General features: G+C 73.0%; 102 protein-coding genes, 1 pseudogene and 1 riboswitch (1 of these 104 running past the window's edge). Of the genes and pseudogenes, 56 read left to right on the forward strand and 47 right to left on the reverse strand.

The window, feature by feature from the left end:
* Positions 1-267: the 3' end of a Vgb family protein gene (locus ACFPCY_RS16985; protein ID WP_378256169.1), read on the forward strand. The gene continues 1,623 nt to the left of window position 1, outside the view; only the last 267 of its 1,890 coding nucleotides appear in the window; its start codon lies off the left edge, out of view; its stop codon occupies positions 265-267.
* 60 nt (positions 268-327) lie between these two features.
* Here ACFPCY_RS16985 and ACFPCY_RS16990 read toward each other — a convergent pair whose 3' ends face one another.
* Positions 328-1,560 carry a glycosyltransferase gene (locus ACFPCY_RS16990; protein ID WP_378256170.1) on the reverse strand — a complete coding sequence of 411 codons (1,233 nt, stop codon included), beginning with the start codon at positions 1,558-1,560 and terminating at the stop codon, positions 328-330.
* Between the two features lie 118 nt (positions 1,561-1,678).
* Positions 1,679-3,346: an MFS transporter gene (locus ACFPCY_RS16995; RefSeq protein ID WP_378256172.1), complete on the reverse strand. Its 1,668-nt coding sequence runs from the start codon at positions 3,344-3,346 to the stop codon at positions 1,679-1,681.
* 268 nt (positions 3,347-3,614) lie between these two features.
* On the opposite strand from ACFPCY_RS16995, the gene ACFPCY_RS17000 reads away from it, so the two are divergent.
* From ACFPCY_RS17000 to ACFPCY_RS17010, 3 genes are all read left to right on the forward strand, one after another.
* Positions 3,615-10,169, forward strand: coding sequence for an SDR family NAD(P)-dependent oxidoreductase (locus ACFPCY_RS17000; RefSeq protein ID WP_378256174.1), 6,555 nt, complete (start codon positions 3,615-3,617; stop codon positions 10,167-10,169).
* An 18-nt stretch (positions 10,170-10,187) separates the two neighbouring features.
* Positions 10,188-11,504, forward strand: coding sequence for a crotonyl-CoA carboxylase/reductase (ccrA, locus tag ACFPCY_RS17005; RefSeq protein WP_378256176.1), 1,317 nt, complete (start codon positions 10,188-10,190; stop codon positions 11,502-11,504).
* A gap of 137 nt (positions 11,505-11,641) precedes the next feature.
* Positions 11,642-12,202 carry a nuclear transport factor 2 family protein gene (locus tag ACFPCY_RS17010; RefSeq protein WP_378256178.1) on the forward strand — a complete coding sequence of 187 codons (561 nt, stop codon included), beginning with the start codon at positions 11,642-11,644 and terminating at the stop codon, positions 12,200-12,202.
* Positions 12,203-12,227: 25 nt separating this feature from the next.
* Here the strand turns inward: ACFPCY_RS17010 and ACFPCY_RS17015 are convergent, their stop codons facing one another.
* Positions 12,228-13,916 carry a carboxylesterase/lipase family protein gene (locus ACFPCY_RS17015; RefSeq protein WP_378256180.1) on the reverse strand — a complete coding sequence of 563 codons (1,689 nt, stop codon included), beginning with the start codon at positions 13,914-13,916 and terminating at the stop codon, positions 12,228-12,230.
* Positions 13,917-14,039: 123 nt separating this feature from the next.
* On the reverse strand, positions 14,040-14,495 hold the full coding sequence (locus ACFPCY_RS17020; RefSeq protein ID WP_378256181.1) for an ArsI/CadI family heavy metal resistance metalloenzyme: 456 nt from the start codon (positions 14,493-14,495) through the stop codon (positions 14,040-14,042).
* Between the two features lie 74 nt (positions 14,496-14,569).
* On the opposite strand from ACFPCY_RS17020, the gene ACFPCY_RS17025 reads away from it, so the two are divergent.
* Genes ACFPCY_RS17025 through ACFPCY_RS17035 form a run of 3 tightly spaced genes read left to right on the forward strand, consistent with a single transcriptional unit; the run spans position 14,570 to position 15,853 of the window.
* Positions 14,570-14,929 carry an ArsR/SmtB family transcription factor gene (locus ACFPCY_RS17025; RefSeq protein ID WP_378256183.1) on the forward strand — a complete coding sequence of 120 codons (360 nt, stop codon included), beginning with the start codon at positions 14,570-14,572 and terminating at the stop codon, positions 14,927-14,929.
* Between the two features lie 40 nt (positions 14,930-14,969).
* Positions 14,970-15,359 carry a PPOX class F420-dependent oxidoreductase gene (locus tag ACFPCY_RS17030; protein WP_378256184.1) on the forward strand — a complete coding sequence of 130 codons (390 nt, stop codon included), beginning with the start codon at positions 14,970-14,972 and terminating at the stop codon, positions 15,357-15,359.
* A 35-nt stretch (positions 15,360-15,394) separates the two neighbouring features.
* On the forward strand, positions 15,395-15,853 hold the full coding sequence (locus tag ACFPCY_RS17035; protein ID WP_378256186.1) for a VOC family protein: 459 nt from the start codon (positions 15,395-15,397) through the stop codon (positions 15,851-15,853).
* A 41-nt stretch (positions 15,854-15,894) separates the two neighbouring features.
* On the opposite strand, the gene ACFPCY_RS17040 is transcribed toward ACFPCY_RS17035, so the two are convergent.
* From ACFPCY_RS17040 to ACFPCY_RS17055, 4 genes are all read right to left on the reverse strand, one after another.
* Positions 15,895-16,395, reverse strand: coding sequence for a carboxymuconolactone decarboxylase family protein (locus ACFPCY_RS17040; RefSeq protein ID WP_378256188.1), 501 nt, complete (start codon positions 16,393-16,395; stop codon positions 15,895-15,897).
* 66 nt (positions 16,396-16,461) lie between these two features.
* Positions 16,462-16,647: a DUF397 domain-containing protein gene (locus ACFPCY_RS17045; RefSeq protein ID WP_378256190.1), complete on the reverse strand. Its 186-nt coding sequence runs from the start codon at positions 16,645-16,647 to the stop codon at positions 16,462-16,464.
* 40 nt (positions 16,648-16,687) lie between these two features.
* The gene (locus ACFPCY_RS17050) at positions 16,688-16,873 is read right to left on the reverse strand and encodes a DUF397 domain-containing protein (protein WP_378256191.1); all 186 of its coding nucleotides are present in this window, start codon (positions 16,871-16,873) and stop codon (positions 16,688-16,690) included.
* A complete protein-coding gene (locus tag ACFPCY_RS17055) occupies positions 16,870-17,691 on the reverse strand; it encodes a helix-turn-helix domain-containing protein (protein ID WP_378256193.1) in 822 nt (273 codons plus the stop codon). Before ACFPCY_RS17055 ends, ACFPCY_RS17050 begins: the two co-directional genes overlap by 4 nt.
* Positions 17,692-17,815: 124 nt before the next feature.
* Here ACFPCY_RS17055 and ACFPCY_RS17060 point away from each other — a divergent pair, with 124 nt between their 5' ends.
* The 3 genes from ACFPCY_RS17060 to ACFPCY_RS17070 are packed head-to-tail and all read left to right on the forward strand — an operon-like array spanning position 17,816 to position 19,353.
* Complete coding sequence (locus tag ACFPCY_RS17060; protein WP_378256195.1) at positions 17,816-18,238, forward strand: ATP-binding protein; 423 nt, start codon at positions 17,816-17,818, stop codon at positions 18,236-18,238.
* Entirely contained in the window at positions 18,235-18,372 is a 138-nt protein-coding gene (locus tag ACFPCY_RS17065; RefSeq protein ID WP_378256197.1) for a hypothetical protein, read from the forward strand. Before ACFPCY_RS17060 ends, ACFPCY_RS17065 begins: the two co-directional genes overlap by 4 nt.
* Before the next feature lie 42 nt (positions 18,373-18,414).
* Positions 18,415-19,353, forward strand: coding sequence for an SDR family NAD(P)-dependent oxidoreductase (locus ACFPCY_RS17070; RefSeq protein WP_378256199.1), 939 nt, complete (start codon positions 18,415-18,417; stop codon positions 19,351-19,353).
* On the opposite strand, the gene ACFPCY_RS17075 is transcribed toward ACFPCY_RS17070, so the two are convergent.
* Positions 19,341-19,883, reverse strand: a complete 543-nt coding sequence (locus tag ACFPCY_RS17075; protein ID WP_378256201.1) for a TetR family transcriptional regulator — start codon at positions 19,881-19,883, stop codon at positions 19,341-19,343. The genes ACFPCY_RS17070 and ACFPCY_RS17075 overlap by 13 nt on opposite strands.
* An 84-nt stretch (positions 19,884-19,967) precedes the next feature.
* On the opposite strand from ACFPCY_RS17075, the gene ACFPCY_RS17080 reads away from it, so the two are divergent.
* The 3 genes from ACFPCY_RS17080 (at position 19,968) to ACFPCY_RS17090 (ending at position 22,307) form a co-directional block, all read left to right on the forward strand.
* Positions 19,968-20,516, forward strand: coding sequence for a hypothetical protein (locus ACFPCY_RS17080; RefSeq protein ID WP_378256203.1), 549 nt, complete (start codon positions 19,968-19,970; stop codon positions 20,514-20,516).
* Between the two features lie 106 nt (positions 20,517-20,622).
* Positions 20,623-21,789, forward strand: a complete 1,167-nt coding sequence (locus ACFPCY_RS17085; RefSeq protein WP_378256205.1) for a hypothetical protein — start codon at positions 20,623-20,625, stop codon at positions 21,787-21,789.
* 47 nt (positions 21,790-21,836) lie between these two features.
* Positions 21,837-22,307, forward strand: coding sequence for a GNAT family N-acetyltransferase (locus ACFPCY_RS17090; RefSeq protein ID WP_378256207.1), 471 nt, complete (start codon positions 21,837-21,839; stop codon positions 22,305-22,307).
* A gap of 11 nt (positions 22,308-22,318) precedes the next feature.
* On the opposite strand, the gene ACFPCY_RS17095 is transcribed toward ACFPCY_RS17090, so the two are convergent.
* Entirely contained in the window at positions 22,319-23,026 is a 708-nt protein-coding gene (locus tag ACFPCY_RS17095) for a hypothetical protein (RefSeq protein ID WP_378256209.1), read from the reverse strand.
* Between the two features lie 773 nt (positions 23,027-23,799).
* Here ACFPCY_RS17095 and ACFPCY_RS17100 point away from each other — a divergent pair.
* On the forward strand, positions 23,800-24,240 hold the full coding sequence (locus ACFPCY_RS17100; RefSeq protein ID WP_378256211.1) for a hypothetical protein: 441 nt from the start codon (positions 23,800-23,802) through the stop codon (positions 24,238-24,240).
* A gap of 3 nt (positions 24,241-24,243) precedes the next feature.
* Here ACFPCY_RS17100 and qcrB read toward each other — a convergent pair whose 3' ends face one another.
* Positions 24,244-25,890, reverse strand: a complete 1,647-nt coding sequence (gene qcrB / locus ACFPCY_RS17105) for a cytochrome bc1 complex cytochrome b subunit (protein WP_378256453.1) — start codon at positions 25,888-25,890, stop codon at positions 24,244-24,246.
* A 356-nt stretch (positions 25,891-26,246) separates the two neighbouring features.
* Between qcrB and ACFPCY_RS17110 the strand changes: the two genes are divergently transcribed.
* Positions 26,247-27,554, forward strand: a complete 1,308-nt coding sequence (locus tag ACFPCY_RS17110) for an RsbRD N-terminal domain-containing protein (RefSeq protein WP_465251226.1) — start codon at positions 26,247-26,249, stop codon at positions 27,552-27,554.
* A 154-nt stretch (positions 27,555-27,708) separates the two neighbouring features.
* Here ACFPCY_RS17110 and ACFPCY_RS17115 read toward each other — a convergent pair whose 3' ends face one another.
* From ACFPCY_RS17115 to ACFPCY_RS17125, 3 genes are all read right to left on the reverse strand, one after another.
* A complete protein-coding gene (locus tag ACFPCY_RS17115; RefSeq protein WP_378256213.1) occupies positions 27,709-28,788 on the reverse strand; it encodes a sensor histidine kinase in 1,080 nt (359 codons plus the stop codon).
* Complete coding sequence (locus ACFPCY_RS17120; RefSeq protein WP_378256215.1) at positions 28,785-29,459, reverse strand: response regulator transcription factor; 675 nt, start codon at positions 29,457-29,459, stop codon at positions 28,785-28,787. Before ACFPCY_RS17120 ends, ACFPCY_RS17115 begins: the two co-directional genes overlap by 4 nt.
* Before the next feature lie 172 nt (positions 29,460-29,631).
* Entirely contained in the window at positions 29,632-31,113 is a 1,482-nt protein-coding gene (locus ACFPCY_RS17125; RefSeq protein ID WP_378256217.1) for a glutamate-cysteine ligase family protein, read from the reverse strand.
* 202 nt (positions 31,114-31,315) lie between these two features.
* On the opposite strand from ACFPCY_RS17125, the gene ACFPCY_RS17130 reads away from it, so the two are divergent.
* Positions 31,316-32,677 carry a HAMP domain-containing sensor histidine kinase gene (locus ACFPCY_RS17130; RefSeq protein ID WP_378256219.1) on the forward strand — a complete coding sequence of 454 codons (1,362 nt, stop codon included), beginning with the start codon at positions 31,316-31,318 and terminating at the stop codon, positions 32,675-32,677.
* A gap of 67 nt (positions 32,678-32,744) precedes the next feature.
* On the opposite strand, the gene ACFPCY_RS17135 is transcribed toward ACFPCY_RS17130, so the two are convergent.
* Complete coding sequence (locus tag ACFPCY_RS17135; protein WP_378256221.1) at positions 32,745-33,293, reverse strand: YceI family protein; 549 nt, start codon at positions 33,291-33,293, stop codon at positions 32,745-32,747.
* 135 nt (positions 33,294-33,428) lie between these two features.
* On the opposite strand from ACFPCY_RS17135, the gene ACFPCY_RS17140 reads away from it, so the two are divergent.
* Complete coding sequence (locus tag ACFPCY_RS17140) at positions 33,429-34,043, forward strand: TetR/AcrR family transcriptional regulator (protein ID WP_378256222.1); 615 nt, start codon at positions 33,429-33,431, stop codon at positions 34,041-34,043.
* 25 nt (positions 34,044-34,068) lie between these two features.
* Here ACFPCY_RS17140 and ACFPCY_RS17145 read toward each other — a convergent pair whose 3' ends face one another.
* A complete protein-coding gene (locus ACFPCY_RS17145; RefSeq protein WP_378256224.1) occupies positions 34,069-35,259 on the reverse strand; it encodes a lipid-transfer protein in 1,191 nt (396 codons plus the stop codon).
* A gap of 109 nt (positions 35,260-35,368) precedes the next feature.
* Between ACFPCY_RS17145 and ACFPCY_RS17150 the strand changes: the two genes are divergently transcribed.
* From ACFPCY_RS17150 to ACFPCY_RS17160, 3 genes are read left to right on the forward strand one after another with little or no spacing between them, the layout of a single operon-like run.
* Entirely contained in the window at positions 35,369-36,991 is a 1,623-nt protein-coding gene (locus ACFPCY_RS17150) for an acyl-CoA synthetase (protein WP_378256225.1), read from the forward strand.
* Positions 36,992-37,002: 11 nt separating this feature from the next.
* Positions 37,003-37,842, forward strand: a complete 840-nt coding sequence (locus ACFPCY_RS17155; protein WP_378256227.1) for a MaoC/PaaZ C-terminal domain-containing protein — start codon at positions 37,003-37,005, stop codon at positions 37,840-37,842.
* A 51-nt stretch (positions 37,843-37,893) separates the two neighbouring features.
* Entirely contained in the window at positions 37,894-38,751 is an 858-nt protein-coding gene (locus tag ACFPCY_RS17160; RefSeq protein WP_378256229.1) for a hypothetical protein, read from the forward strand.
* 95 nt (positions 38,752-38,846) lie between these two features.
* Here the strand turns inward: ACFPCY_RS17160 and sigE are convergent, their stop codons facing one another.
* Positions 38,847-39,452 carry an RNA polymerase sigma factor SigE gene (gene sigE, locus ACFPCY_RS17165; RefSeq protein ID WP_378256231.1) on the reverse strand — a complete coding sequence of 202 codons (606 nt, stop codon included), beginning with the start codon at positions 39,450-39,452 and terminating at the stop codon, positions 38,847-38,849.
* Between the two features lie 204 nt (positions 39,453-39,656).
* Between sigE and ACFPCY_RS17170 the strand changes: the two genes are divergently transcribed.
* Positions 39,657-40,976, forward strand: a complete 1,320-nt coding sequence (locus ACFPCY_RS17170) for an esterase-like activity of phytase family protein (RefSeq protein ID WP_378256233.1) — start codon at positions 39,657-39,659, stop codon at positions 40,974-40,976.
* A gap of 112 nt (positions 40,977-41,088) precedes the next feature.
* Positions 41,089-42,675 carry an acyl-CoA synthetase gene (locus ACFPCY_RS17175; RefSeq protein ID WP_378256235.1) on the forward strand — a complete coding sequence of 529 codons (1,587 nt, stop codon included), beginning with the start codon at positions 41,089-41,091 and terminating at the stop codon, positions 42,673-42,675.
* Here the strand turns inward: ACFPCY_RS17175 and ACFPCY_RS17180 are convergent.
* Positions 42,633-43,856, reverse strand: a complete 1,224-nt coding sequence (locus tag ACFPCY_RS17180) for a glycosyltransferase family 4 protein (protein ID WP_378256237.1) — start codon at positions 43,854-43,856, stop codon at positions 42,633-42,635. The two genes, ACFPCY_RS17175 and ACFPCY_RS17180, sit on opposite strands and share 43 nt — an antisense overlap.
* A 111-nt stretch (positions 43,857-43,967) precedes the next feature.
* Between ACFPCY_RS17180 and ACFPCY_RS17185 the strand changes: the two genes are divergently transcribed.
* The 3 genes from ACFPCY_RS17185 to ACFPCY_RS17195 all read left to right on the forward strand — a co-directional run bounded on the left by ACFPCY_RS17185 (position 43,968) and on the right by ACFPCY_RS17195 (position 47,594).
* Positions 43,968-45,005: a PIG-L deacetylase family protein gene (locus ACFPCY_RS17185; RefSeq protein ID WP_378256238.1), complete on the forward strand. Its 1,038-nt coding sequence runs from the start codon at positions 43,968-43,970 to the stop codon at positions 45,003-45,005.
* Positions 45,002-46,045 carry a lysylphosphatidylglycerol synthase domain-containing protein gene (locus ACFPCY_RS17190; RefSeq protein WP_378256240.1) on the forward strand — a complete coding sequence of 348 codons (1,044 nt, stop codon included), beginning with the start codon at positions 45,002-45,004 and terminating at the stop codon, positions 46,043-46,045. The genes ACFPCY_RS17185 and ACFPCY_RS17190 overlap by 4 nt, the downstream gene beginning before the upstream one ends.
* A 67-nt stretch (positions 46,046-46,112) precedes the next feature.
* The gene (locus tag ACFPCY_RS17195; protein ID WP_378256241.1) at positions 46,113-47,594 is read left to right on the forward strand and encodes a serine/threonine-protein kinase; all 1,482 of its coding nucleotides are present in this window, start codon (positions 46,113-46,115) and stop codon (positions 47,592-47,594) included.
* A gap of 76 nt (positions 47,595-47,670) precedes the next feature.
* Here the strand turns inward: ACFPCY_RS17195 and rho are convergent, their stop codons facing one another.
* Complete coding sequence (gene rho / locus ACFPCY_RS17200; RefSeq protein WP_378256243.1) at positions 47,671-48,969, reverse strand: transcription termination factor Rho; 1,299 nt, start codon at positions 48,967-48,969, stop codon at positions 47,671-47,673.
* A 479-nt stretch (positions 48,970-49,448) separates the two neighbouring features.
* On the opposite strand from rho, the gene ACFPCY_RS17205 reads away from it, so the two are divergent.
* Entirely contained in the window at positions 49,449-50,234 is a 786-nt protein-coding gene (locus ACFPCY_RS17205; RefSeq protein WP_378256245.1) for an enoyl-CoA hydratase/isomerase family protein, read from the forward strand.
* Here ACFPCY_RS17205 and ACFPCY_RS17210 read toward each other — a convergent pair.
* A complete protein-coding gene (locus tag ACFPCY_RS17210; RefSeq protein ID WP_378256247.1) occupies positions 50,231-51,268 on the reverse strand; it encodes a hypothetical protein in 1,038 nt (345 codons plus the stop codon). The genes ACFPCY_RS17205 and ACFPCY_RS17210 overlap by 4 nt on opposite strands.
* A 137-nt stretch (positions 51,269-51,405) precedes the next feature.
* On the opposite strand from ACFPCY_RS17210, the gene ACFPCY_RS17215 reads away from it, so the two are divergent.
* Positions 51,406-52,056: a DUF4232 domain-containing protein gene (locus ACFPCY_RS17215; protein WP_378256249.1), complete on the forward strand. Its 651-nt coding sequence runs from the start codon at positions 51,406-51,408 to the stop codon at positions 52,054-52,056.
* A 40-nt stretch (positions 52,057-52,096) separates the two neighbouring features.
* Here the strand turns inward: ACFPCY_RS17215 and ACFPCY_RS17220 are convergent, their stop codons facing one another.
* Both ACFPCY_RS17220 and ACFPCY_RS17225 read right to left on the reverse strand, forming a co-directional pair.
* Entirely contained in the window at positions 52,097-52,741 is a 645-nt protein-coding gene (locus ACFPCY_RS17220; protein WP_378256457.1) for a LuxR C-terminal-related transcriptional regulator, read from the reverse strand.
* An 11-nt stretch (positions 52,742-52,752) separates the two neighbouring features.
* A complete protein-coding gene (locus ACFPCY_RS17225; RefSeq protein WP_378256250.1) occupies positions 52,753-54,006 on the reverse strand; it encodes a sensor histidine kinase in 1,254 nt (417 codons plus the stop codon).
* 219 nt (positions 54,007-54,225) lie between these two features.
* Here ACFPCY_RS17225 and ACFPCY_RS17230 point away from each other — a divergent pair, with 219 nt between their 5' ends.
* Together ACFPCY_RS17230 and ACFPCY_RS17235 are read left to right on the forward strand one after the other, a co-directional pair.
* The gene (locus ACFPCY_RS17230) at positions 54,226-56,445 is read left to right on the forward strand and encodes an MMPL family transporter (RefSeq protein ID WP_378256252.1); all 2,220 of its coding nucleotides are present in this window, start codon (positions 54,226-54,228) and stop codon (positions 56,443-56,445) included.
* Positions 56,446-56,574: 129 nt separating this feature from the next.
* On the forward strand, positions 56,575-58,023 hold the full coding sequence (locus ACFPCY_RS17235; protein ID WP_378256254.1) for an MFS transporter: 1,449 nt from the start codon (positions 56,575-56,577) through the stop codon (positions 58,021-58,023).
* Between the two features lie 15 nt (positions 58,024-58,038).
* On the opposite strand, the gene ACFPCY_RS17240 is transcribed toward ACFPCY_RS17235, so the two are convergent.
* Positions 58,039-58,884 carry a polysaccharide deacetylase family protein gene (locus tag ACFPCY_RS17240; RefSeq protein WP_378256256.1) on the reverse strand — a complete coding sequence of 282 codons (846 nt, stop codon included), beginning with the start codon at positions 58,882-58,884 and terminating at the stop codon, positions 58,039-58,041.
* An 83-nt stretch (positions 58,885-58,967) separates the two neighbouring features.
* On the opposite strand from ACFPCY_RS17240, the gene ACFPCY_RS17245 reads away from it, so the two are divergent.
* A complete protein-coding gene (locus ACFPCY_RS17245) occupies positions 58,968-59,747 on the forward strand; it encodes an ABC transporter permease (RefSeq protein ID WP_378256257.1) in 780 nt (259 codons plus the stop codon).
* Positions 59,748-59,858: 111 nt separating this feature from the next.
* On the opposite strand, the gene ACFPCY_RS17250 is transcribed toward ACFPCY_RS17245, so the two are convergent.
* The 3 genes from ACFPCY_RS17250 to ACFPCY_RS17260 are packed head-to-tail and all read right to left on the reverse strand — an operon-like array spanning position 59,859 to position 62,079.
* Positions 59,859-60,263: a RidA family protein gene (locus ACFPCY_RS17250; protein WP_378256259.1), complete on the reverse strand. Its 405-nt coding sequence runs from the start codon at positions 60,261-60,263 to the stop codon at positions 59,859-59,861.
* Positions 60,260-61,108, reverse strand: a complete 849-nt coding sequence (locus ACFPCY_RS17255) for an IclR family transcriptional regulator (protein ID WP_378256260.1) — start codon at positions 61,106-61,108, stop codon at positions 60,260-60,262. The genes ACFPCY_RS17250 and ACFPCY_RS17255 overlap by 4 nt, the downstream gene beginning before the upstream one ends.
* The gene (locus ACFPCY_RS17260) at positions 61,105-62,079 is read right to left on the reverse strand and encodes a sugar kinase (RefSeq protein WP_378256262.1); all 975 of its coding nucleotides are present in this window, start codon (positions 62,077-62,079) and stop codon (positions 61,105-61,107) included. The genes ACFPCY_RS17255 and ACFPCY_RS17260 overlap by 4 nt, the downstream gene beginning before the upstream one ends.
* Before the next feature lie 132 nt (positions 62,080-62,211).
* Here ACFPCY_RS17260 and ACFPCY_RS17265 point away from each other — a divergent pair, with 132 nt between their 5' ends.
* Genes ACFPCY_RS17265 through ACFPCY_RS17275 form a run of 3 tightly spaced genes read left to right on the forward strand, consistent with a single transcriptional unit; the run spans position 62,212 to position 66,487 of the window.
* Complete coding sequence (locus ACFPCY_RS17265) at positions 62,212-63,465, forward strand: alanine racemase (protein WP_378256264.1); 1,254 nt, start codon at positions 62,212-62,214, stop codon at positions 63,463-63,465.
* A gap of 2 nt (positions 63,466-63,467) precedes the next feature.
* Positions 63,468-65,075 (forward strand): N-acyl-D-amino-acid deacylase family protein, encoded by a 1,608-nt coding sequence (locus ACFPCY_RS17270; protein ID WP_378256266.1) that lies wholly within the window; start codon positions 63,468-63,470, stop codon positions 65,073-65,075.
* 11 nt (positions 65,076-65,086) lie between these two features.
* Complete coding sequence (locus ACFPCY_RS17275) at positions 65,087-66,487, forward strand: GntP family permease (protein ID WP_378256268.1); 1,401 nt, start codon at positions 65,087-65,089, stop codon at positions 66,485-66,487.
* A 39-nt stretch (positions 66,488-66,526) separates the two neighbouring features.
* On the opposite strand, the gene ACFPCY_RS17280 is transcribed toward ACFPCY_RS17275, so the two are convergent.
* The 4 genes from ACFPCY_RS17280 to ACFPCY_RS17295 form a co-directional block, all read right to left on the reverse strand.
* Complete coding sequence (locus ACFPCY_RS17280; RefSeq protein WP_378256270.1) at positions 66,527-67,795, reverse strand: hypothetical protein; 1,269 nt, start codon at positions 67,793-67,795, stop codon at positions 66,527-66,529.
* Between the two features lie 101 nt (positions 67,796-67,896).
* On the reverse strand, positions 67,897-68,289 hold the full coding sequence (locus tag ACFPCY_RS17285; RefSeq protein ID WP_378256272.1) for a response regulator transcription factor: 393 nt from the start codon (positions 68,287-68,289) through the stop codon (positions 67,897-67,899).
* Positions 68,290-68,352: 63 nt separating this feature from the next.
* Entirely contained in the window at positions 68,353-70,086 is a 1,734-nt protein-coding gene (locus ACFPCY_RS17290) for an AMP-binding protein (RefSeq protein ID WP_378256273.1), read from the reverse strand.
* Complete coding sequence (locus ACFPCY_RS17295) at positions 70,083-71,768, reverse strand: AMP-binding protein (protein ID WP_378256275.1); 1,686 nt, start codon at positions 71,766-71,768, stop codon at positions 70,083-70,085. The genes ACFPCY_RS17290 and ACFPCY_RS17295 overlap by 4 nt, the downstream gene beginning before the upstream one ends.
* Positions 71,769-72,052: 284 nt before the next feature.
* Here ACFPCY_RS17295 and ACFPCY_RS17300 point away from each other — a divergent pair, with 284 nt between their 5' ends.
* Together ACFPCY_RS17300 and ACFPCY_RS17305 are read left to right on the forward strand one after the other, a co-directional pair.
* Positions 72,053-72,355: a cold-shock protein gene (locus ACFPCY_RS17300; RefSeq protein WP_378256277.1), complete on the forward strand. Its 303-nt coding sequence runs from the start codon at positions 72,053-72,055 to the stop codon at positions 72,353-72,355.
* Between the two features lie 169 nt (positions 72,356-72,524).
* Positions 72,525-73,070 carry a hypothetical protein gene (locus tag ACFPCY_RS17305; protein WP_378256279.1) on the forward strand — a complete coding sequence of 182 codons (546 nt, stop codon included), beginning with the start codon at positions 72,525-72,527 and terminating at the stop codon, positions 73,068-73,070.
* 124 nt (positions 73,071-73,194) lie between these two features.
* Here the strand turns inward: ACFPCY_RS17305 and ACFPCY_RS17310 are convergent, their stop codons facing one another.
* Positions 73,195-74,076 (reverse strand): LysR family transcriptional regulator, encoded by an 882-nt coding sequence (locus ACFPCY_RS17310; RefSeq protein WP_378256281.1) that lies wholly within the window; start codon positions 74,074-74,076, stop codon positions 73,195-73,197.
* Positions 74,077-74,160: 84 nt separating this feature from the next.
* Between ACFPCY_RS17310 and ACFPCY_RS17315 the strand changes: the two genes are divergently transcribed.
* Positions 74,161-75,306, forward strand: a complete 1,146-nt coding sequence (locus tag ACFPCY_RS17315; protein ID WP_378256283.1) for an MFS transporter — start codon at positions 74,161-74,163, stop codon at positions 75,304-75,306.
* A 15-nt stretch (positions 75,307-75,321) separates the two neighbouring features.
* Here the strand turns inward: ACFPCY_RS17315 and ACFPCY_RS17320 are convergent, their stop codons facing one another.
* The gene (locus ACFPCY_RS17320; protein WP_378256285.1) at positions 75,322-76,065 is read right to left on the reverse strand and encodes an SDR family NAD(P)-dependent oxidoreductase; all 744 of its coding nucleotides are present in this window, start codon (positions 76,063-76,065) and stop codon (positions 75,322-75,324) included.
* A 137-nt stretch (positions 76,066-76,202) separates the two neighbouring features.
* Between ACFPCY_RS17320 and ACFPCY_RS43115 the strand changes: the two genes are divergently transcribed.
* Positions 76,203-78,101 (forward strand): alpha/beta fold hydrolase, encoded by a 1,899-nt coding sequence (locus ACFPCY_RS43115; RefSeq protein WP_465251227.1) that lies wholly within the window; start codon positions 76,203-76,205, stop codon positions 78,099-78,101.
* A gap of 64 nt (positions 78,102-78,165) precedes the next feature.
* A complete protein-coding gene (locus tag ACFPCY_RS17340) occupies positions 78,166-78,651 on the forward strand; it encodes a hypothetical protein (protein ID WP_378256287.1) in 486 nt (161 codons plus the stop codon).
* A gap of 42 nt (positions 78,652-78,693) precedes the next feature.
* Here ACFPCY_RS17340 and ACFPCY_RS17345 read toward each other — a convergent pair whose 3' ends face one another.
* The 4 genes from ACFPCY_RS17345 to ACFPCY_RS17360 all read right to left on the reverse strand — a co-directional run bounded on the left by ACFPCY_RS17345 (position 78,694) and on the right by ACFPCY_RS17360 (position 81,671).
* Positions 78,694-79,458: a group II truncated hemoglobin gene (locus tag ACFPCY_RS17345; RefSeq protein WP_378256289.1), complete on the reverse strand. Its 765-nt coding sequence runs from the start codon at positions 79,456-79,458 to the stop codon at positions 78,694-78,696.
* Between the two features lie 136 nt (positions 79,459-79,594).
* Positions 79,595-80,128, reverse strand: coding sequence for a copper resistance CopC family protein (locus ACFPCY_RS17350; RefSeq protein ID WP_378256291.1), 534 nt, complete (start codon positions 80,126-80,128; stop codon positions 79,595-79,597).
* Positions 80,125-80,838 carry a YcnI family copper-binding membrane protein gene (locus ACFPCY_RS17355; protein ID WP_378256293.1) on the reverse strand — a complete coding sequence of 238 codons (714 nt, stop codon included), beginning with the start codon at positions 80,836-80,838 and terminating at the stop codon, positions 80,125-80,127. The genes ACFPCY_RS17350 and ACFPCY_RS17355 overlap by 4 nt, the downstream gene beginning before the upstream one ends.
* A gap of 188 nt (positions 80,839-81,026) precedes the next feature.
* Positions 81,027-81,671, reverse strand: a complete 645-nt coding sequence (locus tag ACFPCY_RS17360) for a hypothetical protein (protein WP_378256295.1) — start codon at positions 81,669-81,671, stop codon at positions 81,027-81,029.
* A 187-nt stretch (positions 81,672-81,858) separates the two neighbouring features.
* A riboswitch (cobalamin riboswitch) is annotated at positions 81,859-82,016 on the forward strand.
* Between the two features lie 297 nt (positions 82,017-82,313).
* Here ACFPCY_RS17360 and ACFPCY_RS17365 point away from each other — a divergent pair.
* The 7 genes and pseudogenes from ACFPCY_RS17365 (at position 82,314) to ACFPCY_RS17395 (ending at position 89,581) form a co-directional block, all read left to right on the forward strand.
* Positions 82,314-84,623, forward strand: a complete 2,310-nt coding sequence (locus ACFPCY_RS17365; RefSeq protein WP_378256297.1) for a ribonucleoside-diphosphate reductase subunit alpha — start codon at positions 82,314-82,316, stop codon at positions 84,621-84,623.
* A 38-nt stretch (positions 84,624-84,661) separates the two neighbouring features.
* Positions 84,662-85,618: pseudogene (locus ACFPCY_RS17370) on the forward strand (ribonucleotide-diphosphate reductase subunit beta).
* Positions 85,619-85,673: 55 nt separating this feature from the next.
* Positions 85,674-86,276, forward strand: a complete 603-nt coding sequence (locus ACFPCY_RS17375; protein WP_378256299.1) for a superoxide dismutase — start codon at positions 85,674-85,676, stop codon at positions 86,274-86,276.
* Positions 86,277-86,549: 273 nt separating this feature from the next.
* Positions 86,550-87,722 (forward strand): mannose-6-phosphate isomerase, class I, encoded by a 1,173-nt coding sequence (gene manA / locus ACFPCY_RS17380; protein WP_378256301.1) that lies wholly within the window; start codon positions 86,550-86,552, stop codon positions 87,720-87,722.
* An 89-nt stretch (positions 87,723-87,811) separates the two neighbouring features.
* Positions 87,812-88,225 (forward strand): acyl-CoA thioesterase, encoded by a 414-nt coding sequence (locus ACFPCY_RS17385; protein ID WP_378256303.1) that lies wholly within the window; start codon positions 87,812-87,814, stop codon positions 88,223-88,225.
* Positions 88,222-89,349 carry a zinc-binding dehydrogenase gene (locus ACFPCY_RS17390; RefSeq protein ID WP_378256305.1) on the forward strand — a complete coding sequence of 376 codons (1,128 nt, stop codon included), beginning with the start codon at positions 88,222-88,224 and terminating at the stop codon, positions 89,347-89,349. The genes ACFPCY_RS17385 and ACFPCY_RS17390 overlap by 4 nt, the downstream gene beginning before the upstream one ends.
* A gap of 55 nt (positions 89,350-89,404) precedes the next feature.
* The gene (locus ACFPCY_RS17395; protein WP_378256307.1) at positions 89,405-89,581 is read left to right on the forward strand and encodes a hypothetical protein; all 177 of its coding nucleotides are present in this window, start codon (positions 89,405-89,407) and stop codon (positions 89,579-89,581) included.
* A 30-nt stretch (positions 89,582-89,611) separates the two neighbouring features.
* Here ACFPCY_RS17395 and ACFPCY_RS17400 read toward each other — a convergent pair whose 3' ends face one another.
* Positions 89,612-91,075, reverse strand: coding sequence for an amino acid permease (locus ACFPCY_RS17400; RefSeq protein ID WP_378256309.1), 1,464 nt, complete (start codon positions 91,073-91,075; stop codon positions 89,612-89,614).
* A 120-nt stretch (positions 91,076-91,195) separates the two neighbouring features.
* On the opposite strand from ACFPCY_RS17400, the gene ACFPCY_RS17405 reads away from it, so the two are divergent.
* On the forward strand, positions 91,196-91,807 hold the full coding sequence (locus ACFPCY_RS17405; protein ID WP_378256311.1) for a histidine phosphatase family protein: 612 nt from the start codon (positions 91,196-91,198) through the stop codon (positions 91,805-91,807).
* Between the two features lie 22 nt (positions 91,808-91,829).
* On the opposite strand, the gene ACFPCY_RS17410 is transcribed toward ACFPCY_RS17405, so the two are convergent.
* Positions 91,830-92,279 (reverse strand): SgcJ/EcaC family oxidoreductase, encoded by a 450-nt coding sequence (locus ACFPCY_RS17410; protein WP_378256313.1) that lies wholly within the window; start codon positions 92,277-92,279, stop codon positions 91,830-91,832.
* Between the two features lie 182 nt (positions 92,280-92,461).
* Here ACFPCY_RS17410 and ACFPCY_RS17415 point away from each other — a divergent pair, with 182 nt between their 5' ends.
* Positions 92,462-92,866, forward strand: a complete 405-nt coding sequence (locus tag ACFPCY_RS17415) for a YunG family protein (RefSeq protein WP_378256315.1) — start codon at positions 92,462-92,464, stop codon at positions 92,864-92,866.
* 6 nt (positions 92,867-92,872) lie between these two features.
* Here the strand turns inward: ACFPCY_RS17415 and ACFPCY_RS17420 are convergent, their stop codons facing one another.
* Positions 92,873-94,435: an FAD-binding oxidoreductase gene (locus ACFPCY_RS17420; protein WP_378256317.1), complete on the reverse strand. Its 1,563-nt coding sequence runs from the start codon at positions 94,433-94,435 to the stop codon at positions 92,873-92,875.
* A 72-nt stretch (positions 94,436-94,507) separates the two neighbouring features.
* Entirely contained in the window at positions 94,508-95,245 is a 738-nt protein-coding gene (locus ACFPCY_RS17425) for a PaaX family transcriptional regulator C-terminal domain-containing protein (RefSeq protein WP_378256318.1), read from the reverse strand.
* A 121-nt stretch (positions 95,246-95,366) separates the two neighbouring features.
* On the opposite strand from ACFPCY_RS17425, the gene ACFPCY_RS17430 reads away from it, so the two are divergent.
* From ACFPCY_RS17430 to ACFPCY_RS17445, 4 genes are all read left to right on the forward strand, one after another.
* Positions 95,367-96,131 (forward strand): crotonase/enoyl-CoA hydratase family protein, encoded by a 765-nt coding sequence (locus ACFPCY_RS17430; RefSeq protein ID WP_378256320.1) that lies wholly within the window; start codon positions 95,367-95,369, stop codon positions 96,129-96,131.
* Positions 96,132-96,232: 101 nt separating this feature from the next.
* The gene (locus ACFPCY_RS17435; RefSeq protein ID WP_378256322.1) at positions 96,233-97,483 is read left to right on the forward strand and encodes a cytochrome P450; all 1,251 of its coding nucleotides are present in this window, start codon (positions 96,233-96,235) and stop codon (positions 97,481-97,483) included.
* Positions 97,484-97,539: 56 nt separating this feature from the next.
* The gene (locus ACFPCY_RS17440) at positions 97,540-98,649 is read left to right on the forward strand and encodes an NAD(P)-dependent alcohol dehydrogenase (RefSeq protein ID WP_378256324.1); all 1,110 of its coding nucleotides are present in this window, start codon (positions 97,540-97,542) and stop codon (positions 98,647-98,649) included.
* A 107-nt stretch (positions 98,650-98,756) separates the two neighbouring features.
* On the forward strand, positions 98,757-99,215 hold the full coding sequence (locus ACFPCY_RS17445; RefSeq protein ID WP_378256325.1) for a DUF4334 domain-containing protein: 459 nt from the start codon (positions 98,757-98,759) through the stop codon (positions 99,213-99,215).
* A 40-nt stretch (positions 99,216-99,255) separates the two neighbouring features.
* Here the strand turns inward: ACFPCY_RS17445 and ACFPCY_RS17450 are convergent, their stop codons facing one another.
* Positions 99,256-100,164: an NAD(P)-dependent oxidoreductase gene (locus tag ACFPCY_RS17450; protein WP_378256327.1), complete on the reverse strand. Its 909-nt coding sequence runs from the start codon at positions 100,162-100,164 to the stop codon at positions 99,256-99,258.
* A 101-nt stretch (positions 100,165-100,265) separates the two neighbouring features.
* Here ACFPCY_RS17450 and ACFPCY_RS17455 point away from each other — a divergent pair, with 101 nt between their 5' ends.
* Together ACFPCY_RS17455 and ACFPCY_RS17460 are read left to right on the forward strand one after the other, a co-directional pair.
* Complete coding sequence (locus tag ACFPCY_RS17455; RefSeq protein WP_378256329.1) at positions 100,266-101,282, forward strand: nitronate monooxygenase; 1,017 nt, start codon at positions 100,266-100,268, stop codon at positions 101,280-101,282.
* Between the two features lie 124 nt (positions 101,283-101,406).
* Positions 101,407-102,270 carry a polysaccharide deacetylase family protein gene (locus ACFPCY_RS17460; RefSeq protein WP_378256331.1) on the forward strand — a complete coding sequence of 288 codons (864 nt, stop codon included), beginning with the start codon at positions 101,407-101,409 and terminating at the stop codon, positions 102,268-102,270.
* An 81-nt stretch (positions 102,271-102,351) separates the two neighbouring features.
* Here ACFPCY_RS17460 and ACFPCY_RS17465 read toward each other — a convergent pair whose 3' ends face one another.
* Entirely contained in the window at positions 102,352-104,433 is a 2,082-nt protein-coding gene (locus ACFPCY_RS17465) for a catalase (RefSeq protein ID WP_378256333.1), read from the reverse strand.
* Between the two features lie 150 nt (positions 104,434-104,583).
* On the opposite strand from ACFPCY_RS17465, the gene ACFPCY_RS17470 reads away from it, so the two are divergent.
* Both ACFPCY_RS17470 and ACFPCY_RS17475 read left to right on the forward strand, forming a co-directional pair.
* The gene (locus tag ACFPCY_RS17470; protein WP_378256334.1) at positions 104,584-104,946 is read left to right on the forward strand and encodes a DUF3140 domain-containing protein; all 363 of its coding nucleotides are present in this window, start codon (positions 104,584-104,586) and stop codon (positions 104,944-104,946) included.
* Positions 104,947-105,062: 116 nt separating this feature from the next.
* Complete coding sequence (locus ACFPCY_RS17475) at positions 105,063-105,821, forward strand: MgtC/SapB family protein (RefSeq protein ID WP_378256336.1); 759 nt, start codon at positions 105,063-105,065, stop codon at positions 105,819-105,821.
* A gap of 94 nt (positions 105,822-105,915) precedes the next feature.
* Here ACFPCY_RS17475 and ACFPCY_RS17480 read toward each other — a convergent pair whose 3' ends face one another.
* The 4 genes from ACFPCY_RS17480 to ACFPCY_RS17495 all read right to left on the reverse strand — a co-directional run bounded on the left by ACFPCY_RS17480 (position 105,916) and on the right by ACFPCY_RS17495 (position 107,944).
* Entirely contained in the window at positions 105,916-106,131 is a 216-nt protein-coding gene (locus ACFPCY_RS17480) for a hypothetical protein (RefSeq protein WP_378256338.1), read from the reverse strand.
* A gap of 2 nt (positions 106,132-106,133) precedes the next feature.
* Complete coding sequence (locus ACFPCY_RS17485; protein ID WP_378256340.1) at positions 106,134-106,676, reverse strand: hemerythrin domain-containing protein; 543 nt, start codon at positions 106,674-106,676, stop codon at positions 106,134-106,136.
* Positions 106,677-106,923: 247 nt separating this feature from the next.
* The gene (locus ACFPCY_RS17490) at positions 106,924-107,379 is read right to left on the reverse strand and encodes a carboxymuconolactone decarboxylase family protein (RefSeq protein WP_378256342.1); all 456 of its coding nucleotides are present in this window, start codon (positions 107,377-107,379) and stop codon (positions 106,924-106,926) included.
* Positions 107,380-107,467: 88 nt separating this feature from the next.
* Positions 107,468-107,944 carry an RrF2 family transcriptional regulator gene (locus ACFPCY_RS17495; protein ID WP_378256344.1) on the reverse strand — a complete coding sequence of 159 codons (477 nt, stop codon included), beginning with the start codon at positions 107,942-107,944 and terminating at the stop codon, positions 107,468-107,470.
* A gap of 395 nt (positions 107,945-108,339) precedes the next feature.
* Here ACFPCY_RS17495 and ACFPCY_RS17500 point away from each other — a divergent pair, with 395 nt between their 5' ends.
* A complete protein-coding gene (locus ACFPCY_RS17500; protein ID WP_378256346.1) occupies positions 108,340-109,395 on the forward strand; it encodes a S1 family peptidase in 1,056 nt (351 codons plus the stop codon).
* A 6-nt stretch (positions 109,396-109,401) separates the two neighbouring features.
* Here the strand turns inward: ACFPCY_RS17500 and ACFPCY_RS17505 are convergent, their stop codons facing one another.
* Positions 109,402-110,343 (reverse strand): LysR family transcriptional regulator, encoded by a 942-nt coding sequence (locus ACFPCY_RS17505; protein ID WP_378256348.1) that lies wholly within the window; start codon positions 110,341-110,343, stop codon positions 109,402-109,404.
* Between the last annotated feature and the right edge of the window lie 37 nt (positions 110,344-110,380).

Below are 110,380 nucleotides of genomic sequence, written 5' to 3' on the forward strand. Positions count from 1 at the left end.
CCGCTCAACATCCTGGACGGCGTGATCAACCAGATGATGGGGCTGCCCTCGCCCGCCGACAAGAACAGCATGAACCTGACGGGCATCCTCGACCTGGGCGTCGGCATCAACGCCGCGAACGTCCCGGACGCCCTCGCGCCGAACTCGTCCAACCCGCTCGCCGCCAAGCTCCGCTCGATGCTCCGCGCCACGACCGCCAAGCACTCGGGCAAGCCCGCCGCGAAGACCGCCGCGAAGCACACCTACCGCATCAAGGCCCGCCACTGACCCCGCCACTCACCCGGCCACTGACCCCGCCGCTGAGCCGCGGCCTCCCCGGTCCGCGGCTCAGCGGGGGAGGACGCGGTCCAGGAGGGTGACGGCTCGGGCGACGCCGTCCTCGGCGCGGAGGCGTTCGCCCAGGTCGGCGGCGCGCGTCCGGATCGCGTCGTCGCCCGTCGCGCGGCGGATCGCGGACGCCAGCCGCGGCACGGTCAGCGTCCGGAACGGGACGGGCGCCGGGCCCGCGCCGAGCGCGGCGACGCGCTCGCCCCAGTAGGGCTGGTCGCCGAAGAACGGGGTGACCACGGACGGCACCCCGGCGCGCAGGCCGGCGGCCGTCGTTCCCGCCCCGCCGTGGTGGACGACGGCCGCCATGCGCGGGAACAGCCACGTGTGCGGGACGTCCCGGACGGCGAGCACGTCGCCGTCCGACGTGGCCGGATCGCCCTGGACGATCCCGCGCACGCCCGCGACGCGCAGCGCCGTCCGGACGGTGAGGTCGGTGAGCCGCGCGTCCTTCGGGACCATGCTGCCGAAGCCGACGTAGACCGGCGGCGGCCCGGCGGCGAGGAACGCGGCCAGGTCGTCCGGCGGCTCGAACGACGGGTCGTCCAGCGTCCAGTACCCGGTGAGGTGGACGTGGGCGGGCCAGTCGGCGGGACGCGGCACGACGTGCTCGCTGAAGCAGGCGAGGACGAGCGCGTCGTCGCGGCCGGGCCCGCGGACCGGCAGCGGCGGCAGGCCGAGGGCCTCGCGCCGCCACGGGTTGAGGAACGGCCGGGACAGCTGCCAGGCGATCTGGTCCACGGCGGCGAAGCTCGCCCGGTTGCCCGCGCGGCCGAGCGAGCGCGGCACGAACGGGTGCGGGAACGCGGCGGTCGGCCGGCTCGGCTGGAAGTGGATCAGCGCCCACGGGACGTCCAGATGCTCGCCGAGGTGCCGGGGGAGCAGCCCGAGCGTCGGGCCGAGCAGCAGGTCGGCGTCCTTGGACCCGTCGAGGCACTCGTCCAGCAGCCGCCGCGCGACCGGGCCGAGGATGCGCCGGAACCCGGTCAGGAACCGCACCGGGTTCCGGCCGCCCGCGAGCAGCTCCTGCCCGGCGTCCGAGGTGAGGATCTCGGTCGGGTCGACGGTCAGCGGCGCGAGCTCCAGCCCGGACGCGCTCGCGAGCGGCGCGTACCGGGCGCTCGCGACCAGCCGCACGCGGTCGCCGCGCGCCGCGAGGGCGCGGCCCAGCGCGACGCACGGCTGGATGTCCCCGCGCGATCCGGCCGCGAAGATCACGATGGTCCGGGTCACCACTGCCTCCTCGGGCTCACCAGAGTTGCTCCGTGCTCACCAGGGTTGCTCCCTGCTCGCCAGGGTCGCTCCGTGCTCACCAGCGTTGCTCCGTGCTCACCGAGGCCGCGCCTCGGGCTCACCAGGCGTCGCCGCGCGGGATGCGGTTCGGTCCGGTGGTCTCGCCGTCCTCGGGATCGTACGGGCGGTACCAGCCCTCCGGCGGCGGGGGGAAGCCCCGGCGGACGTTCTCGTCCAGGTAGGAGTGCAGAGAGTAGCGTCCGCGCCGCTCGCCGTGCGGCGAACCGATCTCGTACCCGTTGTAGGACGGCGACCGCCGCGTGTCCGGGACGCGCGCGTTCGGGGCGCCGTGCCGCCGCGCGGTCTCGCCGCCGACGGACGCCGCGACCAGGACGTCCTCCGGCACCGGACGCGGCGTGACGTCCACCGTGACGTCCACCGTGACGGACTCGGTCTTCGGCGCGGTCGCCGCGTCCCGGCGCGGGAGCGTGGTCGCGCTGATCAGGCCGCCGATCGCGACGAGCACCGCGCCGAGCAGCAGCCCGGACGCGATGCCGTGCCGGAAGTGCTCCAGCGCCCGCGGCGACGCGTGCGCGGGCAGGTCGTGCACGAGCACGCCCACGACCGCGATGCCGAACGCGCCGGACGCCTCGCGGATCACGTTGAGGATGCCGCTGGCGACGCCGGTCCGCTCGTCCGGGATGGCCTTGAGGACGTACATCGCGATCGGCATGGCGAGGGCGGACCCGAGCCCCACGGTCAGGACGCCGGGCAGCAGGTCGGTGTAGCCGTCACCGCGCCGGATCGTGGAGAACCAGGCCATGCCGAGCGCCATCAGCCCCATGCCGCCGCCGATCGCGATCCGCGGCCCGATCCGCGCGGCCAGCCAGAACGCGACGGGCGTCATCACCATGATCGTGAACGCGGCGGGCAGCAGCACCAGCGACGACCTGACCGCCGAGAAGCCGAGGTAGTCCTGCATGAAGGACGCCGAGTAGAACAGCACGGCGGTGAAACCCATGCCCTGGAGCATCTGGGACAGCAGCCCGCCGACGAACACCCGGTTCGTGAAGAACCCGAGGTGGATCATCGGGTCGGGGGCCCAGCGCTCGACCGTGACGAACGACACGAACGCGATGAGCGCGAGCGCGAACACGCCGAGCGCCGGACGCGCGGCCCACCCGTCCCGCTGGACGGCCTCCAGCCCGTAGACCAGCGCGAACAGCATGGTCGCGGAGATCAGGACGCCCGGCATGTCCACCCGGGCGTGCGCGTTCTCGGCCTTGGACGTCAGCACCACCGCGCCGAGCGCGATCACCAGCACGCCGGGCACGATGTTGACCAGGAAGATCCAGCTCCACGACCAGTAGGTGACGATGGACGCGCCGATCGGCCCGCCGAGCGCGGTCGCCGCGCCGCCCGCCGCGACCCACACGATCGTGCCGAGCGAGCGCTGCTTGTCGGTGCGTCCGACGGTGACCATCACGAGGGTCGCGGGCAGCGCGAGCGCCGCGCCCGCGCCCTGCACCACGCGCGCCATGATCAGGACGGCGTCGTCGGGGGCGAGCCCGCACGCGGCGGACGCCGCCGTGAAGATCGTCATGCCGGTGGTGAAGCCGACCCGGCAGCCGTAGATGTCGGTGATCCGTCCGCCGGCGACCATGAGGCAGGAGAACATCAGCATGTAGCCGGTCGTGACCCACTCGCCCGCCGAGCCGGACATCCCGAGATCGCGGCGGATCGTGGGGATCGCCTGGATGACCACCGTGTTGTCCATGGTGGTCATGAAGGCGCTCACGGCCACGACGAGCAGTGCCCACCTGTATCTTCCTCGGGTCACGTCGCTCGCCGCTTCCCCCTGTGGGCGTGAGTGGTTATGGTGCTCAACTATCCCATCAGGCCACATCGCTTACCAGTGGGTCTTGTCATCGCCGTGACAAGTGGACCCTGAGAAACGTGGTCTGTGTGCGCATCGTGAGACGGTCAAAGTAGGACAAGGTGGTCCTCCGTTCCGTGCCGCACGAACGATCCCGGTCATTGGGGGAACCCCGCAGATGCACACCAGTGAGGGGATCGGCGAGGACGCGATCCGCCGGTACCTGGTCGAGCAGATCGCGCGCCGCTCCCGTGTCGAACCCGCCGAGGTGGATCCGGACCGTCCCCTGGAGGAGTTCGGGCTCGCCTCCCGCGACGCCGTCGCCGTCGCGGGCGAGCTGGAGCAGTTCCTCGGCCGCGCGCTGCCCGCGACGCTGGTCTTCGAGTTCCCCACGATCAACCGGCTGTCCGCCGCGCTGGCGGGCGGCGCGGACCTGTCGCCCGCCGCCTCCGCCACGGTCGCGCCCGCGTCCGCGCCGGCGTCCGCGCAGGTCACGGCGGGTCGCGCGGACGAGCCGATCGCGGTGGTCGGGGTCGGCCTGCGGCTGCCGGGCGGCGACCGCGACCTGACCGCGGCCGGCGACTTCTGGCGCTTCCTGCTCGGCCGGGGCGACGCGGTCGGCGAGGTCCCGGACGGCCGCTGGGACCCCTTCGACGACGGATCGCCCGAGGTCGGCGACCTGCTGGACCGCACCACCCGGCTCGGCGGCTTCCTGTCCGACATCGCCGGCTTCGACGCGGAGTTCTTCGGGATCACGCCGCGCGAGGCCGCCGTCATGGACCCGCAGCAGCGGCTCGTCCTGGAGGTCGCCTGGGAGGCGTTCGAGCACGCGGGCCTCGCGCCCGCCGCGCTGCGCGGCACCCGGACCGGCGTGTTCGTCGGCGTCTCCGCGCCCGAGTACGCCGCGTTCTCGGCCTCCGACCTGGCGTCGCTGGAGCCGTTCACCGCGACCGGCGCGGCGCTGAGCGTGATCGCCGGACGCCTGTCCTACCTGCTGGACCTGCGCGGCCCGTCCATGATCGTGGACACCGCGTGCTCGTCGTCGCTGGTCTCCACGCACCTGGCCGTGCAGGCGCTGCGCAACGGCGAGGCGGACGTGGCGCTCGCGTCCGGCGTGAACGTGCTGCTGTCGCCGACCGTCACGATGACCTTCGACCTCGCGGGCGGGACGGCGTCCGACGGCCACTGCAAGGCGTTCGACGCGAGCGCGGACGGCATGGTCCGCGCGGAGGGCTGCGGCGCGGTCGTCCTGAAGCGGCTGAGCGACGCGCAGCGCGACGGCGACCGGGTGCTCGCGGTCGTCCGCGGCTCGGGCGTGAACTCCGACGGCCGCTCGAACGGGCTGGTCGCGCCGAACTCCGAGGCGCAGAAGGCCCTGCTGCACGAGGTGTACGCCACCGCCGGGATCGACACCCGCGAGGTGGACTACGTCGAGGCGCACGGCACGGGCACGTTCCTCGGCGACCCGATCGAGGCCAAGGCGCTCGGCGAGGTGCTCGGCGCGGGGCGCGAGCCGGACCGTCCGCTGCTGATCGGCTCGGTGAAGTCGAACCTCGGCCACCTGGAGGCCGCCGCCGGCGTCGCGGGGCTGGTCAAGGCCGTCCTGGCGCTGCACCACGGGGTGCTCCCGCCGTCCAACCACTACAAGGAGCCGAACCCGCACATCCCGTTCGACGACCTGCGGCTCGCGGTCGTCGCGGAGGAGACGCCCTGGCCGCGGCGCGGCCACCCGCGCCGCGCGGGCGTCTCCGGTTTCGGTTTCGGCGGGACGAACGCGCACGTCATCCTCGAAGAGGCCCCGCCCGCCGAGGTCGCGCGCGAGGACGTCCCGGTGCGGATCTACCCGCTGTCCGACACGTCCGAGGACCGCATCCGCGCCTACGCCGCCGAACTCCTCACCTGGCTCGACACCTCCGAGGCCGACGACGCCCCTGCCGCCGACGCGGCCGCCTCGGGCGTGGCCGATGCCGATCTTGCGCGGACGCTTCGCCGGCGGGACGGACGCGGCCGTGCCCGCGCCGCGATCGCCGCGCGCGACCGCGCCGGGCTGGTCGAGGGCCTGAAGGCGCTCGCCGAGGGACGTCCGCATCCGGGGCTGGTCAGCGGCACGGCGGTCGGCGTCCCGGGCCGTCCGGTCTGGGTGTTCTCCGGGTACGGCGCGCAGCGGACGGGCATGGCGCAGCGGCTCCTGGAGGAGGAGCCCGCGTTCGCCGAGGCCATCGACGACCTCGACGGGCTGTTCGCCGAGGAGGGCGGCCCCGAGCTGTGGACGCTCCTGGAGGACGGCGAGCCGGTCGAGGGCGGCCCGGCCGTCACGATGCCGCTGCTCTTCGCGATCCAGATCGGCCTCGCGCGGATGTGGAAGGCGTACGGCGTCGAGCCGGGCGCGGTGATCGGCCACTCGATGGGCGAGGTCGCCGCGGCCGTCGTCGCCGGGAAGCTGTCCCTCGCCGACGGCGTGAAGGTCATCTGCCGCCGCTCGCGGCTGCTGGACCGGCTGGTCGGCGGCGGCGCGATGGCCGTGCTCGGCGCGTCCGCCGCCGAGGTCGAGCGGCTCGCGGACGGCTGCGACCAGGTGTACGCGGCCGTCCACTCCTCACCGAAGCAGACCGTCGTCACCGGCGACGCCGACCAGATCGCGACGGTCGTCGCGCGCGCCGAGGCCGAGGGCCGCCTCGCCCGGATGATCAAGGCCGAGGGCGCGGGCCACTCCCCGCAGGTCGATCCGCTGCTGCCGGACCTGCGCGACGCGCTCGCCGGGATCGGCGCGAAGCCCGGCACGCCGCTCGCCGAGAACGTCCGCCTCTACACGACGGCCCTGCCCGACCCGCGCGCCGACGTCCCGATGGACGCCGCGTACTGGGCCGAGAACCTGCGCAACCCCGTCCGGCTCACGGACGCGGTCGCGGCGGCGGCCGACGACGGCTACCGCACCTTCATCGAGGTCAACGCGCATCCGATCCTCGCCCACGCGGTCGGCGAGACGCTCGACGGCGTCGGCGCGTTCGTCACGCACACCCTGAAGCGCGCGCCGAAGGGCCAGGAGACCGACGACACCCTGACCTTCCACGCGCAGCTCGCCGCCCTCGCCGCGCACGGCCACGCGATCGCCCCGCCGAAGGACGGCGCGATCGTGGACGTGCCGTCCGCGCCCTGGCGGCACCAGCGGCACTGGATCGACACGTCCCGGCGCGGACGCGGCGCGGGCCGCGGTGCCGGCCGCGGTGAGCACCCGCTCCTCGGCGCGCACGTCGAACTCCCCGGCGAGGACCGGCACGCCTGGCGCGCCGACGTCGGCACCGCCGCGCAGCCGTGGATCGCGCCGACGCAGGGGCTGCGCGTCCTGCCGTCCGCCGCGTACGCGGAGATGGCGCTCGCCGCGGGCGCCGAAGCGCTGGGCGTTGAGTCCGTGCGCGTCAACAGCCTGTGGATGGAGCGGCCGCTCGCGCTCGACGCGTCCACCACGGTCACCACGACCTTCGGCGAGGACGAGCAGCGCGTCGAGATCCACGCGCTCACCCCCGCCGGCACCTGGACCCGCCTGGCCAGCGCGGACGTCGGCGAGGACCACCGCCCCGCGCCCACCCCCCTCGACGGCCCGGCCACCGAGATCGCCGCGGCCGAGCGCGGCAGCCGCCACTACCGGCTGCACCCCGAGGTGTTCGACCGCGCCCTCGGCGTCCTCTACGCCGAGGCCGGCGAGGGCGCCTGGATCGTCGAGACGATCGGCAGCCTGCGCGTGCACGGCCCGACGCACCGGGGCGGCCACGTCCGCGCCGCGTTCGACGGCGAGCAGGGCGAACTCCAGCTCCTCGGCCCGGACGGCGAGGTGCTGGTCGAGGCGTCCGGCATCACGCTGCGCCGCGTGGAGCGCGCCGACCTGCCCGTCCCGCTCGCCGACAAGCTCGCCGAGGTGGTCTGGGACGCCACCGACACCCCCGAACCCACCGTTTCCGACGCGTCCTGGCTCCTGCTCGCCGACCCAGCCGACCCCTTCGCCGGCGACGTGGCCGCCGAGCTGCGCCGACGCGGCCACACCGTCTCCCGCGCCCCGATCGGCACCGCGCCGTCCGGCGACGTCCACGGCGTCGTCCTCTTCGCGGGCGACCTGGCCGACGAGGAGCTCGTCCTGACCGTCGCGCGCACGTCCGTCGCGACCCCGGACGGCCCGCGCCTCTACATCTCCACCCGCGACGCGCTCCCCGTCCTGCCGGGCGAGCCCGGCGACCACCGCCGGGCCCACGTCCGCGCCCTCACCCGCGTCCTGGCCTTCGAGCGCACCGTCCAGCGAGCCACCCTCGTGGACGCCGCCCGCCCCGAAGACCTGACCACCGAACTCCTCGCCAACGCCCCGTCCCGCGAGACCGCCTACCGCTCCGCAACCCGCCACACCGCCCGCCTAGCCCCCGCCTCCCTCACCCCCCACCAGACGCCCCCTTCCCGCGAGGGAACTGCTGTCCGCGCGGGTGGGCCTGCGCATGGCACGCCGCACGACGCGCCGCCGCGTCAGCGGCGGCGCGTCGTGCGGCGGGGTGGGGCTTATGTGATTACGGGCGGGTATGGCGGGATCGGGCTGGTCACGGCTCGGTTGCTGGCTGAGCGGGGGGCCGCGCGGATCGTGCTCTCCGGGCGCTCGGGTCCTTCCGCCGACGCTGAGAAGGCCATCGCGCGGATGCGCGAGAGCGGGGTGGACGTCGGCGTCGTGCTCGGCGACATCGCCGAGCCGGGGGTCGCGGAGCGGCTCGTCGCGGCGGCTCGCGAGGGCGGGACGCCGTTGCGCGGCGTCGTGCACGGCGCGGGCGCGATCGATGACCGGATGGTCACCGACCTCGGGCCGGAGGATCTGCACCGGGTCTGGGCGGCGAAGGTCGAGGGCGCGCGGCTGCTGTCCGCCGCGACCTGGGACGCCGATCTCGACTGGTTCGTGCTGCACTCGTCGGCCGCCGCGCTGCTCGGCTCGCCGGGGCAGGCCGCCTACGCCGCCGCGAACGCGGCGCTGGACGCGCTCGCCGCGCACCGCCGCGCGCACGGCCGGCCCGCCACCACGATCAACTGGGGCACCTGGTCGCAGGTCGGCGGGGCCGCCGACCTGCGGGTCGCGGTGATCGAGCCGATCACGCCGGACGAGGGCGCGGAGGCGCTGGAGGCGCTGCTCGCCGCGGACGCGACCGCCGCCGGGGTGCTGCGGTTCGACCCGTCCGCCGCGGTCGCGCTGTTCCCCGAGATCACGAACATGCCGTACTTCGCGGCGCTCACCGAGGCCGCCGGGACCGGCGCCGACGAGGCGGGCGACTGGCCCGGCATCGAGGCGGTCCGGAAGCTGGACCCGGCCGAGGCCCGCGCCCGCATCGCCGCGCAGGTCCGCTGGCGGATCGCGTCCGTGCTGGGCTTCGCGCCCGAGCGGCTCGACCCGTCCGTCCCGCTCACCGATCTCGGGCTGGACTCGCTGGTCGCGGTCCGGATCAAGAGCGGCGTCGAGCACGACCTCGGGCTGACCGTCCCGGCGTCGGTGCTGCTCAAGGGCGCGTCGGTGCACGTGTTCGAGGAGTGGGCCGCCGAGGAGCTGGGCCTCGCGAGTGCTCCGGCGCCCGCGTCGGCCGTTCCCAACGCCGAGTCCGGCTACGTGATGGCGCGCGACGCGGCCGAACGGCTGGCCGTCCGGTTCTTCGAGGACGTCCTCGGCCTCGACCGCGTCTCCGTCGTCGCCGACTTCTACGCCGACCTCGGCGGGACGGACGAGCAGGCGGACGCCGTCGTCGCGCTCCTGATGACCGAGCTGGGCGGCGAGGCGACGCGGAGCGAGCTGTTCGCGACGCCGACCGCCGAGCACGTCGCCGAGTACATCCGGGCCGCCGACGAGGAGGCCGCGCGGCAGATCGTCCGGCCGCTGAAGCCGTCCGGGAACCGGCGGCCGATCTTCATCGCGCATCCGGCGGGCGGCACGACCGCGTGCTACCGGCAGCTCGTCGAGCTGCTCGGCGACGACCAGCCGGTGTACGGCCTGGAGCGGTTCGACGACGCGCCGCCGGTCGAGGAGCGCGCCGACCGCTACGTGAAGCACCTGGTCGAGGCGCAGCCGACCGGCGCGTTCCGGCTGGCCGGATGGTCGTTCGGCGGCGTCCTCGCCTACGAGACCGCGCGCCGGCTCCGCGAGGCCGGACGCGAGGTCGAGTTCGTCGCGCTGTTCGACGCGGGCCTGCCGCTGCCGGTCGAGGACGAGTCCGACACCCTCGCCCGCCGGTTCGCCGCGTTCGCCGCCTACGTCAACGAGACCTACGGCCTCTCGGTCGAGCTCGGCTACGAGGAGCTGTCCGGCCTGTCGGAGGAGCAGCAGTTCGCGCTGGTCATGGAGCGCGCCGCGCCGCTCGCGGAGCTGATCCCGCCGGCCGCGCTGCACCACCAGCTCACCTCGCACCAGGACACCCGCTCGCTGGAGTCGTACGAGCCCCGCCCGTACGACGGCCGTGTCATCCTCTACCACGCGCCCGAGGAGACCCCCTGGGCGGTGAAGGACGCCCGGTACGTCCTCGACGGGACGAACGGCTTCGGCCCGCTCTGCCCGGCCCTGGAGAAGGTCACGATCCCCGGGGTGCACCACCTGAACCTGCTGGACCCGCCAGGTGTGGAGATCCTCGCCGCCCACCTGGACGGCCAACTCGCCGCCGGCGCCCCTGCCCCGGCCGCGTCGCAGGACGCGCCGACCGGCCCGGCGGCCCTGTCCCCGGCCCACTGATCACGCGGAGGATCATCCATGTCCGAGCTCCTCGAAGCCGTCCGGTCCGGCGCGTCCGGCCGCGAGCTGGCCGAGATCGACCTGCCCACCCGGTACCGCGCCGCGTTCACGCTCAAGGACGAGGTCGGCATCTTCGAGGGGCAGGAGGACAAGGACGTCCGGCGCTCGCTGCACGTCGGCGAGGTGGAGATGCCGGAGATCGCGCCGGACGAGTGCGTGGTCGCGGTGATGTCGGCGGCGATCAACTTCAACACGGTCTGGTCGGCGATCTTCGAGCCGGTGCCGACCTTCACCTTCCTGGAGAAGTTCGGCCGGCAGGGCTGGTACGGCGCGCGGCACGACCTGCCGTACCACATCCTCGGCTCGGACGCGGCGGGCGTCGTCGTCCGCACCGGCGCGGGCGTCAAGCACTGGAAGGTCGGCGACCACGTGGTCATCTCCCCGTCCTACGTGGACGAGGAGGACCACGGCTCCTACGACGACGGCATGATGTCGGAGACCCAGCTCGCCTGGGGCTTCGAGACCAACTTCGGCGCGCTCGGCGAGTACTGCGTCGCCAAGGCCAACCAGCTGATCAAGAAGCCCGCGCACCTGACCTGGGAGGAGGCGGGCTCCAACACGCTCTGCGCCGGGACCGCCTACCGCATGCTCGTCGGCGCGCACGGCGCGCGGATGAAGCAGGGCGACGTCGTCCTGGTGTGGGGCGCGACCGGCGGGCTCGGCTCGTTCGCGACGCAGCTCGTGCTCAACGGCGGCGGGATCCCGGTGGCCGTGGTGTCGTCGGAGGAGAAGGCCGAGATCGTCCGGTCGCAGGGCTGCGAGCACGTCATCAACCGGTCCGAGCTGGACCTCGGCGAGGGCGGCCTGCGCAGCCCGAAGGCGGGCCGGATCCTCGGCGAGGCGATCCGCCGCCGCGTCGGCGAGGACCCGGGCATCGTGTTCGAGTACCTCGGCCGCGAGACGTTCGGCGCGTCGGTCTACGTCGCCAAGCGCGGCGGCAAGATCGTCACCTGCGGCTCGTCCACCGGCTACAAGCACGAGTACGACAACCGGTTCCTGTGGATGCGGCTGAAGAGCATCATCGGCTCGCACGGCTTCAACTACCACGAGGCGGTGCAGGTCAACCGGCTGTTCGGGCTCGGCATGATCCACCCGACGCTGTCGCGCAGCTACCCGCTGGACGAGGCGGGCGAGGCGACCCGCGCCGTCCAGACCAACCAGCACGTCGGCAAGGTCGCCGTCCTGTGCGGCGCGACCGCCGAGGGCCAGGGCGTCACGGACCCGGTCCTGCGCGAGCGCATCGGCGAGGAGAAGTTCCACCTCTTCCGCCGCTGACCCGCCTTTTCAGCCGCAGACCACCCGCTCCGCTCACCAGGCGCCGACCCGCTGATCACCCCCCGGTCGGTCACGCGCGGCCCGTGCCTTGCTACGTTCGGTGACAGGAAGATCATCCGGCCGAACGGAGACAGGGCATGGTGCCACACGACCCGACCCCGGACACCCGCCTCGCCACGCTGGCCGACCGGGCCGAGATCACGGCGCTCCTGGACCGCTACGCCCGCGCCCTGGACGACCGCGCGCTGCCCGACCGCGCCCTGGAGACGACCCTGCCGGGCCTGCTCACCCCGGACGTCACCGTCGGCCCTCCGGCGGACGACCATTCCGGCCTGAGCGAGGCGACCCGGCACCTGACCGAATCCCTGGCGTCCTTCGGCGCGACCCAGCACAGTTACACCAACTACCTGATCGACCTGGACGGGGACGAGGCGGCGATCCGGGCCAACTCCTTCGCCGCCTGCGTCCTCGTGGATTCGGGCGACCTCCGCACGACCGGCGGCGTCCTCACCGCGGAGGCCACCCGCACGCCCTACGGCTGGCGGCTGAGGTCCGTCACGATCGCGCCGACCTGGGAGACGACGGCGTCCCTGCCGTCCGGGAAACGGGAGAAGCCGTCCGGAACCGAGGACGCCTCGACCGAAACGGCGGACTCCCCCGCCGAAGAACCGGGAAGCGGCGAGCCCGAAACGCCCTGACCAGCCGCTTCCCGACCTTCGCCGGTCAGAAGGTGCGCCAGAAGCCGTAGGAGTGCTCGCGGTCGAAGTCCACCGGACGGACGCCGTCCGGTGAAAGGGCCTGGACGGACGAGCCGGGCCGCCAGGTCGGGGAGCCGGGGCCGTTCGGGTTCCCGGTCCGGGCGAAGCGGGTCCAGTAGTCCATCATCTGGTGGGAGAGCCTCCGCTGCCCGGCGTCCAGCTCGCGTCCGGTGAAGTAGTCGGTGTCGAAGAGGTACTGGAGGTCGGCGGCGTGGAAGGCCCCCGCCGGAAAGGCGGGCTTCCCGGCATCGGCCATCCACGGCGCGGACTCGTCGGCGAACTCGAAGGAGTAGGTCGGAACGCGGTTCTGGAGGCTGGTGCGCTGCTCGGTGGAGCCGCGTCCGAAAGTGGCGTCCGTGACGATCGCCGACCAGGCCACGCTGTACGACCCGTACTTCGCGAAGGGGTAGCGGCGGAGCACCTCCGGGGCCCGCTTCGCGCCGACGTACGCCTTCACGTGCGCCTCGTATCCGGCCTTGTCGAGCTTCTCGCCGGTGAACTCCTCGGTGAGAGCCTGGAACAGGCGGTATTCGTCGCGGGTGATGCCCTGCATGACGGGAACCCGGTGGAACTCGCCCCTCGCATAAGCCCTGTTCGGGTCGGTCGGCAGGATGCCGCCGCCCCCGTAGGTCGGGGTGAAGCCGTAGCCCGACTCCTTGAGCAGCTTCTCGACGGGCAGGGCGCGCAGGCAGGCGGCGGCCGTGACCGGGTCGGCGCAGCCGAGCTTCGCCGCGACGTCCCGGCCCCGCTTCTCGGCCTCGGCGCGGGAGTGCGGCAGCCACGAGCCGGACGGTTCGCGCGAGCCGTCGAAATCGGGCCAGTCCCCGGCCTGCCGCGTGCACGGGCCGCTCTGCACGATCGCCCGCTGGAACAGCCCGGCGGCCTGCGGTGACACGAGCTGGGAGCAGGTGCTCACGCCGCCCGCCGACTCGCCGAAGATCGTCACGTTGCGCGCGTCGCCGCCGAACGACCCGGCGTTGCGCCGCACCCAGCGCAGCGCGGCCTGCTGGTCCTCCAGCCCGAAGTTGCCCGAGCCGTTCCCCGCCCGGTCGAACGCGGGGTGGGCGAGGAAGCCGAACAGGCCGAGCCGGTAGTTGACCGTCACGACGATCACGTCGTCCCGCGCGACCATCTCGGCCGGACGGTAGAGCGAGCCCGAGCCGTTCCGGAACCCGCTGCCGTGGATCCACACCATGACCGGCAGCCTCCTGCCCGGGGGCGCGTGCCGGGGCGTGGTGACGTTCAGGTAGAGGCAGTCCTCGGCGGTGCTCTCCTCCTCGCCGGTCGTGCTGAGCATTCCGGCCTGCTGGGCGCACCGGTTGCCGGGTCTGGTCGCGTCCCGGGTCCCCTTCCACGCGGCGGCCGGACGCGGCGACGCCCAGCGCAGCGCCCCGACCGGCGGTGCGGCATAGGGGATGCCCAGGAACTCGCGGTGATCGGTGGCGACCGTCCCGCGCACCGCGCCCTTGTCCGTGACGACGACCGCGCCGTCCGCGCCGGCGGGCGACGCGGCGTGCACGGCGCCGTCCGTGCCGGCGTACGCGGCGGTGGGCGTGGTGGCGGGCGTGGCGGCGACGGCGGGGCCCGCCGCCACCGCGACGCTCGCGATCGTTCCGAGGGCTGCGGCGGCCGTCATGCTCCAGCGGTTCTTCATCTCGTCCTCCCGTGTCGCTCCGACCCCCTCACCTTCGCGATCGCGCGACACCGATCCCAGGGGCCTTCCCCCAGCCCCGGGGTGGACTTTCACCTACCTGGACACGGCCCCGACCGCCTCGGATCAGCAGCCCCCGGGGCCGCAGGCGCAGGCGGCGGTGCCATCCGGGGCGTCGGCCGCGACGAGCCCGGCGTCGGGCTTGGTGAGGGTGTCGGCGTCGGCCTTCACCACGTAGACCTCCCAGGGCTCGCCGCCGGGGCCGGTCACCCACACCTTGTCCTGGACGGCGTAGCAGCAGGACGTGTCGTTCTCCTCGAACGTGGCGAGGCCGCTGTCGCTCAGCCGCCGGGACGCGCCGGTGACCGCCTCGGTGGTCTCGACCTCGACGCCGAGGTGGTCGAGCCGCGTGGGCTCGTCGCCGGCGCCCTCGATGAGGACGAGCTTCAGGGGCGGCTCGGCGACGGCGAAGTTGGCGTAGCCCGGCCGCCGCTTGGCGGGCTCGGTGCCGAAGAGCTTGGAGTAGAAGGCGATCGAGCCCTCCAGGTCGGACACGCGCAGGGCGAGCTGGACGCGGGACATGGCCCCTCCTTGCTTAGATGGATGTCTAAGTAGTCAGGTTGCGCCTCTGCATAGATGGATGTCAAATTAGAACCATGTCGAAGCAACTGCTGCCCCTGGTTGAAGCGGAGGGCTGCTGCGCGCCGCTGGCGGCCGAACCGATCGGCGCGGACGAGGCCGCCGAGCTGGCCCCCCTCTTCAAGGCGCTGGGCGACCCGGTGCGGTTGCGGCTGCTGTCGCTGATCGCGTCCCACGAGGGCGGCGAGGCGTGCGTCTGCGACCTGACCGGCGCCTTCGACCTCACCGCGCCGACGATCAGCCACCACCTCAAGGTGCTGCGCCAGGCCGGTCTGATCGGCTCCGAGCGGCGCGGAACCTGGGTCTACTACTGGATCAACCCGCCGCTGCTGGAGCGTTTGTCCAGCCTCCTCGGCCCGGCGCGCGTGCTCCGATGAGTGTTGACGGCATGACCGCGCGGGCAGCAGGGTAGTTTCCGTGATCTTCACGCCGACCGAACTCGACTACCTGAACGGCCAGCCGCTCGGCCGCCTCGCGACCGTGTCCCCGGCCGGTCAGGTGCAGAACAACCCCGTGAACTTCGTCGTGGACGCCGAGACGGGCGCGATCATGATCGGCGGCGGCGCGATGGGCGCGTCCAAGAAGTTCCGAAACGTCCAGGCGGGCAGCACCGTCTCGTTCGTCGTGGACGACCTGGTCTCGGTGGACCCGTGGCGTCCGCGCGGCATCGAGATCCGCGGCACGGCCGAGGCGCTCGTGGACCAGGACCCGCCGATGAAGAACCTTTCCCGCGAGTACATCAAGATCACCCCGACCCGGATCGTCTCCTGGAACCTCGACGGCCCCCGCGCGAGCCGCAGCGTCTGACGCGGTTTGTCGGTGCCGGAGTGTAGGAGTGGGGGATGACTCCGCTGCACTGGAAGCTCGTGATCGACGCCCACGACCCGCACGCCCAGGCCGATTTCTGGGCGGCGGCGCTCGGTTACGAGGTCGAGGACCACAGCGTCCTCATCGGCGCGCTGCTCGCGGGCGGCGCGATCCAGCCCGAGCTGACCGTCGAGCACCGCGACCGGCGTGCCTGGCGTGACGCGGCGGCCGTCCGCCACCCGGACGACCCGTTCGACGAGCGGAGCGGCACCGGCCTCGGCCGCCGCGTGCTGTTCAACCGCGTCCCGGAGTCGGAGGTCAAAACCGGAAAGAACCGGCTGCACATCGATGTCCATAACCCCGGCGGTGACCGGGCCGAAGACGTCGAACGCCTCCGCGCCCTCGGCGCCCAGGTGCAGCGGCACGTGAAGGAGATGGGCGGCGAATGGGTGGTGATGACCGACCCGGAGGGCAACGAGTTCTGCGTCCACTGACGCGCGGCCCCCGGGAGGCGGTCTCCCGGGGGCGGACGGCGTCAGTTCGTGTAGTTCTTCCCCGGCGGACGGCCCGGGATCGGCTTGCCGATGAGCGCGATCGGCATGAACAGGCAGAAGTGGCCGATCGCGACGGTGAGCGACCACATCTCCTCGGCGTCGTAATGCGCGGACGCGCGCGCGAACAGGTCGTCCGAGACCCGCTCCCCGGACGGGTTCGGTGTCAGGACGGCCTCGACCAGCTCCAGCGCGACCCGCTCGGCGTCGCTGAAGAAGGCGTGCGCGTCCCGCCAGGTGACCAGCGCGGCGATGCGCTCCTCGGACTCCCCGGCCTGGCGGAGATTATCGGTCAACCGGAACGCGTGATACGTGCTCCCGACGAGCTGCGCGGCCCGCAGCTGCATGAGGGTGACGGTGTTCTGCGGGATCGAGCTGTCCCGGATGGCCTTGTGCACGGCCGCCGAGAGCTTCGCCAGCTCGGGGAACTGCTGCGTGAGGTCGGGCAGGCGTGAGTTGAGGCCGTCCGGCGCCGTCAAGGACATGGCGAGACTTCCCTTCGCGAATCCGATGCTGTCTCACCCGATCCGACGAAGCTCCCCCGACCGATGTCAGGCCTTAACGCGCCGGACCGCTTCGCTCAGCTCCCGCAGCCCAGCCCGGCTGAGGACGAGATGCCCCGCCCCCGCATCCTTACTGTCCCGAACGCCCACGGACCTGCCTAGGTCGGCCAGCTCGACGCAGGTGCCGCCCTGATCTTGCCCTTCGCTGTGGGAGCTCTTGCGCCAGGCAATCATGAGCCTCTCCGTCTGACCTAGGTCAGGTCCGGGCTTTTGTCTATTTCTCCGAGTATCGAATGACTTCGGCGAGTTGGCGAAGGTTGGTTCGGGTAAGGGCGAGGTGGCCTGCGCGGGGGTTCTTGCTGTCGCGGACGCCCACGGTCGTGCCCAGGTCGGCCAGTTCGACGCAGGTTCCGCCGCCGCCGCTCTCGCTGCTGTAGCTGCTCTTGCGCCAGTTGATCACTGTTCTTCCTTCCGCCGTCGACGGATGAGCCAGTCGCGGGACTCGTCTTCACTCCGAGCACGAGCCGCAAGTCGATCAAAGCGTATCCGCGTGCGGTCGGCTTGGGTTTGATCGTCGATGACTTTTCCTACATCAAGTGCGGTGCCCGCAAAGCCCAATCCATGTCCGTTGGGCATCCTGAAGTGCCAAAACGATCCGTCGATGCCGATATGGGGCGCGATGCACTCGGGGAGGACGCGGACCGACGTGTGAGGTGGCTCCGCCATCTTGAGCAGGTGATCTATCTGGGCGCCCATCACTTCACCGTCGCCCATCGGACGCAACGCCACCTCGTCGAGCACTGCCCAGATCTGGGGTTGCCCCTTGAGCATCTCGGCCTGATGCGCCATGCGTCGCGCTACAGCGCCCTCCACGTCTCCGATGAGTCCGGCGGCGTGCCCCGCTTCGAGCAGGCTGCGCGCATAACCCTCCGTCTGGAACGGCAGCGGGATGATGTTGTAAGAGAAGACCCGGGTCTCGATCGCCGTGCGCTGAATGTGATTCAGGCGCTCGCTCCAATTCGGGTTGGTGCCCGAGGTTGCGAAGTAATGCAGGATTTCGAAGAGATGTCCGGTATGCCAGGCGGCGTCGAGGGCCTTGCACTGGTTCTCGTCCAGTTGCTTCTCGCCGGTCTCGTATTTGGAAACTTGGCTGATCGAGCAGTCGAGGATCTTGGCCACGTCGTGCTGGCGCAGGTTCTGGTAGATGCGCAGGTGGCGCAGGTGATTGGCCATCAGAGCCCAGAGGGAGAGCCGGGCGTCGGGCGGGGGCTTGACCATGGTGCGCTCCGGGAGGGGAGATCGACGCATTTTCTGATTCTGTGAGCAACAGTGACAACGGTAGTCGGGTGGCGTCAGGGTGTGATGAGGAACGCGAAAATCTCACGCCATCTGGACGGGTCCGATGCTTCCGAAAGCTCCTCTGGGAGACGATCAGGAAAGGCTGGTCGTCTGCCGGTTCGACGCCGATCTCTCCGCTGCCGGCCGGGCGCGGCGGCGGGTGGGGGAGGTGCTGCGCCGGTGGGGGCGCGGCGAGCTGGTGGACGACGCGGCGCTCTGCGTCTCCGAACTGGTCACCAACGCGCTCAACTGCGGCGCGTCCGATATCCGGGTGCTGGTCGAACGCCATACCGATCAGCTCGTCGAGATCGCGGTCTGGGACGACGGGCCCGGCTGCCCCGAACTCCAGGACCCCGACGTGAGCTGCGAGAACGGGCGCGGGCTCGGGATCGTCGAGGCCCTCTCGGTCGCCTGGGGCAAGCACGGCTCGGCGGACGGCGGCAAGACCGTGTGGGCGCGGTTCCTCGGCCCGGACGCCGACTCGTGATCGCCACGTTCGACGTCGCGGGCGCGTCCGTGCTGGCCGGGTGCGTGGTGGGCGGGATATGCGCGGGGGCTTCGGTCGCGGCGCTGCTGGTCCACATGTTCCGGCCGCGTCCGCCCGGACGGCACCGGTACTGAGTTTTGACCTGGAGCGCGCTCCGGGTCCTAGCGTCCGGAAACATGACGATGGAGCAGCAGCACAAGATCGGTTCGGGGTTCGGCGCGGGGAGCACCGCGCGGGACGTCCTCGCCGGGATCGACCTCACCGGAAAGACCGCGCTCGTCACCGGCGGCTACTCCGGGCTCGGGCTGGCGGGCGTCCGGGCGCTCGTGGACGCGGGCGCGCGGGTCGTCGTCCCAGCTCGGAGGCCGGAGACGGCGCGGGAAGCACTGCGCGACGTGCCCCGGGTGGACGTCCGCGAACTCGACCTGGGGGACCTGGAGAGCGTGCGCCGACTTTCCGATCACCTCCTGGACGACGGCCGGGAACTCGATCTGGTCATCACGAACGCGGGGATCATGGCGTGTCCGGAGACGCGGGTCGGGCCGGGCTGGGAGGCGCACTTCGCGACCAACCATCTCGGGCACTTCGCGCTGGTCAACCGGCTGCGTCCGCTGCTCGCCGAGCGGGCGCGGGTCGTTTCGGTCACCTCGTCCGGGCATTTCCTGTCGGGCATCAGGTGGGACGACCTCCAGTTCTGCGACGGGTACGACCGGTGGCTCGCGTACGCGCAGTCGAAGACGGCGAACGCGCTGTTCGCCGTCCAGTTGAACGCGCTCGGCGTCCAGGCGTTCACCGCTCATCCCGGCAGCATCCTGACGCCGCTGCAACGGCACATCCCGCGGGACGAGCAGATCGCGCAGGGCTGGATCAGCGAGGACGGCACGCAGGCGGAGGGCTTCAAGTCCCCCGAGCAGGGCGCGGCCACCGCGATCTGGGCCGCGACGTCCCCGCTCCTGGACGGCCTCGGCGGCCTCTACGCCCAGGACTGCGACATCGCCGAGCCCGCGACCGGCGATGACATGCTGATCGGCGGCGTCAAGCCGTGGGCGGTGGACCCGGACGACGCGGCCCGGCTGTGGGAGATCTCCGCCGATCTCACCGGTCAGGGCAGGTAAGCGTCCAGAAGTTCCTTGACGTAGGCGTCGGTGTCGGCCGGAGCGGCGTCGAGGCGGGCGAGCGCGGCCGTCCCGAGGTAGGTGGCGTACGCGGCGGTCGCACGGTGGCGGGCCTGCTCGGCGGGCAGGCCCAGCTCGCGGAACGCCGCCTCGATGATCTCCAGCCGGCGCCGCGTGACGCGGCCCGCGACGGTCAGGACGGCGGCGTCCGACTCGCCGGTCAGGCGCAGCGCGAGATCGCCGCCGCCCGTGGTGAGCGCCAGGCGCAGCAGCGTCCGCAGCCGTTCGGCGGGATCCGGGATCTGCGTCAGGCGGGCGGCGATGCGGTCGGTCTGCTCGCGTTCCCACAGCTCAAGGGCCGCGTCGAGGAGCGCCGACCGGTTCTCGAACAGCCAGTAGAAGCTCGACTTGGACGCGCCGAGCCGGGCCGCGACCGGCTCGACGGCGACCGCGCCCGCGCCGCCCTCGGCCAGCGCGGCGAGCGCCGCCGCGGCCCAGTCGTCCCGGCTGAGGCGGGCGCTGCGTGGCATGTCTCACTCTCCCCAAGTTCTGGACGGCGGCGTACAGTATAGATTCTGTACGCAACCGTCCAGAACGTTCGGAGGAGTCCGGCCATGGACTGGATCCTGGATCGCCTGCTGCCCGCCCCCGACTTCCGCACCCGCTACACGCGCCGCATCGAGGCCCCGCCCGAGACCGTCTGGCGCGCGCTCCTCGCCACCGGCTCGGACGATCTGCCGCTCACCCGCGTCCTGATGGGCATCCGCACAGGAGGCCGCGCCCGCATGTCCGGCCCGCTCGTCGAGCGCGCGCCGCTGCCCGAACTCGGACGCCAGGAAGGCCGCGAGATCGTCGTCGGACGCGTCGCCAAGTTCTGGAAGCCGCGTCCGGTGGCCGGGCCGTCCGGAACCGACGGCGCCGACGGGTTCGCCGCGTTCGCCGATCCCGGCTGGGCCAAGGCGGCGATGGCGTTCCAGGTCGTCCCGACGAAAGGCGGTACCGTGCTCGCCGCCGACACGCGCGTCCTCGCGACCGATCCGCGCTCGCGCCGGATCTTCGGCCTGTACTGGGGCTTCATCCGCCTCGGCGGGGCGGGCCTGATCCGGCTCGAACTGCTGCGGGCCGTCGCCCGCCGCGCTGAACGCGACCTCCGCGCGTCCTGAACGTCGACTTTGGTCGGGCCGAAGAGCGCCCCATGGGCGATGTCCGGACGCGTTCCCGCCGCGAGGCTTGCCGATACGGGCGGGCCGGAACGGAAGGGGACGCGGGATGTCGGGAATCAGGCGCCGTGCGGTGATCGCGGGGCTCGCGGCGGCGGCCGTCGGCGGCGCGGCGATGGCGCGGCCGGGGGAGTCGCAGGCGCGGGCGTTCGCGTGGGTGCGGGGCCAGACCCCGGCGCGGCCGACCGCGCTCGCCGATCACGGCGCCGACCTCGCGCCGCACCGCGGCGGCCCCGCGCACCATGGTGGCCTCGTGCAGCGCGGCGTCAACTACGACACCGAGCGCGAGGTGTGGAAGCCCGCGTTCGTGCGGCGGGAGATCCGCGCGATCCGGCGCGACCTGCACTGCAACGCCGTCATCCTGCTCGGCGGTGACCTGCGGCGGCTCGAACTCGCCGCGCGCTGCGCGGCGGACGAGGGGATGTTCGTCTGGTTCGAGCCGCGCCAGTTCGACCGGAACGCCGCGCGCACGCTGGAGTTCCTGCGCGCGGTGGCGGCGATGGCCGAGCGGCTGCGGCGACGGCGTCCGGGCGTGGGGATGTCGATGGGCTGCGAGCTGACGATCTTCATGGACGGCCTCGTCCCCGGCAAGGATTACAGGGAACGCGCCGCGAACCTCGGCACCCAGGCCGGCCAGGGATACAACGAGCGCCTGAACGCTTTTCTCGTGCGCGCGCACGACACCGTCCGTCCGCTGTTCAAGGGACTGCTCACCTACACGTCCGGCGTCTGGGAATCAGTGGACTGGCGCAAGTTCGACGTCGTCGGCGTCGATCTGTACCGGGACGCCACGAACGAGGCGACCTACCGGCGGGACGTCCGGGCGCTGCACCGGTTCGGCAAGCCGGTCGTCATCACCGAATTCGGCTGCTGCACTTACCTGGGCGCGGATAAGCGCGGCGGCGACGGCTTCGACGCCGTGGACTGGAACGCCGAACCGCCCGTGCTCAAGCCCGGCATCGTCCGGGACGAGCGCGTCCAGTCGCGCTACATCTCCGAGCTGCTCGACGTCTACGAGTCCGAGGGCGTGTACGGCGCGTTCGTGTACGACTTCATCGAGCCGCACTCGCCGACGAACCCGTCCGACCCGCGGCACGACCTCGACACGGCCGGATTCGCGCTGGTCAAGGTGGGCTCCGACTATCCGAAGACCGGGAACTTCGAGCCGAAGGACGCCTTCCGCACGCTCGCGCGCCGCTTCAGCCCTCGATCGTGAGCCGGACGAGTCGTCCGGACATATCCCTTTCGCATACTTTGCTCGCCATGGAACTGGTGGTGTGCACCTACGACGACCCCGTCGCCCGCAAGCTGATCGCCGAGGTGCAGCAGGAATACGTCACCCGCTACGGCGGCCCCGACGAGACTCCGGTCGACCCGGCCGACTTCGCGCCGCCCCTCGGCCACTTCGTCGTCGGACGCGTCGGCGGCGACCCCGTCGCGTGCGGCGGATGGCGCGCGCACGACGCGTCCGAACCCGGCTTCGAGGACGGCGACGCCGAGCTCAAGCGCATGTACGTCGCTCCGCGCGCCCGCCGCCGCGGCCTCGCCCGCGCGCTGCTCGCCGAGCTGGAGTCGTCCGCGCGGACGGCCGGCCGCACCCGCATGATCCTCGAAACCGGCACCGCGCAGCCGGAAGCGATCGCGCTGTACACCTCCTCCGGCTACACGACGATCGAGAAGTTCGGCTACTACCGCTGCTCCCCGTCAAGCCGCTGCTACGGCAAGCCCCTCTGACACCGGGGGAGTCACAGGGCCGAACGCGAGCCGTCCCGGCCGAGGCCGGACGCCGGGTCATCGCTGCGCAGCATGCGCAGGCGGGGCCGGGCGGGCGAGAACCAGAGCCGTCCGGCGACCGGGCCGTCCTTGGTGTGCAGCTCCTCCGGACGGAACTGGGACGGCGCGATGTCGGCGGCGTCCGTTTCGACGAACGCCCGGAACATCTCCTCCGTCGTGGCGAACCCGAGATCGGCGCTCTGCGCGTTCTGGGCCGCCTTGAAGGTCTCCGATTCGAGGAGCCGGGCCAGCTCCACCAGGGCCGGGCCGTCCGCGCCGGCGCCGTCCCAGTGGACCAGCCCCTGCGTCGCCGCGACCCGGATCCGCAGGCGCGCGCCCTCGTCCCGTGGCTTGTTCTCCAACCGGACCTGCTTGTACAGCTTGAGCGGCAGCTCCCCGACCAGGGCCGCCCCGTCCACGTCCGGCGGAGCGACGACCACCAGCCCGTCGCCCGTGTCGCGCACGGTGCAGGTGGCGAGTGGCAGCCCCACCGCGGCGAACGATCGCTCCGCCACGGACAGGACCCCGCTGCGCAGCGACCGCCGGACCGGTTCCGGACGGTCTCCCGAGCCCACGACGTCCAGCCCGACGATCGCGCGGGTCACCGGGTGACCGGGTAGGCCGGAGCCGTTTCCGCCCGGGTGCGGAAGGCGGGGCGGACCGGTGGTTCCATCGTTCATCGTCACTCCTGCGATTGGTCGGGGCCGTGCCGCGTACGGGGTCGTCGCGCACGGGCGCCCGCCGACACGAGCAAGGATGAGGCGGAGGCACGGCCCGCGGCGGGCGAACGAACAGCCGCGACCGGAGACGGCGCCAAGAGCTACAAAAACGAACAGACCGGACCTGCCGCGTCTCGGGACGGCCCGTGCCGCGCGACGTGCCGCGCGACGTGCCGTGCCGCGACGTGCCACGGCGGGCGGGACGCTCACCACCGAGCCTTCGGCTCGCTGCGCGCATTTCCGGAATTCCGGCGCTTGCCAGAAGCGACGACGAGCGCGCCGGCGCTCTGCCGCCACAGCATGATGCACCGACGGCCCGTCGTCGACGGGTCGCCCTGTCGAAGCGTCCCGAGGGACGACCTGGGTCACGTGCCACAAGCCCGCCCGAGGGTCATTATGGCGCACGCTGATGCTCGCACATCCGATTCGTGCCTTTTGTCCCGGCATATGGGATGCCGAACGGTATTCATTAAATGACTGGGAGAGGTTCCTATTCCGCGGGGTTGTGCTATTCAAGAACCCTGGCGGCTAATCGCCCTCTACGTCGTTGTGTGCCGAGAAATGGGGACGCGAGGCCGACCGCCGGGCCAAGATTTCGGTGGGTAGCCCGGCGGCCGCCACCGCCGGCCCGCCCCGCCCTGTCGAGCGACGATCCGAGGAGTCCCCATGCGGTCCGAAAGAAGGTGCCACCCGGAGTACGCGCCTCGCCGCGCCGCCGCCAGAGCGGTGCGGCGGTGAGCGGCGGCAGAGGCGGGGCGTCCGGCTGGGAACAGCTCCGCGAGCGCGTCCGCGGAAGGACGCTCTCCCTCGCCGGACACCTGCGCCGCTGGGCCGTCCAGCCCAAGCCCGCGCCGTCCGCTGCGGTACCTTCGCAGGCACGGGGCGGGGACGAGGCGCGGCCCGATCCGTCCCGTGCCCGCGACTTCGACGGGCTGCGGCGCGAGCTCAAGCTCTACCGGGTCTGCGAGGACCGCCCGTCGCTGCGGCAGATGGCCAAGAACGACGCGGGACGGCACGGGCACAACTGGTACGACATCGACCGGCGCCGGAGTCTCACGCGGCAGTTCGTGGCGGGCTTCGTCCGCGGCTGCGGCGGTGACGAGGCCGAGGTCGCGCGGTGGACGGCGGCGTGGGAGCGGATCGCCGTCCAGGAGGAGCGCCGCCGCTCGGACTGAGCGTCAGGATTCGGGGCGTTCGGTGAGGGCGGCGGGTTCTTCGGCGGACTCCACCGCGCCCTCTTCCGCGTGCGCTCCGGACGGCGCGGCGGGGACGGCGAGGTCGGCCATGAAGCGGCGGTTCAGGCGGCTGCGGAGGCGGCCCAGCGCGGTGCGCTTCTCGGGGGACTCGACGCCTTCGCGTTCGGCGCGTCCCACGGGGACGGCAGGGGCCGGACGCTCGTCGGTCATGGGGGCCAGGCGTTCGGGCGGGAGCGGCTCCTCGACCTCGATGTACTCGCCGGTGGGGAGGCGGCGGATGATGCCGGTCTCCAGGCCGTGCTCGACCAGGCCCCGGTCGCGCTGCTGGAGGCCCAGGCAGACGCGGTAGGCGATGACGTAGGCGAGGATCGGGCCGAGGATGATCGCGAACCGGAAGAACCAGGTCGTCCAGAACAGGGAGACGTCGAAGGTCTTCGCGAGGACGTCGTTGCCGCCCGCCGCCCACAGGACGCCGTAGAAGACGACGCCCGCGCTGCCGATGCCGGTGCGCGGCGGGACGTCGCGCGGGCGGTCCAGCAGGTGGTGGATCTCGTGGTCGCCGGTGACCCAGCGTTCCAGGAACGGGTAGACGGCCAGGCCGGTGAACAGGAGGCCGGGGACGACCAAGGCCGGGATGATGACGTTCAGCGGGACGTCGTGCCCCCAGGCGTCGATCTCCCAGTTGGGCATCATCCGCAGCGAGCCCTCCAGCCAGCCCATGTACCAGTCGGGCTGCGAGCCCGCGCTGATCGCGCCGGGGTCGTACGGGCCGAACAGCCAGATCGGGTTGATCTGGAAGAACGTGGCGAGCAGCGCGCAGATCCCGAAGACCCACAGGAAGAACGCGGTGGTCTTGGCGATGAAGACCGGGAAGAACGGATAGCCGTACTGCGCCCGGTTCGTCGCGCCCTTGCCGGGGAACTGGGTGTGCGTCTGCCGCCAGGTCAGCACGACGGCGTGCAGCGGGATCAGCGCCAGCAGCAGGCCGGGGATGAGCAGGATGTGGATGACGTAGAGCCGCGGCACGATGTCGCCGCCGGGGAACTCGCCGCCGAACAGGAACATCAGCGCGTAGCTGCCGACCACCGGGATCGACAGGATCACGCCTTCGAGGATGCGGAGGCCGGTGCCGGAGAGCAGGTCGTCCGGGAGCGAGTAGCCGAACAGGCCGTTCAGCATGACCAGCATGAACAGCACGATCCCGATCAGCCAGTTCAGCTCGCGCGGCTTGCGGAACGCGCCGGTGAAGAAGTTGCGCAGCAGGTGGATCACGATCGCGCCGAGGAAGATGATCGTGGCCCAGTGGTGGATCTGCCGCATCAGCAGCCCGCCGCGCACCTCGAAGGTGATCCTCAGCGTCGACTCGTACGCCTCGCTCATCCGGACGCCGCGCAGCGGCACGTACGAGCCGTTGTAGTCGACCTCCCGCATGGACGGGACGAAGAACAGCGTCAGGAACACCCCGGTCAGCAGGATGATCAGGAACGCGTAGAGGGCGATCTCGCCCAGCAGGAAGCTCCAGTGGTCCGGGAACGCCTTGCGCAGGGCCGTCCGCAGGAACGGCGTCCCGCCGAACCTCTCGTCGATCGCCCGGCCCGCGCCGCGAAGCCGCTCCGGCGCGGCGCGCAGCTGCCTCGGCGCGTCACGCTGAGTAGTGGCAGGGGACGTTCCGTGCGGCCGTTCGGGGGACGCGCCGGTCACCGTTGCCTCCTGAACCGGCGGCCGGGCCGGAGTGGGGCGTCGGCGGCCGCCTCTCGGGTTCACCTGGCACCTCCACTGTCGCATCGGTGCGCTGCCGGTTCCAGAGAGGGTTTTCGTGCAACTTCGTCAAGACGGACGGCCGAATCAGGTCAGCTCTCGCCCTGGACTGCGGGGGGACCCTTGGTTCGGGTCATGATTTTCCCCACACTAGACTCAAATGTGAGCATTTCCCCCGTGGGTAGCTGGAGGGCACACGGGGAGTAACCGGCACCGGGGGGAGCGGCGTGACCGACGACGTGACGGGAGGGGCCGGAGGAGCCGGGGGGACCGGCGCCGCCGACGAGGGACGGCCCTGGGCGGACCTGCCCCGGGAGCTCGCCGATCACATGCGGCCCAACCTCGACGAGGTCGCCGACGACATGATCGCCGAGATCCAGAGCCGGGTCCGCGAGTACGACCGGCCCGGCGACGGCCCCTACTCGGGCACGCTCCGGCTGGCCGTCGAACGGGTGCTGCACCACTTCGTCGAGCGGATCGCCGACCCCGGCCAGGAACCCGCCGCCGTCACGGACTTCTTCCGCGCCATCGGCCGCGGCGAGGCGGGCGAGGGCCGCAGCCTGGACGCCATGCAGTCCGCGATGCGGGTCGGCGGGATGGTCGCCTGGCGGCGCATCGCCGACGGCGCGGCCAAGCTGGACGTCGGGCCGCGCACGCTCGGCGCGGTCGGCGAGGCGCTGATGCTCGTCCAGGACGAGCTCGCGGCCGCCGCCGCCGAGGGGTACGCGCAGGCCAAGGCCGCCGTCGCGGGCGAGATGCAGCGCCGCCGCAAGCGGCTGCTCGACCTGCTGTTCGCCGACCCGCCCGCCGCGCCCGAGGCGATCGCCGACCTCGCCGCCGCCGCGCACTGGCCGGTCCCGCGCACGGTCGCGGCGGTCGCCCTCGGCCGTCCGCCCGCCGGGTCGAACCACCCCGCCTTCCCGCCGGACGTGCTGGCCGACCTGACCCGCCGCACGCCGAGCCTGGTCATCCCCGACCCGGACGGCCCCGGCCGCGCCCGGCTGATCGACCGCGCGCTCGCCGGGACGCTCGCCGTCGTCGGCCCGACCGTCCCGGTCGCCGAGGCGGCCCGCTCGGTGCAGTGGGCGCGCAAGACGCTCGCCCTGGTGGACCGCGGCGTCATCGAGACCGACGGCGGCGTGGTGCGCAGCGTCGAGCACATGTCCACGCTGATCCTCTTCCAGGACGAGGAGCTGATCTCGTCGCTGGCCGCGCTGCGCCTCGCGCCGCTCGCCCACCTGCGCGTCAGCCAGCAGGACCGGCTCGCCGAGACGCTGCTCGCCTGGCTCCAGTCCGGGCGCAACGCCAACGAGGTCGCGATGCGGCTGCACGTCCACCCGCAGACCGTCCGCTACCGGCTGCGCCAACTGGAGGAGCTGTTCGGCGACCAGCTCCTCGACCCCGACCTGCGCTTCGACCTGGAGATCGTGCTGCGCGCGCGGGCCCTGCTCGCGTCCGGCGCGGGCGAGCACCTCCTCGACGCCGCCCGCGAGGCCGTCGGCGACACCGGCGAGATCGTCACCCTCCGCCGCTGACCCGCCGCGCGCGCCGTCCGCTGCTGGCCTCCCGCGCGCTGTCCTCCGCTGGCCTCCCGCGGCGCCGTCCGCCGCTGACCCGCCGCGCCCTGTCCGCCGCTGGCCTCCCGCGGGCGCCGTCCGCTGCTGACCCGCCGGGCCTACGCCGCTGCGCTCATCCTTCGCCGCTGGCCTGCGGGGTGGACGGGGCGTCGGCGGCGCGGGGCGGGAGGGAGACGCGGATGCGGCAGCCGCGCGGGGTGTCCACGACGCCGATGCGCCCGCCGTGCATGTCCACGACCCAGCGCGCGATGGCGAGGCCGAGGCCGGTGCCGCCGTCCGGGGTCGCCGCACCGGACGACCCGCGCGAGAACCGCTCGAACACCCGCTCCCGCTGGCCCTTCGGGATGCCGGGGCCCTCGTCCGAGACCTCCAGGACCAGCGAGCCCGGCCCGTCGCCGGGGCCCGCAGCGATCGTCACCGCGCCGTCGGACGGCCCGTGCCGCACCGCGTTGTCGAGCAGGTTCGCCAGCACCTGGTGCAGGCGGTCCCGGTCGGCGACGCAGCACAGGCCGGGCGCGATGTCGGCCTTGACCGGGGTGCCGGGGAACGCGGCGGTGACCTCGTCCACGAACCCGGCGACGTCGAGCTCGCGCAGGTCGAGCGGCACGGCCCCGGCGTCCACTTTGGACAGGTCGAGGAGCTGCGCCACCAGCCGGCCGAGCCGCTCGGTCTGCTCCAGCGCCGACTCCAGCACCTCGGGGCTCGCCGGGGTCACGCCGTCCGCGACGTTCTCCAGGACGGCGTGCAGCGCGCTGATCGGGGTGCGCAGCTCGTGCGACACGTTCGCGACGAACTCCTGGCGCTGCCGGTCCACGGCGGCGAGGTCGGCGGCCATCCGATTGAACGCGCGGGCCAGCTCGCCCACCTCGTCCCGCGAGGTGGAGCGGACCCGGCGCGAGTAGTCGCCGCGCGCCATCGCCCGCGCCGCCGCCGTCATCTCGCGCAGCGGCGCGGTCATCCCGTGCGCGATGAGCTGCGTGATCACCAGCGCGATCAGCAGCCCGACCGGGACGGTCTCGCGCGCCCGGAACCCCAGCGGGTACCCCCACAGCACGATCAGGATTGCGACGCACGCGGTCAGCACGACCAGCACGCCGAGCTTCACCTTGATCGAGCGCAGCGGGTCCAGCGGGCGCGGCAGCCGCTCCCACGCGTACGCCGCCGAGTCGCGGTGCCGCCGCAGCCCGTTCACGGCCGGGCCTCCAGGCTGTAGCCGACGCCGTGGACGGTCCGGATCAGGTCCGGTCCGAGCTTGCGGCGCAGCGCCTTGACGTGGCCGTCCACGACGCGCGTGCCGGACGCGTCCGCCCAGTCCCACACCTCCTGCAACAGGACGGCGCGCGTGAGCACCGCGCCGGGATGCCGTGCCAGGCAGGTGAGCAGGTCGAACTCGGTCGGGGTGAGGTGCACCTCCGAGCCGTCCCGGCGGACGCGGCGGGACCGCTCGTCGATCTCCAGCGGCCCGAGGCGGGTGACCGGCTCGGGCGTCGAGAGCGTCGCGGCGCGCTCCACCCGGCGCAGCAGCGCGCGGATGCGGGCCACCAGCTCGCGCATGCTGAACGGCTTGGTGAGGTAGTCGTCCGCGCCGACGCCGAGCCCGACGAGCTTGTCGGTCTCGTCGTCCCGCGCGGTGAGCATCAGCACCGGCACGGGACGGTCCGCCTGGACGCGGCGGCAGACCTCCAGCCCGTCGAAGCCGGGGAGCATGACGTCCAGCACGATCAGGTCGGGGGAGGCCTCGCGCGCCCGCGCGACGGCGGACGGCCCGTCCGCGGCCGTCTCCACCGCGAATCCCTCGGCGGACAGCCGGTCGGCGACCGCCTTGGCGATGGTGGGTTCGTCCTCGACGACCAGGATGCGCATGACCCGACCCTAGGAGCGCGGTGCGCGCGCTCCCGGGGCGGGTTGTGCGGATCCTGTGTCGATCACCGACCGGAACCCGCGTCCGCGACGAGGCCGGAACCCGATCCCGTCACGTTCCGACCGCGTCACGGCCGATCCCGTCACGGGCCGACCGCGTCACGGGCCGATCCCGTCACGGGCCGACCGGCCAGGTGTGGACGGGCTCGTTCGTGTTCATGTTCTCCACGTAGGAGCGCACCATCGCGCGCAGCGCGTCCGGACGGCGCGGGCCGATCCGGTCCTCGACGGCGCCGACCGTCTCGATCTGCCAGTCAGCTCCGGTGCGTCCGGAGAGGCAGCGGCCCTCGATGATGCCGAGCAGCCGGTCCCGGCGGGACGGGTCGACGCCCCAGCGGTCCAGGCCCTCGTGCGCGAGCGGCAGCAGCCGGTGCAGCACCAGCTCGGACGCGGGCAGCTCGCCCAGGCCCGGCCAGTAGAGCCGCGCGTGGATGCCGTCCTTGGCCGCGCGGAGGAGGTTCTCCCGCGCGGTCGCGAACGACATCCGCGACCAGACCGGACGTTCCTCCTCGGCGAGGACGCGTAGCAGCCCGTAGTAGAACGCGCCGTTGGCGACGGTGTCGGCGACGGTCGGCCCGGCCGGCAGCACGCGGTTCTCCACCCGCAGGTGCGGGCGGCCGTTCACGACCGCGTAGATCGGCCGGTTCCAGCGGTAGACCGTGCCGTTGTGCAGGCTGAGCTCGGGCAGCTCGGGGGTGCCGCCGCCGTCGAGCACGGCCTCGGGGTCCTCCTCCTCGCAGATCGGGAGCAGCGCGGGGAAGTAGCGGGTGTTCTCCTCGAACAGGTCGAACACCGAGGTGATCCAGCGCTCGCCGAACCACACCCGGGGCCGGACGCCCTGCGCCTTCAGCTCCTCGGGCCGGGTGTCGGTGGCCTGCTCGAACAGGGGGATCCGGGTCTCGTGCCACAGCCGGTGCCCGAACAGGAACGGCGCGTTCGCGGCGAGCGCGACCTGCGGTCCGGCGATCGCCTGCGCGGCGTTCCAGTGCGCGCCGAAGCGCTCGGGGCTGACCTGGATGTGGAACTGGACGCTCGTGCAGGCGGCCTCGGGGGTGATGGTGTCGGTGTGCATGCACAGCGGTTCCGGGCCGTCGATGTCGATCCGGATCTCCTCGCCGCGCGCCGCGAAGATCTCGTCGTTGAGCAGCTTGTAGCGGTTGTTGCTGGACAGGGCCTCCTCGCCGATGTCGGCGCGGCGCAGCGTCGGCAGGATGCCGATCATGACCAGCCGGGCGTCGACCTCGCGCGCGTGCGCGTCGGCGTGGGTCAGATGGTCGCGGACCTCCACCTCCAGTTCGTGGGTGTTCTCGCCGCCGAGCTCGCGCGGCGGGATGTTGATCTCCAGGTTGAACTGGCCGAGTTCGGTGGCCCAGGCCGGATCGGCGATGGCCTTCAGCACGTCGGCGTTGCGCATCAGCGGATCACCGGCCGCGTCGATCAGGTTGAGCTCGATCTCCAGCCCGATGTGCGGGCGCTCGAACTCGAACTGCGACTCGCCCAGCATCCGCGCGAGCACGTCGAGGTCGCGCCGCACCTTCTCCCGGTACCTGCGCCGGTCCATACCGCTGATGGTCGCGGCGGAAACGTCCCGTCCCATGTCCTCGCCTTCTGCCGCGGATATGGTCTCCAGAGGCGAAATGTCCAGTTCTGGACTCGGGAAACCAGGACGCGGGTTACGGGCGCGCCGATAATCACGCTCCGCACGGTCACCGCGCGCCGACGTGCCGTGGTGGCCCTGAGGCGAGAGCGCGTGCGCGCGCCGCCGTGACACGCTGTGAAGGATGGCGAGGAGGGGCACGATGCGGTTGCGGCCACGGTCGATCAGGGCGCGGGACACGCTGGTCGCCGCGGTGCTGGCGGCCGTGGTCTTCGGCGGCATCGCGTCCGGGGTGGACCTCGGCGTCCGGGGGACGGTGCGGTCGGCGCTCGTCCAGGACACCGCGCAGTCCGCGCGCCGCACCAGCGCCGCCATCCGGGACGGCTCGCTCGCCTCGCCCATCCCGGACGACACCGGCGGCCGGGTGCTCATCCAGGTCGTCGGGCCGGGCGGCAACATGCTCGACACCACGCCCGCCGCCGCGCGGCACCGGCGGATCAGCGGCTACTGGCCGCCGCGCGACGAGCGCGTCCGCGACTACGTGGCGTGCGAGGGGCACGGGTTCGGACGGCACTGCTCGACGATCGAGGCGATCCGCGTCACGACCGCGCCCGACTCGGTGGTGGTCTACGCCGCGACCCGGATGCCGCCGATCCTGGTGAACGGCGCTTTGGAGGCGCTGCTCGCGCTCGCCGTGCTCGCCCTGTCGGCGCTGGTGGCGTGGGTCACCTGGCGGGTCGTCGGCCGGACGCTGCGCCCGGTGGAGATGATCCGCGCCCAGCTCGCCGAGATCAGCGGCAGCGACCTGTCCCGGCGGGTGCCGCAGCCGCCCGGCGAGGACGAGATCGCCGAGCTCGCCGCGACCGCGAACCAGACGCTCGACCGGCTGGAACGCGCGGTGAACCGGCAGCGCCAGTTCGCCTCGGACGCCTCGCACGAGCTGCGCACCCCGATCGCCGGGCTGCGCGCGAACCTCGAGGACGCCTCGATGCATCCCGAGGACACCGACCTGAAGGCCGTGGTCGAGTCGGCGCTGCGCGACACCGACCGGCTGGAGCACATCGTCACCGACCTGCTGCTCCTCGCCCGCATCGGCACCGGCAACGCGGCCCGCGAGGACGTCGAGCTCGGCGAGCTCGCCCGCCGCGAGATCGACCGCCGCGCCGCCGTCCCGCGCCCGGACGGCGCGCCACGCCTGGTCGCCGACCTGGCCCCCGGCGTGCGAGTGCGCGGCGTGCGGATGCAGTTCGTCCGGCTGCTCGGGAACCTGCTCGACAACGCCGAGCGGTACGCGGACGGCTCGGTCGCGGTCTCGGTCAGCTCGTCCGGCGGGACGGCGGTGCTGACCGTCCAGGACGACGGCCCGGGCATCGCGCCGGACGACCGCGAGCGCGTCTTCGAGCGCTTCACCCGGCTGGACAGCGCGCGCAGCCGGCACGCCGGCGGCACCGGGCTCGGCCTCGCCATCGCCCGCGAGATCGCCCACGCGCACGGCGGCTCGCTGACCGTCGAGGACTCCGTCCGGGGCGCCCGCTTCGTCCTGCACCTGCCCCTGAACGCGTGAAGGGACCGCCCGCGCAGTCGCGGGCGGTCCCTTCAGCGGACACTCGGTCTCAGGCGAAAGCCCGGTCTCAGGCCTTGACGGCCTGGATCTCCAGGGTGATCTCGACCTTGTCGCCCAGCAGGGCCTTGTCGCCGCCGAGCGGGACGTTGAACTCGATGCCCCAGTCCTTGCGGTTGATGGTCGCGGTGGCGGAGAAGCCGGCGCGGGTGCCGCCCCACGGGTCGGCGCCGACGCCGTGGAACTCGACGTCCAGGGTGACCGGCTTGGTGACGTTCTTGATCGTCAGCGTGCCGTCCACCTTGTAGTCGCCGCCGTCGGCGCGGACGCCGGTGGTGGCGAAGGTCATGGTCGGGTGGTTCTCGACGTCCAGCACGTCGGCGGCGCGGACGTGCGCGTCGCGGTCGGCGTTGCGGGTGTCGATCGAGGCGAGCTTGATCTCCGCGGTCGCGGTGGACGCGGCGACGTCGTCGGCGATCTCGACGGCGCCGGAGAAGTCGGTGAACGACCCGCGTACCTTGGTCATGAGGTGCCGGATCGCGAAGGTGACCTCGGAGTGCGCGGGGTCGATGTTCCAGGTGCCGGCGGTGAGGCCGAGCTCGGTGGCGGCGAGGGTCATGGCGTGCTCTCCACTACGGGGTTGTTCTTGAATCTTCAACGAACGGACTCCACGGAGATTAGTTGAGACTTCAAGGAGTGTCAAGCCGCTCATACATACCGGACTACCTGTATGTTTCTTCGGTAGGCTGCGGGCATGCCGCCTTCCGTACGCCCCCGCCGCACCCAGGAGGAACGCACCGCGGCCACCCGCGCGGCCCTGCTGGACGCGACCGTCGCCTGCCTGGTCGAGTACGGCTACCACGGCACCACCACGACCCGCGTCGTCGAGCGCGCCGGCGTCTCACGCGGCGCGCAGGTGCACCACTTCCCGACCAAGAACGACCTGGTCCTCGCCGCCGTCGAGCACCTGGCCCGCAAGCGCGCCGACCGCTTCCTCGCCGAGGACCTCGACCGCCTCCGCGCCTCCGCCGACCCCCTCGGCGACGCCCTCGACCTGCTCTGGCGCGCCTTCCAGGGCCCGCTGTTCGAGGCGTCCATGGAACTGTGGGTCGCCGCCCGCACGGACCCCGACCTGCGCGAACACGTCGCCGAGTTCGAGCGCCTCATCACCGCGGGCATCCTCGACATCAGCCGCGCCGTCTTCGGCGACCAGGTGGACGACCCGGAGATCCGCGGCAACCTCTACGTCGCCCTGGAGACCATCCGCGGCCTCTGCCTCCTCAACTTCGTCCACCCGACGACCCCGGACCGCCTCGAAGCCCGCTGGCTCCGCTCCAAGTCCCGCCTGCTCCGCCTCACCGCCCCCTGAACGCCGGGGAGCGCGAGGCGGGCCGCTAGCGGGGCTGCTTGTAGACGGTGACCACGGCGGCGCCGCCGAGGCCGATGTTGTGCTGGAGGGCGGCGGTCGCGCCGTCCACCTGGCGGGCGCCCGCGGTGCCGCGGAGCTGCCAGGTGAGCTCGGAGCACTGGGCGAGGCCCGTCGCGCCGAGGGGGTGCCCCTTGGAGATCAGGCCGCCGGACGGGTTGACGACCCAGCGTCCGCCGTAGGTGTTGTCGCCGCTGTCCACGAGCTTGCCGCCCTCGCCCTCGGCGGCGAGGCCGAGCGCCTCGTAGGTGATCAGCTCGTTGGTGCTGAAGCAGTCGTGCAGCTCGACGACCTGGACGTCCGCGGCGTCCAGGCCCGCCTCGTCGTAGGCGCGGCGCGCGGCGAGCTCGGACATCTCGGCGCCGATGATCTTGATGGCGGACTTGGCGTCGAAGGTGGCGCGGGTGTCGGTGACCATGGACTGGCCGGCGATCTCGACGGCGCGGTCCCACAGGTCGTGCTCGTCCACGAAGCGCTCGGACGCGATGACCGCCGCGCCCGAGCCGTCGGACGTGGGGGAGCACTGGAGCTTGGTGAGGGGCTCGTAGACGACGCGGGCGGCCTTGATGTCGTCGAGCGAGTACTCGTCCTGGAACTGGGCGTACGGGTTGTTCACCGAGTGCTTGTGGTTCTTCCACCCGATGCGCGCGAACTGGTCGGCGGTCGTGCCGTACTTGCGCATGTGCTCGCGTCCGGCCGCGCCGAACATGTACGGCGCGATGGGCTCGCCACCCCACTCGAACAGCGGGAACAGCTCCTTGAGATGGTTGAGCATGGGCTGCTCGCGGTCCTCGTAGGTGGTGCCGAGCGAGCCCTTCTGCATCTTCTCGAAGCCGAGGGCGAGGGCGCAGTCCACCGTGCCGGACTTCACGGCCTGGCGGGCGAGGAACAGCGCGGTCGAGCCGGTCGAGCAGTTGTTGTTGACGTTCACGACCGGGATGCCGGTGATGCCCAGCTCGTAGACGGCGCGCTGGCCCGAGGTGGACTCGCCGTACACGTAGCCGACGTACGCCTGCTCGATGAGGTCGTAGGAGATTCCGGCGTCCTGGAGGGCCTTGGTCCCGGACTCGCGGGCCATGTCGGGGTAGTCCCATTCGCGGCTGCCCGGCTTCTCGAACTTGGTCATGCCGACGCCCACGACGAAGGTCCTGTTGGTCACGATGGCCGCCTCTCCTCGGGTCGGTCGGACGCTAGGCCCTGTCTTAGAAACAGTCAAGCTTGTATGTTTTCTACCCGGACCGGTTCGCGGCACCACCTCCGGAGGACGGATGTCTCGCAGCTTCAACCTGGCCGACCTGTTCGAGATCGTCGCGGCCGCGGTGCCGGACAAGCCCGCGATCGTCGCGGGCGACCGGCGGCTGACCTACCGGGAGCTGGACGAGCGCGCCAACCGGTTCGCCCACCACCTCGCCGCGCAGGGCGTCGGGCCCGGCGACACGGTCTCGGTGCTCGCCTACAACCGCGCCGAGTGGCTGGAGGCGCAGATCGGCGCGTACAAGCTGCGCGCCGTCCCGGTGAACGTGAACTACCGCTACACCGCCGGCGAGCTGGCCTACGTCGTCGGCGACTCGAACTCGGTCGCGCTCGTCGGCGAGCGGTCGCTGCTGGCCCGGCTCGGCGAGGCGCGCGGCAAGCTGGCCGACCTCCGGCACGTGATCGTCATCGAGGACGGCTCGGACGACGCCGTCCCCGACGCCGTCGAGTACGAGACCGCCCTCGCGGCCCGGGATCCGGGCAACGACTTCGGCGAGCGCTCCGAGGACGACCTCTACCTGCTCTACACGGGCGGCACCACCGGCATGCCGAAGGGCGTGATGTGGCGGCACGTGGACATCTTCATGGCGGCCATGTGGGGCGGGAACCTCATCGGCGACCCGATCCCGACGCCCGAGACGCTCTCCACGAAGGTGCTGGACGGCGGCCTCACCACGATGGTCTGCGCGCCGCTGATGCACGGCGCGGGCATGTGGGTGGCCTGGGTCGCGCTGACGTCCGGGTCCACGCTCGTCCTGTGGACGGGCCGCAGCTTCGACGCCCGGCAGGTGCTGACGATCGCTGCGCGGGAGAAGGCGGTCTCGCTGCTCGCGGTCGGCGACGTCATGGCCCGGCCGCTCATCGCCGAGCTGGAGGCGCGGCCCGGCGAGTACGACCTGTCCGCGCTGCTCGTGATCGCGACCGGCGGCGCGGCGACCTCCCCGGACGTCAAGGCGCGGCTGCACGAGCTGATCCCGACGCTGCTCATGGTGCTGGACGCCTTCGGCGGGTCGGAGACCGGCGCGTCCGGGCAGGCGGTCGAGCCGTCCGCCGACGGGCACCCGCGCTTCATGCCGCGGGGGAGCGACACGGCCGTCCTCGACCACGCGCTGCGGCCCGTCCCGCCGGGCAGCGACGAGATCGGCCAGCTCGCGCGCCGCGGGCACATCCCGCTCGGCTACTGGAACGACGAGGAGAAGACGCGCCGGACGTTCGTCACCGACGCGGACGGCGTGCGCTGGGCGCTCCAGGGCGACATGGCCCGGGTGGACGCGGACGGCGCGATCGTCATGCTCGGCCGCGGCTCCCTGGTGATCAACACCGGCGGCGAGAAGGTGTTCGTCGAGGAGGTCGAGGCGGCGCTGAAGACCCACCCGGCCGTGTACGACGCGCTGGTCGTCGGCGTGCCGGACGAGCTGCTCGGCTCTCGCGTCGTCGCCGCCGTGTCGCTCGCGCCCGATGCGTCCGGCGGGAGCGGCGGGGTTGATGCGTCCGTCTCCGCCGAGGAGCTGATCGCGCACACCCGGCGGAAGCTCGCCGGATACAAGGCGCCCCGCGAGGTCAGGATCGTGGACGAGGTGCGACGCTCGCCCGCGGGCAAGGCCGACTACCGCTGGGCCAAGGGCCTCTACGAGTAAGGAACCCCCTCATGACCGAGATGAACAAGGACAACCTGGGCGTCTGGAGCGAGCCCTTCGAGTTCGCCGTGGAGCGCGACCGGACGATCGAGTACGCCGCCGCGACCAACGACGCCAACCCGCGCTACACCTCGGGCGAGCTGGCCCCGCCGGTGTTCGCGATCGTGCCGGTGTTCCAGGGCATGATCGACCCGCTGTTCAAGGTCGTGCCGGACAGCCTGATCCCGTTCGTCGTGCACGGCGAGCAGGACATGGTGTTCCACCGGCCGATCGAGCCGGGCATGAAGCTGGTCTCGCGGGCGAAGGTCACCGGCTACTCGTCGAAGAAGTCCGGGACGACGGTGTCGCTGAAGCTGGAGACCCGCACGGACGGCGGCGACCTGGTGAACGAGCAGTGGATGGTGTCGTTCTTCCGCGGCTTCCAGGCGGGGGAGACGGTCGGCGAGCAGGCGCCCGCGCACGGCTTCCCCGAGGAGCTGCGGGACGCCGGGCCGGTCGCCGAGGTCACCCAGCACGTGGACGACGACCAGACCTTCCGGTACTCCAAGGCGTCCGGCGACCCGATGCCGATCCACCTGGACGAGGAGTTCGCGAAGAGCGCGGGCCTGCCCGGGATCATCGCGCACGGCCTGTGCACGATGGCGTTCACGTCCCGCGCGGTGATCGAGTCGGTGGCGGGCGGCGACCCGGTCCGGCTGAAGCGGCTCGCGGTCCGGTTCTCCAAGCCCGTCCTGCCCGGCCAGGACGTCACGACGCGGATCTACGACCGGGGCGACGGCGCGTACGCGTTCGAGACGGCGTCCAGCTCCGGCGACGTCGTGATCAAGGACGGGCTGGCCGAGATCGGCTGATCGCCCGCGTTCGGGGGACGGTCGCCGGACCGTCCCCCTACGATGCCCGGCGTGACGGACATTGTGGATTTCGGGGAGTTCGCCGGACGGTGGCACCGGGCGGCGTCCCGCTGGGACGCGCTGCGCGAGTTCCACGACGCGTGGGGGTACACCGTCCGGCCGGACGCGGAGCGCTGGGACCGCTGGTCGGAGAGCGGGCACAAGGCGTACGTCCGCGCCCTCATGCACGGGCCGGAGGCGGACGAGTTCGAGGGCGTCGATCTCACGCTGCCCATCCCCGCCGCCCTGGACGAGTGGTGGGAACTGCCGTTCAACTCGTTCGCGTTCGACGCCCGCATCTACGAGACGAACCCCGAATACCCGCCGACCGTGCGGCCCGACCCGTCCGGCTACGGCGTCGCGAACGCCGTCCCGGAGGACTCGGACCTGATCCCGCCCGGCGCGGACCGCCGCGTCTGCGTCTTCATGGCCGAGAACCAGTACTGCAACGAGTGGGGCTACCCGGCCGCCGAGGCGCACGAGCCGGACCCGCGCGTGCTGGTCAGCCTCGACGAGGACGAATGGGCGCTCCAGGCCCGGTCGATCTCGGAGTTCTTCCTGCAACTGGCCGTCCAGCGCCTGCCGCACGAGCTCGGCCGGTCGGTCCACTTCTACGACCACGACGTGGACGACATGGAGGCGCTGCTCACCCGCGTCCGGGCCGAGCTGCCGGCGTTCGGGTTCGAGCCCTGGTACGAGCTCCAGCAGGACGCGATCGTCCACGGCGGCCCGGACGTGCTGGTCTACGACATGCACGGCGACATGGAGGGCGTCACCGTCGTGGGCCGCACCGCGCGGGCCGTCGTCGACTTCGCCGGACGCTTCGGCCTCGACCTGGACGGCGTCGATCTCACCGAGCCCGGCCGGTAGCGGCGGGCCGGGGCGCACTGGGCACACGGGCCGGGCCGGGCAAGTTTTGAGCCGTGCGGGACGCTGCTCCGCACGGCTCAAGTTCTTGGGTACCGCTAGGGCGCGGTGGTCACGCACTCCGGCGACGGCGCGGGCGCCGGTGCCGGTGCCGGGGCGGACGCAGGCGCCGAGGACGCCGGGCGGCGGTGCTCCAGGGCGACGCGGAGCTGGGCGCGGCCACGGTGGATGCGGCTGCGGACCGTCCCGAGCTTGACCCCGAGCGAGGCCGCGATCTCCTCGTAGGTGAGGCCCTCGATGTCGCAGAGCACGACGGCGGCCCGGTACTCGGGCGCGAGCGAGTCGAGCGCGGCCTGGATGTCGGCGTCGAGATGCCGGTCGTCGTAGGACTGCGCGGGCGAGACCTCGCGTCCTTCGAGGCGCTCGTCGGCGTCCTCGGCGAGCGCGTCGAAGCGGATCCGCTGCTTGCGGCGCGCGCGGTCGAGGAACAGGTTGGTGGTGATGCGGTGGAGCCAGCCCTCGAACGTGCCCGGCGTGTAGGACGACAATGACCGGAACACCCGGACGAACACGTCCTGGGTGAGGTCCTCGGCGTCGTGCCGGTTCCCGGTCAGCCGGTACGCCAACCGGAACACCCTGGTCGAGTGCTGGTCGACGATCTCCTCCCACGTCGGAGGCGTCCACGCCACTGCGCCTGCGCTCACCGCTACCCCCGTCCGATACGTAATCGTTACGGGTCAGCATGCCCGGCCGCGGATAAGAGCGGTGTAAGAACACTGCGGCCAGTTGTGACCAGGGTTTCCGGCGCGCTCGCGTGACGCGTGGGGCGCGGCGCCGCGGACCCGGCCCCACCTGGGGATTCACCCGCCGATCACCTGGCCGACACCCGGCGCCCCTAACGTCCCGCTGTGACCGATCGCTCATCGTTTTACCGAGCGGGCCTCGCCGCGCTCGCCGCCGTCATCGCCTTCCCCGCCGTCGCGTCCGCCCAGACGCGCGACGCGTCCGCTGGAAGGACGCACCGTCCCGGGGCGCGGAGCGCCACGCTGCCGCGGATCCCGCTGGCGCAGTTCCAGAACCGGCTGCTGCCGCACAGCATCGCCGACGACCACGGCGTCGCGCTCGGCGGCATCGGCAGCGACCTCTACCACGAGCCGGGCGCGCCGTCCGACGAGTTCTGGGCGATCACCGACCGGGGCCCGAACGGCACGGCCACCGTGGACGGCGAGGACCGCACGACCTTCCCGGTCCCGACGTTCGACCCGACGATCGTCAAGGTCAGGGCGCACCAGGGCACCTTGAAGATCGTGAAGGCGCTGCCGATCCGGGCGCGGGACGGACGTCCGGTCACGGGTCTGCCGAACGTGCCCGGCCGCGAGGACGCGCCTTACTCGATCGACGGCAAGACCGAGCTGTCCTTCAACCCGGACGGCATCGACTCCGAAGGGCTCGTGCGCACGCGCGACGGCGGGTTCTGGGTCGCCGAGGAGTACGGACCGTCGCTGCTGCACCTGGACCGGCACGGCCGCGTGATCAAGCGGTACGTGCCGCAGGGCTGGCCGGGGCAGGGGTCGCACTCGCCGATCAAGGCGAACCTCCCGGCGATCCTCAACAAGCGCACCTACAACCGCGGGTTCGAGGGCCTGTCGATCAGCCCGGACGGCCGGTACCTGTACGCGGCCGTGCAGAGCCCGCTGTCGAACCCGGACAAGAAGGCGTACAAGTCGTCCCGCAACGGGCGGATCCTCCGGTTCGACCTGCGCAAGGACGAGGTCACCGGCGAGTTCGCCTACCGCTTCGAGGACGTCTGCGCGTTCGACGCCGAGAGCTGCGGCAAGCAGTCGGAGATGAAGATCTCCGCGCTGACCGCCCTCCCGGACGGCCGGATCCTGGTCGACGAGCGCACCGACCGCGTGGCCCGCCTGTACTCGGTGGACGTCCGCAAGGCGACGGACATCCTCGGCTCCCGCTGGGACGACGCGGCCACCACGCCGTCGTTCGAGGCGTCCGCGGAGATCCCGGCGGGCGTGACCGCGCTGCCGAAGAGCCTCGCGGTGGACCTGGCGAGCGTCCCGGGCCTGCCGGGCAAGATCGAGGGCGTCGCGCTCGCGGGACGGCGCACGCTCGCGGTCGTGAACGACAACGACTTCGGGCTGGGCACGTTCGGCCCGGACGGACGTCTTGTCGACAGTGGAGTCCGCACGACCTTGACGTTTATCCGATTCTGAGGGATGTGACCCATCTCATTGGACGTACCGTCCAAAGGTATTGAGTGCGCGCCGGGTGCCGGTAAAAGATCGGTCTCACCCGGTACCCACCCCGAACCGAGGACGTGTGGCCATGGCGCGGAGCTACAACCTGGCGGACCTGCTGGAGATCCTGGCCGAGGCGGGCCCGGACAGACCGGCCCTCGTCGCGGGTGACCAGCGCCGAACGTACGCCGAGCTGAACGAGCGGGCGAGCCGGGTGGGGCACCACCTGGCCGCCGCCGGCGTGCGGCCCGGCGAGCACGTCGCGATCCTCGCCTACAACCGGGCCGAGTGGCTGGAGACCATGCTCGGCATCTTCAAGATCCGCGCCGTGCCGATCCCGGTGAACTACCGGTACGTGTCCGCCGAGCTGCACCACGTGCTGTCGGACTCCGACTCGGTCGCGCTGGTCGGCGAGCGGTCGCTGCTGGCGAAGGTCCAGGACGTCCGGGGCGACCTGCCCCGGCTCCGGCACGTGGTCGTCCTGGAGGACGGCTCGGACGCCGAGATCCCCGGCGCGGTCGAGTACGAGAAGGCGCTCGGCGAGGTCACCGGCGACGACGACTTCCCGGAGCGGTCCAATGACGACCGGTACATCATGTACACCGGCGGGACGACCGGCTACCCCAAGGGCGTCGAGTGGCGCTGCGAGGACATCTTCTTCGGCGCGCTCGGCGGCGGGAACGTCCTCGGCGACCCCGTGACCAGCCCGGAGGCGCTCGCCGCCAACGCCGAGCAGCCGCCGATGGCGGTGCTCGACTGCGCGCCGGTGATGCACGGCGCGGGCCAGTGGGTCGCGTTCATGGGCCTGTTCAGCGGGGCGAAGGTCGTCCTCTACACCGACCACGCGTTCGACCCGGCCAAGGCGCTGCGGCTGCTCGCCGAGGAGCAGGCGAACGTGCTGATGATCGTCGGTGACGTGATGGCGCGGCCGGTCGCCAAGGAGCTGGCGTCCGGCGACCACGACGTCTCGTCGCTGTTCGCGATCGCGTCCGGCGGCGCGCCGCTCACCGAGGGCGCCAAGGACGAGCTGAAGGTCCACCTGCCGAACGTGATCTTCCTGGACAACTACGGCGCGTCCGAGACCGGCGCGTGCGGGCCGTCCGTGGGCGGCAAGGAGGGCACGGCCCGGTTCATGATGAAGCCGGGGATCACCGTCCTCGACGACGACCTGAAGCCCGTCCGGCCCGGCGAGATCGGGAAGCTCGCCCGGTCCGGGCACATCCCGCTCGGCTACTACAACGACCCGAAGAAGACCGCGTCCACCTTCTTCACCGACGCCGACGGCGTCCGCTGGTCGGTGCCCGGCGACTTCGCCTCGCTGGAGGAGGACGGCACGATCGTGCTGCTCGGGCGCGGCTCGCTGATGATCAACACGGGCGGCGAGAAGGTGTACCCCGAGGAGGTCGAGGTCGCCCTCAAGGACCACCCGGACGTCTACGACGTCGTCGTGGTCGGCCTGCCCGACGAGCGGTTCGGGCAGCGCGTCGCGGCCGTCGTCGCGCCGCGTCCCGGCACGGCCCCGACGCTGGAGGAGCTGACCGCGCACTGCCGCGACCGGCTCGCCGGGTACAAGCTGCCGCGCGAGGTGCGGCTCGTCGACGAGGTGCAGCGCACGGCGGTCGGCAAGTCCGACTACAAGTGGGCGAGGTCGGTCTTCTCCGACGCCGCCTCGTAGCAGGAGTCGAACGCCGCGAGGACGGCCGGCCACGAGCACCGGACGGGCGAGGTGGCGCGGTTGTGCGCCGCGATCCGGCCCCGCATCGCGGGGTCGGACGCGAGCCGCGCCAGCGCCGCCGCCAGCTCGCGCGTCGTCCCGCCGAGCAGCCCCTCCCGGCCGGAGGTGACGAAGTCGGCGACGCCGCCGCCCGCCTGCGCGACGACCGGCACGCCCGCCAGCCGCGCCTCCAGCGCCGCGAGCCCGAACGACTCGCGGGCGGCGGGGGCGAGGAACACGTCCGCCGTCTCCAGGACGGTCCGCACCTCGGAGCGGTCGAGGCGTCCGGTCAGGCGGACCCATCCGGTCATGCCGTGCCGCCGCAGGTACCGCTCCATGCGCCGCCGCGCCGGGCCCTCACCGACGACGGTCGCGTGCAGCGGCACCGCCGACGCCGCCTCCCGCAGGACGCGCAGCAGGTTGACCGGCTCCTTGCGCGGGGCTAGCCGTCCGACCGCGACGACGTGGGGCGTTCCGTCCGGCTCATGCTGGAACCCGGGCTTTCCGGGCGTCTTCCCGGACGCGCCGGACGGAGCCTCGGCGTGCCAGCGGGACAGGTCGATGCCGTTCGAGACGACCCGGACCGGGAGCCGCCCGTCCACGACCGCGCGGATCGGCCGCGCCGCCGCCTCGCTCACCGTCGTCACCACCAGCCCGCCGCCGTGGCGGCGCGCCCAGCCCGGGACGAGCGCCCGGTAGACGCTCCGGCTCAGCGGCCCCCACATGCTGTGGACGGTCAGCACGACCGGCGTCCCCGCCGTCCCCAGGCTGTGGACGGCGCGCCACGCGAACGGCGAGACCGCGCCCGCGTGCACGTGGACGACGTCCGGTTTCAGCTCCCCCAGCAGCGGCGCGAGCGACCGGCCGACCGGCAGCTCCCAGGGCAGCGGCGCGACCAGCCGGACCACCGGGAACGGCGGCCCGCCGTCCCCCTCCGCGCCCGCTCCCGCGCCTGTTTCCGCTCCCGCGCATGATCCCGCGTTCGTTCGCGTTTCCGCGTCCGGGTGGCGCGGGCCGGGGGTGGCGGTGGCGACGACGACGTCGTGGCCGGTGGCGAGCTGCGCCCGGGCCAGCTCGTCCACCTGCACCTCGATGCCGCCGAGCCGGGGCGGGAAACAGTCGCTGACGTGGAGAATCCGCACCCCACGACCGTGCGGTCGGGGGGTGCGGCGACACGCCCGACCGCGCGGGGGATGGGCGAGCCTTGACCCGGACCGGGCCCGTTCTTCACGCCGTCCGGGAATCTAGTTCCCGTGCGACGAACCTGCGTCTTCTTCCATGCCCATCCGGACGACGAGGCGCTCCTGACGGCGGGCGCGATGGCCCGCCTGGCGGCCGAGGGCCACCGCGTGGTCCTGGTCGTCGCCACGGCGGGCGAGCGCGGCCTCACCGCCGCGGAGGGCGCGGTCGCGGAGGGCGCGGTCGCGGAGGGCGCGGTCGCGGAGGGCGCGGTCGCGGGACGGGAGGCCGGAGGGGGCGAGATCCGCCGGGCGCGGCTCGGCATCGTGCGGACGGCCGAGTTACACGCGTCGGCCCGCGCACTGGGGTGCGAGCGGGTCGTCCTGCTCGGGTACGAGGACTCGGGCCTCGACGGGGACGCGCCGGGCGGTTTCGCGCGGGCGCACGTGGCGGTCGCCGCCGCCGAACTGGCCGAGCTGCTGCGCCAGGAGGCCGCCGACCTGCTGGTGGTTTACGACCCTGTGGGCGGATATGGACATCCCGACCACGTCCAGGTGCACCGGGTGGGGACGGAGGCGGCGAGGATGGCCGGGACGCCCGTCGTCCTTGAGGCGACCGTGGACAGGGATCTGCTGCTGCGCGTCCTACGCGGCCTCGCGCGCTGCCGGCTGCTGCCGAAACCGGTGGACGTGGCGTCCTTCGAGAACGCCTACACGCCGGGGGCGGAGATCACGCACCGGGTGCCGGTGGGGAGGTTCGCCGCCGCCAAGCGGGCCGCGATGGCGGCGCACGCGACCCAGACCACCGGCGGCGACTCCGTCCGGACGCTCGCCGCGCTGCTGCGGCTGCCGGGGCCGCTGTTCCGCCGGGTACTCGGCACCGAGTGGTACGTCCGGCGCGACGTGCCGCGCGGGACCGTCCTGCGGCATCCGCTTGAGGCGTGGCCGCGCCCATCCGCTGATCACGATCCCGCGCCGGACGGCGGAACATGGCCGCGCCGATCCGGGGACCATGATTCCGCGCCGGACGGCGGAACATGGCCGCGCCGATCCGGTGATCAGGACCCCATGCCGGACGGGCCGGCGGTGGTCGCGGATTCGGCGGGGCTTTGAGCGGCCGGGCCCGGATCGTCCTGTCGGCGCTGTCGCTGGCGGGCGCGCTCGCCCTGCTCGTCGCGCTGCCGTACCTGGTCGGCGTGAACTGGGCGGAGATCGGTCGCGAGCTGTCCCGGCTCGCCCCCTGGGAGCTGGCGGGGCTCACCGTCCTGTGGCTCGCGGGCCTCTGGGCCTACACCTTCGTGCTCACCGCGTCGCTGCCCGGCCTGACCAACTGGCAGGGGTTCCTGCTCAACGCGGTCGGCAGCGCGGTCAGCAACCTGCTCCCGTTCGGCGGCGCGGCGGGCGTCGCGATGACCTTCGCGATGGCGCGGGGCTGGGGGCACCGCAACGCCTCGATCACGGCGTCCGCGCTGGTCACGGGCGTGTGGAACGTGCTGTCGCGGCTGCTGCTGCCCGCCGTCGGGATCGTCGCGCTGCTGGTCGCGGGCGAGCTTCCGGACCGCCGGACGGCCGCCATGGCGCTGTTCGCCGCCGCCGTCCTGCTCGGGATCGTCGCGATGCTCGCGCTCGCGCTGCGCTCGCCGGGCGCGGCCCGCGCCGTGGACCGGAGGCTGCGCGCGCTCGCCCTCCGCCTGCCCGGACGCGCCGGGCGCCGGCTGCTCAGGAGCGACGGCGCGCTGTCGTCGGTCCGGGACAGGACCGTGGACGTGCTGCGCACCGGCTGGCGCGGCCTCACCGCCGGCATGACCGCCTACCTGCTCCTCCAGGCCGCGCTGCTGTACGTGTGCCTGCTCGCGGTCGGCGCGCACGTGCAGGCCGCCGAGGTGGTCGCCGTGTTCGCGATCAACCGGATGCTCACCACCGCCGTCGTCACGCCGAGCGGCGCGGGGATCAGCGAGACCGGCACGGCCGCGCTGCTCGTCCATTTCGGCGTCCCCGCCGGACCGGCCGCCGCGGCGACGATCCTGTACTCCTTCTACACCTACGCGGTGGAGATCCCGACGGGCGGCGCGGGCTGGCTGGCCTGGCTGATGCGCCGTCGGCCCGCGGTTCCGGGTCCCGTCGCCGAGCACCGGGTGCTGGTCCGCAAATGACTCGTTGTGAGCGAATCGTTACCGGTCGTGGAACATGCCTTGAGCGCGGACGACCGATAACCACCTCATGGGGGGAGAAGGGGTGATGCTGCTCGCGCGCCGGTATCGCCTGCTTTCGGTGGTGGGACGCGGCGGGATGGGCACGGTCTGGCGGGCGCACGACGAGATGCTGGACCGGGACGTGGCCGTCAAGGAGGTCCGCCTGCCGGACCGGCTCACGGTCGGCGAGCGGCGGCTGGCGTGCCGCCGGATGGTCGAGGAGGCCCGCGCGACCGCGGCGCTCCGGCACCCCGGCGTCGTCCAGGTCTTCGACATCGTGATGGAGGACGGCCGCCCCTGGATCATCATGGAGTACCTGAAGGCGCGCTCGCTCCAGCAGGTGCTCTCCGAGGACGGCCCGCTCCGGCCAGTCCGCGCCGCCGGGGTCGGTCTCGCGCTGCTGTCGGTGCTGCGCACCGCGCACAACGCCGGGATCCTGCACCGCGACGTCAAGCCGTCCAACGTCCTGCTCTGCGACGACGGGCGGGTGCTGCTCACCGACTTCGGGCTCGCCGTCCACACCGACGGCGGGCGGGAACTGGAGGACACGCTCGTCTCCGGGATCGAGGGATCGCCCGCCTACCTGCCGCCCGAGCGGGTGCGCGGGCAGCCCAGCGTCACGGCGTCCGACCTGTGGTCGCTCGGCGCGACCCTGTACGCGGCGGTCGAGGGGCGCTCGCCGTTCTCGCGCGGGCACGCGCTCGCGTCCATGATCGCGGTGCTGCTCGGGGAGTACGCGGCCCCGCGCGCCTCGCCCGAGCTCAACCCCGTGATCATCGGGCTGCTCCGCGAGGACCCGGACGACCGCCTGTCACCCGAGGCCGCGGACAGGCTGCTGCGCCGCGCCCTGCGCACACTGCCGGACGGCGCGGAGACGCGCGGCCCGGAGCGTCGCGCCGCCGCGCGCATGCCCGCGTCGCGACGGCCGCGGGCCGGGGCGCTGCTCGGCCTGGGCTGCGCGCTGGCCGCGGTGGCGGCGCTCGGGGCCTGGTCGGCGCGGTGGAACTCGGTCAGCAAGAGCGCCTCGTCGGTGATGCAGCCGTCCCCCGGGGCGGCCGGGCAGACGACCGTCTTCCACGCGGACGGCGCGTTCAGCGTCGAGGTGCCCGCGGCGTGGCGCGAACACCGCGTCCACGACGGCGTCTCCTGGAACGACCCGTCCGGGGACGAGGGCCTGACCATCGTGCGCGCTCCCGGGGACCCGCTCACCGGCCTGCGCGCCGACGAGAGGCGGGCCACCGCCGCCAGGACCTATCCCGGCTACCGCAGGCTGCGGCTCGAAGCCGCGCCGGATCTCGCGCGGGACGCGGCGGAGTGGGAATTCACCTGGAACGGGAACGGCAACGGCAACGGCAACGGCAACGGGAACGGCGGATCGCGCGGCCTGCGCAGCCGCGTCGCCGGATACGAATTCTCCTTCTACACCCGCGCTTCGCGGTGGACGCCCGGAGAACGCCTCTACGACCGCGTCCTGCGGTCGTTCGACCCGGAACCCTCCACCGGCGACTAGGACGCCCAGCCGCTCGGACCAGCCGCTCGGACCAGCCGCTCGGGCCGGCCGGTGGGTCCGTCCGCGACGGGGACGGTCAGAGGGCCTGCTGCATGCGGAGCAGGAACTCGGCGTTCGAGGTGGTGCCCTTCATCCGCTCCAGCAGGAGCTCGATCGCCTGCTGCTTGTCCATGCCGGACATCGCGCGGCGGAGCTTCCAGTTGAGCTCCAGCTCCTCGGGGGACATGAGCAGGTCCTCGCGGCGGGTGCTGGACGCCTCGACGTCCACGGCCGGGAAGACGCGGCGGTCGGCGAGGCCCCGGTCGAGCTTGAGCTCCATGTTGCCGGTGCCCTTGAACTCCTCGAAGAACACCTCGTCCATCCGCGAGCCGGTCTCGACGAGCGCGGTGGCGAGGATCGTCAGCGACCCGCCGTTCTCGATGTTGCGGGCCGCGCCGAAGAACTTCTTCGGCGGGTACAGCGCGGTCGTCGCGACGCCGCCGGCGAGGATCCGGCTGCTGGACGGGGCCGCGAGGTTGTAGACCCGGCCGAGCCGGGTGATCGAGTCGAGCAGCATGACCACGTCGTGGCCCTGCTCGACCAGGCGCTTGGCCCGCTCGACGGCGAGCTCGGCGAGCGCGATGTGCTCCTCGGCCGGACGGTCGAAGGTGGAGTGCACGACCTCGCCGCCGACCGAGCGCTGGAAGTCGGTGACCTCCTCCGGCCGCTCGTCGATCAGCACGATCATCAGGTGGCACTCGGGGTTGTTGGCCGCGATCGCGTTGGCCAGCGCCTTGAGGATCATGGTCTTGCCGACCTTCGGCGGCGCGACGATCAGGCCGCGCTGGCCCTTGCCGATCGGCGACACCAGGTCGATCACGCGGGTCGCCATGGCCCCGGTGTCGAGGCGGAGCCGCTCGTCCGGGAACAGCGGCGTGAGCGTCCCGAACTTCGGCCGGTCGGCGGCGGCCTCGGGGGACAGCCCGTTGACCGTCTCGACGGACGCCAGGGCCGCGTACTTCTCCCGGCCCGACCGGGGCGGGCGGGCGGTGCCGACGACGATGTCGCCGGGCCGCAGGTGCGCGTCGCGGACCTGCGCCTGGGTGAGGTGCACGTCGTCCGGGCCGGGCAGGTAGCCCGAGGTGCGGACGAACGCGCGGTTGTCCTGGAGGGTCAGGATGCCGTGGAACGGCACGACGGGCAGCGCCTGGGCCTCGGCCTGGCCGTTCGACGGCGCGGTCTGGGCCGTGGCCGGTGCGGTGGCGGGTGCGGTGGCGTCCGCGCCGTCGGCGGTGCGGGCGGGGGTGCGGGCCGGGGTCGTCCTGGCCCGGGTGCGGCGACGCCGATCGGCCTGCGTGGGCACGGTGGCGTGTTCTGCCGTGGTGGTAGTGGTCATGCGGGTCCCTTCAGACGGCCGCCCCTGGCGGCGCGTGGTCGAGAGGAACGAATGAGGGAATCAGGCGATCGGCCCGGCGTGCGGGACGGAAGAGTCGGCTCCCTGGAAGGCTGCGGGCGGCACGTGGCCGCGCGGGCTGTCACCGGGCGCTCAGAGGCCCGGGGCGGGGAACGAACGCGCCTCCCCGGCTCGGATCTCGCCGGTCACGGACCGGAGGCGTTGATTTGACAGTACAGCACATTCCCCGCTGCGCGCATTCCCACCCCTCCCCCGTATCCCGTCCCGGCCCGGCGTGCGCGGGCGAGGACGAGGTTCCCACGCGCCACCGACACCCGCGACCACGGGCCTCCGACACCCGCGGCCACGGGCCTCCGACACCCACGGCCACCGCGGCCCCGGGGCCGTCGGCCACCCTCGCCGTCCGGGCGCTTCAGGGGGTTTACGTACGATGGCGTCGCGTACGGGCGGAAGGGGCGGGGATGACCTCGGGCGAGGGGCGGGACGGGCTGCGCTGCGCGGTCGCGGACGGCGTGGGCACGATCACGATCGACCGGCCGGCCAAGCGCAACGCGATGTCCGCCGAGATGTGGCGCGAGCTGCCCGTCCTGCTGGACGGGCTGGCCGCCGACCCGTCCGTGCGGGTGCTGGTGCTGACCGGCGCGGGCGGTGACTTCTGCGCGGGCGCGGACATCTCGGAGCTCGCCGACATCAACCGGCACGACAAGGGCCACCTGTCCACGCTCGCCGAGGAGGCGCTGGCGGCGTTCCCGAAGCCGACCGTCGCCGCGATCGAGGGCTTCTGCGTGGGCGGCGGCTGCCAGCTCGCGGCGGCCTGCGACCTGCGGTTCGCCGCCGAGGACGCGCGCTTCGGGATCACCCCGGCCAAGCTCGGCATCGTGTACCCGGCCTCGGCGACGACGCGGCTGGTCCGGCTGGTCGGGCCGTCCGCCGCCAAGTACCTGCTCTACTCGGCCGACCTCGTGGACGCCGCGCACGCGCTGCGGATCGGGCTGCTGAACGAGACCGTCCCGGCGGGGACGGTGCGCGAGCGGGTCGCGGAGTTCACCGCCACGCTCGCCACGCGCTCGCTGCTCACGCAGTGCGCGACCAAGGACATCGTGGACGCCATCGCCGCCGACCGCCCGGTGGACGACCTCGTCCGCTCCTGGCTGGACGAGGTCGTGGCGGGCGGCGACGTCTCCGAGGGCGTCGCGGCCTTCCTGGAACGCCGCCGCCCCGACTTCACCTGGACGGGCCGGGCCTAGAGCGCGGTCGTGGCGGTCGCGTCGCAGAACCGTCCGGGCGGGAGGCGGCGCAGCCGCTCGGTCCAGGAGGCCGGATCGGCGAGCGGGTCGGCGTCGGCCGTGCGCAGCTCGGCCAGCGGCAGCACCCCGCAGAGCAGCGCGTTCGGCGTCCGGACGAGCACCAGCGGCCCGACCTGCGCGCCTCCCGGCCCGACGTCCCGGAGGGCGGAGAGCAGCCGCCGGGCCGCCGCGACGTCGCCGCCGTCCGCGACCCGCGCCGGCTCCGACGGTTCCCGCGCCCCTTCCGGCCGGGTCGCCTTCTCGGCTTCCTCCGCGTCTTCGGCCCGGACGTGCGGGGCCGGGGCGGGGTGGGCGTCCGGAGGCGGCGCGGTCTCGGGCCGGGCGTCCCGAGGCGGCGCGGTCTCGGGCCGGGTGTCCGGGACCGGTTCTGGACGCGTCGCGGTGAGGTGCCTGGACGCCGGGCCGGTCGCGATGTCGGCGCGCAGGATGCGCAGCAGGTCGATGAAGTCCCGTTCCAGACCGCGCGGACTGCGGCCCGACAGGTAGTGCCGGACGATCCCGTTCCGCTCGTCGGTCAGCTCGACGCGCATCCCGTAGCGGGTGACGAAGCGCTCGTAGGCGGGGGCCAGCGCGGCGGCGTCGCCGCGGAGGGCGCCCGCGACCGTGTCCACCGGGTCCGCGCCGAGCGAGGCGGCCACGGCCTGGTCGAGGCGGGCCACCAGGTGGCGGCGCAGCGCGGCGAGCTCGGGCGCGATCCGGTCGTCCACGCGGCGGTTCAGGGCGCGGGCGCGCTCGTCCAGGTCGGCGACCGTGCCGGTGGTGCGGAGCTGCTCCAGGGCGAGGGAGTCCAGCCGCTCGCCGTGGTCGGCGCGCAGCCGCGCGACCTCGTCCCCGGCGTCCTTGAGCGCGGCGATCTGGGTGCGCATGTCGGCGATCTGCGGCTCGACGCCGGTCCGGCGGCGGTCGAACGCCAGGTACAGCTCCCGGCCGGCGATGGCCAGGCAGAGCAGGGACAGGACCACCGTGATCGTCATCGCGCGCTCCCACGGGCCGTGTTGCGGAGCACGTTAATTGACGGTCCGCGTCCTGAACACCCCGGATGCGCCGGGTGGCGCGAGTGACGCCTGTGGCGTGGTTGTGGCGGGGCACCGGCTTTGGCAGGGTGTTCGCCATGAAGCCACGTACCGTTCGCAAGAGCGTCACGCTGGTCGGGGGAGTGGCGGCCGTGGCCGTGGCCCTCGCCGGGTGCGGGGACACCAAGGCGGGCAGCAAGGCGTCCGGCGCGTCGTCGGACGTGACGGCGTCGCCCGGCGCGTCGACCGGCGCGGCGACGCCCGGCAAGGCGGGGCCGGAGACGGCGCCCACGCACGTCAAGGAGGGCGAGCGCGGCGGCACCGCCGCGCACTGCGAGTCGGCGGCGCTGGGGGCCGAGTTCCAGCGGCAGCCGTGGAGCGGGCGGGGGCACGTGTTCGCGACGCTGATCCTCACCAACCGGTCGGCGAAGCCGTGCACGCTCGCCGCCGGATGGGCCACGTTCGGCAAGGGCGCGGGCGGGAAGTTCACCGAGCTGCGCACCACCCGCGCCGAGATGCCGGGCGAGGGCTCGACGATCACCCTGAAGCCCGGCACGTCGGCCTTCGAGGGCGTGAAGTACGACGCGACGGACGGCTGCCCCTCGATCGGCGGCTTCGGCGTCCGGCTGCGCGGCGGCTGGATCGACGTGCGCACGCCGGGCCGGCGCGCTCCGATCCCGCTCTGCCCCGACTCGTTCACCGCCGGGACGATCCAGCCGGCCATGAACGGGGTGAACTTCCGCCACTGACCACCACGGGCGGGTTGGCCAGGCGGACCGTCCGGGCGGATCAGCTGTTCAGGTAGGCGAGCACCGCCAGGACGCGCCGGTTGTCGTCGTCGGAGACGGCGAGGTCGAGCTTGGCGAAGATGTTCGCGGTGTGCTTGGTGACCGCCCGCTCGGTGACGACGAGCTGCTGCGCGATCGCCGCGTTCGAGCGGCCCTGCGCCATCAGCTCCATCACCTCGCGCTCGCGCGGGGTGAGCCGGGCGAGCGGCGAGTCGTCCCGGCCGCGCGCGACGAGCCGGGCGACGACCTCCGGGTCCATCGCGGTGCCGCCGGACGCGACCCGCCGCACCGCGTCCACGAACTGCCCGGCGTCGAACACGCGGTCCTTGAGCAGGTAGCCGATGCCGCCCGAGCCGTCCGCGAGCAGCTCGCGGGCGTAGAGCTGCTCGACGTACTGCGACAGCACCAGGACGGGCAGGCCCGGCACCTGCCGGCGCGCTTCGAGCGCGGCCTGGAGCCCCTCGTCGGTGAAGGTCGGCGGCAGCCGCACGTCGACCACCGCCACGTCCGGACGGTGGTCGATCAGCGCCTTGAGCAGCGAGGGGCCGTTGTCCACGGCCGCCGCGATCTCGAAGTCGTGCGCCTGGAGCAGGCTGACCAGCCCTTCGCGCAGCAGGGCGAGGTCTTCGGCGAGCACGACGCGCAACGGTGTCTCCGTCAAGGGGTGAGGAGCGCGCAGGGCAGCTCCATGGTGACGATGGTCGGGCCGCCCGGAGGTGAGCTGAGGGCGAGCACCCCGTCGAATGTACCGATCCGCCGCTCGATTCCGCGAAGTCCGGTACCGCCGGACATCGACGCGCCGCCGTTCCCGTCGTCGGTGACGGAGATCCGCAGCGTCCCGGCCTCGTACCGGACGTCCACCCAGGCGTGCCGCGCGCCGGAGTGCTTGGCGACGTTCGTGAGGATCTCCGAGACGGCGAAGTAGGCGGCCGACTCGACCGGGGCGTCGGGACGTCCGGGCAGGTCCACGGCGACCTCGACGGGCAGCGGGTGGTCCAGCGCGAGCGCCTTGACCGCGTCGCCGATGCCCCGGTCCGCGAGCACGGGCGGGTGGATGCCGCGGACGAGGTCGCGCAGCTCCGACAGGGCCTTGGCGGACGAGGCGCGGGTCTCGGCGAGCAGCGTCCGCGCGCGGTCGGGATCCTTGTCCAGCAGGTGCTCGATCGCGCCGAGGCTCATGCCCATCGCGACGAGCCGGGCCTGCGCGCCGTCGTGCAGGTCGCGCTCGATGCGGCGCAGCTCGCGGGCGGAGGTGTCCACGGCGTCCGCGCGGGTCTCGGCGAGGTGCCGGACGCGCAGCGCCAGGCGGGACTTCTCGGTCGGGCCGAGCATGCTCTGCGTCCAGCGGCCGTAGACGTCCATCAGGCGCGGGCCGAAGTAGAGGCCGAGCAGGGCGTACACCGTGGCGAGCCCGGCGATCAGCCCCGCGTTGACCGGGTGGTCGGAGAAGCTGCCCTGGAGCGGGATGAAGGTGTACCACTCGTTCCCGCTGTGGGACACGATGATCCGCCCGAGGAAGGTGGCCAGCAGCCACCCGTACACCCCGTAGAGCACGGCGAAGAACGACAGGGCGCCGGTGAACAGGCAGACGACGGGGTCCACCAGCATGAACGCGACGTCCCGCCAGGTGGCCGGGTCCTGGATGATCGCGATGAACCGCTGCACGGGGTTGCCCTCGGGGACGGGCAGGTAGGGCCGCTCGACCGTCCGGCCCGTCCAGCGGGAGACCAGGCCGCGGTAGGTGTCGAGCAGGCCGCGCACCAGCAGCACCGCGGGCGGCACGAGCAGGATGCCGAGACCGATCCCGACCAGCGAGAACGCCGTGGTCATGAGGATCGAAGCGAACAGCAGCGGGAACGACAGCAGCCACAGCCGCAGCCCCTGCCAGGGCACGCTCGCGTGCCGGCTCAAGCAGCTCCTCAGACCAACGTCGCCGTCCACCGGTTCCTCCATCGTTCTCGCCGTCCCCCTCATTCTCGGTCCGGGCCGCGGGGGCCGCAGTGTGGCCGGAACCCGAGGCGGGGGTGTACCTGGCTACACCCCGAGTCGGCACGTAGCGTCATTCTCCGGCAGAGCCGCGATTCCTAGCGTTGGTGGCGTACCCCCCACCTATGCGTCCAAGGGATGACCATGAAGCGGAACTTCGCGGAGCGGCTGGGCCACTGGAGCGCCCGCCACCGCACGATCGCGATCGTCGGGTGGCTCGCCTTCGTCGTACTGGCCACGGTGCTCGGCGGGATGGCCGGCACCGTGAAGCTGAAGAACTACGAGCAGGGCGTCGGGTCGTCCGCTCGCGCGGAGCGGATCCTCGACGAGGCCGGGGTGGACGATCCGCCCACCGAGATGGTGCTGCTGCACTCCGACGACACGGGCGCGCTGACCAGGGCGGTCGCGGACGTGCGGACGCGGATGCAGGCGTCCGGGCGGACCACCGGCATGAAGCCGACGCTGACCGGCAAGGATCCGCGGGACCGGCTCGTCGTGTTCGACGTGGCGGGCGACCCGAAGACGTCCGGGGACCGCATCCAGCCGATCCTGGACGCGACGGCCGCCGCGCAGCGCGCGAACCCCGGCGTCGCGATCGGGGAGTTCGGCGGGGCGAGCGCTCAGCACTGGTTCGGCAACGCGGTCGGCAAGGACTTCAAGCGCGCCGAGATCACCGCGCTGCCGCTCGCGCTCGGCATCCTGCTGGTCGCGTTCGGGGCGCTGCTCGCCGCGCTGCTCCCGGTCGTGCTCGCCTTCACCGCGTTCCTCGCCTCGATGGGGCTGGTCGGGCTGATCAGCCACCAGATGCACGTGGACGACTCGACCAACTCGGTGATGCTGCTGATGGGGCTCGCGGTCGGCGTCGACTACTGCCTGTTCTACCTCCAGCGCGAGCGCCAGGAGCGGTCGCTCGGCCGGGACAAGGAGGCCGCGCTGCGGATCGCCGCCGCGACGTCCGGACGGTCCGTGCTGGTGTCCGGCCTGACGGTGATGGTCGCGATGGCCGGGATGTTCCTCACCGGCATGGGGATCTTCGAGGGGTTCGCGCTCGGCACGATCCTGGTCGTCTGCGTCGCGATGCTCGGCTCGGTGACCGTCCTGCCCGCGCTGCTGTCGCTGCTCGGCGACAAGGTGGAGCTCGGCCGCATCCCCTTCCTCAACCGGTCCGGACGGCGGCGCGGGCGCGCGGCCGGTCACGCGGCCGGTCACGCGGCCGGTCACGCGAAGCAGGGCGGACGGATCGTCGGCGCGCTGCTCCGGCCCGTCCTCGCCAAGCCGGGGATCGCGGCCGTCGTCGCGACCGGCGTGCTGCTGGTGCTGGCCGCGCCCGCGCTCGGCCTGAAGACGCAGAAGCTCGACGTCAACCAGCAGATGCCCGCGGACGAGCCGATCGCGGGGACCTACACGGCCATCAACAAGGCGTTCCCCGGCAGCCCGGGCCCGGCGACCGTGGTGCTCAAGGCGGACGACGTGAACTCCGCGCCCGTGCGGGCCGCGATCGGCCGGCTCAAGCAGGAGGCGCTGGCGACCGGTGAGATGAACAACCCGATGAACGTGCGGGTCCACGGCTCGCACGTCGCGCAGATCGAGGTCCCGCTCGCCGGGGACGGCGCGGACGCCGCCTCCCGGCACGCGCTGAAGACGCTGCGCGAGCAGGTCGTGCCGGACACCGTCGCCAAGGTCGGGCAGGCCGAGGTCTCCGGGCACCTGGCCTTCTCCCAGGACTTCAACGGACGGCTCGGCGGCAGCATCCTGCCGGTGTTCCTGTTCGTGATGGGCGTGACGTTCCTGCTGATGCTGGTGTTCTTCCGCTCGCCGGTGATCGCCGCGACCGCGATCGCGCTGAACCTGCTGTCGGTCGGCGCGGCCTACGGCGTCATGGCGGCGGTGTTCCAGCACGGCTGGGGCGCGTCGCTGGTCGCCACGCACCCGGTCGGCGCGCTGGAGTCCTGGATCCCGCTGTTCGTCTTCGTCGTCCTGTTCGGCCTGTCGATGGACTACCACGTGTTCGTGGTCTCCCGGATCCGCGAGGCGCACGACCGGGGGCTGCCGACGACGCGGGCGGTCGCGGACGGCGTGCGCGCCACCGCGGGCGTGGTCACCAGCGCCGCGGTCATCATGATCGCCACGTTCGGGATCTTCGGCACGCTGTCCATGCAGGACTTCAAGCAGCTCGGCGTCGGCCTCGCGGTCGCGGTGCTGATCGACGCGACGCTCGTCCGGGTGATCCTGCTCCCGGCGGTGATGTCCATGCTCGGCCGCGCCAACTGGTGGGTGCCGCGCTGGCTGAACTGGCTGCCGGCCGTCTCGCACGGCGAGCCGGAGACGCCGCGTCCCGCCGCCGCACCCGTGCTGACCCGCTGACCTTCCGATCCTTCGGGTGCGAGCCCCGTCCGCTCCGGCGGGCGGGGCTTTTTTATGTCGGACCTAGTTTTCTCTTGACGGGTGTGTATGTGGAACCTAAATTTAGGCGCAACCTACTAAGGAGGTTCCATGACGACCGTCGCCCACCGCGGCTCCGAACGGCCCCCGCTCGCCGCCGACCGGCTGGACGGGCCGCTGCTGCGCGCCGCGTTCGTGCTGGTCCTCGGGCCGGTGCTGGCCCTGCTCGACACCACGATCGTCGGCGTCGGGATCGCCGCCGTCGCCCGCGACCTGCACGGGTCGCTGACCACCGTCCAGTGGGTGTCGGCCGCGTACCTGCTCGCCATCTCGACGGTGATGCCGCTGTCGGGCTGGGCCGCCGAACGGTTCGGGGCGCGCCGGGTGTGGATCGGCTCGGTCGCGCTCTTCACCGCCGGGTCCGCGCTGTGCGGGCTCGCCTGGTCGATGCCGGCGCTGATCGCCTTCCGCGTCGTGCAGGGGATCGGCGGCGGCATGATCCAGCCCGTCGGGCAGGCCACCCTGGTCCGCGCGGCCGGCCCGCAGCGGCTCGGCCGGGTCCTGTCGCTCACGCTCCTGCCGCTCACGTTCGCGCCCGTGCTCGGCCCGGTCGCCGGAGGCGTGCTGCTCCGGCACCTCGACTGGCGCTGGATGTTCCTCGTGAACGTCCCGGTCGGCGTCCTGACCGTGCTGCTCGCGGCGCGGTTCCTGCCGCGCGACGAACCCGGGCCGGGGAAGCGGGGGACCGGGCGGACGCGGGGGACCGGGCGGACGCGAGAGACCGGGCGGGCACGGGGGACGGAGCGGGCGCGGCTGGACGTTCGCGGGCTGGTGTTGCTGTCGCCGGGGCTCGCTGCGCTGGTCTACGGGCTGTCCGAGTCGTCCGCGCTCGTCCTCGCCGCCGGGGTGCTGCTGGTCGCCGGGTACGCCGTGCACGCGCTGCGGACGCCGCACCCGCCGCTCATCGACCTGCGGCTCTTCGCGCGGCGCGGGTTCGCGGTCGCGTCGGGGAACTCGTTCCTGCAAGGGGCGACGCTGTACAGCTCGATGCTGCTGCTTCCGCTGTACTTCCAGACCGTCCGTCATGCGGGCGCGCTGGAGGCGGGACTGGCGCTGACGCCGCAGGCGCTCGGCACGGCCGCCGCGTCCCTGCTCTCCGGACGGCTCGCCGACCGTGTCGCGCCGCGTCCGCTCATCCTCACCGGTATCGCGCTGACGCTCGCCGGGACGGTCCCGTTCGTCCTCGCGGGGCCGCCGACGTGGCTTCTGATGGCGGCGCTGGCCGTGCGCGGCGCGGGGCTCGGCGTCGCGATGGCGCCCGGGATGCGCGCCATCTACGCGAGCGTGCCGCGGGACCAGGTGCAGCGCGCGGCCGGCGCCGTCAACACCGTGAACCGCGTCGGCGGCTCGCTCGGTACGGCCGTCCTCGCGCTGGTGCTCCAGCACGCGCTCGTCCACCACGCGGTTCCGGACGCTTTCAGCGGCGCGTTCGGATGGGCGATCGGCCTGTCGGCGCTGACGCTGCTCCCGGCCGTGCTCTACCCGTCGAAGCGAGGGTGAGCGGCGAGGGTGGGCTCAGAGGGAGACGAAGTTCAGGCCGCGGGCCTTGAGGCGCGGGATGACGTAGCGCAGCGCGGCGACGGTCTGGGAGCGGTCGCCGCCGCCGTCGTGGCAGAGCAGAACGTTCCCGGCCTTCGCCGACAGCATCGTCCGGCGGATGTGGCCGACGCCCGGACGCGACCAGTCGGTCGGGTCGACCGCCCAGTCCACGGGGAGCATGCCGTGCTCGGCGATGAGCTCCAGGTTGGCCTTGGACCAGGCGCCGCCGGGCGCGCGGAACAGCGTCGGGACGACGCCGGTGACGTCCGCGACCCGCTTGTACGGGTCCAGCACCTCCTTGCGCAGGCGCTTGCCGGTGAGCCGGTCGAACGGGATCGGGTGCGTCTGGGTGTGGTTGCAGATCTGGTGCCCGGCCGCGACGACCCGCCGGGTCAGCTTCGGCCACTCCTGGATCTGCTCGCCGATCTGGAAGAACGTCGCGTGCACCTGGTGCTCGGCGAGCAGGTCGAGGACCTGCGGCGTCCACTCGGGGTGCGGGCCGTCGTCGATGGTCAGCGCGATCGAGTTCGGCGGCGCGGGCGGGGTGACGTCCGTGAAGATGTCCCGGATCGGCGCCTTGACGAGGGTGAGGCGCTGCTGCGTCCATGACGCGGGCCGCGGCGTGGGGACGGGGCTCGGCGTGGGCGTCGGCGTAGGCTTGAGGTGCTGCGCCTGACGGCCCGTGCTCGCCGCCCGGCGGACGCGCTCCGCGTGTGCTCCGCCGTGCAGCGCGTCGTCGGCCCCGAGCACGGCGAACCCGGCGACGCCCATCAGCGCGAGTGCGGTTCTCCTGGTCGGTCCACTCGTCCCCGTATCCGCCACATGTCCCACGTTAGCGGGGTTTCCGGACGCCACGGTGCCGGAATCAGGTCACAATACGTTGAAATGAAGTCTGTCGCTCCCGTATGACCGGAACACCGTCCGTCGGGCCCCTGCTGGGGCTCGTCCTCGCCGCGTTCACCGTCGTCGCGGTCGTGCTCGTCCGGCTGGGCGGGCTCGGGCTCGCGCGCGACATGGCGACGGCCGCGGTGCGCGCGGTCGTGCAGCTCTCGGTGGTCTCGCTGCTCATCGCCGGGGTGCTGCGCAGCGGCGGGCTGACCGCGTGCTTCGTCGCCGCGATGCTCACCGTCGCGGCGTTCACCGCCGCGCGCCGCATATCCGGACGGTCCGCGCGGACCCTGCGGAGCGCCGCGCGGGCGGCCGGGCTCGCGGGGCTCGCGATCGGGGCCGGCGTGCTTCCGGCGCTGTTGCTGCTGCTCGCGACGGGGCTCGTCCCGCTGCGTCCGGTCGCGGTGCTGCCGATCGCGGGGATCCTCATCGGCGGCGCGATGACCGCGACCGCGCTCACCGGCCGCCGCGCCCTCGACGACCTGCGGCAGCGGCGCGGCGAGTACGAGGGCGGCCTCGCGCTCGGGCTCCCGGCGCGCGACGCCGCGCTGGAGGTGTGCCGTCCGGCGGCGGCGCTCGCGCTCGTCCCGGTCATGGACCAGACCCGGACGGTCGGGCTCGTCACGCTGCCGGGCGCGTTCGTCGGCGTCCTGCTGGGCGGCGCGAGCCCGGTCCAGGCGGGCGCCGCCCAGCTGCTCGTCCTGATCGCGCTGCTGGCCGTCGAGTCGGCGTCCGCCCTGCTCATGCTGGAGCTCGTGGCGGCGGGCCGCTTCGGCGACGGCCGCGCGTCCGGCTAGAGAACGCGGCCGAGCGCGTACCGCGCTAGAGAACGCAGGCGAGCACGGACCGCGCTAGAGGACGCAGGCGAGCGCGTGCCGGGCTACGGGACGCGAGGAGCGCGTGCCGGGCTAGAGGACGCAGGCGAGCGCGTCGATCTCGACGAGCATGTCCTCGTGCGGGAGCTCCACGAAGACCGTCGTGCGGCAGGGGAGCGGCGTGTCGCCGGAGTGCTTCTTCACGAACTCGCCGTACGCCTCGTTCATCGCGGCGAAGTCCTCGCGCTTGGTGAGGTAGACGCGGAACATCATGACGTCCTCGACGGACGCGCCGCCCGCCTCCAGGATCGCGCGGATGTTCTCCAGGACGCGCGTGGTCTGGGCCTTCACGTCGCCCTGGTGCAGGTACGCGCCGGTCTCCGGGTCCTGCGGGCCCTGCCCGGAGACCTGGAGCAGCGGGCCCTTGCGGACGCCCTGCGAGAAGACCCACGCGGGCGCGGGCGCGCCGTCGGTACGGACCTCGGTCTTGGCGGTCATCGTTTCCCCTTCGTGTCGGGCGTGTTGTCGGGCTTCGGGCCGGTCTTCGGGCCCGGACGCGTCTCTGGGCGCGTGTCCGGTCGTGCGTCCGGTCGCGTGTCCGGGCGGTGGCCGAAGTCGGCGGAGATGGCCTCGGTCGTCTCCAGCAGCTCGGGCAGCAGGTCGGTGACGCGCTCGGGCGCGAGCGGCGCGAGGTCGGGCACGGAGACCGACGCCGCCGCGACGACCCGTCCGGACGCGTCGCGCACCGGCGCCGCGACGCAGCGGATGAACGTCTCGTGCTCGGCGTCGTCCACGGCGTAGCCGCGCGCCGCGACCCGGTCGAGCTCGGCGAGCAGCGCGTCCGGTCCGGTGAGGGTGTTCGGGGTGAAGGCGGTGTACTCGATGGACGCGGCGACCGCGCGGCGGCGCGCGTCCGGCAGGTCGGCGAGCAGCACCTTCGCGATCGCGGTCGCGTGCAGCGGCATCGGCAGGCCGACCCGCGAGTACATCCGGATCGCGTGCCGCGAGTCGTACTTGTCCAGGTAGACGACCTCGCCGCCCTCGTACACGCCGAGGTGGACGGTCTGCCCGGTCCGGTCGTTCAGCCGGGCCAGGTGCGGCGCGGCGACGCGGCGCACGCCGCGCTGGTCGAGCGCCGCCGCCGACAGCTCGAACAGCCGCGAGCCGAGGTGGAAGCGGTGCTCGGCGTCGCGGTGCACGAACCGGTCGTCCTCCAGGACGCGCAGCAGCCGCAGCACGGTCGTCTTGTGGACGCCGAGCTCGGCCGCGAGCTCGTCCAGCGAGCGCGGTCCGTCCGCGAGGCCGCGCAGGAGCAGCAGCCCGCGCGCGAGGCTCTGGCTCATGCGGTCCCCCGGGTGATGGTGGTGGCCGCCCACTCGTCCGGGGACGCGGCCAGCAGCGCGGCGATCCGGTCGGGCGGGGGCGGCGGTCCGTGGTCGCCGGGCACGACCAGCGCCCCGGCGGCGGCGAGGTGGCCGAGCCGCAGCCGTCCGCGCAGGTCGAGTCCGCGCAGCGTACCGGCCAGGAACCCGGCCGCGAACGCGTCCCCGGCCCCGACCGGTTCGACGACCTCGACCCGCAGTGCCGTCTCGGTCGCGGTCGCGGTGCGGGCGACGGCGGTCGCACGGTGCTTGTCGTCCTTGACGACGATGACGTCCGGGCCGGGGAGCAGGGCGCGGAGCTTGGCCGGGTCGCCGGTGCCGAGGACGGTCTCCGCCTCGTCCGCGCCGAGCAGGACGATGTCGGCGGCGTCCAGCAGCGGGCGGAGCGTCGCGCCGGCGTCGGCGCCCGGCGGCCAGAGCGCCGGACGGTAGTTCAGGTCGAAGCTGGTCAGGCGGCCGGGGACGCGCCGGGCGAGCAGCGCGGCGACCAGTTCGTGCGCGCCCTGCGACAGCGCGGGCGTGATGCCCGACAGGTGGACGAGCGGCGCGTCGCGCAGCACGGGAACGTCCAGCAGGTCGGGGGAGAGCGCGGAACCGGCCGAGCCGTCGCGGTAGTAGTGCAGGACGCTGCCGCCCGGCCCGGCCTCCTTGAAGTACAGGCCGGTCGGACGCCGCGGATCGGTGACGACGCCGGAGGTGTCCACGCCGGAGGCGGTCAGCTCGGCGACGATGCGGCGCCCGAAGCCGTCCGCTCCGACGCGTCCGACCCAGGCGGCGGGGACGCCGAGCGCGACCAGCCCGCGCGCCACGTTCGCCTCCGCGCCGCCGACCGAGTGCCGGAAGGCCTCGACGTGCTCCAGCGGTCCGGGCCGGTCGGGCAGCAGCGCGGCCATCGTTTCCCCTACGCACGCCACCGGCGACTGCCGCTCCATCAATCTGCCGCTCCCCGAGGTCGACGATTCGGCGGTCGCCGTTGACCTGCTCGTGACGGCGATGCTACAACCGGCAGAACACATTGTGCAATGAGCATTGCATGATGCGCAACGAAGGAGGTGGGAGCGGTGATGATCGACGGCGACGCGGTGGCGGCCCTCCGCGACGAGCGGCTCGACTGGCGGTTCCAGGCCGTTCCGGCGGACGCGCACGGCCGCACCGTGGGCGAGTACCTCGCGTCCCGTCCCGTCCTCGGCGACCTCGGCACCCCGCTGCTGACCCTCGACGCCGCCGCGCTCGACCACAACCTCGCGCTGATGGCCGCCTGGACGGACCGGGCGGGCGTCGAGTTCGCGCCGCACGGCAAGACGACGATGGCCCCGCAGCTCTGGAAGCGGCAGCTCGACGCCGGAGCCTGGGGCATCACGCTCGCGAACCTTCCGCAGCTCCGCGTCGCGCGCGCGTTCGGCGTGCGGCGGCTGCAACTCGCCAACGCGCTCCTCGACCCCGCCGGGCTCGCCTGGATCTCCGCCGAACTCGACCGCGATCCCCAGTTCGAGTTCCTGACCTGGGCCGACTCGGTGCGGACCGTCGAGCTGATGGACGCCGTCCTCCGCGAGCTCGGCGCGACCCGTCCGCTGGACGTCTGCGTCGAGCTCGGCGGACGCGACGGACGCACCGGCGCGCGCACCCTCGACGAGGCCGAAGCGGTCGCCGACGCCGTCCGGGCCGCGCCGACGCTGCGGCTCGCGGGCGTCGCCGGATACGAGGGCACGTTCGCGCACGACGCGTCCGACGCCTCGGTCGACCTCGTGGACGCCTACCTCCGCCGCGTCGCCGACCTGTACGGACGCCTCGCCTTCGCGTTCGAGGTGGACGCGCCGGTCGTGACGGCGGGCGGCAGCGCCTACTTCGACCGGGTCGTGGGCGTGCTCGGGGACCTGCCGTCCGCGCGCGTCGTCCTGCGCTCCGGCGCCTACGTGATCCACGACGACGGCTTCTACCGGGGCATCTCGCCGCTCGCCCGCGCCGAAGGCGAGCGGTTCCGGTCCGCGATGCACGGCTGGGGACGCGTCGTCTCCCGCCCCGAACGCGACCTCGCGCTCGTGGACACCGGCAAGCGCGACCTGCCGTTCGACGAGGGCCTGCCCGAGCCGCAGCTCGTCCGCGGACGCGGCCCCGGCCCGGTCGAGCGCGCGCACGTCAGCGCGCTCGCCGACCAGCACACCTTCCTGCGCGACGCGGACGTCGAGGTCGGCGACGTCGTCCGGTTCGGGCTCTCGCACCCGTGCACGGCGATGGACAAGTGGCAGCTCGTCCCGGTCGTCGCGTCCGCCGACGAGGAGGACCCGGCCGTGGTCGACCTCATCCGGACCTGGTTCTGACGATGACCTCCGGCCTGCTCTTCCGGGACGCCACCGTCGTCGACGGCACCGGCGCCCCCGCCTACCGCGCCCACGTCCACGTCCTGGACGGACGCATCACGTCCATTTCCGACGATCCGCCGCCCGCGCGGCGCGTCATCGACGCGGACGGGCTCGTCCTCGCGCCCGGATTCGTCGACATGCACGCGCACTCCGACCTCGCGCTGCTCGCCGCGCCCGGCCACCTCGCGAAGGTCGCGCAGGGCGTGACGACCGAGGTCATCGGCCAGGACGGCCTGTCGTACGCGCCGGTGTCCGACGCGACGCTCGCGTCCGTCCGGCAGACCATCGCGGGCTGGAACGGCGACCCGGACGGCTTCGACTGGAACTGGCGGACGGTCGGCGAGTACCTCGACCGGCTCGACGAGGGCATCGCCGTCAACGCCGCCTACCTCGTCCCGCAGGGCACCGTCCGGATGCTCGCGATGGGCTGGGACGCCCGCGAGCCCGCCCCCGCCGAACTCGACCGGCAGCGCGAGCTCGTCGCGACCGGGATGCGGGAGGGCGCGGTCGGCATGTCCAGCGGGCTGACCTACGTGCCCGGCATGTACGCGTCGGACGCCGAGCTCGTCGAGCTGTGCCGCGTCGTCGCGGACCTCGGCGGCTACTACTCGCCGCACCACCGCTCGTACGGCGCGGGCGCGCTCGACGCCTACGCCGAGATGGTCGAGGTGTCGCGCCGCTCCGGCTGCCCGCTGCACCTCGCGCACGCCACGATGAACTTCGGCGTGAACAAGGGCCGCGCGGGCGAGCTGCTCGCGCTGCTCGACGCGGCCATCGCCGGCGGCTGCGACATCACCCTCGACACCTACCCCTACCTGCCCGGATCCACCACGCTCGCCGCGCTGCTGCCGAGCCGCGCCGCCGAAGGCGGACCCGCCGCCGCCCTCGCCCGCCTCGCCGACCCCGCCTCGGCCGCCGAGATCCGCCGCGTCATGGAGGAGGACGGCTCGGACGGCTGCCACGGCGTCCCCGTCGAGTGGGACACCATCGAGATCTCCGGCTCCCGCGTCCCCGGCACGGTCGGGCGGACCGTCGCCGCGCTCGCCGCGTCCTCGGGCCGCCCGCCCTTCGACGTCTTCCGCGGGCTGCTCGCCGCCGACGACTTCGGGACCACGATCCTCCAGCACGTCGGGCACGAGGAGAACGTCCAGGCGATCATGCGGCATCCCGCGCACACCGGCGGCAGCGACGGCCTGCTCCCGCTGCGGCCGGGCGCGAAGCCGCACCCGCGCGCCTATGGCACGTTCCCGCGCTACCTCGCCCGGTACGTCCGCGACCTCGGCGTCCTGACGCTGGAGGAGTGCGTCGCGCACCTCACCGGACGGCCCGCGCGGCGGCTCCGGCTGCGCGAGCGCGGCCTCGTCCGCGCCGGGTACCACGCCGACCTCGTCCTGTTCGACCCCGCCGCCGTGCGGGACACCGCCACCTTCGACGCCCCCCGCGCCGTCCCCGACGGCATCACGCACGTGCTGGTCAACGGCGTCCCGGTCCTCGACGCGGGACGCCCGACCGGCGCCCGGCCCGGCCACGCCCTGCGGCGCGGGCGGGACACCCTCACCACCCCCTGAGAGGCGCCTCCATGGTCCATTGGCTCCGCCACGAGACGGGCGGTCTGCTGCTGCTGTGCGCAGCGGCGATCGCCCTGCTCCTCCTGCTCATCATCAAGGTCAAGCTCGAACCGTTCATCTCCCTGCTGGTGTCCGGCCTCGCCCTCGCGCTCGCCGCCGGGCTGCCGGTCTCCCAGATCGTCGGCACCCCGCTCAGCTCCAAGACGTCCCTGCTGGAGACCGGGTTCGGCGGCATCCTCGGCCATATCGCGCCCATCATCGGGCTGGGCACGATCCTCGGGGCGATCCTGGAGGAGTCCGGCGGGGCCGACGTCCTCACCCGCAGGCTCCTGCGCGTCTTCGGCGAGAAGCGCGCACCGCTCGCGATGGGCCTGGTCGGCCTGATCTTCGGCATCCCGGTGTTCTTCGACATCGGCATCTTCGTCCTCGCGCCGCTGGTCTACATCACCGCCCGGCGCGGCGGACGCTCGCTCGTGCTCTACGCGCTGCCGATGCTGGCGGGCCTGTCGATGACGCACGCCTTCCTGCCGCCGCACCCCGGCCCGGTCGCGGTGTCCGGACTGCTCGGCGTCTCCCTCGGCTGGCTGATCGTCATGGGCCTGGTCTGCGGCATCCCCGCCTTCCTCGTCGCGGGCGTCGCCTGGGGCTCCTGGATCGGCAAGCGCGTCGAGGCGACCGTCCCCGAGGACTACACGGTCGGCGAGGAGGCCCGCGAGGCGGAGGAGGAAGAGGACGGCAAGCCCGAACCGTCGCTCGCCCTGGTCGGGCTGATCATCGCCGTCCCGCTGGTGCTGATCCTGCTCGCCACCTTCGGCGACGTCTGGTGGAAGGGCAGCTCGGTCCTGCCCGCGCTCACCTTCCTCGGCACCCCGGCCGTCGCGCTGACGATCGCCGTCCTGCTGGCGTTCTACCTGCTCGGCGTCCGGCGCGGCACCCCGGCCCGGGAGCTGTCCGAACTCGCCACCCGCTCGCTCCGGCCCGTCGGCATGATCCTCCTGGTCGTCGGCGGCGGCGCGTTCTTCGGCGCGGTCATCTCCGCCACCGGCGTCGGCAAGGCCCTCGCCACCACCATGTCGGACGCGGGCCTCCCGGTCATCGTCCTGGCCTACCTGATCAGCTGCGCCCTGCGCCTCGCCCAGGGCTCGGCGACCGTCGCCATCGTCACCACCGGCGGCATCGTCGCCCCGCTCCTGCAGGGCGAGCACCACTCCCAGGCCCACCTGGCCCTCATCGCGATTGCCATCAGCGCGGGCTCGATCATCGCCTCCCACGTCAACGACGGCGGCTTCTGGATCGTCTCCCGCTACTTCAACCTCTCCGTCCGCGACACCCTGAAGACCTGGACCGTCCTGGAAACGATCCTCTCCCTCGTCGGCTTCGCGATAGCCGGCACCCTCAGCACCTTCATCTGACCCGCGCGGACGGCGCCCCCTGCGCCGTCCGCGCCCCCCTCACGCGCGCGAGTAATAAGCCACGACGCTGCCGCACATGCCGGTCCGCCGCCGCGCGGCCCCCGTGACGTCGACCTCGGCAGGCGCCCCCCGGTCCATGGTCGCCACGTCGGTGATCGCGACACGGTCCAGCATCTGCTGGGGCACGGTCGCCGAGTCCGGTCCCCACATGATGCACACGACGCGGAAGTCCCCGGTGTCCAGCGCCGCGAGCTGCGAGGTCGAGCGGCTCGACACGCGGACCTTGGCGAACGGCGCCCCCGGCCGGACGAGCCGTCCCCGCGCGTCCAGCGGCTCGGCCCGCAACCCCTCCGACGGCAACATCGGCGCGCTGACCGGCACCGTGTCGAGCACCACGACCTTCACCTTCCGGACGCTTCCGGCGGACGGCCCTGAAAAGGCGAGAACGTCGTAGGCCAGCGACCGCGGCGGCACGACCACCAGCCCCCCGTCGCTGCCCAGCGCCGTCCGCACGTTCACCCCGGGAAGGTCGTGCCCGCCCTCGTCCTGCGCGACGAACGCCAGTTTCGGCGCGACGGGATCACCACCACGATTAGCGATCGCGAGCGTCTGGTCCATGTACCCGGCGCCGCCTTTCGCCTGATACCGGAACTCCAGCTTCCCGGTCCGCTGTCCCGTGGAAGCGTGCGCGTGCGCGTGTTGCCTGGGCGTCTGCCCCGTCGCGACCGAAAACAGGAGGAGGACGAGCCCGATCATCACGCCGGCGCCGGCCACCCGCTGAAGGGGCGACGGCTTCCGCTGGACGAGCCGTCCGGGCTGGTACGCCGCCCGGAGCCGCTCGGCCTCGGCGACGAACTCCTCGGCCGGTACACCCAGCCACCGGACGCGCGGCGCGAACGCCCCGCCGTACTTCTCGACGTTCCGCCGCGCCGCGAACGCCGCCATGCGAGGACGGACGTCATTGAGCTGGTCGGGTTCCACCAGCCGGACGACCACGTGCTCGGCCGATCCGACCGTCCGCACGCTCACCTCGGCCACGTTCGACCAGGGGATGAACAGGTCGTTCTTATGGCACAGGATCCCCGCCGCCGACAGCGTGTACCCCCGCAGCGACAGCGCCGCCCCGACCAGGGCCGCGCCCACGGACAGGAGCACCCCCGCCAGCCACGGCAGCGAGACGTGCCCGCCAAGGGCCCAGCCGACGATGACCAGGGCCCATACCAGCTCGCGCACCCAGGGCCAGGGCGACCGGTAGGAGATACGGCGTTCCGCAGGGGCCGTCCCTGGGACCGCGACCGTCTCGTTCACGTGCGCTCCTCAAGGCCCGTGCGAAAAGTGACAGGTGATCTTATGGAGCGCAAAGACCGCAGGTCAGCAAGGAGGCGTGGCCACATCCGGCCACGGGCGGGTCAGGGGAGGAGGCCTTTGCGGCGGGCGGTGGAGACGGCTTCGGTGCGGGTGTGGCTGTCGAGCTTGCGCATGGCGGAGCGGAGGTAGCTCTTCACGGTCTCGGGGAGGAGGCCGAGGCGGGCGGCGGCTTCGGCGTTGGTGCAGCCGAGGGCCACCTGGGCCAGGACGTCCAGCTCGCGGGGGGACAGGCGGGGGTGGGCCGGGCGGGCGCCGGAGGGGAGGGTGCCCGCGGCGGCCAGGCGGCGGGACGCGGCGCGCAGGCGGTCGCGCAGCTCCGGGTCGGGGACCCGCTCGGCCAGCTCCAGCAGCTCGGCGTGGACGGCGCGGACCTCCTCCCAGCCGGGATGCCGGGCGTCGAGGACGCGCGTCGGTCCGGCGTCCTCCTCGTCCATGCACGTCAGCATGCCCGGCCGGGGCGGGATCGCAAACCGGGCCGGCCGGGGAAGGGCGGAGCGTCAGGGGAGGCCGAGGATGTCCACCGCCTCGGCGCGCATCTGCACCTTGCGGACCTTGCCGGTGACCGTCATCGGGAACGCGTCCACGACGTGGACGTAGCGGGGGATCTTGTAGTGGGCGAGGCGGCCCGCGCAGAACTCGCGCAGCGACTCGGCGGTGAGCGCGGGGGCGCCCTCGCGCAGGCGCACCCAGGCCATCAGCTCCTCGCCGTACTTCTCGTCCGGGACGCCGATGACCTGCGCCTCCACGATGTCGGGATGGGTGAACAGGAACTCCTCGACCTCGCGCGGGTAGATGTTCTCGCCGCCCCGGATCACCATGTCCTTGATCCGCCCGGTGATGGTGACGTAGCCGTCGGCGTCCATCGCGGCGAGGTCGCCGGTGTGCATCCAGCGGGCCGCGTCGATCACCTCGGCGGTCTGCTCGGGCTGGTTCCAGTAGCCGAGCATGACCGAGTAGCCGCGGGTGCACAGCTCGCCGTGCGCACCGCGCGGCACCGGCGCGCCGGTGTCCGGGTCGACGACCTTGACCTCCAGGTGGGGGTGGACGGTCCCGACCGTGCTCACCCGGCGGTCCAGCGAGTCGCCCGCGCGGGTCTGCGTGGACACCGGGGACGTCTCGGTCATGCCGTAGCAGATGGTGACCTCGGCCATCCCCATCCGCTCGATGACCTGCTTCATCACCTCGACCGGGCAGGGCGAGCCCGCCATGATCCCGGTGCGCAGCGAGGACAGGTCGTGCGTCCCGAAGGACGGGTCGTTCAGCTCGGCGATGAACATCGTCGGCACGCCGTACAGGGACGTGCAGCGCTCGGCGGCGACGGCGGCGAGGGTCTTCGCCGGGTCGAAGCCGGGCGCGGGGATCACGACGCACGCGCCGTGCGAGGTCGCCGCGAGGTTGCCCATCACCATGCCGAAGCAGTGGTAGAAGGGCACCGGCACGCAGATCCGGTCCTCCTCGTCGTAGCCGCAGATCTCGCCGACGAAGAAGCCGTTGTTGAGGATGTTGTGGTGGGAGAGCGTCGCGCCCTTGGGGAAGCCGGTCGTCCCGCTCGTGTACTGGATGTTGATCGGGTCGTCGGCGGACAGGACGACGGCCGGGAGCGCGCCGTCCCGTCCGGCCTCCAGCAGGTCGGCCCACGAGTCGCGGCCGAGGAGCAGGACGTCGGTGAGCACCGGGCAGTTCGGCCGGGCCTCCTCGATCATCGCCGCGTAGTCGGACGACTTGAACGAGGGCGCGGCGACGAGCGTCCGGATCCCGGCCTGCTTCAGGACGAACTCCAGCTCGTGCGTCCGGTAGGCGGGGTTGATGTTCACCAGGATCGCGCCGATCTTCGCCGTCGCGTACTGGACGAACACCCACTCGGCGACGTTCGGGGCCCAGATCCCGACCCGGTCGCCCTTGCCGACGCCGAGCGCGGCCAGGCCGCGGGCGACGGCGTTCACCTCGTCGTTGAGCTGCGTGTACGTCCAGCGGCGGCCGGTCTCGTGCTCGACCAGCGCCTCCCGGTCGGGGAAGGACGCGACGGTCCGTTCGAGGTTCGCGCCGATCGTGTCGCCGAGCAGCGGCAGCGCGGACGTCCCGGACGCATAGGAGAGCGCGGCCGTCTTGGACGTGTGGGAGGGTGCGGCCGTCGCGGACGCATGGGAGGGCGCGGCCGTCTTGGACGTGTGGGAGAGCGCGGCCGTCTTGGACGCGCGGGAGGGCGCGGCCGCGTGGGAGGAATCGGTCATCGCAGGGCGTCCTCGCGGAACTCGGCCGGCGGTCGCGCGCCGCCGTCCGGATGCCTGCCCTCCTCGGCCGCGCGCAGCTCCACCCGGCGGATCTTCCCCGAGATCGTCTTCGGCAGCTCGGCGGTGAACTCCAGCAGCCGCACCCGCTTGTACGGGGACAGCCGCGCCGCGCAGTGCTCGAAGATCGACTTCGCGGTCGCCTCGTCCGGCTCCCAGCCGGCGGCGAGCGTCACGTACGCCTTCGGGACGGCCAGGCGGATCGGGTCCGGCGACGGCACGACCGCCGCCTCGGCCACCGCGCCGTGCTCGATCAGCACGCTCTCCAGCTCGAACGGCGAGATCTTGTAGTCGGACGCCTTGAACACGTCGTCGGCACGCCCGACGTAGGTGATGTAGCCGTCGGCGTCGCGGGACCCGATGTCGCCGGTGTGGTAGACGCCGTCGCGCATCGCCTCGGCGGTCCGCTCCTCGTCGCCGTGGTACCCGGCGGTCAGGCCCAGCGGACGGTCGGTCAGCTCCAGGCAGATCTCGCCCTCGTCGCCGCGCTCCCCGGTGACCGGGTCGACCAGCACCACGTCGTAGCCCGGCACGGGACGGCCCATCGAGCCCGGCTTCACCTCCTGGCCGGGCGTGTTGGCGATCTGGACGGTCGTCTCGGTCTGCCCGAAACCGTCCCGGATGGTGACGTCCCAGGCGTCCCGGACCCGCTCGATGACCTCGGGGTTCAGCGGCTCGCCCGCGGCGACGACCTCCCGCGGCGGGTGCCGGAGCCCGCCGAGGTCGGCCTGGATCAGCATCCGCCACACGGTCGGCGGCGCGCAGAACGAGGTGATCCCGCACCGGTCGATCGCGTCGAGCAGCCGGTCGGCGTCGAAGCGCGTGTAGTTGAAGATGAAGACGGTCGCCTCGGCGTTCCACGGCGCGAAGACGTTGCTCCACGCGTGCTTGGCCCACCCGGGCGAGGAGATGTTCAGGTGGACGTCGCCGGGCTGGAGCCCGATCCAGTACATCGTGGACAGGTGGCCGACCGGGTAGGACGCGTGCGTGTGCTCGACGAGCTTCGGCTTCGCGGTCGTCCCGGACGTGAAGTAGAGCAGCAGCGTGTCGTCCGCGCGGGTCCTGCCGTAGGGGGTGAAGTGCGGGTCGGCGTCGTACGCGTCGGCGTACCGCAGCCACCCGTCCACCGGCTCGCCCACCGCGATCCGCGTGTAGCCGCCGGGGACCCCGTCGTACTTCGCCGCGCTGCCGGACGCCACGACCACGTGCTTGGCGTGCCCGCGCTCGATGCGGTCGCGCAGGTCGTCCCGCCCGAGCAGCGGCGTGCAGGGGATCATCACCGCGCCGAGCTTCATCGTGGCGAGGACGGTCTCCCACAGCTCGACCTGGTTCCCGAGCATCACCACGACCCGGTCCCCGCGCCGCACCCCGGACGCCCGCAGCCAGTTCGCGACCCGCGCGGACCGCTCGGCCATCTCGGCGAAGGAGTACTTGGCCTCCGAGCCGTCCTCCTCGACGATCCACAGCGCGGTGCGGTCGTTCTCGTCCGCGATGTGGTCGAACCAGTCCAGCGCCCAGTTGAACCCGGTCAGCACCGGCCAGCGGAACTTCTCCCGCGCCGCCTGGTAGTCCTCGCGATGGGCCAGCAGAAAATCACGCGCCGCCCGGAACTCGACCGCCTGCATCGGACCTCCTCGTCTCCCCAGGATCGTTACCACTCACTGTGACCCGCGCCACCCCCGAACGGGGGTAGCCACCCCGCGCCGCCACCCAACCCCACCTCGCCGGTCAGCACCAGAGAACTCTTCCGCCCCCGTGCGACACGGTGGCCACATGCGGCAGTGTGATCCTCGTCGGCCCAGGTGGCGGCCCGAAATGAGGATCTTTCGGCTTTCTGTCTGGACGTTCGCTGGAAACGCGCCGCACGGTGACGGCATGATCGCTGATGTTTCCGCCGACGAGGGGTGAGATGGACGAGCAGCCGGTCGAGGGGGTCGTCCGCGCGTGGGACGACGAGCAGGGCTGGGGCGTACTGGCCTCACCCGGCGTCCCCGGCGAGGTGTGGGCGCACTTCTCCGCGGTCCTGACCGGACCGGGGGAGTTCGCCTCGCTGAGCCCGGGCGAGCCCGTGGTCTTCCGCTGGGAACGTGCCGACCAGGACGGATACGCCTACCGGGCGACCGAGGTGCGCCGCCCCGGCGATCCGTCCGGGCCGCCTCCGGGCGACGATCCGGGCGCGGACATCGACGCCCGCATCGAATGGGACGAATGACCCCTCTCGCTCAGACCGACCGCACCCTGGGCGTCACGCACCCCGCGTGAGGCACCCGCACGCAGCCCGCGTGACGCGGTGCGCGTCACGTGTCCCGCGTGGCGCATCGCGCGTCACGCGCCCCGCGTCGGCAACATCCGCGCAGTCACAGTGGAAAGGACGCACGACCATGCGATCTTTCGGACGTCTCGCGCTGGTCGGCGGCACCGCCGCCGCCGTCGCCCTCGGCGTGGCGGGAGCGGCGGACGCCGCGCCCGCGCACAAGCCGATCACCGCCCACTTCACCTTCACGCCCAGGCACCAGAGCTTCAACTACAGCAACGCGGTCGGCCGCCTGCACGCGCAGGTCGCGGTGACCGGCAAGCACGTGTCGAAGCAGTACCCGATGCCCTGGGCGTTCGTCATCACCAACGCCAAGCTGCGCGCCATCGCGCGCGGCCCGGCGACCTGCGTGGCGTCCGGCCTGAACGGCCGCTACCACGACAAGCACGTCGTGCCGGTCGGCTACACCTGGCACTCGACCGTCAAGCCGCACCGCGCCAAGAAGGTCTACCTGCTCTACGGGAGCTGCCGGTTCAACGTGCAGGAGGGCCGCAAGGTCGGGTACGCGATCGTGAGCTTCCAGTTCCGCTACGCGATCGACCCGCACTCGCGCGCCCGCGTCGCCTCGGCGGGGACGGGCGCGTTCACCACCTCGGTCCGAGTCGTCGACTGACGGTCCCTCTCGGATTGACGGCACAGTCGGGCTGACGGCGCCCTCGGACTGAGGGCGCCGTCGGGCTGACCGTCCTCTCGGGCTGACCGCCGCCCCGGGCCTCGCCCGGGGCGGCTTTCCGTGTTCAGAAGCGGGTGGCCATGAGGTCGGCGAAGGCGCGGAGGCGGGGCGTGGTGTCGCCGCGGCGCCAGACCAGGCCGAGGACGGAGTCGGGGAGGCCGTCCACCGGGACGTAGGTGATGTCGGAGCGGGAGAAGGAGCGTCCGGTGGGGACGCAGAAGACCAGCCCGCCCCGCCCGGACGCGATGGTGACCAGGGCCTCCTGGAAGCTGCCGACCGCCGGGCCGCGCGGGATCGGACGGCCGTCCGGGGTGGCGGTCGGGGAGAGGTGCTCGCGCCAGTAGGCGGGCGCCGGGCCGGAGATGTCCAGGAGCGGCAGGTTCGCGAGGTCCTCGGCGTGCAGGCGGCTGCGGCGGGCCACCGGGTGGCGGGTGGCGACGGCGACGGCCTGCTGCTCCTTGGCGAAGGACGGCCCGACCACCAGGTCCGGTTCGGTCACCGGCAGGAGCGTGACGACGGCCTCGACCTCGCCGCGGCGGAGCGCGCCGAAGGGGTCGGCCAGCGGGACCTCGACGAAGGTCACCGTGCAGTCGGGGTGCCGGGCCTCGAAGAACCCGGCGGCCTCGACGACGCCCTCGCGGCCCGTCCCGGCGAGGAAGCCGACGCGCAGCTCGCCGGTGACGCCGCGGGCGGCGGCGCGGGCGTTGTCCACCGCGTCGTGCAGCGCGCGGTAGGCGGGGCGCACCTCGGCCAGCAGGCGCTCGCCGAGCGGGGTCGGCCGGACGCTGCGGCTCGTCCGGTCGAACAGCCGCCCGCCGACCTGCCGCTCCAGCGACCGGACGAGCTGGCTGACCCGGCCCTGGGAGAGGCCGAGCCGGTCGCCGGTCCGGCCGAAGTGCAGTTCCTCGCCGAGCACGAGCAGGCATTCCAGTTCGCGAAGCTCCACGCGTCCTCCCCCGATTAGTCGAGTTAATCCAAGGATGCGTAGGTCACGGTTGTTCCAAGTGCGGCCGGGACCGAGCCTGGATTCATGATCATGAAAGCTCCGCTGGTGGTGGCGGCCGGCACGTTCACGATCGTCACCACCGAGATGCTGCCCGTCGGCCTGCTCCCGCCCATGGCGCGCGACCTCGGCGTCCCGGAGGGCGCGGCCGGGCTCGCGGTCACCCTGCCCGGCGTGGTCGCCGCGGTCGCGGCGCTCGCGGTCGCGCTCGGGGCCGGACGCCTCGACCGCAGGGTCCTGCTGTGCTCGCTGGCGGGGCTGGTCGCGGCGGCCAACGCGGTCTCGGCGGTCGCGCCGTCCCTCCAGGCGCTGCTCGCCGCGCGGGTCCTGGTCGGGATCGCGATCGGCGGCTTCTGGGCGATCGCGGCGGGGCTCGCGCCCCGGCTCGTCGAGCCGCGGCGGGTCGGCACGGCCACGGCGGTGATCTTCGGCGGGATCGCGGTCGCGTCGGTCGCCGGCGTTCCGGCGGGCGCGTTCATCGCCCAGCTCGCCGGCTGGCGGGCCTCGTTCGCGGTGATGGCCGTGCTGGCGCTGGCGGTGCTCGTCCTGATGGCCGTGACGCTGCCGCCGCTGCCCGCGACCACCCCGTTCCGCCCGGGCGACCTGCCCGCGGTGCTGCGGCTGCCGGCGATGCGGGCCGGGCTCGCGCTGACGGGCCTGATCGTCGTCGGGCACTTCGCCGCCTACACCTACGTCCGGCCCGTCCTGGAGCAGCTCGGCGGCGTGCGGCCCGCGCTGATCGGGCCGATGCTGCTCGCGTACGGGCTGGCCGGGATCGCGGGCAACTTCCTCGCCGGACGGACGGCCGTCCGCGATCCGCGGCGCACCCTGCTGGCGCAGGCCGTCGCGATCGCGCTGGTCACGGCCGTGCTCGCCGCGACGTCCCTGCCGCCCCTGCTGCCCTTGCTGGTCTGGGGCGTCGCCTACGGCGGGGTTTCGGTCTCGCTCCAGACGCTGCTCTCGTCGGAGCGGGACGCCCCGCCGGAGGCCGCCTCGTCCCTGCTGTCGTGCTCGTTCAACGCCTCGATCGCGCTCGGCGCCCTGGTGGGCGGGCGGCTCACGGACGGTCCGGGCCTGACCGCCCTGCTCTACACGGCCGCCGCGCTCACCGCGTGCGCCGCGCTGCTCGCGGCCTTCTCAACCCGCCCCCGCCGCCTACCCGCCCCCCGCTGACCCACCCGCCCCCGGTCAGGCGGCGAAGCCGCCGTCGACGGTGATCGTCGTGCCGGTGACGTACGCGCCGCCCGGGCCCGCGAGGTGGACGACCATCGCCGCGACCTCGTCCGGCTTCGCGTACCGGTCCAGCGCCGTGAAGCCGGCGAAGGTCGCGGCGTTCGGGCCGTCCGCCGGGTTCAGCTCGGTGTCGGTCGGGCCGGGGTGGACGACGTTGACGGTGATCCCGCGCGGGCCGAGGTCGCGCGCGAGGCCCTTCGCCATGCCGATCAGCGCGGTCTTGCTCATGGAGTAGAGCGAGAAGCCGGGGAACGGCGCGTGCTCGGCGACGTTGCTGCCGATGCTCACGATCCGGCCGCCGTCCGCCATGTGCCGCGCGGCGGCCTGGGCCGCCACGAACGGCGCGCGGACGTTGAGCGCGATCGTCTGCTCCAGCTCGTCCGGGCCGATCTGGTCGATCGGCGCGACGATGAACGCGGCGGCGTTGTTGACGAGGATGTCGAGCCGCCCGAACGTCGCGGCGGCCTCGTCCACGGCCGCGACGACCGCCGTCGCGTCGGCGCCGTCGGCCTGGATCGCCAGGGCCCGGCGGCCCGCCTCCTTGATCTGCGCGACGACCCGCTCGGCCGCCTCGGCGTTGCTCCGGTAGGTGAAGGCCACGTCCGCGCCGGCCTTGGCGAGGCCCACCGCGACGGCCGCGCCGATACCCCGGCTGCCGCCCGTGACCAGCGCGACCTTGTTCTCGATCTCGTTGTTCATGGGTATGAGTCTGTGCCGCGGCGGCGCCGGAAGCTGGCGGAAATCCGACACCTCACTTGCGGTGACCCAGCTCACAGGAACGTCCCCGGCCGTGCGCGCCTCTTCCACGCACAACCCTCTCGGGAGAGGCGGGAAACGTGCGCAGTGATCTTCGGCGGACGGCCGGACGGGCCGTCGCCACGCTGCCGGCCCTGGACGGCGTGCTCCACCTGGTCTGGACGACCGGCCTGACCTGGCCCGCGTCCGACGACCGCGCGCTGTCGCTGGCGGTGCTCGGCGGTCAGGTTCCGTTCACGCCGGGCGTCCTGCTGCCGCTGGCCGCGATCCTGTTCGGCGCGGCGTCGGCCGTCGCGGTCTACAGCGAGGGACGCGCGCGGGCGTGGATACACCGTTTGTGCGGGATCGTGACGTTCGCCGTCGCGACCGGCCTGCTCGTGCGCGGGCTGGCCGGCGTCGTGTGGGCCTTCGGCGTCCTGGACGGCTCCGGGACGTCGTTCTACTGGCTCAACCTGCTGCTCTACACGCCGGTCTGCCTGGCGTTCGGCGTCACCGCGGCCTGGCTCGCCGGAGTGCCCGGACATCTCGGACGCGCCGTGGCGATGGCGCTTCCGCTGGTGTTGACGAGCGGAGTGCTGGGCGCCGCGTACGGCTGGCAGCCGGGAGAGCGGCGGGGATACCGGTCGCCGTTCCTGGCGTCCGTTCCGTCCCGGTATCTGGATACGCCGGTGGCGCGGTTCCACTACGTCCGGCAGGGCCGGGACGGCTCGCCCGTCGTGCTGCTGTCGCCCGGCGCGGCGTGGGCGTTCGCGTGGCGGGCGCAGCTCGCGGCCCTGTCCCGCACGCACACCGTCTACGTCCTCGACCTGCCCGGACAGGGCTACACGACGGTCCGCGACCCGCACTTCACCTGGGACCTCAAGGGGATGACGTCCGCGATCGGCGCCTTCCTCGACGGTCTCCGGCTGCCCGCCGTCGCGCTCGCCGGGAACTCGTGGAGCGGCGGCTGGGCCCTCGCCTACGCGCAGCGGCACCCCGACCGCGTCCGCAGGCTCGCCCTCCTCGCGCCCTCCGGATTGGACGAACGCGACCCGATGACCTGGGAGATCCTGAAGATGCCCGCCGTGGGGGAACTGCTGACGAACCTGGCCGCCGGGCGCGGCGTCGTCGCGTCGTCCGTCCGGGGCCTGTTCGTCCACCCTGTTCGTCCACAAGGAGCGCGCCACCGACGCGCTCGTGGACGAGATGTGGGCGCCCGGCACCGAGCGGACGAACCTGCGCTCGAACTACCGGCTGGAACGCGGCCTCGACTGGCGCGAGACGGAACGCGCGCTGCCCGCCACGCGGCAGCCCGCCCTCGTCGTCTGGGGACGTCAGGACACCGTGCTGCCCGTCCGGCAGGCGCGCCGCTTCGGGACGCTGCTCCCGCACGCCGACGTCCGCGTCCTGGAAGGCTGCGGCCATGCGCTCACGCTCGACTGCCCGGACCAGGTGTCCACACTGATGGAAGCCTTCCTGCGATGATCGCCGCACCCCACGACCCGCACGATCCCGGTGTCTCGCTGGCGCGGGCGGCGCTGCGCGGCGACACGCTCGCGATGCAGGACCTGCTGGCCCACCTCGCCCCCTACGTCGCGCGGATCTGCGGCCCGATCGCGCTCGACGGCGGCCCGGACGCGGCGCAGGAGGCGCTCGTCGCGGTGTTCCGGTCGCTGCGCACGCTCCGCGACCCGGCCGCCCTCTACGGCTGGACGCGCGCCATCGCCGTCCGGGAGGCCGTCCGGGTGGCCCGGCGCGACGCCCGCGCGCGGCCCGCCGAGCTCGCCGACCTGCCCGCCCGCGAGGACCTGGAGCTGGCCGCCGACGTGCGCGACGTGCTGGCCCGGCTGTCGCCCGAGCACCGCGCCGTCCTCGTGTTGCGCGACCTGGAGGGGCTGGACGAGAAGGCCGCCTCCCGCCTGCTGGACATCCCGGCGGGCACCGTCAAGTCCCGGCTGCACCGCGCCCGGGAGAGCTTCCGGAAGGCGTGGTCCGCATGAAGGGGCGATCGGCGCGAAGGGGCGATCCGCGTGAAGGGGCGATCCGCGTGAAGGGGCGATCCGCGTGAAGGGGATGATCCGCATGGACGGCGACGAGCGCTGGCCGGCCGCCGAACTGGACGACGTCCGGCGGCTGCGCGTGATGGCGGCGGCGATCCCGGGCGGGCGCGTGAGCGAGCGCGTCCTGCCCGTCCCGCTGGACGAGGTGTGGGCGGTCATGGGCGACCTGGAGGACGGTTTCGGACGGTTCCAGCCGGACATGCGGCGCGTCCGCGTCGTCCGGGCGGAGCGGGGCCGCGTGGTCGCGCTGGCGCGCAGCCGCTTCGGGATGCGCGCCCGGCTGGAGGGGACGCTCCGGCCCGGCTGGTGCTGGCTCCAGAGCCGGTTCCTGATCATCGGGATGGCCGCCGCGTCCGAGCCCGGCGGCGGCACGCGCGTCGCCGTGACGGGCGGCGTCCGGGTGCCGGGCCGGGCCGCGATCGTCCCGGTCGGCGTCCGCCGCGAACTCGACCGCGCCCTGGCCCGGCTGGAGGAGCAACTTCGGGTCTGACCTGCCGGGATGCGTCGTCCGGCGGCGCATCCCGGCACCCGGTCAGGACGGGATGTAGGGCGGTGCGACGCCCCAGCCCCAGTGCGGCATCGGCGCTTCGAGCGGCGGCGTCGCGTCCGGCTGGGAGTTGGCCCGCGCGAGCCGCGTCCCCCACTCGATGTAGCCGGCGAACGCGGCGCGGAACTCCGGGTCGTCCGGCAGGCCCACCTCGTCGGCGGCGTCCATCAGCAGGCTCACCCAGCGGCGGCGCTGCGGCTCGGTGATCGCCTTGCCGAGGTGCTGCCGGATCATGTGGTGGTAGCCGCCGCGCTCGGCGCTGTAGCGCTCCGGCCCGCCGAACACCTCGCCCAGCCACAGCGCGACGTAGGCCGGATGGTGCTTGTCCATGTGCGCGAACAGCGGCCCGATCAGCTCGTCCTTGAGGACGTGCCCGTAGAACACCTCGGTGAGCCGCCGCAGCGCCTCCTCGCCGCCCGCCCAGTCGTACATGGACGGGACGCTGCCGCCGGAGCCGCGCACGGCCGTCCGCTCGTAGTGCCGCATCTCCTCGATGCGCTGCACGTACGGCTTGATCTCGGCGAAGAACGCCGCGAAGTGCTCGCCGGAGCGGAACTCCTTGAGGTGCGCGTCGGCGGACGTCCAGGTGATGCGCAGGACGTACCACTCGGGCTCGTCCACGCAGCGGCTCAGCTCGTAGTCGGCGCACTGCGGCGCGGCGGCGAGGGACTCGGCGGCGCGGCCGTAGGCGGCCTCGAAGCCCGCCGCGTCCGCGCCGTCGATCCGGTAGCGGATGTACTCGACGATCATGGGGTCACCTTCCGGGGGTCGCGCTTATGTAATCATGTAATCAAGCGCGCCGGGAGGTGAAATGCCGGAAAAGACGGCGGGCTCCGGGAGACCGTGGCCTCCCGGAGCCCGCCGCGGATCATTCGTCGCGGTTCGCTCAGCCGGTTCGCTTGCGACGCGTCCAGGCGATGCCGCCGCCGATCAGGGCGAGCACGACGACGCCCAGCCCGACCCACAGCCAGCCCGCGCTCCCGCCGCCGCCGGACGACGACTTCGCCGCGGAGGAGACGAACGCGCTCGGCGGGGGCGTCTGCGCCTGGCCCGGCGCGGCGGACGACCCGGCGACCGTGAACTTGAACTCGCCGGTGACCGGGTGCCCGTCGGATGCGACGACCCGCCAGCCGACCGTGTAGACGCCGTTCGGCAGCGGACCCTTGACCGACTCGGTGACCACGTTGTCCACGGCCCGCGCCGCGCCCGCCTCGTGCCGTCCGCCGCTCGCGTCCGTGAGGACGACCTGCGGGAACCCGACCGGGTCCGCGTACGTGAGGGTCAGCTTCTGCGGGGACGCGACCGTCGCGCCCGCCGCCGGATCCGACGACTTCAGCGACGTGTGCGCCGACGCCGGAACCGCCGAGACCCCCAGCGCGCCGGCCATCACCGCACCGGCCACGATCAGCCGGCCCTTCATGCGCGGGTCCGGGTCCGGGCGCGGGTGAGGCCGAACGCGCCGACGCCGATGCCGATCACGCCGACCGCGATGCCGACGCCGCCGAGCGTCCTGGCGGTGCCGTCGTCGGACTTCGCGGCGGCCGGGGGCGTCTTGGACGTGGCCGCGACCGTCATGCCCTGCGCGTCCGCGCCCTTCGGGGTCAGCTTCAGGACGGGCGAGGGGTGCTCCGGCTCGTTCGCGCCGTTCCCCGGGTCCTGGTCCCAGTTCACGACGCTCTTGTCGGAGTAGGTCTGCGCGGCCTTGAACACCAGCCGGTCGGCGTTGTCGGGCAGCGGCCCGAGCGAGACGTCGAACTCCTGGAACTGGCCGGGGTCGATGCGTCCGCCCGACCAGGTGATGCTGGACACCGCCTCGGTCAGCTCGCCGCCCTCGGCCTTCACGGGCGTGGCGAGCTTGCTCTTGGTGACCTTGACCGTCCAGCCGGGGACGGGCCGGACCGACACGAACGCGATCGGGTGGTCGGCGGGGAGATCCACCCGGACCTGCGTCGTCCCGGCGTCGGGCTTCTCGTTCGGGACGCGGAACGAGACCTTGGTGAAACCGCCCTTCTCGGCGGTCCCGGGGTTGACGGTGACATGCGCGGACGCGGCGGTGGCGAGGCCGGCGAGCGAGACGCCGGTCACCGCCGCGACGGCGGCGAGACGCCGCGCGCGAACCATCGAGGACATGCACTTCTCCGTTCGAGCATGGGGGAGGTCCGGACGGCGGCCGAAACACGCGTCCGGAAACGAGCCGTGAACCCCGCGCGGACGACGCCGCGCGTGAAGACCGGCCGACCCGTAGGGCCGGGCGTAAGCCACCCGACCAACCCACGCCCGCAGCGAGCCGCCGCGAGGCGACGGGCGAGCCGGGTGGGTCAGGCGGTGGGGAGGGGGAGGGAACGGAGAAGTGGGGGACCGCGCCGGACGACCTGGTGGCGGAGCGCGCGACGGCGCAGGGCCGCTGCGGGGGCCGTGACCGGTACGACCGCGACGGGCGCGGGCGGCGCGGCGGGCTCGGCGGCCGACAGCGCGAGGAGCAGCCGGACGGGACGGTCGGCGAAGGCCGCGATCCGCCTGGTCAGCGACCATGCGGCGCGCTCACCGCGCCAGAGCCACCAGCCCGACGCGAGGCCCGCGGCGACGTGCGCGAGCGTCATCGCCGAGCCCGGGCCGTGCGTCGAGACCGCCGTGACCATGTGGTGCGGGTCGTGCATCGACGAGGTGCCCGCGCCGCCCGCCGGCGCGGGGCCGCAGGTGCCGCACGCGCTCGCGAACAGCGTGTGCAGGGCGAACTGGCCGAAGACCAGGCCGCCCGCGATCGTCGGCAGCGACCGTTCGTGGCCGGTCAGCGCGTAGGTGACCGCGAGCACGCCCGCGAACCCGGCCAGCGCCGCCCACGCCGGGACGGCCGCAGAGGCCGCCAGGGCATGGCCGAGCGTCGCCAGGGCGACGCACACGGTGGAGAACACCACCGCGCGCGCGAGGCGGAGGGCCGGCCGGACCGGCTGCGCTGCGGACATGACGCTCTCATGGTGCCATCCCCGGCCCGCGGCGGGTACCCGACCCCCGGGGAAGCATCGCGAACACGCCCAACATGTTGGGGTTGCGCGAAGCGCTGACTCAAGATGTAGGGTCTAGCCCCGTGCTGGTTCGCCCGCACCGCCGCTCCGCGCCGCCACGCGGGAGCGGCGGAGCGGGCGTCGCAAGAGGGAACCCGGTGGGAGTCCGGGACTGCCCCGCAGCGGTGAGCGGGAACGACCGCCGTCATGAGCACTGGATCCGCCGCGCGCGGACCGGGAAGCGACGGCCAGTAGGCCGGTGGCGCGCCGAAGGAGCGCCGCCGTCGCCCGCGAGTCCGAAGACCTGCCCGCACGACGTACGTCCGAAAGCCTCGCGGGAGGCCGACGGACGGGCGCGCGAGCCTGCCCGAGAACACCCGGGCACGGGCCGTCCGGCCACGGACGGGCCCCGGCCGTTCCGTCGCGGACGGGCACGGGCCGTCCAGCAGTGGGCGGGCACGGGCCGTCCGATGCCGGGCGGGCACGGGCCGTCCGGTGGTGGGCGGGTCGTACCGGCGGCGCCTGCTCGGGGGACCGGGCGGGGCACGGCGACGCGCGTCCGGCCCGGCCGCTCCCGCGAGGGTGATGCGAGGGAGAGGGCAGATGACGCAGCAACTGGCCGCGCCGGTGGAGACCGCACGGGGAGCGCTCGAGGTCGAGGTCGGACGGGCCTGCGCGGGCCTGCCGGACGCCGAGCCCGAGCGGGTCCTCGCGGCGGTCCGGGGCGGCGACGCGGCCGACCGCGCGGGCCTGCGGGAGCAGGCGATCGCCGAGGCCGCCGCGCTCGTCGCGGTCGAGCCCGCCTACTCCAGGGTCGCCGCGCGGCTGCTGAACGCGCACATCGCGGACGAGGCCGCCGCCGAGGGCGTCCGCACGTTCGCCGAGTCGGCCGCGGCCGCGCACCGCGAGGGCCTGATGGCCGACGCGCCCGCCGCGTTCGTCGCGGCCAACGCCGAGGCGCTCAACGCGATCGTCGACGCCGCCGGGGACGCCGCCGACGACCGGTTCGAGTACTTCGGCCTCCGCACCGTCTACGACCGGTACCTGTGGCGGCACCCGCGGACGCGGCGCGTCCTGGAACGGCCGCAGTTCTTCCTGCTCCGCGTCGCGGTCGGGCTGGCCGAGACGGTCGAGGACGTCCGGGAGCTGTACGGCCTGCTGTCCACGCTGTCGTACCTGCCGTCCTCGCCGACGCTGTTCAACAGCGCCGCCCGCCGCCCGCAGCTGTCGTCCTGCTTCCTGCTGGACGCGCCGCGCGACGAGCTGGAGTCGATCTACGAGCGGTACGCGCAGGTCGCGCGGCTCAGCAAGTACGCGGGCGGGATCGGGATCTCGTGGACGCGGATCCGGTCGCGCGGCTCGCTCATCCAGGGCACCAACGGGCTGTCGAACGGGATCGTCCCGTGGCTGCGGACGCTCGACTCGTCCGTCGCGGCGGTCAACCAGGGAGGCCGCCGCAAGGGCGCGGCCTGCGTGTACCTGGAACCGTGGCACGCCGACGTCGAGGAGTTCCTGGAGCTGCGCGACAACACCGGCGAGGACGCCCGCCGCACGCACAACCTGAACCTGGCCAACTGGATCCCGGACGAGTTCATGCGCCGCGTCGAGCGCGACGAGGACTGGTCGCTGTTCGACCCGAAGGCCGTCCCCGAGCTGACCGACCTCTACGGCGACGAGTTCGACCGCGCCTACCGCGCCGCCGAGCAGGCGGGCAAGGCCGTCCGGACGATCTCCGCGCGCCGCCTCTACGGCCGGATGATGCGGACTCTGGCGGAGACCGGGAACGGCTGGATGACCTTCAAGGACATCTCCAACCGGGCCTGCAACCAGACGGCCGAGAAGGGCAACGTCGTCCACCTGTCCAACCTGTGCACCGAGATCCTGGAGGTCACCAGCGACGGCGAGACGGCCGTCTGCAACCTCGGCTCGATCAACCTCGGCGCGCACGTGGCGGACGGCGGGATCGACTGGGAGCGGCTGCGCGCCACGGTCCGGACGGCCGTCCGCTTCCTGGACCGGACGATCGACCGGGGCTTCTACCCAACCGAGGAGGCCGAGCGGGCGAACAAGAAGTGGCGTCCGATGGGCCTCGGCGTCATGGGCCTCGCGGACGTCTTCTTCAAGCTGCGCCTGCCGTTCGACTCGGATGAGGCGAAGCGCCTGTCCACCCGCATCGCCGAGGAGATCTCGCTCGCGGCGTACGGGGCGTCCGCCGACCTCGCCGAGCAGCACGGCCCGCACCCGGCGTACGCGCAGACCCGGACCGCGCGCGGGCAGCTCCACCCGGACCACTTCCCGGACGCCATGATCACCCGTCCGGACGCCTGGACCGAGCTGCGCGCCCGCGTCGCCCGCACCGGCCTGCGCAACTCGCTGCTCGTCGCGATCGCGCCGACGGCGACGATCGCGTCCATCGCGGGCTGCTACGAGTGCATCGAGCCGCAGGTGTCCAACCTGTTCAAGCGCGAGACGCTGTCCGGCGAGTTCCTGCAGATCAACCAGTACCTCGTCCGGGACCTGAAGGCCGAGGGCCTGTGGCTGCCCGAGGTCCGCGAGGCGATCAAGCGCGCGAACGGCAGCGTGCAGGGCCTCGCCGACCTCCCGGACGACGTCCGCGCCCTCTACCGGACGGCCTGGGAGCTGCCGCAGAAGGCGCTCATCGACCTCGCCGCCGCGCGCACCCCGTTCGTCGACCAGTCGCAGTCGCTGAACCTGTTCATGGAGACCCCGACCATCGGGAAGCTCTCCTCGATGTACGCCTACGCCTGGCGCAGCGGCATCAAGACGACCTACTACCTGCGGAGCCGCCCGGCGACGCGCATCGCGCAGACCACCGTCTCCGCGACCCTGTCCGACGAAGGAGCCGTCATCTGCTCCCTGGAGAACCCCGAGACCTGCGAGGCCTGCCAGTAATGCTGCTCGACCCCGGCATGGACCTGACCCTGCGTCCCATGCGCTACCCCGACTTCTACGAGCGCTACCGCGCCGCCATCCGCAACACCTGGACGGTCGAGGAGGTGGACCTCGCGTCCGACCTCGCCGACCTCGCCCGGCTCACGCCCGAGGAGCTGCACCTGGTCAACCGGCTGGTCGCGTTCTTCGCGACGGGCGACTCGATCGTCGCGAACAACCTCGTGCTGAACCTGTACAAGCACGTGAACGCGCCGGAGGCCCGCCTCTACCTGTCCCGGCAGCTGTTCGAGGAGGCCGTCCACGTCCAGTTCTACCTGACCCTCCTCGACACCTACCTGCCCGACCACGACGAGCGGGTCAAGGCGTTCGCGGCGATCGAGCACATCCCGTCCATCCGGGCGAAGGCGGAGTTCTGCTTCCGCTGGATCGACTCGATCGACAAGCTCGACCAGCTCCGCACGCGCGACGACCGCCGCGCGTTCCTGCTGAACCTGATCTGCTTCGCGGCCTGCATCGAGGGCCTGTTCTTCTAGGGCGCGTTCGCCTACGTCTACTGGCTGCGCTCGCGCGGCCTCCTGAACGGCCTCGCGTCCGGGACGAACTGGGTCTTCCGGGACGAGTCCATGCACATGGAGTTCGCGTTCTCGGTCGTGGACACCGTCCGCGCCGAGGAGCCGGACCTGTTCGACGCCGAGCTGACCGCCGCGGTGACCCGGATGCTGGAGGAGGCCGTCGAGGCGGAGCTGGCCTTCGCCCGCGACCTGTGCGGCGACGGGATGCCCGGCATGAGCGCCGACGACATGCGCCGCTACCTGGAGTACGTCGCCGACCAGCGGCTCGCGCGGCTCGGCCTGCCGGCCCGCTACGGGACGGCGAACCCGTTCGCGTTCATGGAGCTCCAGGACGTCCAGGAGCTGTCGAACTTCTTCGAGCGGCGCGTCTCGGCCTACCAGATCGGCGTGGAGGGGGCCGTCGCCTTCGACGAGGCGTTCTGACACACCTCTGCTGCATGCTGGACGCAGTTGCAAGTCATTTGCAATAGTGGCCGGTATGGCCGACTACACGCTTCCCGACCTCCCCTACGACTACGCGGCGCTGGAGCCCGCCATCACCGGCGAGATCCTGGAGCTGCACCACGCCAGGCACCACGCCGCGTACGTCAAGGGCGCCAACGACACGCTCGAACGGCTGGCCGAGGCGCGGGACAAGGAGCAGTACGGCGGGCTGGTCGGACTGGAGAAGACGTTCGCGTTCAACCTGTCCGGCCACGTCCTGCACTCGATCTTCTGGCAGAACCTCTCCCCGGACGGCGGCGACCGCCCCGAGGGCGAGCTCGCCGCCGCCATCGACGAGCACTTCGGCTCCTTCGAGGCGTTCCGGAAGCAGCTCACCACCACGACCTCGACCGTCCAGGGCTCCGGCTGGGGCGTCCTCGCCTGGGAGCCGCTGGGCCGCCGCCTGATCGTCGAGCAGGTCTACGACCACCACGGCAACGTCGGTGCGAGCACCACCCCGCTGCTGGTCTTCGACGCCTGGGAGCACGCCTACTACCTCCAGTACCGCAACGTGCGCCCCGACTACGTCGAGAAGCTCTGGTCCCTGGTGAACTGGACGGACGTCACGTCCCGCTTCGACCGCGCCCGCACCGCCTGACCGGCGCGCCCCTCGATCGTGCGGCGTCCACCTGGCCGGGATCGTGCTCAGAACCTTTCCTTGCGGCCAGGCGGGCGCCGCACCCTTTCCGAGCCGCGCCGATTCCGGGCCGCGCCGGTTCCGGGCCGCGCCGGCTTCTGGGCCGCGCCGGTTCCGGGCCGCGCCGGTTCCGAGGCGCGCCGGCTTCCGGGGAGTCCGTTACGGGGAGTCCTGCCATGCGCGGAACGGCGCCCGAGTATGCGCTGAGGGCGCGCTTGATGTATCCCATACGGGATGGAAACTGCCGTGACGACGTCCGCCGCGCTGGTGCGGCTCGACTGCACCGTGCGCTGCTATGCCTGGGGCTCGCGGACGGTGCTGGCCGAGCTGCTCGGCCGCGCGCCCGGGGACGAGCCGCAGGCCGAGCTGTGGGTCGGGGCGCATCCCGACGCGCCGGCGCGGCTGCGGGGTGACGGGCGGACGCTGCCCGAGTACATCGCGGGCGACGCCGTCGCGGCGCTGGGACCGGAGGCGGGCGCCGGGCTGCCGTTCCTGCTGAAGGTGCTGGCCGTCGAGCGGCCGCTGTCGTTGCAGGTCCACCCGGACGCCGGGCAGGCGCGGGAGGGGTTCGCGCGGGAGAACGCGGCCGGTCTCGCCCCGGACGCGCCGGACCGCAACTACCGGGACGACTCCGCCAAGCCCGAGCTGGTGTGCGCGCTGACGCCGTTCGACGCCCTGTGCGGGCTCCGCGCGCCGGCCGAGGCCGCCGTCCTGGTCGGGGCGCTGGGCGTCGCCGCCCTGGACGAGGTCGTCGCGGCGCTGGACGCCGGGGACGCCAAGCGGGCCGTGGAGATGTTGCTCACGTGGCCCGCGGCGCGGCGGGCCGGGCTGGTCGAGGACGTCCGGAAGGCGTGCGGGGCGCTGGACGGCGAGCCCTACCGGGTCGTGGAGCGGCTAGCGGACCTGCATCCGGACGACACCGGGCCGGTCACCTCGCTGCTGCTGAACCTCGTCCGGCTGGAGCCGGGGCAGGCGCTGAACGTGCCGCCGCGCACGCTGCACGCCTACCTGCGCGGGACGGCCGTGGAGATCATGGCCAGCTCCGACAACGTGCTGCGCGGCGGCCTGACACCCAAGCACGTGGACGTCGCGGAGGTGCTCGCGGTCGCCGACTTCGGCGCGTTCGACCCGGTTCCGCTGGCGGCCGAGCCCGCGCCGAACGGCGAGGGCGTCTACCCGTCCCCGGCGGCGGGGTTCCGGCTGACGCGGTGCGCGCCGGGAGCCGAGCCGGTGCTGCTGGACCGGCCCGGTCCGAGCGCCCTGCTGTGCCTGGACGGCTCGGTCGCGATCTCCCGCGACGGGCGGGTCGAGGAGCTGCGGCGCGGCGAGGCGCTGTTCGTCCCGTTCCAGGGCGGGCCGGTCGCGCTGACGGGCGCCGGCGAGGTCTTCCGCGCCACCCTGTCCTGACCGCGGACGAGCCACGCCGTCCTGGCCGTGGACGCGCCACGCCGTCCTGGCGTCGAGGCGGAATCGGTCGCTTACTAGGCTCGTCCGCCATGAGCGGCGATTACCCGTACTGGGAGACGGTCCCCACCCGGTGGAACGACAACGACGTGTACGGGCACGTCAACAACGTCGTCCACTACATGCTCATGGACACCGTGATCAACCAGTGGATGATCCGGACGGCCGGATTCGACCCCCTGCGCGCCGACGCGATCGCGATGTGCGTCGAGTCGCACTGCGTGTACAAGGCCGAGGTGTCCTTCCCGGACACGATCCGGATGGGCCTGCGCGTCGGGAAGCTCGGCAACTCCAGCGTCCGCTGGGAGATCGGGATGTTCCGGGAGGACGGCACGCTGGTCGCGGAGGGACACTTCGTGCACGTGTTCGTCGGGCGGGAGAGCCGCCGTCCGCGGGACATCGCCGACCCGATCCGGTCCGAGATGCGGAAGCTGGTGATCGCATGAGCATGACGACGAGGGCGGCCGTGCTGGTGGAGTCGGGACGGCTCGCGCCCTACGCCGAGTCCCGGCCGCTGGAGATCGCCGAGCTGCGGCTGGACCCGCCCGGCCCCGGCGAGCTGCTGATCAAGGTCGGCGCGGCCGGGCTGTGCCACTCCGACCTGTCGGTGATCAACGGGTCCCGGCCGCGTCCGCTGCCGATGGCGCTCGGGCACGAGGCGGCCGGCGAGGTCGTCGAGGCGGGCGAGGGCAGCGGGTTCGCGCCGGGTGATCACGTGGTGCTGGCGTTCGTCCCGGCGTGCGGGGAGTGCGAGCGGTGCGTGTCCGGACGGCCCGCCCTCTGCGGACCGGGCGCGGCGGCGAACGGGGCCGGGACGCTGCTCGGCGGCGGACGCCGGTTCGCCTACGAGGACGGCACCCGCCCGAACCACCACCTCGGCGTCTCGGCGTTCTCCGAGTACACGGTCGTGTCGGCGAAGTCGGCCGTGAAGATCGACGCGGACCTGCCGCCGGAGATCGCCGCGCTCTTCGGCTGCGCCGTGCTGACCGGCGCCGGGGCCGCGCTGTACAGCGCGAACGTCGTGCCCGGCGACACCGTCGCGGTGTTCGGGCTGGGCGGGGTCGGGCTCGCCGCGCTGCTCGCCGCGCGCGCCGCCGGGGCCGCGCGGATCATCGCGGTGGACGTCGTGCCGCACAAGCGGGAGCTGGCGCTGCGGCTCGGCGCGTCCGGGGCGGTGGCGGGCGGGCCGGACGCGGTCGGCGCCGTCCGCGACCTGACCGGCGGCGGGGCCGAGAAGGTGATCGACACGACCGGGGTCGCGGCCGTCCTGGAGCAGGCGTACGCGGCGACCCGCGCGGGCGGGACGACCGTCACCGTGGGGCTGCCCGACCCGTCCGCGCCGCTGACGCTGCCCGCGCTGAGCCTGGTCGCCGAGGAGCGCACGCTGCGCGGCAGCTACCTGGGCTCGTCGGTGCCGCGCCGGGACATCCCGCGCTTCGTCGGCATGTACCGGTCCGGGGTGCTCCCGGTGGACGAGCTGCTCTCGCACCGGCTGACCCTGGACGAGGTGAACGCGGGCTTCGACCGGCTGCACACCGGGGAGGCCGTCCGGCAGGTCGTCACTTTCTGATTCGCGGTGGTGGCGCTGAGTTTCGCCTGACCTCCGACCAGGAAGAACACCGATCATGACTGAATACCGCGTGGTGTACGGACCGGCGGAGGAGCCGGTGACCGAGACGATCGACGCCGACCAGATCGTCGAGGAGGACGGCATCGTCACCTTCTTCAAGAACGACGAGGCGCTCATGCGCGTCCAGAAGGAGAACATCCACAACGCGACGGAGCTCCCGATCGAGCGGTGACCGGGAGCTCCTCACGTCCGCCGGTGGTGGCTACGGCCGTGCGGCCGGCTTCGCCTCCGGCTCGGCGTTGAGCAGGGAGCGGCGGCGGCCGTAGCCGAAGTAGACCAGGCAGCCGAGGACGAACCAGACCGCGAACCGCACCCAGGTCTGCCACTGCAGGAACGTGATCAGCCAGATCGAGAAGCCGATCCCGACCAGCGGGACGAACGGCATCAGCGGCGTCCGGAACTGGCGCGGCAGGTCCGGGCGCTTGTAGCGGAGCACGATCACCGCCGCGCAGACCACGATGAACGCCAGCAGGATGCCGATGTTGGTGAGCTCGGCGGCCTCGGCGATCGGGAAGAACCCGGCGATCAGCGCCGAGCCGGCGCCGAGGATCCAGGTGATCCGGGTCGGCACGTGCCGGGTCGGGTGGGTGTGCGCGAACCAGCCGGGCAGCAGGCCGTCCCGGCTCATCGCGAACCAGACCCGCGCGGCGCCCATCATGAAGGTGAACAGCACGGTCAGGATGCCGATGATCGCGCCGACCGCGATGACGAACCCGACCCCGTTCATGCCGACGCTCTTGAACGCCGAGGAGAACGCGGCGGTCGGGTTGATCTCGGTGTAGGGGATCATCCCGGTCAGCACCAGGCAGGCCAGCACGTACAGCACCATCGAGATCGCGAGCGAGAGCAGGATCGCCTTCGGCATGTGCCGGGTCGAGTCCTTCGACTCCTCCGCGGCGGTCGACATGGCGTCGTATCCGAAGACGGCGAAGAACACTGTGGCGGCCCCGGTGAACGCGCCGCCCCAGCCGTGCGGGAAGAACGGCGAGTAGTTGCCGGTGTGGATCTTGAAGACGCCGACCACGATGACCAGCAGCACGATGCCGACCTTCAGGTACACCAGCGCGGACTCGAACCGCGCGGCGCTCTTCATGCCGAGGTTCAGCACGTAGGCGATCAGCAGGCAGAGCAGCGCCGCGAACAGGTTGATCTTGTAGCTGTGCGCGGGCGTCCCGGCGGGTTCGGTGCCGGGCGCGCCCATCATCCAGTTCGGCAGGTGGACGTGCAGGAAGCCGAGCAGGTCGTTGAAGTAGCCGGAGATGCCGATCGCGACCACCGCCACGATCGCGGTGTACTCCAGCAGCAGGTCCCAGCCGATGGCCCAGCCGGTGAACTCGCCGAGCACCGCGTAACCGTAGGTGTAGGCGGATCCGGCGCGCGGGATCAGCCCGGCGAACTCGGCGTAGGAGAACGCGGCGGCGGCGCTCGCGATGCCCGCGACCAGGAACGAGATGAGGACGGCCGGCCCGGCGTCCTTGTGGGCGACGGCTCCCGCGAGGGAGAAGATCCCGGCCCCGATGATGCCGCCGATGCCGATCGCGGTGAGCTGCCAGAGACCGAGCGTCCTGGTCAGCGCGGTGTCCCCGCCGCCGCTGCCGCCGCCGTCCGAGCCGTCGTCGATCTGGTCGATGGGTTTGCGCCGGGTCAGGTCGCTCAGCAGCGCCATACCGTCCTCCTCCGCGTGACCCCCGCCATTGAAAGGTCACCGCGATCGTCACACATCCCTAACGGATGGGAAAGATCCCCCATTACGGTCCGTTAACTCCTCCTGCGCGACCATCGGCGGATGACGAGCCGACGGAACCTGCTGGGCGCGGTCGCCGCCGCGCCCCTCCTGGCCGCCTGCGAGGGCGCCCGGCACGGCGCGGCCCGCGCCGCCGGAACCCCCGGCGACCTGGTCATGATCATCCGTCACGGGGAGAAACCGGCCGGGACCGGCGCGCCGTACGGCGTCACCGCCGACGGCGAGCGCTCGGACGGCTCCCTCACGGTCCGCGGCTGGACGCGCGCCGGGGCGCTGGCGTCCCTCTTCGCCGCCCCCGCCCGCCCGGGCCTGCGCCGCCCGGATCGGATCTTCGCCGCGAGCCCCGAGGGCGACAGGGCCCTCCGCCACAGCCAGACCGTGACCCCCCTGGCCGAGCGCCTGGGGCAGCACCTCGACCTCACCTTCGGCAAGGGCGACGAGAAGAAGCTCGGCAAGCACCTCGCCGCCCTGACCGGCGTGACGCTCGTGGCATGGGAGCACCACGCGATCCCCGACATCGCGAAGGGCCTGGGCGCGTCCACCCCCGCCTGGCCGGACGACCGCTTCGACCTCGTCTGGCTCTTCACCAGGTCGTCCGCCGCCTGGACCTTCACCCAGGCCCCGCAACTGCTCCTGTCGGGCGACCGTCCCTGACCGGACGGGACCGGCGGCCGCGTCACGCGGCGGCGGGCTTGCTGGCGGGCTGGAACTTGAAGGAGATGGCCTCCATCAGCGGCTTGCGCTTGGTGTTCTGGAACGCCGCGACCTTCCAGGCCCCGCCCTCGCGGACCATCGCGTACGTCTGGACCTTGTCGAGCTTGGCGGGCCGGTCGTCCCCCTTGTAGGTCGCCCCCCGAGTGATCACCAGGGCGCTGTCCGGCCCGGTCATCCGCACGCTCAGCGTCTCGGACGCCAGCCTGGTCCCCTTGAGGAAGCTGTCGAACAGCACCTGGTGGGCGTGCCCGATCTCGTCCGCGCCCTGGTACAGCGTCCCGACGTAGGTGATGTAGGTGGCGTCCGCGGTGAACTCGGCCCCGTAGGCGGCGCCGTTCCCCGCGTCCCAGGCGGCGGTCAGACGGTCGAGGACGGACGAGATGGCGGCGATGTCAGCGGCGACGGCGTTCATGACGGCTCCAAGTCTTCTCGGCTGAAGAAACTTCGTTTCAGAAGTCTCTGCGTTGAGGAAGACATTAATCAAGCCGCCTCCCCGTGTCAACACCCAGCCCCGCCCCGTCCGCAGGGGCAGCGGACGCCCCTGAGGCGCGGCCGTGGCGGGGAAGTGTCGGAGCCGGTTGGGAGGGTGGGGGTGTGAGGACGCTGATGCTTGACGACATCTCTGAGGCGCTGCGGGCTGGGTGGGGTGCGGACACCTGCTCGCCTGACGATGTGGCCCGTGCGCCCTGGACGGCGGGCAACCCGTCGTGGGGCCACTGCGACATCACGTCGCTGGTCGTGAACGACTTCTTCGGGGGACGGCTGGTCCGGGGGGAGGTTCGTACGGCCGAAGGGGAGTCGGCCGGGTTCCACTGGTGGAATCTGCTGGACAGTGGGCTGGAACTCGACCTGACGCGGGATCAGTTCCGGGACGGGCAGACGGTCGTGGGACGCGAACTCGTGGAGCGTCCGCGTCCCTTTCCGAAGTATCGGAAGGCCGAATACCTGGTGTTGCGCGGGCGGGTGGCCGAGCGGCTCGGGTGGTATCCGGAAGGGTGACGCTGGTCAGGCGCGGACGGAGAGGGGGTGGTGGAAGACGGCGCGCGGGTCCCAGCGGGCTTTCACGCGGCGCAGCCGGGCGTGGTTGGCGCCGAAGTAGAGGCGCTGCCAGGGGGCGCCCTTGTTCCACAGCGGGTCGGCCAGGTCGATGTCGGGATAGTTGATGAGGGCGCCGTCCTCGGCGGGAGGGACGCCGCCGGATCCGGCGAACAGGTCGCGGTAGGTCTCGCGCGTCCAGGCCAGGTGGCGGGGCTCGTCCTCCGGGCCGTCCCAGCCGTTGACGAGGGTCAGCTTCATGACGGCGTCGCGGTGCGGGACGGCGGTGGCGTCCGGGGCGATCGCGTTCACCATGCCGCCGGACGTGCAGAGGGTGAGGCAGCCGCCGGGATGGTCGTAGTCCTCGCGGGTCAGGTGCCGGTAGAGGGTCTCGGACTGGCGGGTGCTGAGGCGCGTGCGTAGGTGGGCGGATTTCGCCTTCAGGCGGGGAAAGCCGGCGGGGCTGTCTTCCAGGGCGGACGCCAGCCACGGTTGGAAGCGCGTCCGGACGGTCGGGCGGACGGGCAGCCCCGCGCTGATCGCCGTGACGTGGTCGGCGAGGAGGCGTTCGGCGTAGCCGCGGCTCGCGGACGCGACCTGCCCGACCAGCGCGATCTCGCCGGAACCGGGACGGGTCAGCCGCAGCTCGCTGTACAGCCGGTTGGACGGCATCCCCGGCGTGCTGTTCCGCTCGATCCAGCGGCCGTGGGCGTCCAGCATCCGGACGAAGGACGCCCGGTCGAGCCCCCGCCACGGCCAGCGGACGTCGAAGGTCAGCGCCGCGGCGGGCGGGGACGGCAGGTCGCGGAACCAGTAGCGGGTGACGACGCCGAACGTGCCGCCGCCGCCTCCGGTGTGCGCCCACCACAGGTCGCGGTGGGGGTCCTCGGGGTCGCGGGTCGCGATCACCGAGCGGGCGCGGCCCGCCGCGTCCACGACGACGACCTCGACGGCGTACAGGTGGTCCACGGACAGGCCGAGCGTGCGGGACAGCGGGCCCGAGCCGCCGCCGACGACGTGGCCGCCCGCGCCGACGGACGGGCACCGGCCCGCCGGGACGGTCACGCCCCAGCCGAGGTACAGCCTGCGGTAGGTCTCGCCGAGCGTGGCGCCCGCCTCGACGGCGTGCGCGCGCCGGGCCTCGTCCCAGTAGACCGCCGCCATCCCGGACATGTCGATCACCGTGCGCACGTCCGGGTCGGCGACGAAGCCCTCGTAGCAGTGGCCGCCGCTGCGCGCCGCGATCCGCCGCCGGGTGTGCACCGCGTCCTGGACGGCCCGGACGACGTCGCCGGTCCGCCCTGCGACCCAGACATGGTCCGGCCGGCCGTCGAAGCGGTGGTTGCGCCCGCGCGCGGACAGCGAGAGGTGGCGGGCGTCGCCCCAGCCCACGCGGGACGCCGGAAGCGGTTCGAGGGAGTCGAGTTCGATGTCCACGGCCTCGACGAGCGGCCCCGGGGGCGTGCCCGTCGCCGCCGCCGCGGTGCAGAAGCCGCCGCGGAGCACGTTGCGCCTGCTGGTGTGGGAGACCATGGGCCCACGCTATGGAGTGCGAACGCGCCGCACAGTCGCCCTTGGCCCACGGTCAGGGTAGGCGTAAGCCCCCTATACCGTGCCGACCTGTTCGAGGATGAGGCGCTCGAACCCGGCGGCGAAGTCGCGGTAGTGCTCGCGGAGTTCGAGGCCGGGCCAGCCGTCCGGAAGCAGGTCGTCCGGGAGCAGCGGATCCTTCAGCAGGTGCCGCAGGACGGCGGCCGAAACGGTGAACTGCTCGGCGAAGGTGTCGGACGCGTCGAGCGCGTCGAGCAGCGCCCGCGCGGTGCCGGCCCAGCCGGCGAGGTCCCAGAGGCCGGCGGCGAGCCGGCCGGGCGGCTGCTCGGGCCGGCCGGTCAGGAACACGCACTGCCGCTCCACGATCTCCGGGCGCGGCCGGGCGAGGTTCGCCGGGCGCAGCCAGGTGCCCTCGCGCAGTTCGGCGAGGCGCAGTTCGGACATGGCCTGGCGGAGCGCGGCGCGGTCGGCGGCGGGGCGGCGTTCGGCGGTGACGACGGCGATCTCCCACCGGCCGTCCCAGGGGCGGGTGCGGGGCTCGCGCGACTCGTCCTGGCGGCGCTGGCGGGACAGCAGCCGGTCGGTGAGCGCGTAGGCGCCGTCCGCCTGGACGAGGTCGCCCGCCGCGACCATGCGGGACAGCGCGACCCGCACGGTGCCCTCGGCGATCCCGAACCGCTCGCCGACGCGGACCAGGTAGCGGGCGGGGAGCCGGGGCGGGTGCACGCCGAGGAGCGTGCTGAGCACGACCGACCGGGCGGTGAGGGGACGCAGCCCCAGCTGGTTCGTCATCCTGAGCCGGACCCTACCGTGATTACATACTTCCATCGCGTGCAGGAGACATGTAATGTCCGAGTCGGGGGTGGGGCGCGGTAGGGACCGCCCCGCGACGACGGACGGTAGGGAGCGAGCCATGGGCGTCCGAGTCGAACGTGACGGACCCGTCACCACCGTGATCCTCTCCCGGCCCGAGGTCCGCAACGCCGTGGACGGCCCGACCGCCGCCGAGCTGGCGGACGCGTTCCGCGCGTTCGACGCCGACCCGGACGCGTCCGTGGCCGTCCTGTGGGGCGAGGGCGGGACGTTCTGCGCGGGCGCGGACCTCAAGGGCCTCGGCGAGGGCCGCGCCAACCGCGTCGCCCCGGACGGCGACGGCCCCATGGGCCCGACCCGGATGCGCCTGTCCAAGCCGGTCGTCGCGGCCGTCGCCGGGCACGCCGTCGCGGGCGGACTGGAACTGGCGCTCTGGTGCGACCTCCGTGTCGTCGAGGAGGGCGCGGTGTTCGGCGTCTTCTGCCGCCGCTGGGGCGTCCCGCTGATCGACGGCGGCACGTTCCGGCTGCCCCGGCTGATCGGGACGTCCCGCGCGATGGACATGATCCTCAGCGGGCGTCCGGTGGAGGCGCGCGAGGCGCTCGCCATCGGCCTGGCGAACCGGCTCGTCCCGCCGGGGACGGCACGCCGCGCGGCCGAGGAACTGGCCGCCGAGCTGGCCCGTTTCCCGCAGCCGACGCTGCGCGGCGACCGCCTTTCGGTGCTGGAGTGCGAGGGACTGCCCGAGGACGAGGCGATCGCGGCCGAGTACCGGCACGGCCTGGGCGGTCTCGACGCCGCCGTCACCGGTGCCGCGCGCTTCGCCGCCGGCCGTGGCCGGCACGGCGACTTCGCGGACATCTGACGCCCCCGCCGGGACCCGGCTGGAGTCGAACAAGATCATCCGGGGTTGACCGAACCGTATTCGGCTCTTAGGTTCCTAACGGACCACCGTGAGGAGCCGACATGACGATGACCGTGGACGAGGCCGGCCGGGTCCTCGCGACGCCGTCCGCGTACGCCGACGACGCCCGGTTCCACGAGGCGCTCGCGCTGCTGCGCCGCGAGTCGCCCGTGCACCGGGTCGAGCAGGACGGCTACAACCCGTTCTGGGCGGTCACCCGGCACGCGGACGTCCTGGAAGTCGAGCGGCGGCACGACCTGTTCCTCAACGCGCCGCGCCCGATCCTCGGCACCGCCGAGTTCGACGCGTTCAACGCCGAGCGGATCGCGCAGGGCACGGCCCTGCGCACGCTCATCCACATGGACGACCCCGACCACCGCGTCATCCGGGCGATCGGCGCGGACTGGTTCCGCCCGAAGGCGATGCGCGCGCTCGAACCGCGCGTGCGGGAGCTCGCCCGCCGCTACGTGGACCGGCTCGCCGACCTCGGCGGACGCTGCGACTTCGCGCGGGAGGTCGCCGTCCACTTCCCGCTGTACGTGATCCTGTCGCTGCTCGGCCTGCCCGAGTCCGACTTCGACCGGATGCTGAAGCTCACGCAGGAGCTCTTCGGCGGCGACGACGCCGAGCTCCAGCGCGGCACGACGGCCGAGGAGAAGCTCACCGTCCTGCTCGACTTCTTCGCCTACTTCCAGGAGCTCACCGCCGCCCGCCGCGCGCGCCCGACCGACGACCTGGCCTCGGCGATCGCGAACGCCCGGGTGGACGGCGAGCCGCTGAACGACATGGACACCGCGTCCTACTACGTGATCATCGCGACGGCGGGGCACGACACCACCTCGTCCACGATCGCGGGCGGGCTGCACGCGCTGATGACGCACCCGGACCAGCTCGAACGGCTGCGCGGCGACCTCGCGCTGATGCCGCTCGCCGTGGACGAGATGATCCGCTGGGTGACGCCGGTGAAGGAGTTCATGCGGACGGCCACGACCGACTACGAGCTGCGCGGCGTCCCGATCCGCGCGGGCGACTCGCTCCTGCTCTCCTACCCGAGCGCGAACCGGGACGAGGACGTCTTCGCCGACCCGTTCCGCTTCGACGTCGGCCGCGACCCGAACAAGCACCTGGCGTTCGGATTCGGCGTGCACTACTGCCTCGGCGCGGCGCTCGCGCGGATCGAGGTCCGCGCGTTCTTCGAGGAACTGCTTCCGAGGCTCGAATCGGTCGAGCCGGACGGCGAACCCATCGGCATCGCGACGACGTTCGTCGGCGGCCTCAAGCGCCTCCCGATCCGCTACACCCTGAAGGGCTGACCGCGCCCATGGCGTCAGCAAGCGGAGTGTCCGGGAGCGGAGCGTCCGGGAGCGGAGTGGCCGGAAGCACGGTGTCGGCGACGGCGGCGGTCCTGCGAGCCCACGACGCGCCCTACTCGCTGGAGCCGGTCGAGCTGGCCGAGCCGGGGCCGGGCGAGGTGCTCGTCCGGATCGCCGGGACGGGCCTGTGCCACACCGACCTGCTCGGACGCGTCCCGGGCGACCGCGTGCCGAAGCCGGTCGTCCTCGGGCACGAGGGGTCGGGCGTCGTGGAGGCGCTCGGGCCGGGGGAGAGCGGCGGGCTCGCGGTCGGCGACCACGTGGTGCTCTCGTACGACTCGTGCGGACGATGCGGCACCTGCCGCGACGGGCGGCCCGGCTACTGCGCGGACATGGCGCGGCTCAACATGGCCGCCGCCGTTGCGGACGGCCGTCCGCGCGCTTTCGACAAGGCCGGAACGCCCGTCCACAACCGCTGGTTCGGGCAGTCGTCGTTCGCCACGCACGCGCTCGCGACCGTCCGGAACGCCGTGAAGGTGGACGCCGACGCGCCGATCGAACTGCTCGGGCCGCTCGGCTGCGGGATCCAGACGGGCGCGGGCTCGGTGCTGCTGGCCCTTTCGGTCCGTCCGGGAGAGGCGCTCGCGGTGTTCGGCGCGGGCGCGGTCGGGCTGGCCGCCGTGATGGCCGCGCGCCTCACCGGCGCGGGCCCGGTCGTGGCCGTCGACCTGCTGCCCTCCCGCCGCGAGCTGGCCCTGGAACTGGGCGCGACGCACGCCCTCGACGGCGCGGACCCGGACCTCGCGCGGCGGCTCCGCGCCCTGGTTCCGGACGGCTTCCACCACGCGCTCGACACCACGGCCCGTCCGGAGGTCGTCGCGACCGCGCTCGCCGCGCTGCGGACCACCGGAGTGTGCGGTCTCGTCGGGGTGGGTAGGGAGGACTATCGCCTGGATTCGACCCTCATGCTCATGGGCCGGACGGTACGGGGCATCATCGAGGGCGATGCCGTTCCCCAGACCTTCGTCCCGCGCATGATCGAGCTTTGGCGGCGCGGCCTGCTGCCGTTCGACCGCCTCGTACGGACCTATCCGCTCGCCGACATCGCCCGCGCCGAGGCGGACGCCCTGTCCGGCACGACCGTCAAGCCCGTCCTGCTGCCGTAGGGACGGGTCCGCCCGGGCCCGCTCCGTCACCGGGGACGGTGGGCCCGCACCGCACCGCCCTTCGCTGCACTCGCTTCGCGACGTCCGTCAATCTTTCCGAGGTGGACATGAGCACGTCCGTCAGCACCGAATCCCGCGCCCTCGCCCTCGTTCTCGGAGAAGAGCGCCCGTCGCCGGGCGAGCTCGCGCCGCTGTTCCGGGCCCTGCCGCCCGTCGCCGTCGCCGACCTCACCGGGCTCTGGCGCGGCGGGGTGTTCGACCACGAGGACCGGATGGCCCGGCTCCTGACCCGGCTGCGCTGGTACGGCAAGCGGTTCCACGACGCGGACGACGTGGACCCGCTCGTCTGCCGCACCGACGACGGCGGCCTCTACACCTACGACGGCATGGGCTCGGCGCGGCTGCGCGAGGTCGTCTTCGACGGCGTCGCGTCCGCCGCGATGATCTACGACGGGCGGCCGATCATCGACCACTTCCGCCGGATCTCGCCCGACGTGGTGATGGGCGCGATGGACGCCAAGGGCGAGGCGTCGGTGCTCTACTTCCACCTCACCCGCGAGCCCTGACCGTCTCGCCCGCCAGCCCTGACCGTCTCGCCCGGGCGCCTCAGCGGACGCGGTGGAGGAGTTCGCCGCCGCTCTCCAGGCGGCGGACGTTCTCCATCGCGACCTCGAAGTACCGGTCCCACGTCTCGTGCGTGAGCCACGCGACGTGCGGCATGACGACGACGTCCTCGCGCTCCAGCAGCGGGTTGCCGGCCCGGACGGGCTCCTGCTCGAAAACGTCCAGGCCCGCGCCCGCGAGCCGCCCGGAGTCGAGGGCGTCGATCAGCGCCGCCTCGTCGATGATCGCGCCGCGCGCGGTGTTCACGACGATCGCGCCGGGCCGCAGCAGCGCCAGCCGCTCGCGGTCCAGCAGGTGGTGCGTCTCGTCGGTGAGCGGGATGTGCACCGACACGATGTCGCTCGCGCGGAGCAGGTCGTCCAGGGGACGCCAGGCCGGGTCGTCCGGACGCGGCGTCCGCGAGGTGATCAGGACGTTCGCGCCGATCGCGGTCAGCATCCCGCGCAGCAGCGTGGCGATCTCGCCGCCGCCTAGCAGGCCGACCGTCCGTCCGGCGATCTCGCCGCCGGTCAGCGCGCGCTCGGCGGGCCAGCCGCGTCCCGCGCGCGTGCGCGCGTCGAACGCGACGACCTTGCGCAGGGCCGCGAGCATGAGCAGCAGGCTCGTCTCGGCGACGGCCTGGGCGTTGCGTCCGGGCATGTTCGCGACCGCGATGCCGCGCGCCTCGGCCGCGTCCAGGTCGATCGTGTTGACGCCCGTGCCGAGCTTCTGGACGAGCCGCAGCTTCGGCGCGCGGTCGAAGTCCGCGGCGGTCAGCGGGCGCAGCACGTGCCAGATCACCTCGGCCTCCGGCAGCAGCTCACCGAAGCGCGCCTCGTCCTGTTCCGAGCAGATCGCCACATCCCAGCCGGGTCGCTCGAACTCCCCGTCGTAGTGCAGCAGGATTCGCACCTCGGGCCCCTCCTGATCGCCTCGCGCCGTCCGCGGACTATCTTGCCGAGGGACGGGGCGTCCCCGCCGCCGGGGGCCCCGCGCGATCTCGGGAGGTCCCTATGGGCGGGGCGGAGTGGGCGGGGCGCAAGCCCGTCGTGCTGGCGCCGATGGCGGGCGGGGCGGGCACCCCGGAGCTGGTCGCGGCCGTGGTGGAGGCCGGTGGCCTGGGCTTCCTGCCCGCCGGGTACAAGACGGCCGCGCAGCTCCGCGCCGACGTCGGGGCCACGCGGGCGCTGACCGGCGGGCCGTTCGGCGTGAACCTGTTCATGCCGTCCCGCGACGAGGTGGACGACGCCGCCGTGGCGGCCTACCGCGACCGGCTCGCGGACGAGGCGTCCCGCCTGGACGTCGAGCTCGGCACGCCCAAGGCCCGCGACGACGACTTCGACGCCAAGGTCGAGGACCTGCTCGCCGACCCGCCCGCCCTGGTCAGCTTCACCTTCGGCTGCCCGTCGCGCGAGCTGGTCGGGGCGTTCCGGCAGGCGGACGTCACCACCGTCGTGACCGTGACGACCGCGGACGAGGCGAGCGAGGCCGTGGACTGCGGCGCGGACGCGCTGTGCGTCCAGGGCACGGAGGCGGGGGCGCACCGGGGCTCGTTCACCAACACCACCGACGGCGCGCTGCCGCTGCGCGATCTGCTGCCCGCCGTGCGGGAGGTCACCGGCCTGCCGCTGATCGCGGCCGGGGGCGTGGGCAGCGCCGGGGACGTCGCCGAGATGCTGGCCCTCGGCGCGGTCGCCGTCCAGGTCGGGACGCTGTTCCTGCGCTGTCCGGAAAGCGGCGCGACGCCCGTGGCGAAGGCCGCCCTCGCCGACCCGCGCTTCACCGAGACGGCCGTGACCAGGGCGTTCAGCGGACGGCCCGCGCGCGGCCTGGTCAACCGGTTCCTCACCGAGTACTCCGCCGAGGCCCCCGCCGCCTATCCGGACGTGCATTACGTCACCTCCCCGCTCCGCAAGGCCGCCGCCGCGCGCGGCGACGCGGACGTGGTGAACCTGTGGGCCGGGACGGCGTTCCGCAGCGCCACCGAGGCCCCGGCGGCCGAGGTCCTGGACCGCCTCACGCCCCGCTGATCCGGCCCCCGGGCGGGCGGCGCCGACGGCCGGGATGATCACCGCGTCCGGCCGGGTGGTAACAAAAGGGGTGAAACGCCGCTAGGTTGTGCCCATCGGGGATCTTTGACGGGGAGGTTGCCGGGTGGGGACCGGTGTTTCCGCCGCCTTCGGGCGGCTCGTCGCGGGCGTGGGCTGCGCGGCGCTCCTGGCCGGTTTGGCCGGATGCAAGGTTTCGGGAGGCTCCGACGAGAGCGGCGGCCCGGACAAGGGCGGTCCCGAGCACGTGAAGGGCAGGGACGGCACGGCGGTCGATCCGTCCGCCTGGGGGAAGTGGGGCCTCAAGCCGATGCGCCCCGCGCCCGCGCCGCCCGCCGACAAGCCGATCAAGCTCTCGAAGCAGGGCCCGGCGAAGGTCTTCCGGACGGTGCCGACCACCGAGAAGATCGTCTTCGTCACCATCGACGACGGCGCGGAGAAGGACCCGAAGTTCGTCGACATGGCGCGCGAGCTGCGGGTGCCGTTCTCGATGTTCCTGATGAACGACGCCATCCGGGCGAACTACGGATACTTCAAGCCGCTCCAGGCGCTCGGCAACCACATCCAGAACCACACGCTGACGCACCCGGTCATGCGCAGCCTCGGCCCGGAGTCGCAGAAGCAGCAGATCTGCGGCGACCAGTCGATCCTCGTGCGGCAGTACCAGACCAGGCCGTTCCTGTTCCGTCCGCCCTACGGCATGTACAACCTGGCCACCCAGCAGGAGGCAGCGGCCTGCGGGATCCACGGCATCGCGCTCTGGCGCGAGTCCATGCAGATCCACGACATGCAGTACGACGACGGCACGAAGAAGCTGCACCCCGGCGACATCATCCTCGCCCACTTCCGCGGGCCGAAGGAGCTCAAGGGCGCGACGATGACCGAGATGTTCGCCGCGCTCCTCAAGCGCATCGCCAAGCAGGGCTACACGGTCGCCCGCCTGGAGGACTACGTCCAGCCCCCCGCCTGACGGCCCCGGAATGCGGGCCGCGGCCGGGACCCCAGGAGGCTCGTCCGCGCCTGACGGCCTCCTGAAGCCGGGAAGCGGCGGTCAGGCCGGGATGTGGTCCTTCTTCCGCGTCCAGTTGCGGTGGGACGCGACCGCGACGCCGACCCGCGAGGCCAGCACGGACGCGTCGGACGCCACGATCAGCGCCGGGTCGTCGTCGGTGAAGGCGATCCCCGCCTTCTCCAGCAGCTCGCGGCCCTCGGCGTGCGCGGCGACGGGCTTGCAGTGCTTGAACGCCTCGGCGACGAAGTGCACGGCGTCGCCGTCCGCCGCGAGCGCCTCGACGCACTCCTGCCCGCCGGGCACCACCACCGCGTCGTAGAGGACGGACGCGACCGTCGCGAGGCGGCGCGTCACCTCCACGCGCGCGCCGTTGGCGGCCTGCACGGTCCCGTCGTCGGCGGCGAGGATCTCCACGACCGCGCCCTCGCCGACCAGCGACTCGCCGATGCTCGCGACGACGCCCGAGTCCACGCCGTCGGCGGCGAGCACGGCGATCTTGCGGCCCTTGGGCGAGTCGGCGGCGGTGTTCGCCTGGCTGAGCGCGGGCGAGGTGCGGCCGTGGTTCGGCGTGCCGGTCGCCTTCGGCGGCTCGACGCCGATGCCCTTGGCGACCTGGACGGCCAGCTCGTGGTCCACCTCGTTCAGGTGCGCGACGACGCCCTCGCGGATGTGCTTGTGCTCGACCTTGCCGAGCTCGAACTGGAACGCCGAGACGATGTGCCCCTTCTCCCAGTCGGCCATGCTGTTCCAGAACAGCGTCGCCTGGGAGTAGTGGTCGGCGAAGCTGTCCGCGCGCTTGCGGATCTTGCGTCCCTCCACCCGCTCCGGGAAGTGCGTGTAGGCGCCCTCGCCGGCCAGCGCCGGGCAGCCGCCCGACAGCGAGTTGGGGTGGTAGGCCGCGCGGCCCTGCGCGATCTCGGTCTGGTGGTAGCCGTCGCGGTGGTGGTTGCGGACGGTCGCGATCGGCCGGTTCACCGGCAGTTGCGGGAAGTTCGGGCCGCCGAGCCGGATGAGCTGGGTGTCCAGGTAGGAGAACAGCCGGGCCTGGAGCAGCGGGTCGTCGCTGAAGTCGATGCCGGGCACGACGTTGCCGATGTGGAAGGCGACCTGCTCGGTCTCGGCGAAGAAGTTCTCCGGGTTCCGGTCCAGCACCATGCGGCCGACCTTGCGGACCGGGACCTCCTCCTCGGGGATGATCTTGGTCGGGTCGAGCAGGTCGTACCCGAACCGGTGCTCGTCCTCCTCCGGCACGAGCTGGACGCCCAGCTCGAACTCGGGGTAGGCGCCGTTCTCGATGTTGTCCCACAGGTCGCGCCGGTTGAAGTCGGGGTCCTTGCCCGCGATCTTCTGCGTCTCGTCCCAGTCCAGCGAGTGGACGCCGAGCTTGGGCTTCCAGTGGAACTTCACGAACGTGCTGCGGCCGGCGGCGTTCACCAGCCGGAACGTGTGGACGCCGAACCCCTCCATCATCGCGTAGCTGCGCGGGACCGCCCGGTCGGACATCAGCCACATCATCATGTGCATCGTCTCGGGCTGGAGCTGGACGAAGTCCCAAAGCGTGTCGTGCGCCGACTGCGCCTGCGGGATCTCGTTGTGCGGCTCCGGCTTCACCGCGTGCACGAAGTCGGGGAACTTGATGCCGTCCTGGATGAAGAACACCGGCATGTTGTTGCCGACCAGGTCGAAGTTGCCCTGCTCGGTGTAGAACTTGGTCGCGAACCCGCGGACGTCGCGGACGGTGTCCGCCGAGCCGCGCGACCCCGCCACGGTCGAGAACCGCACGAACACCTCGGTCTCCACGCTCGGGTCGCACAGGAACCGCGCCGCGGTGTACTCGGCGAGCGAGTCGTCGTAGGGCCGGAACCGCCCGTAGGCGCCGGATCCGCGCGCGTGGACGACCCGCTCGGGGATCCGCTCGTGGTCGAAGTGGGTGATCTTCTCCCGGAGGTGGAAGTCCTCCAGGAGGGACGGGCCGCGCTCGCCCACGGTCAGCGAGTTGTCGGTGTCGTCCACCCGGATGCCCTGGTCGGTGGTCAGCGCCCCGTCGTCCGGCGCGACCCTGGCGCGGTCCAGGTCCCGCTGCTTACCCGCCCGTGCCGTGGTGTCCCTGTCAGAGGACATCGTGGTCTCCTTCCTCGGTACCGTGCACCTCCCCTCCCCTCCTGACGTGCGTTAACCCACTCGAAGCGGTCGAATGCCTCCGCCGTGGCCGGGTAGGGGAGGGCGACGCGGGATCAAGGAAACCGACCGCGACCCCGGAGGCGAACACTTATGAACAACCGACGACTCGACGCCGACACCGAACAGCTCTGGGACGACTTCCACCGGCTGGTCAACATGTCCTCGGAGGAGCTGCGGGAATGGCTGATGACCGACGCGTCCGGCGAGACGGCGCTCCCGGCGGACCCCGGCTCGGGGCTGCCCGAGCTCGGCGCCCGCGTGGTGGAGCTGCTCCGCAAGCGCAAGGTGGACCTCACCGGCGGGGACGTCGAGACCATGCGGCGCGTGGTCGAGCACGTCGAGGAGCGGCTGGAGAACCATCCGGCGAACCGGGCGACCGACCCGGCCTGGCGGCACGACCTGATGTGCGTCGGCCACGACCCGCTCAAGCCGGAGAACGCCCTGAACATCTGAACCGACCCCGTCAGGGCCTTCCTGCTGCGCTGTCCTGAATCGTTCCGCGCCGCCGGGTTTCTCCGTGCGGTGTACGGGGAAAGGGTCCCCGTTAGCGAAGGGAGCGATGGGCGGGCATGCAGGGACAGGGGTGGGTCGAACTCGGCGAGTTGCTGCTGGCGCTGGTGCTGTCGGCGGCGATCGGACTCGAACGGGGACTGCGGAACAAGAGCGCCGGGCTGCGCACGCACACGCTGGTCGGCGTCGGCGCGGCGCTGTTCATGCTGGTCAGCAAGTACGGCTTCGCCGACGTGCCGGGCCCGCACGTGTCGTTCGACCCGTCCCGGGTGGCGGCGCAGATCGTGTCGGGCATCGGCTTCATCGGCGGCGGACTGATCTTCGTCCGGCGGGACGCGGTGCGCGGCCTCACCACGGCCGCCGTCGTCTGGGTGACAGCCGCCGTCGGCATGGCGGCGGGCGGCGGGCTCTGGCTGCTCGCCGTGGCCGTCACCGTGGGCCACTTCCTGGTGGTGCTCGGGCTGAACGCGCTCGTCCGCCGGCTGCCGTTGGAGCGCTTCACCCGCCGTCCGGGACGCATGCGCGTGCGCATGGTCTACCGGGACGGGCGCGGCGTGCTGAGACGCGTCCTCACCGAATGCACCGGCCGCGGTTTCGTGGTCGTGGAGGCCGCCGTCGACCGCGACCACCTGGACGACGACGCCGACATCGGACGCGACGAGCGGCGCGGGCGCGACGAGGACGAGCGGCCCCACACCGCCGCGGTGACCCTCGTCCTGGACGGCGCCGGCGACGTCCACGACCTCACCGCCGCGCTCTCCGAGCAGCCCGGCGTCCTCGCCGTCACCTCCGGCGAGGATCTGGACGACCGCGACTGAGCACCCGTCCGGACCGGGAGGACTCCGGGCCGGAGGAATAGGTGACGGACGGCCGGCCGGCGACGGTCTCGGGGGCCGCCGCCGGCCGCCGCGGTCACGGGATCTCGGTGTGCGGGCTGAAGCCCTCGGCCTCGCCGCCCGGCGCGTCGGGCTCGGCGTTCGGCGGATCGGTCGGGCCGGGCGCGTGCTCGTCGGCGAAGTCCGGCTCGGCGTCCGCGGGTTCGGGCGCGCCGGCCTCGGCGCGCCGGTCGGCGAGCGGCCTGTCCTCGGCGTTCCGCTCCTCGGGGTCCCGCCCCTCGGTGTTCGCCATGGTCAGCCCTTGACCTTGCGGATGGCGTCGCGGGCGCGGTCGATGACGGCCGCGACCGGGCCGAGCGCCACGTTCTTGGCGGGGGACTCGACGCCCTGGTGCGGGTGCGTCGGGGCGACCGCCTCGGCCGCCTTCACGGCCGCCGCCATGCCGCGCAGCTGCTCCTGCGACGCGGACGCGGTCATCTGGGGGAACTCGTCGGACTCCTCGTGCCTGGCGTGCTCGTCGACGTCCTTGTGGAAGCGGCTGAACAGCGTGGGGAAGCCGGGGTCGTCCGGCCCCATCTTCTCCAGCCGTTCGAGCATCCCCTTCGCCTCGTTCTCCTCGCGGAGCCGGGCCTCCACGACGTCCGCGCCGTCGCGCAGCTCGCGCCGCGCGAACGGGTGGACGACCTCCTCCTCGGCCGTCTCGTGCACCGCGAGCAGGTGCCGGAGCCGGTCGAAGGCGTCCTGGCGGGCCTTGCCCTCGGACCGCTCGACCTCGGCGAACAGCCGCCGGATCTCCTCGTGCTGCCGGAGCAGCAGTTCCACGACCTGTTCGGCCACGGTGTGCCTCCCTGTTCGGGTCTGCTGGGACACCGGCACCGGTACCCCGCGACAGGGCGTCAACCGCCCGGAGGGAAACGGATCGGACGGCTCGGGAGGGAAGGCCGGAAATGGCGAAAGGCCCGTGCATGACGCCTCATCGTGGACCGGGCCGACGAGAGGGGCCATGCTTTCGGACCCTTCGCGCTCACCATAAGCCAGGGGTCGGCGCGCCGTAAAGACGCGGTCACCACTGGTGAGGACGGGGTCAGTGCGCCCTGGAGAGCGGCGGGTTGCGGACGGTGACGTTGATGCGGTTCCAGGCGTTGATCGAGGCGATCGCCATCACCAGGTGGGCGAGGTCGGACTCGCTGTAGTGGTCGGCGGCCTCGTCCCACACGGCGTCCGGGACGCCCTCGGGGTTGTCGGCGATGCGGGTGGCGTACTCGGCGAGGTTCAGGGCCGCGCGCTCCTCGTCGGTGAAGCAGGTCGCCTCGCGCCAGGCCGCCACGGCCCAGATGCGCTCGTCGCTCTGGCCCGCCTTCTTCAGCGCGGCGGCGTGCATGTCGACGCACAGGGAGCAGCCGTTGATCTGGCTGACGCGGAGCCGGAGCAGGTCGAGGGTCACCTCGGGGACACCGCTGCGGCCGAGCGCCGCCTCCAGGGACAGCATCGCCTGGTAGGCGTCCGCCGCGATGGTCGTGATGTTCTTCAGTCGCCTCATCGGACTTCCTTTCCTGGATAATTCGTATCCAGATTCGGTGCCCGCGGAGAACGCGGGCGGCCGGACGGCTCCGGCCACGGGGGACGGGTCAGTTGAGCTCGTACCAGGCCCGGACGCGCTCGCCCATGGTGGGCAGCAGCCGCTCGGTCCTGGCGCGGATGTCGGCGAGCGTCTGCGCCGCGAGAGCCCGCCGCCAGGCGAACTCGGCGTTGCGCATCGCCGTGTGGACGGTGCAGGGCACCTCGAAGGCGCGCTCCGCGCGGTTCGCGCCCATGCCCCGCCGCCGGATCTCGGTGCACTGGAACGCCTCGTCCGGGCCCTCGATCGCGGTCACCACGTCCATCATGGTGATCTTCTCCAGCGGCCGGACGAGCCGGAAGCCGCCCCGCGCGCCCGGCGTCGAGGCGAGGATCCCGGCCCGCGCGAGCGCCTGGAGCTGCTTGTTGAGGTAGGGCGGCGGCAGCTCGTACCCCGACGCCAGCCGTGTGGTCGAGACCGGCTCGTCCGAGCCCAGCCAGTCGAGCAGCAGGCAGACGTGCACCGCCCACTCCACGCCCTCGTTCATCCGCACAATCAGGACCTTACATATCCAGTTCGGCGCGCGCAACGGCGGCCCGCGCCCCGCCGAGCGGGACCTGACGGTGGAAACCGGATAGGGATTGCCCTACATGGCCGCCGGAACCATTGTCCTGCTCTGAGCGGACGTTCAGGCTTCAGGGGAGACCGGGGCTCCCACCCCGCCGTCGGGTGTGCTCCACCGCCAAGGACGCGTCGCGTCCGGAGCCGACCGCGACGGTGCGGTCCCCTCGGTACCGCCATAGCCGAGGGGGCCGCTCTTGCGGCCAGCGCGTTGGGGACGCGTGCGTGGCCGACGGTCTGTGCGGGTGTGCCCGTTGGAGCGCCGGTCGCCCGCGGGCGCGTCGACAAGGTACGCGCCCACATCGCACGGAGGACAACCCCGTGAGCTCCCACCACCTGCCGCGGCGCACCGGACTGACCGTCCTCGCCGCCGCGGCGCTGGCCGCCGCAGCCGTACCCGGCGCGCACGCGGCCCAGCCGAAGCCCACCCCCGCCCCGAACCCCGCCCGGACCGCCGCCACGCTGGCCAAGCAGCTCGGCGGCCGATCCGCCGGAGCGTACCTGGACCGGACGACCCACAAGCTCGTCGTCACGGTCACCAGGGACGCCGACGCCCGCACCGTCCGCGCGGCGGGCGCCGAGCCGCGCACCGTCGCCCGCGACGGCACCGCGCTGCGCGCCGCCACCGCGCAACTGGACAAGACCGCCCGCGTGCCCGGGACCGCCTGGTACATCGACCCGCGCACCGACCAGGTCGTGGTGTCGGTGGACAGCACGGTCACCGGCGCGAAGCTCGCCAAGGTGAAGGCCGCGGCGGGCAAGCTCGGATCGACCGTGCGGATGAAGCAGGTCCGCGGCACGTTCCGTCCGCTCATCAGCGGCGGCGACGCGATCTACGGCGCGAACGTGCGCTGCTCCCTCGGCTTCAACGTGCACGACTCCAGCGGTAACGCCTACTTCATCACCGCGGGCCACTGCGGCAACGACTCCTCCTACTGGACGGACGAGAGCGGCAACCAGCTCGGCAACACCATCGACAGCCGGTTCCCCGGCACCGACTACGCGATCGTCCAGTACACCGGTGGCGCCGACCACCCGAGCGACGTGGACCTGTACTACGGCGGCACCCAGCCGATCACCCAGGCCGCGGACGCCTACGTGGGCGAGTCCGTCCAGCGCAGCGGCAGCACGTCCGGCCTGCACGACGGCACCGTGAACGGCCTCGACGCGACCGTCACCTACCAGGAGGGCACCGTCAGCGGCCTGATCGACACCGACGTCTGCGCCGAGCCCGGCGACAGCGGCGGCTCGCTGTTCGACGGCACCTCCGCGCTCGGCCTCACCTCCGGCGGCAGCGGCGACTGCTCGTCCGGCGGCGAGACCTTCTTCCAGCCCGTCCCGCCCGTCCTCAGCGCCTACGGCGTCGACGTGGGCTGACGCCCCCTACTCCCGGCCGGCCGTCGCCACCCCGCCTTCGGCCGGCCGGGATCCCCCGCCGGTCGCGGGCCCGCCCAGCTCCGCCAGGACGTCGCGGGCCCGTTCGACCAGCGGGTCCGGATCGTCCGCGCGCCAGACCAGGTGCTGGGTGGTGGTCGTCCCGGCGAGCGGCCGCGCGGCCACCCCGGCCCGGCGCAGCGAGCGCATCGAGTCGGCGAGCACCGCGCCGCCGAACCCGGCCGCGACCAGGGCGAGCAGCGTCGGGACGGTCCGTCCCTCGGCCGCGACGCGCGGCGCCACCCCGGCCCGGTCGCACAGCGCCACGATCTCGTCGTGCGAGCGGGCGGACGCCTCGCGCGGCCACAGCACCAGCGGGATGCGGCCGAGCGCGTCCAGCGGCAGCGGACCCGTCCCGGCCGCCAGCGCGTGCCGCTCGGGCACGAACAGCGTCATCGGCTCCCGCCACCAGACCCGCGTCGCGAGCCTGGCGTCCCGCATCGGCAGCCGGTGGACGGACAGGTCGTAGCGGCCGTCCAGCACGCCGTCGGACATGTCGGCGTCGCTGAAGCTCTCGTGCAGCCGCAGGTCCACGCCCGGCAGCTCGCGGCGCAGCCGGCCGAGCGCGGCGCCGAGCGGCCCGTTGATCCCGGACGGCCCGAACGCGACCGTGAGCCGTCCGGACAGGCCGCGCGCGGCGAGCCGGACGTCCTCCAGCGCCGCGTCCGCCTCGGCGAGGATCACCCGCGCCCGGCGCAGCAGCGCCCGCCCGGTCTCGGTCGGTGCGAGCCCGCGCCCCCGCCGCTCGAACAGCCGCGTGCCGAGCTCGTGCTCCAGCTCGCGCAGCTGGCGGCTCAGCGTCGGCTGCGTCAGGTGCAGCCGCCGCGCCGCGGCGCTGATCGAGCCCTCCTCGGCGATCGCGACGACGTAGCCGAGCAACCGAATCTCCATCCATACCTCCTAGGCATAGGCAGCATAGACGTCGATG

It is taken from the genome of Actinomadura gamaensis, assembly GCF_042652125.1.
GTDB lineage: Bacteria > Actinomycetota > Actinomycetes > Streptosporangiales > Streptosporangiaceae > Spirillospora > Spirillospora gamaensis.

Excerpts from the sequence above, each read along its gene's own strand:
- ACFPCY_RS17075 (WP_378256201.1), bottom strand. The coding sequence starts at position 19,883 with ATGCCACGCAGCGCCCGCCTCAGCCGGGACGACTGGGCCGCGGCGGCG.
- ACFPCY_RS17000 (WP_378256174.1), top strand. The coding sequence starts at position 3,615 with ATGCACACCAGTGAGGGGATCGGCGAGGACGCGATCCGCCGGTACCTG.
- ACFPCY_RS17350 (WP_378256291.1), bottom strand. The coding sequence starts at position 80,128 with ATGAAGGGCCGGCTGATCGTGGCCGGTGCGGTGATGGCCGGCGCGCTG.
- ACFPCY_RS17360 (WP_378256295.1), bottom strand. The coding sequence starts at position 81,671 with ATGTCCGCAGCGCAGCCGGTCCGGCCGGCCCTCCGCCTCGCGCGCGCG.
- ACFPCY_RS17290 (WP_378256273.1), bottom strand. The coding sequence starts at position 70,086 with ATGACCGATTCCTCCCACGCGGCCGCGCCCTCCCGCGCGTCCAAGACG.
- ACFPCY_RS17495 (WP_378256344.1), bottom strand. The coding sequence starts at position 107,944 with ATGAACGAGGGCGTGGAGTGGGCGGTGCACGTCTGCCTGCTGCTCGAC.
- ACFPCY_RS17430 (WP_378256320.1), top strand. The coding sequence starts at position 95,367 with ATGGGCGTCCGAGTCGAACGTGACGGACCCGTCACCACCGTGATCCTC.
- ACFPCY_RS17025 (WP_378256183.1), top strand. The coding sequence starts at position 14,570 with ATGTCGAAGCAACTGCTGCCCCTGGTTGAAGCGGAGGGCTGCTGCGCG.
- ACFPCY_RS17375 (WP_378256299.1), top strand. The coding sequence starts at position 85,674 with ATGGCCGACTACACGCTTCCCGACCTCCCCTACGACTACGCGGCGCTG.
- ACFPCY_RS17235 (WP_378256254.1), top strand. The coding sequence starts at position 56,575 with ATGACGACCGTCGCCCACCGCGGCTCCGAACGGCCCCCGCTCGCCGCC.
- rho (WP_378256243.1), bottom strand. The coding sequence starts at position 48,969 with ATGACCACTACCACCACGGCAGAACACGCCACCGTGCCCACGCAGGCC.
- ACFPCY_RS17135 (WP_378256221.1), bottom strand. The coding sequence starts at position 33,293 with ATGACCCTCGCCGCCACCGAGCTCGGCCTCACCGCCGGCACCTGGAAC.
- ACFPCY_RS17270 (WP_378256266.1), top strand. The coding sequence starts at position 63,468 with ATGACCTCCGGCCTGCTCTTCCGGGACGCCACCGTCGTCGACGGCACC.
- ACFPCY_RS17345 (WP_378256289.1), bottom strand. The coding sequence starts at position 79,458 with ATGATCGTCGAGTACATCCGCTACCGGATCGACGGCGCGGACGCGGCG.
- ACFPCY_RS17095 (WP_378256209.1), bottom strand. The coding sequence starts at position 23,026 with ATGAACGATGGAACCACCGGTCCGCCCCGCCTTCCGCACCCGGGCGGA.
- ACFPCY_RS17425 (WP_378256318.1), bottom strand. The coding sequence starts at position 95,245 with ATGACGAACCAGCTGGGGCTGCGTCCCCTCACCGCCCGGTCGGTCGTG.
- ACFPCY_RS17405 (WP_378256311.1), top strand. The coding sequence starts at position 91,196 with ATGACGAGCCGACGGAACCTGCTGGGCGCGGTCGCCGCCGCGCCCCTC.
- ACFPCY_RS17215 (WP_378256249.1), top strand. The coding sequence starts at position 51,406 with ATGAAGCCACGTACCGTTCGCAAGAGCGTCACGCTGGTCGGGGGAGTG.
- ACFPCY_RS17140 (WP_378256222.1), top strand. The coding sequence starts at position 33,429 with ATGCCGCCTTCCGTACGCCCCCGCCGCACCCAGGAGGAACGCACCGCG.
- ACFPCY_RS17275 (WP_378256268.1), top strand. The coding sequence starts at position 65,087 with ATGGTCCATTGGCTCCGCCACGAGACGGGCGGTCTGCTGCTGCTGTGC.
- ACFPCY_RS17355 (WP_378256293.1), bottom strand. The coding sequence starts at position 80,838 with ATGTCCTCGATGGTTCGCGCGCGGCGTCTCGCCGCCGTCGCGGCGGTG.
- manA (WP_378256301.1), top strand. The coding sequence starts at position 86,550 with ATGGAAACTGCCGTGACGACGTCCGCCGCGCTGGTGCGGCTCGACTGC.
- ACFPCY_RS17315 (WP_378256283.1), top strand. The coding sequence starts at position 74,161 with ATGATCATGAAAGCTCCGCTGGTGGTGGCGGCCGGCACGTTCACGATC.
- ACFPCY_RS17320 (WP_378256285.1), bottom strand. The coding sequence starts at position 76,065 with ATGAACAACGAGATCGAGAACAAGGTCGCGCTGGTCACGGGCGGCAGC.
- ACFPCY_RS17295 (WP_378256275.1), bottom strand. The coding sequence starts at position 71,768 with ATGCAGGCGGTCGAGTTCCGGGCGGCGCGTGATTTTCTGCTGGCCCAT.
- ACFPCY_RS17085 (WP_378256205.1), top strand. The coding sequence starts at position 20,623 with ATGTCGGGAATCAGGCGCCGTGCGGTGATCGCGGGGCTCGCGGCGGCG.
- ACFPCY_RS17475 (WP_378256336.1), top strand. The coding sequence starts at position 105,063 with ATGCAGGGACAGGGGTGGGTCGAACTCGGCGAGTTGCTGCTGGCGCTG.
- ACFPCY_RS17455 (WP_378256329.1), top strand. The coding sequence starts at position 100,266 with ATGGGCGGGGCGGAGTGGGCGGGGCGCAAGCCCGTCGTGCTGGCGCCG.
- ACFPCY_RS17400 (WP_378256309.1), bottom strand. The coding sequence starts at position 91,075 with ATGGCGCTGCTGAGCGACCTGACCCGGCGCAAACCCATCGACCAGATC.
- ACFPCY_RS17035 (WP_378256186.1), top strand. The coding sequence starts at position 15,395 with ATGACTCCGCTGCACTGGAAGCTCGTGATCGACGCCCACGACCCGCAC.
- ACFPCY_RS17505 (WP_378256348.1), bottom strand. The coding sequence starts at position 110,343 with ATGGAGATTCGGTTGCTCGGCTACGTCGTCGCGATCGCCGAGGAGGGC.
- ACFPCY_RS17205 (WP_378256245.1), top strand. The coding sequence starts at position 49,449 with ATGACCTCGGGCGAGGGGCGGGACGGGCTGCGCTGCGCGGTCGCGGAC.
- ccrA (WP_378256176.1), top strand. The coding sequence starts at position 10,188 with ATGTCCGAGCTCCTCGAAGCCGTCCGGTCCGGCGCGTCCGGCCGCGAG.
- ACFPCY_RS17195 (WP_378256241.1), top strand. The coding sequence starts at position 46,113 with ATGGGGGGAGAAGGGGTGATGCTGCTCGCGCGCCGGTATCGCCTGCTT.
- ACFPCY_RS17470 (WP_378256334.1), top strand. The coding sequence starts at position 104,584 with ATGAACAACCGACGACTCGACGCCGACACCGAACAGCTCTGGGACGAC.
- ACFPCY_RS17385 (WP_378256303.1), top strand. The coding sequence starts at position 87,812 with ATGAGCGGCGATTACCCGTACTGGGAGACGGTCCCCACCCGGTGGAAC.
- ACFPCY_RS17285 (WP_378256272.1), bottom strand. The coding sequence starts at position 68,289 with ATGGACGAGGAGGACGCCGGACCGACGCGCGTCCTCGACGCCCGGCAT.
- ACFPCY_RS17010 (WP_378256178.1), top strand. The coding sequence starts at position 11,642 with ATGGTGCCACACGACCCGACCCCGGACACCCGCCTCGCCACGCTGGCC.
- ACFPCY_RS17060 (WP_378256195.1), top strand. The coding sequence starts at position 17,816 with ATGCTTCCGAAAGCTCCTCTGGGAGACGATCAGGAAAGGCTGGTCGTC.
- ACFPCY_RS17255 (WP_378256260.1), bottom strand. The coding sequence starts at position 61,108 with ATGAGCCAGAGCCTCGCGCGCGGGCTGCTGCTCCTGCGCGGCCTCGCG.
- ACFPCY_RS17150 (WP_378256225.1), top strand. The coding sequence starts at position 35,369 with ATGTCTCGCAGCTTCAACCTGGCCGACCTGTTCGAGATCGTCGCGGCC.
- ACFPCY_RS17055 (WP_378256193.1), bottom strand. The coding sequence starts at position 17,691 with ATGGTCAAGCCCCCGCCCGACGCCCGGCTCTCCCTCTGGGCTCTGATG.
- ACFPCY_RS17210 (WP_378256247.1), bottom strand. The coding sequence starts at position 51,268 with ATGACGATCACGGTGGTCCTGTCCCTGCTCTGCCTGGCCATCGCCGGC.
- ACFPCY_RS17390 (WP_378256305.1), top strand. The coding sequence starts at position 88,222 with ATGAGCATGACGACGAGGGCGGCCGTGCTGGTGGAGTCGGGACGGCTC.
- ACFPCY_RS17090 (WP_378256207.1), top strand. The coding sequence starts at position 21,837 with ATGGAACTGGTGGTGTGCACCTACGACGACCCCGTCGCCCGCAAGCTG.
- ACFPCY_RS17265 (WP_378256264.1), top strand. The coding sequence starts at position 62,212 with ATGATCGACGGCGACGCGGTGGCGGCCCTCCGCGACGAGCGGCTCGAC.
- ACFPCY_RS17070 (WP_378256199.1), top strand. The coding sequence starts at position 18,415 with ATGACGATGGAGCAGCAGCACAAGATCGGTTCGGGGTTCGGCGCGGGG.
- ACFPCY_RS17435 (WP_378256322.1), top strand. The coding sequence starts at position 96,233 with ATGACGATGACCGTGGACGAGGCCGGCCGGGTCCTCGCGACGCCGTCC.
- ACFPCY_RS17490 (WP_378256342.1), bottom strand. The coding sequence starts at position 107,379 with ATGAGGCGACTGAAGAACATCACGACCATCGCGGCGGACGCCTACCAG.
- ACFPCY_RS17130 (WP_378256219.1), top strand. The coding sequence starts at position 31,316 with ATGCGGTTGCGGCCACGGTCGATCAGGGCGCGGGACACGCTGGTCGCC.
- ACFPCY_RS17040 (WP_378256188.1), bottom strand. The coding sequence starts at position 16,395 with ATGTCCTTGACGGCGCCGGACGGCCTCAACTCACGCCTGCCCGACCTC.
- ACFPCY_RS17365 (WP_378256297.1), top strand. The coding sequence starts at position 82,314 with ATGACGCAGCAACTGGCCGCGCCGGTGGAGACCGCACGGGGAGCGCTC.
- ACFPCY_RS17015 (WP_378256180.1), bottom strand. The coding sequence starts at position 13,916 with ATGAAGAACCGCTGGAGCATGACGGCCGCCGCAGCCCTCGGAACGATC.
- ACFPCY_RS17155 (WP_378256227.1), top strand. The coding sequence starts at position 37,003 with ATGACCGAGATGAACAAGGACAACCTGGGCGTCTGGAGCGAGCCCTTC.
- ACFPCY_RS17465 (WP_378256333.1), bottom strand. The coding sequence starts at position 104,433 with ATGTCCTCTGACAGGGACACCACGGCACGGGCGGGTAAGCAGCGGGAC.
- ACFPCY_RS17045 (WP_378256190.1), bottom strand. The coding sequence starts at position 16,647 with ATGATTGCCTGGCGCAAGAGCTCCCACAGCGAAGGGCAAGATCAGGGC.
- ACFPCY_RS17410 (WP_378256313.1), bottom strand. The coding sequence starts at position 92,279 with ATGAACGCCGTCGCCGCTGACATCGCCGCCATCTCGTCCGTCCTCGAC.
- ACFPCY_RS17080 (WP_378256203.1), top strand. The coding sequence starts at position 19,968 with ATGGACTGGATCCTGGATCGCCTGCTGCCCGCCCCCGACTTCCGCACC.
- ACFPCY_RS17395 (WP_378256307.1), top strand. The coding sequence starts at position 89,405 with ATGACTGAATACCGCGTGGTGTACGGACCGGCGGAGGAGCCGGTGACC.
- ACFPCY_RS17020 (WP_378256181.1), bottom strand. The coding sequence starts at position 14,495 with ATGTCCCGCGTCCAGCTCGCCCTGCGCGTGTCCGACCTGGAGGGCTCG.
- ACFPCY_RS17300 (WP_378256277.1), top strand. The coding sequence starts at position 72,053 with ATGGACGAGCAGCCGGTCGAGGGGGTCGTCCGCGCGTGGGACGACGAG.
- ACFPCY_RS16995 (WP_378256172.1), bottom strand. The coding sequence starts at position 3,346 with ATGACCACCATGGACAACACGGTGGTCATCCAGGCGATCCCCACGATC.
- ACFPCY_RS17305 (WP_378256279.1), top strand. The coding sequence starts at position 72,525 with ATGCGATCTTTCGGACGTCTCGCGCTGGTCGGCGGCACCGCCGCCGCC.
- ACFPCY_RS17125 (WP_378256217.1), bottom strand. The coding sequence starts at position 31,113 with ATGGGACGGGACGTTTCCGCCGCGACCATCAGCGGTATGGACCGGCGC.
- ACFPCY_RS17120 (WP_378256215.1), bottom strand. The coding sequence starts at position 29,459 with ATGCGCATCCTGGTCGTCGAGGACGAACCCACCATCGCCAAGGCGGTC.
- ACFPCY_RS17445 (WP_378256325.1), top strand. The coding sequence starts at position 98,757 with ATGAGCACGTCCGTCAGCACCGAATCCCGCGCCCTCGCCCTCGTTCTC.
- ACFPCY_RS17245 (WP_378256257.1), top strand. The coding sequence starts at position 58,968 with ATGACCGGAACACCGTCCGTCGGGCCCCTGCTGGGGCTCGTCCTCGCC.
- ACFPCY_RS17250 (WP_378256259.1), bottom strand. The coding sequence starts at position 60,263 with ATGACCGCCAAGACCGAGGTCCGTACCGACGGCGCGCCCGCGCCCGCG.
- ACFPCY_RS17480 (WP_378256338.1), bottom strand. The coding sequence starts at position 106,131 with ATGGCGAACACCGAGGGGCGGGACCCCGAGGAGCGGAACGCCGAGGAC.
- ACFPCY_RS17230 (WP_378256252.1), top strand. The coding sequence starts at position 54,226 with ATGAAGCGGAACTTCGCGGAGCGGCTGGGCCACTGGAGCGCCCGCCAC.
- ACFPCY_RS17420 (WP_378256317.1), bottom strand. The coding sequence starts at position 94,435 with ATGGTCTCCCACACCAGCAGGCGCAACGTGCTCCGCGGCGGCTTCTGC.
- ACFPCY_RS17260 (WP_378256262.1), bottom strand. The coding sequence starts at position 62,079 with ATGGAGCGGCAGTCGCCGGTGGCGTGCGTAGGGGAAACGATGGCCGCG.
- ACFPCY_RS17175 (WP_378256235.1), top strand. The coding sequence starts at position 41,089 with ATGGCGCGGAGCTACAACCTGGCGGACCTGCTGGAGATCCTGGCCGAG.